Source organism: Pseudomonas sp. MWU12-3103b (assembly GCF_023100615.1).
In the GTDB taxonomy this organism is placed as follows: Bacteria; Pseudomonadota; Gammaproteobacteria; order Pseudomonadales; family Pseudomonadaceae; genus Aquipseudomonas; species Aquipseudomonas putida_A.
Genome location: NZ_JALMEY010000003.1, coordinates 57,672 through 171,224, shown reverse-complemented (window position 1 = coordinate 171,224; position 113,553 = coordinate 57,672). Strand labels below are relative to the sequence as shown.

Below are 113,553 nucleotides of genomic sequence, written 5' to 3'. Positions count from 1 at the left end.
CTGCTTGTCCTTGATCCAGACCCAGACCTGACCCAGCAGATGCTCGGGGGTGACGCGGCTGGCGCGCAGGGTCCACAGACGCTCGGCGACAATCGCCATGGCCGCGATGGAACTCAGAATGATCGGCAACATCATCCAGCCGCCGGATTTGACCAATTCCCACACAGTGACAGTCCCCTCGAAAAAGTGCGCCACTTTACCATACCGGTTGGCGATTAAGACCCGCTGCCCCGACGACCTGATGCCACATTCGGCGATCCCGCGATCAATGGTGTTTCAACGCCAGAAACGCCGTTGTTGACGCATCAGCCACGGCGCCTGAAAGCTGCCCAGGCGCAGTTGAATGGCGCCGTGCTGCGCGCTGTCGTAGATGCGCAGCCCTTGCTGGCGATAACGCGCGAGCACCAGCGGGTGCGGATGACCGAACGAATTGCCCTGCCCCCGGGAGATCAGCACCGAATGCGGACGTAATGCCCGCAGCAAAGCCATCGAAGAGGAACTGCGGCTGCCATGGTGCGGCGCTTGCAGCCAGTGCGTCGGCAGCGCCAACGGACTTTCCAGCAAAACCCGTTCGGCAGCCGTGTCGATATCGCCGGTCAGCAGCAGCCGCTCGCCATTGGCCTCGATCTGCAACACGCAAGAGCGCTGATTGCTGTCATGGGCTGCCGACCATTGCCACAGCTGAAAACTGACCCCGTCCCACTGCCATTGACGCCCGCTTTCACAGGCTTCGGCTTGCAGGATGGCGGGCAGGCCCGGCGGATCGCCACTGATCACCCGCGTCACTTTCAGCCCCCGCGATACCGCCAGCGCACCACCGGCGTGGTCGGCGTCGGCATGACTGAGCAGCATCAGGTCGATGCGGTTGACCCCCAGTTTGTGCAGCGCCGGCAGCACCACCCGCTCCCCCAGATCGAAATCGCCGAAGCGTGGACCGGCGTCGTAGAGCAACGCGTGATGACGCGTGCGGATCAGGATCGCCAGGCCCTGACCGACATCGAGCTGCCAGACATCGGCCAGTCCATCGGCCACTCGCTCGCGCGGCGGCGCCAGCAGAATCAACAGCAACGGCCAGCCCAACGGTCGCAAAGGCACCCCGCGCGGCAACAGCAACAGCAAGGCGCCGAGACTGCCGAGCAGCAAAACCCACCACGGCAACGACGGCGAGATCCACGCCGGCCAGGCCCCGGCGATCAGCGACAAGCCGCGAAACAGCCAGTCGATCAAACCACCGGCCAGCCACAACAAGCCTGCACCGACGTAAGGCACCGGCAACAACAGCGTGCCGAGCAGTGCCGGTGGCAGCACCAGCAGACTGACCCATGGCACCGCGAGCAGATTTGCCAATGGCCCGCTGACGCTGATCGGCAGGCTCAGCGCCAGCAACACCGGGCACAGACCCAGCGCAATCAGCCATTGCGCGCGGGTCCAGGTCTGCCACCATTTCCACGCGCCGAGTCGCCCGCCGAAGGTGAAAATCAAAATCCCCACCGCGGCGAACGACAGCCACAAACCCGGACGCAAACTGGCTAACGGGTCGAGCAACAGCAACGCATCGAATGCCAGCAACAGCGGCCACCACGCGCCGAGATGGCGAAAGCGCAGGCGCCACAACAACATCAGCCCAACCATCACGCAGGCCCGTTGCACCGGCACATCAAACCCGGCGAGCAAGCCGTAACCGAGCGCCGCGGCAAACGCCAGCCCACAGGCCCATGGCAGCCATGGCCAGCGCAGCGGCCACCAGCCGTAGCGCGCCAGCCCGGCGACCAACAGATAGATGACCGCCGCCAACATCCCGATGTGTTGACCGGAAATCACCAGCAGATGCACGGTGCCGGTGTCCTGCAGGATCTGCCAATCCTCGCGACTGAGCCCGGAGCCGTCGCCGAGCACCAGCGCCGCCAATGCACCGCCCCGGCCTTGGGCATCGACTGCCATCAAGCGCTGACGAATGCTGTCGCGCCATGCCCAGTTTGCCTCGGCCAGGCGCTGACCATCCTTGATCGTGCCGGTCGCGCCGATGCGTTGCGCCAACAGCCAGGCTTCGTAATCGAAGGCGTCGGGATTGAGCAAACCACCGGGGCGCCTGAGCTTCACCGCCAGGCGCCAGCGCTCACCGCTGTTGAGCGGCGGCCCGGCGTACCACGCCAGACGCATCAACGACGGCAATTTTTCGTGTCGCGAGCGGGCATCGGCCAACTCGAACCGCACCACGCCCTCGCTGGTTTGCGGCAAACCGACCACCCGCCCCTCAACCCAACGGGTTTCGCCGTCAAGCGCTTCAGGCAGGCGATCATTCAACGCCCCCTGCGCACTGACGCACGCCCAGGTGAAACCGAACAGCAGAAACGCCACGGGATAGCTGCGAAACGGCAGCAACATCAGTCCCACCAACGGCAACAACATCATCAACCCGACCGGCGGTAAAACCGGCAAAAAAACCGGAACCAGCAGACCGACTGCCAGCGCCATCATCCCTGTGCGCATAAGCCCGTCCTTGAGAGTTCCTGCATTAGGGGTAGCTGGTATGAGGGCGGGTCGTCGTCAACAATTGTCACAAAGTCTGAATGGGCGCTTCGTAGAATCCAGACATACTTGCCGCCTTAACCGACCGAGAAGCCTTATGCCCCGGCGCTTATTCAAACGTTACATGCCCGACCCGACGAGCATCAGGGAACACAAATCCTTACGCTTTCTCGGCAAGTTGCTGCATGACCCGAACCTCTGGCACCTCAATCGGCACTCGGTGGCCCGGGCGATGGCCGTCGGCCTGTTCGCCGCGTTCCTGCCGATTCCGGCGCAGATGCTGGTGGCGGCGGCACTGGCGATCACCGTGCGCGGCAACATGCCGATTGCCGTCAGCCTCGTGTGGCTGACCAACCCGATCACCATGCCGGCGGTGTTTTTCTGTACTTATCAGGCCGGAGCCTGGTTGATGAATGTGCCCGCCCGCACCCTGCCCGATTCGTTGACCTGGGAATGGATCAGCGGAGAGTTGTCGACCATGTGGCAACCGTTTTTGCTGGGGTCGGTAGTGTGTGGATTGATACTTGGCATCCTCGCTTACTTCACGGTGATGCTGTATTGGCGCTGGTGGGTGGCGCGGCAATGGGCGCGGCGCAAGAAAAGCCGCAAATCTTGAATGCAAAACGGCCTCCGCAGTGGGAGGCCGTTTTTTTGTAGCGTCTGAATAGGCCCCATCGCGAGCAGGCTCACTCCTACATTGGAACGCGCCCTTCTGTAGGAGTGAGCCTGCTCGCGATGGCAGCGACGCGGTTTCGGATCAGGTCCGCATCCCGCGCCCACTCACCAGCAACCGCGCACAACCGAGGTACAACACCACCGTCGCCACCAGCATGAAGGTGATCGCGATGCCGATGCGGATATCCGACACCCCGAGAATGCCGTAACGGAAGGCATTGACCATATGCAGCACCGGGTTGGCCAGCGACACGGTCTGCCAGAACGGCGGCAGCAAGGTGATCGAGTAGAACACGCCACCGAGGTAAGTCAGCGGGGTCAGCACAAACGTCGGGATGATCGAAATGTCATCGAAGTTGCGCGCAAACACCGCGTTGATGAAGCCCAGCAGCGAGAAGATCGTCGCGGTCAAGATCACCACCAGCAAGGTCACGCCGAGGTGATGCACCTGCAGATGGGTGAAGAACAGCGACAGAATGGTCACGATCACCCCGACCATCAAGCCACGCAGCACGCCGCCAATGGTGAAGCCGATCAGAATCGTGTGCGGCGACACCGGCGAGACCATCAGTTCCTCGATGGAACGCTGGAACTTGCTGCCGAAGAAACTCGAGACCACGTTGCCGTAGGAGTTGGTGATCACCGACATCATGATCAGCCCCGGCACGATGTACTCCATGTAACTGAAGCCACCCATGCCGCCAATCTGCTTGCCGATCAGGTTACCGAAGATCACGAAGTACAGAACCATGGTGATCGCCGGCGGCAGCAGGGTCTGCGGCCAGATCCGCGTGAAGCGTTTGACCTCGCGATAAACGATGGTCTGGAGGGCGACGAGGTTGGGGCGGAACTCGGAACTCATACCGCCACCTTCGACAGATTCTTCTCTACCAGAGACACGAACAGCTCCTCGAGGCGATTGGTTTTGTTACGCAGGCTCAGCACTTCGATGTTCTGCTGCGCCAATTGGGTGAACAGCGCGGTGATGCCCATGGATTTGTCGACCTGGACTTCCAGGGTATGGCCGTCGAGCAACCGAGCGGGATAGCCGATCAATTGCGGCGCGGCGTGCAAGTCGTTTTTCAGATCCAGCAGGAAGGTCTCGACATGCAACTGGCCCAGCAGCTGTTTCATGCTGGTGTTCTCGACAATGGTGCCGTGGTCGATGATGCCGATGTTGCGGCACAGCTGCTCAGCCTCTTCCAGATAGTGCGTGGTGAGGATGATGGTGATGCCTTTCTGGTTCAGCTCGGTGAGGAACGTCCACATCGAGCGACGCAGTTCGATGTCGACGCCAGCGGTCGGCTCATCGAGGATCAGCAGGCGCGGCTCATGCACCAGGGCGCGGGCAATCATCAGTCGGCGTTTCATGCCGCCGGACAGCGAACGCGACGGCACATCGCGCTTGTCCCACAGGCCGAGCTGGGTCAGATACTGCTCGGCGCGCTCCTTGGCGATCTTCGCCGGGATGCCGTAGTAACCGGCCTGGGTCACGACGATGTCGAAAGTCTTTTCGAACTGGTTGAAGTTGAATTCCTGGGGCACCACACCGATCGAGCGCTTGAGCGCGGCGGGGTTCTTGTCCAGGTCATGACCGAAGATATTCACCGTGCCGCTGGTCTTGTTGACCAGGGTCGAGAGAATGCCGATGGTCGTGGATTTGCCGGCGCCGTTGGGGCCGAGCAAGGCGAAAAAATCACCTTCGGCGACGTCCAGATCGATACCACTCAAGGCCTGGAACCCGTTGCCGTAGGTTTTGGTTAGCTGCCGGATGGACAGAGCGGAACTCATATCGGATTTACGCACCAAGATGGGAAGAAAAGGAAAGATTGGGCCGGGCGGCGAACAAAACAACCACGGCGCATGAGCGCAATGGTGCTTGCCGCCGCCACACAAGTACAGTCAAGAGTGTCGATAGTTATTATCAAGTCAACGCGGTCATGACTGCTTTCTGATAGGCCGGACGCTGCTTCAGCCGTGCGTACCAAGCCTGCAGATGCGGCTGCGCGGCACGTTCGATGGGCATCTCGAACCAGGCATAAATGAAACTGCCCAGCGGAATATCGCCCATGCCGATTTCGCTGCCGGACAGGTACGGCTGGCTGGCGAGGGCCTGATCGGCCATGGCCAGCAGCGCGGTGCATTCCTTGATTGCGGCGTTGATCGCCGGCCAGTCCTGCTGGTCCGCTGGGGTACGCAATACGCCCCAGAACACGGTGCGGAACGGCCCGGCAAAACTCGAGGTGGTCCAATCCATCCACTTGTCCGCGATGGCCCGGGCTTGCAGGTCTGCCGGATACCAGGCGCTATTTGGTGCATGCCTGGCCAGCAGGTATCGCACGATGGCATTCGATTCCCACAGCACGAAGCCGTCATCCTCGATCACCGGCACCCGGCCGTTCGGGTTCATCGCCCGGTATTCAGGCGTGTCGACCACACCGAAGGCGCCACCGGCGTCAATCGCCTCGTAGGCCAGGCCCAGCTCCTCGGCGGCCCACAGCGGCTTCCTGACATTCGATGAGTTTTTCCGTCCCCAGATCTTCAGCATGACCGCCTCTTTTCCAATGCGTGGGCAGGCAGCATACGCCGGATCAGACCCGACTCAAATCACTCTGCATATCGCCCAAGACCTTCGCCTGATGTTCGCCGAACAGATGCGGGTAGCACTTTTCCAGGTGTTCGAAAAAGAATCGCTCCGGCACATCGGCGAACTGGCCGTGATCGACCAGATATTCCATCAGCAGCGCGCCGTCACGGTTGTACGGGTGGAAAACGCTGTCATTGATCCCGTCAAAGTCCAATGGTGCGACGTTGAACAGTTCGCAGAGTTGCTGGTTGAAGGCCGGCGTGGCCTTGACCCAGCGCTCGTTGAGGAACAGCTCGGTGTAGCCGTGCATGGCAAACACATCGCTGCGCAGCAGTTCCAGCAGACGCGGGGTCGACAGGTGATTCTTGACGTCGGCCAGACCGATGCGTGCGGGAATGCCGCAATGTCGCGCACACCCGGCCAGCAACGTGGCCTTGGGCACGCAATAGCTTTCCCCGGCCGCCAGCGCATGACTGCCGCACAGGGTCTGTGGGTCGAGGCTGAAGGTATACGGGTTGTAGCGCACCGCTTCACGCACGGCGTAATAGAGACTGATCGCCTGCGCGAGCGGGTCGCGGCTGGCACCGCGGTGTTGTTCGGCGAACTCCACCACCGCCGGGTGGTCACTATCGATGAAGCTGCCGGGGCTCAGATACTCGTGCATGACGATGTTCTCCTGGGTGAGCCCCGAGTCTAGCGACAGCTCAAGCACAGAGATAACGACGTTTCGGCCAAACATGGACGCAAAGACGCGGGAGCGGCGAACGATTTCCCACGGGTGTTGCCCACCGAACCTACGAAAACCATCCGGGGTTTCCCACGAGTTCAATCACCATGTTCTGACCACCCCGTTTTACAGATGCCGTCTAAGCTCTGGAGGGTCGGTTTGCCTTGGTTCACGGAGGATTACATATGCTGTTGTTGTGGATACTGGTTCTGATCGTCGGTGTGGCGTATCTCGCCCACCGCCGCATCGCCCCCCTGCCCGCGTTGGGTATCGTCGCCGTATACCTGCTGGCGATGGGCATTTTCAGCCATGCCCCGGGCTGGTTGCTGTTGGTGTTCTGGGTCGTGCTCGCAGCGGTTGCCGCGCCTTTGCTGCTGCCCGACCTGCGCCGCAAACACTTCACCGCGCCGCTGTTCAACTGGTTCCAGAAAACCCTGCCGCCGATGTCGCAGACCGAACGCGATGCGATCGATGCCGGTACCGTGTGGTGGGACGGTGAACTGTTCAGTGGCCGTCCGGACTGGGACAAGCTGCTGTCCTATCCAAAAGCGCAACTGAGCGAAGAGGAACAAGCCTTCATCGACGGCCCCACCGAAGAACTCTGCGCGATGGTCACTGACTGGCAGATCGGCCAGTCGATGGATCTGCCACCCGAAGCCTGGAGCCACATCAAGGAGCACGGTTTCTTCGCCCTGATCATTCCCAAGGAGTTCGGCGGCAAGGGCTTTTCCGCCTACGCCCACTCGCAAGTGGCGATGAAACTCGCGACCCGCAGCGGCGACCTCGCCTCCACCGTGATGGTGCCCAACTCCCTCGGCCCGGCCGAACTGCTGCTGCATTACGGCACCGATGAGCAACGCAACCACTACCTGCCGCGGCTGGCCCGTGGCGACGACATTCCGTGCTTCGCCCTCACCGGCCCACTGGCCGGTTCCGATGCCGGCGCCATGCCGGACACCGGGATCATCTGCAAAGGTGAATGGGAAGGCCAGGAAGTCATCGGTCTGCGCCTGAACTGGGAAAAACGCTACATCACCCTCGGCCCGGTCGCGACCCTGCTCGGTCTGGCCTTCAAGGCCTATGACCCGGAGCATCTGCTGGGCGACAAGGAAGATCTCGGCATCAGTCTGGCGCTGATTCCTACCGATACACCGGGTGTGGAAATCGGCCGTCGTCACCTGCCACTGGGTGCAGCGTTCATGAACGGCCCGAACTCGGGCAAAGACGTGTTCATCCCGCTGGACTACCTCATCGGTGGCCAGGAAATGCTCGGCAAGGGCTGGATGATGCTGATGAACTGCCTGTCGGTCGGGCGTTCGATCTCGCTGCCGGCAGTCGGCACTGGCGCGGCCAAATTCACCAGTCTGGTGACCGGTCAATACGCGCAGATACGTGAGCAGTTCAACGTCCCGCTGTCGGCCTTCGAAGGCATTCAGGAAGCCATGGCACGCATCGGCGGCAACGCCTGGATGATGGACGCCGCGCGCATGCTCACCGCCAACGCGGTGGATCTGGGCGAGAAACCGTCGGTGCTGTCGGCGATCCTCAAGTATCACCTGACCGAACGCGGCCGCGAGTGCATCACCCACGCCATGGACGTGCACGGCGGCAAGGCGATCATCATGGGTCCGAACAACTACCTGGGGCGCAGCTGGAACGGCGCACCGATCTTCATCACCGTGGAAGGCGCGAACATCCTCTCGCGCAACCTGATGATCTTCGGTCAGGGCGCCATTCGTTGCCATCCGTTCGTCCTCAAGGAAATGGCCCTCGCCGGCCGCGAAGACAAAGAACAGGCACTGAAAGAATTCGATGGCCTGCTGCTCAAGCACATCGGTTTTGCCGTCGGCAACGCCGCCAGCACCCTGGTGCTGAACCTGGGCTTCGGCCACTTCGAACATGCACCCGGGGACAGGATCAGTCAGGGCTACTTCCGCGCACTCAATCGGCAGGCAGCGGCATTTGCCATGCTGGCCGACTTCAGCATGATGCTGCTGGGTGGCGAACTGAAGCGCCGGGAACGCCTGTCCGCACGTCTTGGCGATGTGTTGAGCAACCTGTATCTGGCCTCCGCTGCGCTCAAGCGTTATCACGACCTGGATTCGCCGGCGCATATGGAGCCGCTGTTCCGTTGGGCCATGGAAGAAAGCCTCGGCCAGTCGGAGCGGGCACTGGATGAGCTGCTGAGCAACTTCCCGAACAAAGTGTTTGGCTGCCTGCTGCGGGTGATCGTGTTCCCGTTCGGCCGTCGCCATAAAGGCCCGTCGGACAAGCTCGGCGCCGAAGTGGCAGCTGTTATTGGTCGCGCCAAAGGTGATCCGACTCTCGAAGAACTGCTCGCCGGCTGCTATCGCCCGCAGTCCGCCGACGATGCCGTCGGTGCCCTGCAACACGCCAGCGATCTGCTGAATGCCGCCCAACCGCTGCACAAAAAACTGCACACCTCGCTCAAGAGCGGTCAGGTCAAACCGGTGGCTGGCGAACACGCCATCGACGCCGCACTGGAGGCCGGGGTGTTGCAACCGCAGGAAGCACAGACCCTGCGCGATGCCGAAGCGGCACGGCGCAAGGTGATCGACGTCGATGATTTCGACAAGGAAGAGCTGAAGCAGGCTGAGGGCAAAGTCCGCTGATGCCGACGACCGTGTAGCTGTTTATTTGTGAAAAACGGGCACGAGAGCTTTATACTCCCGCGCCCGTTTTGCTCTTGAGGACTTATCTCGTGTCCAACGTCGTTGCCGATCATCTGGTTTTGCTCGACCATCTGCGCAGTATCCTGGTCGCCGTAGGTGAGGCCGAACAGGTTCCCGAAGAAAGCCATGCCTTGTTCCTGGAGCGCTTTGACGAACTACTGGCCTCCCTGCCGATCGACCCGATCGAAAGCCAGTACCTGGGTCAGGACATCCTGACCCAAGTGATTACCCGCTATCCGCAAATTGCCCACCTGATCCCGCGGGATCTGCTGTGGTTCTTCGCTGGTGACTGCCTGCACTACTTGTCTGATGAAGAAATCGACCTGTATCAGGCACTGGAAGAACGTCGCTACGAAGCCGAACAGAACGACGAACCGTTCGACTGGAATCAGGAAAAACAGTTGCTGGCGATGTCTGCCCAGGACAGCAAGCACTAAGCGTCCAAAGATCAAAAGATCGCAGCCTGCGGCAGCTCCTACAGGGATTGTGTAGGAGCTGCCGCAGGCTGCGATCTTTTGCTTTTAAAGCAGCCCCTCGCTCTCCGGCAATTCATACGCAAGCGCCAGATTATTCGGCGCCCCCGCCTTGCCCGGCTTGCTCAACGTCGGCTCCTTCTCCAGGCACTCCACCAGATAATCGATGAATACCCGCAGCTTCGGCGGCAGGTAGCGCGTGGGCGAATGCAGCAACCACAGACCACCGTGGTAGGACGCGAGGAACGTCCACTCCGGCAGCACCTGCACGATCAACTTCTGCTCAAGCGCATAACGCGCGGTGAAATACGGCAAGCTGCCAATACCAATGTGCTGCAACACTGCCCCGAGCCGCACGCCGGTATGGTTGGCGGCATAGCGGCCACGCACGCCGACGGTCACCGCTTTGCTGCCCTTCTTGAATTTCCAGCGTGCATCGCTCGGGGTTTCCCCCAGATAGATGCAGCTGTGATTGAGCAAGTCATGCGGGTGGGTCGGCGTGCCGTGTTCGGCCAGGTATTGCGGGGTGGCGCAGAGCAAATGGTCGATGGTCAGCAACTGCCGTCCGACCAGACCGGCCGGCGGACGGTCAGTGATACGAATCGCCAGGTCGACATGATCGTCAATCAAATCAACCTGGCGGTCTTCCAGCAGCAACTCGACATCGACTTTCGGATAACGCCGCAAAAACTCGGGCATGTGCGGATGAATCACGAAACGCCCGACCGCTTTCGGCACACTGACCCGCACCAGCCCTTCCGCCTCGTGGGTGAACTGCCCACTGATCTCCATCACCGATTTGGCGGCGCTGACCATCTCCTGACAGCGCTTGAACACTTCCTCGCCACCGTCACTCAAGCGCAGTTTGCGCGTAGTGCGCTGCAACAAACGCGTGGCCAAGGCCTTTTCCAGGCGGGAAATGCTGCGACTGATCGCCGACGGCGACGAGCCCAACTGGCGGGCCGCCTCGGAAAAACTGCCGGTCTCTACGACCTTGACGAAGATCGCCATTTCACCGAGCAGTGGCAGCGGAAGATTGATGCTCACAGCGCACAAGTCCTTTGATGTTTGAACGGATTATCACGTTATTGCACGATTCATATAATAAAAACAGACACTTTAATAAGGGCATGGAATATGACGCTTCGCCTCTTTTTCCATAGTGATGACCTCAAGGCTAATGTGGAAGTCCTCGACTGCACGCCCCACGAGAACGAATTTGTCGTGGTGCTGCGCGCCACGTTGTTTCATCCGCAAGGCGGTGGTCAGCCTTGTGACACCGGCATGATCGGCGAAAGCCAGGTGCTGCGCGTGGTGCAGGAACCTGACCGGATCGTGCATTACGTCGATCGTCCGGTAAAACCCGGCATGACCTGTATTCACGTGGATGAACAACGTCGCCGCTACAACACCCGCATGCACTCGGCCGGGCACCTGATCGGGCATTTCGTGCAGGCCATGGGCTGGACGCCGATCAAGGCGCACCACTGGCCGGACGAGGGCCGAGTGCAATTCAAGCCGGGCGATGCCGCTCAGGAAGTCGACGCGCCAACCGTTCAACACGGTATCAGTCAGTGGATCGAACACGATCTGCCGCGCCTGACCTCACTGCGCGAAGGCGCGCGGGAAATCGGTTTTGGCGAGCTGCCGGCCTATGGCTGCGGTGGCACCCATGTACGCAGCCTGAAGGATTTGGGCACAGTCACGATCGCCTCGCTTTCGCAGAAGAAAGGCACTTTATCCGTCCACTACAGCGTGGATTAAGCTTCTCGGGCGCTGCTTCGCGCAGCGTCCGACGCCGGGGGAACCGCACTCGCCGGTTCCGTTGACTATCGATAGATGGACCTAAAAACAATGATGCTAGACGTCGAGCGTCTCGATGAGACGTGCATAAAAAAACTGGCCAACGAAGAAGTCCTCGCCATCCGCGTCAAAGGCTTCTTGCCCGAGCCGCTGGCGATCGAGATTGGCGACAAGATTCTTGCACCGGGCTTTGAGGGCTACATCAACGCGCCGAGCATCGGCCGGATCGGCATGGCGTTTTACGAGGCGGAAAACCAGCCGCTGCTGATCGAGGACTACTTCGAGCGCGCCACCCGCAACATCGCCGAACTGCGCGAGCGCTGTGCGCCCTATTCCTCGCCGGTCGACACCCTGCGCTGCATGCTCGACGAGTCGTGGCCGGCCGGCGCGCATCTGGAAAACCTCTATGGCCGCAAGATGTATGTCGGCCTGTCGCGGGTAGTCAAACCCGGCGTGTGCTTCCTCGCACACCACGACATTTTCGCCAAGGACGCCCCGGACAGCTTTCAGGCCCGCAGCCTGGAGGCGCAGTTCGCCTGCAACGTCTACCTGAACATGCCGACCGAGGGCGGCGCGTTGCAAATGTGGGACGACGACATCACCCCGGATCAGTTCGACCAGATGCGCGGCGACAGTTACGGCATCGACCCGGCGCTGCTCGGCCCACCGACCCTGGAAGTGCGGCCGGAGCCGGGCGATTTCATCATGTTCAATTCGCGCTGCATGCACTCGGTGACCCCGGGCGTGGCGGATCCGCGTCTGAGCCTTTCGTTCTTTGTCGGCTATCGCGGCAATGCTTCACCCCTGACCTTCTGGAGCTGAGATGTTATCGAACTACCTGGGCGAGTTTCTGGCGCTGGCCACCATTCACTTTCTGGCCGTGGTCGCTCCCGGCCCGGACTTTGCCGTGACCATTCGCCAAAGCGTGCGCTTCGGCCGACTGGTGGGCATCTGCACCGCACTGGGCATCGGCGCCGGCATTTCGGTGCACGTTCTCTACACCTTGCTCGGCGTTGGCGCCCTGATGCACACCACGCCGTGGTTGCTGACGGTGGCCAAGGTGATCGGTGGCGCATACATCTTTTACCTCGGCATCAGCCTGATCCGCAGTAAACCGAAGACCACGCTCGAAGGCGAAAAAAGCGCTGACGAACCGCTGGTCGAGCAGTCGCTGTTCAAGGCGTTCAGCACCGGTTTTCTGACCAATGCCACCAACCCCAAGGCCACGCTGTTCTTCCTGGCGATTTTCACCACGATCATCAGCGCCAGCACCCCGCTGAATATTCAGGCGCTGTACGGGGTGTGGATGTGCTTCGTCAATGCGCTGTGGTTCGTGATCGTCGCGCTGTTTTTCTCCAGCAGCCGGGTACGCACCCTGTTCATGCGCATGGGCCATTGGTTCGAGCGCAGCATGGGCGTGATCCTGATTCTGTTCGCCGGGAGGTTGGTGCTGTCGATGTAAAAACGACACCCAAAGACAAGGCCCGGTCAGTTGCACACTGCTCGGGCCTTTTTCGTTTGTGCGCCGCTTTTGCATTTCTGTGCGACGGATCCCACTTCAGGGGCTCCCCTTCAACACCTTCGCGGTGTTAGTTTGGAAAAGATTTGTTTCAACTTTCAAACACTTCCACTCAACTGCCTGCAAAGGAATGCCCACCGCAATGAATTTTTCTCTCAAGCGCCTGGCCGCTGCCAGCCTGATCCTGGCCAGCTTTTCTGCGTTCACCCTGCCCGCGCAGGCCAACATCACTCCGCAACAGAGCGCAGCCATTCTCAAGAGTTTCGATGAGGCGAGCCTCACCGACTTCCGCCAGTTTCTGGGTGCCGTAGGCAAGAGCGACCTGGGTAAAACCGACAACCTCGGCCCGGCAATCAACGCCTTTCTCGACAACAAGACCCCGAGCGCGGAACAGCAGAACGAGATCTACCGCCTGCTGGGCATTTACACCCGCGCCAAGTACGGCAAAGCCGCCCTGGAAACCCTGCGCGAACTGGTGGAAATCCCGACCTTCCAGAAAGAAGGCGTGGCCCAGCACGACAATCCGGAGTTCATCAAGATCGCCGAAAAGATCAAGAACCTGGCCGAATCGTTCAACCTGAAGTTCCGCAACGTCGACAACCGCGTCTATGAAGTCTCCCTCGACGGCAGCGGCGACGAAGTCGTGGGCATTCACGCGCATGCCGACGTGGTGCCGGTCACCCCGGAAAACTGGGTGCTGAAGGACGGCACCAAACTCGACCCGTTCAAAGTCACGCTGATCGGCGACCGCATGTACGGTCGCGGCACCGAGGACGACAAGAACGGCATCGTCGTCGCGATGTACGCGATGAAAGTGATCAAGGAAGAAAAGCTGCCGCTGGCACGCAACTTCAAACTGCTGGTGGACACCACCGAAGAAACCACCGGCGACGCGATCCCGTATTACTTCGAACACAACCCGACGCCGAACTACAACATGGCGCTGGACGGTGGCTACCCGGTGGTCATTGCCGAGAAAGGCTACGGCACGGTCATGGCCAATTTCCCGCTGCGCAAGGCTGAAGGCAGCGGCGCAGAAATCATCTCGATGACCGGCGGCCTGGCAACCAACCAGATTCCATCGGTTTCGGTGGCGACACTCGTCACCGACAAGCCTGAGCAACTGGCCGCGAGTCTGCAGAAAGCCGGCAGCGAATACGCGAAAAAACACGGTGGTGACTTCGAAGTCGCGGCCAAGGTTGACGGCAAAGACGTCAAGCTGAGCGTCACCGGTGTGTCAGCGCACTCCTCCGAACCCGAGTCCGGCGTCAACCCGGTCGCGCGGATGCTCGACTTCATCAACAGCCTCGACGGCAAGGTGGTGCTCAAGCACAACCAGATCACCGACGCGGCGCGCTATGCGTCCAACAACTGGGGCCTGGATTATCTGGGTAAAAAACTCGGCGTGGGCTTCTCCGATTCGTTCATGGGCCCGCTGACCACCTCGCTGACCTACGTCGGCGTGGACGACAAGGCCTTCAAACTGGCAGTCAACCTGCGCGTGCCAAAGGGTAAATCGCCAGAAGTGCTGAAAAAGCAAATCGCTGACAAGCTGGCGGCCTGGAGCAAGAAATCCCACGTTGCTGTGGACTTCACTTACTCGATCGCCGAACCGATGTACCGCAATCCGGAAGGCGAATGGGTCAAGGCACTGCTGGCGGTGGCCACTGAAAACCTCGGCATGAAGCACGAGTTCGGCACGTCTGCCGGCGCGACCTCGGTGCATGAACTGCCGAACGGCGTGCAATTCGGCCTGGCCCGGCCTGAAGTCAAATACACCGGGCATACCGATGGCGAGTTCAAGACGGTTGACCAGTTCCTGCTCGACCTGCAGATCGTCACTGAGATGATGGGCCGTGTCGGCCAGCTACCGAAGCTCTGATAAGGCATGGGCCCGTAATTCAGCGGGCCTGAGTGAAAACAAAAAAGGACCCGAAGGTCCTTTTTTGTTGCGTGCTGAATGCTGCACAAACAAAAACGCCGATCATCACTGATCGGCGTTTTTGTGAAATTGGAGCGGGAAACGAGACTCGAACTCGCGACCCCGACCTTGGCAAGGTCGTGCTCTACCAACTGAGCTATTCCCGCAATGGCGTCCCCTAGGGGACTCGAACCCCTGTTACCGCCGTGAAAGGGCGGTGTCCTAGGCCACTAGACGAAGGGGACAGGCTACAACTTTCACTAATAAAAACGCCGCTCACTGAGCGGCGCTTTTAGAATTTGGAGCGGGAAACGAGACTCGAACTCGCGACCCCGACCTTGGCAAGGTCGTGCTCTACCAACTGAGCTATTCCCGCAAATGGCGTCCCCTAGGGGACTCGAACCCCTGTTACCGCCGTGAAAGGGCGGTGTCCTAGGCCACTAGACGAAGGGGACACGCTACCCGGAACACATGGTGTGTGTTTCGGTGTCCAGACCCGCATCCGAAGACTTGGTTCTGGTTTCACTCAGCCCCGCCCGAAAGCAGTGCTGTTTAAAATTGGAGCGGGAAACGAGACTCGAACTCGCGACCCCGACCTTGGCAAGGTCGTGCTCTACCAACTGAGCTATTCCCGCATTGGCGTCCCCTAGGGGACTCGAACCCCTGTTACCGCCGTGAAAGGGCGGTGTCCTAGGCCACTAGACGAAGGGGACACGCTACAACATTCACTCCCTGCCGCGTTTCGCTGTGTGCTTTACGCTGCAAGTGGCGCGCATTCTATGGATGGTTTGAGAGGTCGTCAACCCCCGAATATAAATTTATTTAAATCAATGACTTCGACCTGCTTTACGGGAGCATTCGGGCTTTTCCGTCGCCCGACGATTGACGCCTATATTCCGCCACCCGCCAAGGCGTTATAGTCCGCAACACAATGATGGCAATCTGCGCACCTTGCGCCAGCATTCATATAAGCAGTGTGCAGCCGATATAGACAGAAGCTGCTGAATCAACTCGTCGAGCGGCGCTGGGCGCCTGAATGTCCAGCCACTACACTCGCATGCGAACCCTATAAAGAGGTCTTACCGGTGACACCACTCATGATCACCCTGCTAGTCATAGCCGGGATCGCAATTCTGATCGCCATTGGCTACATGAACCATGTGGTGGAAAACAACAAACTGGAGAAGGCCCGCACCAAAGTCGAACTCAACGACCGCCTGCGCCGCTGCGGCGAACTGACCGAAACCTTCCCCGGCCAGTTCATGACCCCGGCACTCAAGCTGCTGCTGACCCGTCTGGAGCTGAACGTCTGCCAACGTCTGCTGAACCTGGAAAAAACCAGTGCCACGACCAAGGCACGGATCACCGAACTCAGCGCACTGGTGGCCCAAGGCGAATCGATCCCGGTCAACAACCCGCCGGCACCGATCCTGACCGAAGCCAAAGCCAAGGACGTCCGTTTCCTGCTCGAAGCCCTGCACGGCCAGATCACCCGCGCCGCCCACGACGGCTTCCTGCCACCGAACGAAGCCAAACACTGGATCAAGGAAGTCCGCCACATCCTGGTCCTGCTGCACATCGAATTCTTCAACAACCTCGGCCAACAATCCCTGCAACAAAACCAACCCGGCCAGGCCCGCCTCGCCTTCGAACGCGGCGTGCAATACCTGCGCAAACAGCAAGACCCGCAGATGTACTCGGAACAACTGCAATACCTGGAAAAACTCCTGGCCCGCGCCAATGCCCAGGTCATGGACAAGATTGCCCCGGTTGAAGGCGAAGTGAACCAGTTGACCGAAGGCCTCAAAGAAGTCGAAGCCGATGCGGACTGGAAGAAGAAAGTGATTTACGACTGATGGTCGAGAGTTAAGAGAAGCCACCGAGAGGTGGCTTTTTTGTGGGGGGTGGGCTGACTGCCATTGCGAACATTCAGTTAGAGATTGGTTGGCAGTCAGGCCTCTTCGCGAGCAAGCCCGCTCCCACAGTGGGCATGAGTTTATTCAGTTGGAGATTGGTCGGCTGTCAGGCAGCCTTCGCTGGCAAGCCAGCTCCCACAGTTGGAATGGGGGCGCTCAGTTGGAGACTGGTCGGCTGTCAGGCCGCCTTCGCTGGCAAGCCAGCTCCCACAGTTGGAATGGGGGCGCTCAGTTGGAGACTGGTCGGCTGTCAGGCCGCCTTCGCTGGCAAGCCAGCTCCCACAGTTGGAATGGGGGCGCTCAGTTGGAGATTGGTCGGCTGTCAGGCCGCCATCGCTGGCAAGCCAGCTCCCACAGTTGGAATGGGGGCGCTCAGTTGGAGACTGGTCGGCTGTCAGGCCGCCTTCGCTGGCAAGCCAGCTCCCACAGTTGGAATGGGGGCGCTCAGTGGAGACTGGTCGGCTGTCAGGCCGCCTTCGCGAGCAGGCTCACTCCTACAGAAGAGCGAGATAGTGCACCGCCTCGCTCTTCACCACTCAAATGGCCGAGTGTCAGCTCGCCGAAAGCTCTTGATCTTGCCGTGCCGGCCCCGTCGGCAGGCTGAGTGGAGGGGTTCATCCGGGGGTGGGAGCGCAGCGACCGTTTGGCGCAGCCAAACACATCGAGAGGAGGTGCAGCGAAGCAAACCGGAGGCGATGCGCCCGGATGAATCCCGCAACGAAGGAACCCGAGCCACGGCGAGGGCCGTACGTTGGGGCCAAAGACCTTTGCTTCCTTTGGGGCGTTTGCCAAAGGGAGTCGCTGTAAGAGCGAAACCGCCAGCCGCAGCCCCCGAAGCAACGGATATTCACCCAAAACCCCAAGAACCTGGTCGGCCCAGAGGCCGCCAAGTCAAAGCCGAAAATGCCCAACCATCCCCTTGAGCTCCCCCCCCAACCGCGCCAGCTCAACACTCGAAACCGCATTCCCCCGCATCGCCATCGAAGACTGATCCGCACTCGCACGAATACTCGTAACACTGCGATTGATCTCCTCAGCCACCGAACTCTGCTCCTCCGCCGCCGCCGCAATCTGCTGATTCATCTGCTGAATCAACGAAACCGCCGCCGCAATACTGCCCAGCGCACTCTCGGTCTGCAGCGTGTCACTGACCGCCAGCTTCACCAACTCACCACTGCTCTGAATCTGCTGCACCGACGAATGCGCCGCCGAACGCAACGCACTGACCAGACGCTCGATCTCCTCGGTGGATTGTTGTGTACGCCGCGCCAACGCGCGAACCTCATCAGCCACCACCGCAAAGCCCCTGCCCTGTTCCCCGGCCCGCGCCGCCTCGATCGCGGCGTTGAGCGCCAGCAGATTGGTCTGCTCGGCAACGCTCTTGATCACATCCAGCACCGTACCGATGTTCTGGATCTGCGCACTGAGGCTTTCGATGCTCGAACTGGCTGATGTCGCCGAATCCGCCAGTTGCTCGATCCGCACCATGCTCTGGCGCACCACCTGCTGCCCGCTCTCGACCTTGGCATCCGCCGTTTGTGCGGCCAGCGCGGCTTCCTCGGCATTGCGCGCCACGTCATGCACGGTGGCGGTCATCTGGTTCATGGCCGTGGCCACTTGCTCGGTCTCTTCCTTCTGGCTGTTGACCTCAAGGTTGGTCTGCTCGGTTACCGCCGACAGCGATTGCGCGGAACTGGCCAACTGCTCGATGCCCGCCTGCAAACCGCTGACGATCGTGCTCAGCCCGGTGCCCATCTGCTGCATCGCCAGCATCAGTTGCCCGATCTCATCACGCCGGGTGACCTCCACCCTCGCACTCAAATCCCCGGCCGCAATCTGCTGTGCCACCCGCATCACACTGCGCAACGGCGCGACGATCAACCGGGTAATGACCCACGCGGCAATCAGCCCGACCAGCAACGCCAGCGCCGAAGAACCGATGATCAACGCCGAGTTCTTCTTCAATTCCGCCTGCATCGCGCCGTCCTCGGCGCCATACGCCTGATCCACGCGCTCCATCACCTGCGCCGCACGCTGGTGCAACTGTTCGTAGACGGTTTTTTCCTGGGCCAGCAGGCCGGTGTACTCGGCGAGCTTGTCGTTGAAACCGGCGATGTGCCCGGACACTTCATTGAGTACCGTCAGGTAGCCCTCATCCTTGACCGTGGTCTTCAACTGCTCGGCCTGAGCCTGCGCCTGGGCGGCCTGCTCGATATTGCCCTTGCCGGCACTGTCGGCATCGCCCTTGCGGCTCTGATCCAGACGAACCCGCGCCTCGTTCATCGCCTGCAACATCAGCCGCGACACCTGGCTGACCTGGCTGGCCTGTTCGATGAACTGTGCGCCGTCCTTGCCTTCGGTGTCCTTCAAGGTATACGCGCCATCATCGGCCAGACCGGCCTGCAGTACGTCCAGGTTATTGGCCACGCTGGACACCGACCAACTGGCCATTTCCAGCGCCAGATCCTTGGCCTGGGTCAGCGAGACAAACTCATCGAAAGCCTTGCGATAAGCGCCCAGTGCCTGTTCGACATCGCTCATCACCGCCACGTTGGCCGGGGACTGCGCCTTGAGTTGCGCGGCCTGAGCCAGCAAACCGTCTACGCCTTCGTGCAAGGCATCGACGGTTTTCGGGTTGCTGTGCAGCGCATAGTCCTGCTCCAGCAGCCGCACCTTGAGCAGTGCACTGTTGAGCGACGACATCTGCTTCAGCCCATCGAAGCGCTGACTGATGGTCTGCAGGGACCAGACACCAATGGCAGCCACCAGCGCAGTCAACAGCAGCACCAGCACGAACCCGATACCCAGTTTCTTCGCCATACCGAGGTTGGCAAAACGTCCTTGCACGGCGGAAATCATTGCGCGTAGTCCCCTGCCAAAGTCTGTTGCCGAAGATTCGCAACGGCCATGGAGCAGCACAAGTCTCTGGCGTCGGAATAATGGCAAAAAGCTACGCACGCGTCGTTTTCAGAACGCTTGAGGTCGATTCACACCGGTACTGCGAAAAAACTGCCGGGCCCTCGGATCACAGGCATAGGCCACGTTGATCCGCTGCCACTCACTGGGTTCGCCACTCGGACTGAAGGCTCCCGGGTCGCAAAGGCTGACACCATTGCACTGCGCCTGACTGTGCAAGCGGCCAGTATCGCCCAGCGGGGCACGGGCCCAGATGAACAGGCCGCCACACGGCTTACCGAAAACCTCCCAGTCGGCGTCTTCCAGCGCCTGCAACGCGGCGACCCGATCGGTATTCAACCGTTGACGCTGGCGCTGGACCATTTTGCGATAGGCGCCATTGGCCAGAAGACTGGTCAGCACCGCCTCATTGAAACTCGAAGCGCCCATGCTACTGATCATCTTGATTCGCCCCAGCCGCGCAATCAGCGCTGGCTCGGCGTACACAAACCCGACGCGCAGCGAGCTGCTCAGTGTCTTGGAAAAGCTGCCGACATAGATCACTCGCTCATCGAGTGCCGCCAGGCGTGTGCCATTGCCATTGTGCAGGTCGGCGTAGACATCGTCCTCGATCACTCGCACATCGTGAGCGTTGCACAACCGCAGGATCTGTTGGGCAACGCCAAGTGTCAGGCAAGAGCCGGTGGGATTGTGGTGGTGACTGTTGATGAACATCGCGACCGGCCGGAACTGCCGCAACAGTGCTTCCAGCGCTTGGGGATCCGGCCCGCTCGGCGTGCGGCGCACTTCCAGCAACTGCACGCCGTACAGGCGCAACAGCTCGAACAGCGGCGCATAGCCCGGGGTTTCGACGACAACGCAGTCACCGGCCTTCAACAATGTGCGCGCGAGCAGATCAAGCGCCTGGCTCGCACCGGAGGTCGTCAGCACCTGTTCATCCAGAGCCTCGACGCCGATCAGCCTGAGGCGTTTGACGATCTGCTCGCGTAACGCCGGCAGCCCCAGCGGGCTGCTGTAATTGAACAGACTCGCCATGTCGGTACGGGCCACCTGACGGATCGCATAACTCAGGTCGTCGGATTCACGCCAGCTCTGCGGCAAGCCTCCCTCGCCGAGTTTCAACCCGCTGTGTGCCTGCCCGCAGTCAATCCCGATCACCCCACCGCCCTGCGCGGCCACCATGAACCCGGCGCCCTGACGCGGGGCCAGAACGCCTTGCGCCACCAGCCGTTCGCAGGCCTCGGCCACACACGACTGACTCAGCAGATTGGAGCGCGCAATCTGCCTGACGGAGGGCAAGCGCGTGCTCGGCGCCACACCGCTTCGCGAGATCCACTCAGTCATGCCATCAACAATCTGCTGTACGACCGGCACCATTGCCTGTCGGTCAATTCTCAATTCCATGAGCACGCAAACTCCTGTCCATTTTGCTGGCGGCAGTAAATCACAGCCGCGTCGCTCAGGCTGTGCGACAACGCCGTCAAAAGCAGCCGTTCTAACCGTTTGATACACATTGTTTAGCGGTTTAACGGAACTGGCGCCCAGCAACAGGAAAACCAGCACTGAGGCGGGTTCCAGAGTCTTGCCACTCGGCGTCAGAAAGCCGTGACGCCGCCATCCACGGCCAGGGAATGACCGGTGGTAAACGCCGCGCCATCGCTGCACAGATACAGCACGGCGCTGGCGATTTCCTCGACCTTGCCGATGCGCCCCACTGGGTGCATCGCGTTGGCGAATTCGCCTTTCTTCGGGTCAGCCTCGTAAGCGCGACGGAACATGTCGGTGTCGATCACCGCCGGGCACACGGCGTTGACGCGGATTTTCTTCTTCGCGTATTCGATCGCCGCCGACTTGGTCAGGCCGATCACCGCGTGTTTCGACGCCGCATAAATGCTCATCTTCGGCGCCGCACCAAGCCCCGCCACCGACGCGGTGTTGACGATCGCCCCGCCGCCCTGAGCGAGCAACAACGGCAACTGGTACTTCATGCACAACCACACACCTTTGACGTTGACGCCCATGATCGCGTCGAACTCGTCCATCGAGCCGTCGGCCAGTTTGCCTTGCTCGATTTCGATCCCGGCATTGTTGAAGGCGTAGTCCAGGCGACCGTAGGTATTGATCACCTCATCCATCAGATTCTTCACTTCGCTTTCGACGGTAACGTTGCAGCGTACGAAGGTCGCTTCGCCGCCGGCTGTACGAATCAGCGCCACGGTGCCTTCGCCCCCTGCCGTATCCAGGTCGGCCACCACCACTTTCAAACCTTCGGCGGCGAACGCCTGGGCGGTCGCCCGGCCGATACCGTTGGCCGCTCCGGTGACTACGACCACTTGGCCGGAAAACGTCATGCTCATTGTTATGTCCTCGAAGGGAGAGATGCAGGAGGGATATGCAGACTCGCAGCATAGTCACCGGGGCCCGTCCCGAGTCAGCACTATCAGAAGGCTGTTTATGCCTTCATCCGTCGCAGTGATAAAAGCCTGTGGGCCACTATCACTGCACTGGATCATTGCGCATTCGCCACATCAGCCGACCTTGCAGCATTGGCCTCGAGGGTCTATCAACAAGGCTTCATTCAGTTCGAGTGCCTGCCATGACCAGTCAGACCAATCGCCAGTTCCTCCTCGCCAAACGCCCGGTGGGGGCAGCGACCCGTGAGACCTTCACTTACCAGGAGGTCCCGGTCGGCGAACCGGGCGCTGGTCAGATACTGGTGAAAAACCAATACCTGTCCCTCGACCCGGCCATGCGCGGCTGGATGAACGAGGGCAAGTCCTACATCCCGCCGGTAGAAATCGGTGAAGTCATGCGCGCCTTGGGCGTGGGCCAGGTCATCGCTTCGAACAACCCGGGCTTTGCCGTCGGCGACTACGTCAACGGCGCCCTCGGCGTGCAGGATTATTTCCTTGGCGAACCCAGAGGTTTCTACAAAGTCGATCCGAAACTGGCGCCGCTGCCGGTGTATCTGTCCGCCCTTGGCATGACCGGCATGACCGCCTACTTCGCCCTGCTCGACGTCGGCACACCGAAGGCTGGCGACACCGTGGTGTTGTCGGGAGCTGCCGGGGCAGTGGGCAGCATTGCCGGACAGATCGCCAAGATCAAAGGCTGCCGGGTCGTCGGCATCGCCGGTGGTGCCGACAAGTGCAAATACCTGATCGATGAACTGGGCTTCGACGGCGCTATCGATTACAAGCACGAAGACGTGCTGGCCGGACTCAAGCGTGAGTGCCCGAAAGGCGTCGACGTGTATTTCGATAACGTCGGCGGCGAGATCCTCGACGCTGTGCTCAGCCGTCTGGCGCCGAAAGCCCGGGTGGTGATCTGCGGCGCCATCAGCCAGTACAACAACAAAGAAGCGGTCAAAGGCCCGGCCAACTACCTGTCACTGCTGGTCAATCGTGCGCGCATGGAAGGCTTTGTGGTGATGGACTATGCCGCGCAATACGCCGGTGCCGCGCAGGAAATGGCCGGCTGGATGGCCAAAGGGCAGCTCAAGAGCAAGGAAGACATCGTTGAAGGTCTGCAGACCTTTCCGGAGACGCTGATGAAATTGTTCAGCGGGGAGAATTTCGGCAAGTTGGTGCTGAAGGTCTGAAACTTAACGCGACAACACACCAAAAGCACTGTGGGAGCGGGCTTGCTCGCGAATGCGGTGGATCAGTCGATATCAATTTCGACTGATCCACCGCATTCGCGAGCAAGCCCGCTCCCACATTATTGGATCTTGCGTGTTTGATCAGGCCAGTTCGGCCACGACCGACGCCAGTGCCTTGGCCGGATCCGCCGCCTGGCTGATCGGACGGCCGATCACCAGATAATCGGAACCGGCATCCAGCGCCTGACGTGGCGTCAGGATACGGCGCTGGTCATCTTGCGCACTGCCCGCCGGGCGAATCCCCGGGGTCACCAGTTGCAGCGACGGGTGCGCCGACTTCAGTGCGGTGGCTTCCAGCGCCGAGCACACCAGACCGTCCATCCCGGCCTTCTCGGCCAGCGCAGCCAGACGCAGCACTTGCTCCTGCGGTTCGATATCCAGACCGATACCGGCCAGATCCTCACGCTCCATGCTGGTCAGCACGGTCACACCGATCAGCAACGGCTGCGGGCCGCTGCGCTTGGAAAGCTCTTCACGGCAGGCGGCCATCATGCGCAGACCACCGGAGCAATGCACGTTGACCATCCATACGCCCATCTCGGCAGCGGCTTTCACGGCCATCGCGGTGGTGTTGGGAATGTCGTGGAATTTCAGGTCGAGGAACACCTCGAAGCCTTTGTCACGCAAGGTGCCGACGATTTCCGCGGCGCAACTGGTGAACAGTTCCTTGCCCACTTTGACCCGGCACAGTTTCGGGTCCAACTGGTCGGCCAGCTTCAGTGCGGCGTCACGGGTGGGGAAATCCAGGGCGACGATGATAGGAGTCTGGCAGGCGGACATGGATGGGCTCTCAGGCAAGTCGAAATCGGCGCGCATTGTAGCGGAAGCGGCGGCGGCGCGGCACCCGATGATCGGTAAATCGTCGCCGCAAACGTGATCAGCATAGCGCTCGCGGCTATTGTGTCGAACCCGATACACAACCGACACGCCGCCAACAAGCGTGCGCGCTAGCCTCGCCAGCCGCAACACGTCCTTACATCAGCACTTCCCGCCTCACGGCAGGACGCCTATGCTGAAACCACCACCTCGCAGCCCATCTTTGTGGTTGGCGGCCTACTGGCAGATGAACAGCCCCATGCACAACACCCAGACCACCGTGACTGATGAGCAGAAAGACGACAAGCGCTGGAGCATCCGTGCGCTGATCGTCGATGACGATGTGCCGATCCGCGAGCTGATGATCGACTACCTCGCGCGTTTCAACATCCACGCCAGCGGCGTCACCGACGGCGCGGCCATGCGCCAGGCCATGCTGGCGGAACATTTCGACGTGGTGGTCCTAGACCTGATGTTGCCCGGCGAAGACGGCCTGTCGCTGTGCCGCTGGCTGCGCGCCGAATCGGACATCCCGATCCTGATGCTCACCGCCCGCTGCGAACCCACCGACCGCATCATCGGCCTGGAACTGGGTGCCGATGACTACATGGCCAAACCGTTCGAACCACGGGAACTGGTAGCGCGGATCCAGACCATCCTGCGTCGGGTACGCGATGACCGCACCGAACAGCGCGCCAACATCCGCTTCGACAACTGGCGCTTGAACAGCGTGCTGCGGCAGTTGATCGCCGACGATGGCCTGGTAGTGCCGCTGTCCAACGCCGAATTCCGCCTGCTCTGGGTCTTCATCGAACGCCCGCGCCGGGTACTCAGCCGCGAACAACTGCTGGATGCCGCCCGTGGCCGCTCGATCGAGGCGTTCGACCGCAGCATCGATTTGCTGGTGTCGCGCCTGCGGCAAAAACTCGGCGACGACCCGAAAGCCCCGCAGTTGATCAAAACCGTGCGCGGTGAAGGTTACCTGTTCGACGCGCGAGACATCGGCTGATGCGAGCGCGCTTCGACACGCTGTTCGGCCGCCTGTTTGGCATGCTGTTCGTGGCGATCGTCCTGGCGCACCTGCTGGCCTTTGCCTGGTTTCATCACTATGGGCCACCCCCACCGCCGCCCCCGCCGGAATTTGCCGAGGGCGTCGACGGCCAACGGCCACCGCCGGATCCGCGTTTCGCCCATCGCCCGCCGCGTCCGTGGTTCGGCGGGCCGCTGGTGCCGCTGACCTTCCAGTTCATCTCGCTGATGATCGCTGCGTGGTACGGCGCCAAACTGCTCAGCCGGCCGATCCAGCGCCTGAGCGATGCTGCCGAACGCCTCAGCGAAAACCTCGACAGCCCGCCGCTGGACGAGTCCGGCCCGCGTGAAGCCCGACAAGCCGCGAACACCTTCAACCTGATGCAACAACGCATTCGTGAACAGGTGCAGCAGCGAGCACGCATGCTCGGCGCCGTCTCCCACGACCTGCGCACGCCGCTGTCGCGGTTGAAGCTGCGCCTGGAACAGATCGACGACGAAAAACTGCAAGGTCAGATGCGCCAGGACCTTAACGACATGATCGGCATGCTCGACGCCACCCTCACCTACCTGCACGAACAGCGCACCAGCGAAGCGTTGCAGTTGATGGATGTGCAGGCGCTGGTCGAATCGTTGTGCGAGAACGCTCAGGATCAAGGTGCAGACGTTGAAGTCAGCGGCCATTGCGCACCGCTGCAGGTGCAGCCGATGGCGCTGCGCTCGTGCATCAACAACCTGATGGACAACGCCCTGCGCTACGCCGGACAGGCACGCATCGAACTGCAGGATCAACGCGAGCAACTGCTGATCCGCGTGATCGACCACGGCCCGGGGATTGCCGAAGACAAGCGCGAGGCGGTGTTCGAACCGTTCTTTCGCCTGGAAGGCTCGCGCAACCGCAACTCCGGCGGCGTCGGCCTGGGCATGACCATCGCCCGCGAGGCAGCGCAGCGTTTGAGTGGCCAGTTGAATCTGGAAGAAACCCCGGGTGGCGGCCTGACCGCAATCATCCGCCTACCGCGCACTTAAGAAACACACCTATCCACCGTGGGAGCGGGCTTGCTCGCGAAAGCGGTGTGTCAGTCGACTTCTGTGTTGAATGATCGGCCGCCTTCGCGAGCAAGCCCGCTCCCACAGAGGATTTTTGGTATTCCCGCCACTGTGTACCACTCGGTACAAAGCCAAAACACCCAGGACATCTTGCCCCTTGAGTCTGCACAAGCCGGTACACCCACCGGTTTTACAGTCCAAGGAGTGAGCCCATGATCGGTAGCGTCAGCAATTACACGAGCTATACCAGCACCAGCAGCACCTCCACCCAGAACGCCCGCAGCCAACAACTGCAAAAGCAGCTGTTCGCCAAACTCGACAGCAACGGCGACGGCGCGGTGGATCAGGACGAACTGAAAAGTGCTCTGTCGCAGAAATCCGGCGACGGCCTGCTGGTCAACCTGAGCAAGCAATTCGGCGATCTGGACAGCGACGCCAGCGGCAGCCTCAGCGCCGAAGAAATGACCGCGATGGCGCCTCCGCCGCCACCTCAGGATCAAGCACCGAACACCGACCTCGCCGACGCCCTGATCAGCGCCCTCGACGCCGATGGCGACGGCGCCATCAGCAGCGACGAACTGCGCAACGGCCTGACCAGCGCCGGCAGCAGCGCCGACAGCAACCAAATATTCTCGGCCCTGGACAAGAACAAGGACGGCACCGTCAGCCAGGACGAACTCACCGCCAGCCTCACCCCACCACCGCCACCACCGCCGCAACAAGCCTCCAGCAACGAACTGTTCAGCCAACTGGATGCCGATGGTGACGGCAGCATCAGCGAGACCGAACTGAGCAGCGCGTTGCAAAGCAGCGACAGCGCCTCGACGAGTAGCACTGATACCAGCGCTGCATTGCTCAAGGTACTCGACAGCGACAGCAGTGGCGGCGTGAGCAGCGATGAACTGAAAGCGGCGCTACAGGCAGGTCGGGAACGCCCGCCCGAAGAACAGACCGCCAGCACCCAGACCACCAGCGAAGCGCTGAACCGGATGATTGCCAACTTGAGCAAACAGTACTCACTCGACAATGCCGCGCCGGTGGGCAAATACCTGAATGTGGCGACCTGACCCGATGTCGTGATGGATGATCGTTTCCATGCAGCGGTGTGGGAACGGTCATTTGGGTGTGGCCGTGAGAGGCTGGTTGCCTGATATGCCTCTTCGCGAGCAGGCTCACTCCTACAATTGGATCGAGTACAGGCAGTTAGAGATTGGTTGGCTGTAAGGCCGCCTTCGCGAGCAAGCCCGCTCCCACAGTTGGATTGGGGGTGGTCAGTTGGAAATTGGTCGGCTGTCAGGCCGCCATCGCCAGCAGGCTGGCTCCCACAATTTTTAACTGTATGCACCGCACGCGGCGAGGCCGCCCCACTCAATGGCCGAGTGTCAGCTCGCCGAAAGCTCTTGATCTTGACCTACGGGCGACATCGGAAGGCTGAGTGGAGGGATTGATCCGGGGGTGGGAGCGCAGCGACCGTTTGGCGAAGCCAAACACAGCGAGAGGAGGTGCAGCGAAGCAAACCGTAGGCGCTGCGCCCGGATCAATCCCGGAGCGAAGGGACCCCGAGCCCCAGCGAGCGGGCCGAACGTAGGAGCAAGCGTTTTGGGTTACTTTTTAGGCGTTTGTAAAAAGTGACTCGCCGTAAGGGCGAAACCGCCAGCCGCCACACCCAAACCAACGGATATGCCCACAACCCCAAAAAAGCCAAGGCGCCTAAACCCGAGCCTGACTCTTGCTCCAATCCGTCAACAAACTATAGGCCACCGCCAACAACGTAGGCCCGATAAACAACCCGATAAACCCAAAAGCGATCAACCCGCCAAACACCCCAAGCAACACAATCACCAACGGCAGATTCCCCCCGCGGCTGATCAGATAAGGCTTCAACACGTTATCCACGCCACTGATGATGAACGTCCCCCAGATCCCGAGAAACACCGCCATCCCGTATTCACCTTTCCAGGCCAGCCAGGCCGTGGCCGGAATCCACACCAACGGTGGCCCCATCGGAATCAGACTCAACAGAAAGGTCACGATCCCCAGCACCAACGCCCCCGGGACCCCGGCAATCAGAAAGCCGATCAACGCCAGAACCGCCTGCGCCGCCGCCGTACCGATCACCCCGTTGACCACCCGCTGCACGGTGCCGGCCACCAGCTCGATGTAATACCCGGCACGCTCACCAATCAGGCGCTGCAGCAGACCGTGCACAAACGCCGCCAAGCGCGGCCCGTCGCGATAGAAAAAGAACACAAAGACAATGCTCAGGGTCAGCTCGAGAATCCCGCCGCCAATCTGCGCACTGCGCGCCAGCAACCAGTTACCGACCTGCCCCAGATACGGTTTGATCGACACCATCAGCGCTGCGCCCTGCTGATCAATGCTGTTCCAGATCCCCACCAGCCGCTCGCCCACCAATGGCACGCTGCCGAGCCAGACCGGCGCCTCCGGCAGACCATCGACCTGCACATCCTTGATGAACGCCGTGGCATCGCGCACGTGATCGGCCAGGTTGAACCCGAGCCACACCAGCGGCGCCGCCACCAGCAACATCCAGCCCAGGGTCAAAATGGCCGCGGCGAGTGATTCGCGGCCATTGAGCCAGCGGGTCAGCAGACGCATCAGCGGCCAACTGGCGAACGCCAGCACCGCGCCCCAGAACAGCGCCGACCAGAACGGCGCCATCACCCACAGGCTGGCACCGAACAGCACCAGCAGGAGGATTTGCACCAACAGCCGATCGTTATTGAGCATGTACAGTCTCGAAGAAGTCAGTCGGTCAAAGAGTAGGCGAACACGCCGCGCGTGCACGCCCGATGCAGCTTACCGCAACAGATCGATGCGCAGGCCAGAGCCGTCGGCGCTCCCCGCCTCCATCCGTGCCGCCCGCACCCCCTGACCGATCAGCGCCTGACGCCAGGCCTCGGCCTTGGGTCCGGCAATCGTCACGCGTTGGGTGGTGTCGAGGTTCAAGCCACGGGAAATCAGTCGTAACCAGGTGTCATCCGGATCGCCGGTCAGCTTGGGAAAGTCCAGTTCACCGGTACTTTTGAGCTGTCGCAACAGCGTGGCCGAGGTCGGCAGCAACACGCCCAGCGGCGCGCCCGCTTCGAACTGTTCGACATGCAGGTAGGCTTTGCGATTGCCGCGGGTGATGCTGTAAAGCGCGACCAGGGTGTTGTCTTTCGGTGCGGCCAGACGCAACAGCAGATAGGCCTGTTGCTCATCGGCACCGTACAGCTTGGAGTTGCCGAACACTTCATTGGCCCACAGGCTGCTTTCGCCACAATCACGGGCCTGGCACCAGAACAGCAACTCGGCGTCCTGCTTTTGCAGGGCTTCGCGGGCGGCGGTGAAGGCTTCGGTGGCGGAATGCTCAGGCGGCAACTCGTAGGTGACCGAAGTGGTCTGGCCGCGCGCCGTGACCTGGCCGTCAAAGCGCAACTGGCCGCTGATCTTGCGGATCGAGCCCAGCGGATAGATCCGCTCAAGCTCCACAGGAGGGCGATAGTCGACGATCTGCGCATCGGCCAGACGCGGCACGATCTGCAAATCCAGGCTGCCGGGCACGTCGGCGGCGAACGAAACGGAACTGAAACAGCACAGCGCCAACAGACTGAGTGACCGCATAGTCAGGCTCATCGGATCGGCATGGCTTGGCGGGTCGGGGGCGCAGCGGTATAGAAATCCATCGTGTTTGTCTCCCATTTCAACCCGCCCAGCCTCGACAGTTGCCCGGTGCAAGTCAAGGAATGGCGAAGAAGCGATTGAAACAGTCTGCGACAAGGTCGGCACCGGACTCATCGTTCAGGTGCAAATGATGCCCGCCCGCCAGCTGTTCCTGGCTAAAGGGTAGACGCTCCAGCAACTCCGGATGTTTGGCCAGCATGCCGTCGGCGGCGACCACCAGTTGCGCCGGGCAGGTGATGCGCTGGACGAAAGCCATCGCCTGCTCTTGAGTCAGGCGCAGCGGTGACGGCAGGGTCAGGCGATTGTCGGTGCGCCAGGTATAACCGCCGGGCACCGGCATCAGACCGCGTTGCGCCAGCAGTTCGGCGGCTTCGCGACTGACCGCCACCAAGCCCTTCATCCGTGCTTCGATAGCGCGGTCGAGGGTGTTGTAGACCGGCTTGCGCTTTTCGCGCAGATCCAGCTGCGCTTGCAGGGCCATGCCCATGCGCTCGGCGGCATTTTCGCCTTTGTCCGTAGGAGGAATCACCCCGTCGATCAACGCCAGGTGGCTGATGCGCTCCGGCAACGAACCGGCCAGCACCAGCGAAACGATCGCGCCCATCGAATGCCCGAGCAGGCCGAAGCGTTTCCAGCCCAGTTGCTCGGCGACCTGCAACACGTCGTGGGCGTAATCCCACAGCGCATAACCGGCGCCATTCGGTCGATGCCCGGAATGCCCATGCCCGGCCATGTCCAGCGCGATGATGCGCAAACCTTTGAGCTTGGGTGCCAGGCGCGCAAAGCTGTTGGCGTTGTCGAGCCAGCCATGCAGGGCAATCACCGGCAGACCGTCCTCCGGGCCGAATAAGTGCGCGGCCAGTTCGATATGCGGCAGGCTCAGGCGCACTTCTTCGAAGGTCGGGCTCATGCGCAGTCCTTCTGTTGGCGGCGCTCCCAGCGCGTAAACAGCTCTTTGAGCAGGCGCGCCGTGTCTTGCGGACGTTCCAGCGGAAACATGTGCCCGCCGGGCATGCTCAATGCTTCACCCTGCGGCAGGCGCCCGACGAATCGGCTGTGATGACGCATGACCACGCGGCTCTTGTGGCCACGCACCACCGCCAGCGGCACTTTCAGCTGACGAGTGCGACCGGGACTGGTGTGCGGCACGCCGCGATAGATGCTGATTTCAGTGGCCGGATCAAAGCGCAGACGCAGCTTGTCGCCAACCGTATGCAGCCCGTGCTGCAGGTAGGCATCGAAGCATTCCGGATCGAAACCGCGAAACAGGGTCTTGCCGGCAAAATAGCTGCGCGCCGTGTCGAGATCGGCGAATTCTTCGCGCCGCCCCAACGTTCGTCCGGCCGGGGTCAGTTTGTCGATGAAGCCGAAGCGCTTGGCCGCGCGGATCACCCACTGGTCTGTGCGGGTCAGCACCGGCGAGTCGAGCATGACCACGCCGCGATACAGCTCAGGGCAACGCAACGCCGCGTGCAGGTGCAACACACCGCCAAACGAATGGCCGACGCCCCACACCGGCTGATCCTGTTGCTGCAGATGGTGGATCAGTTCGTCGACCAGGTTGTACCAGTTGTCGTCCGCCGGGAAACGCGGGTCATGGGCATGCTGTTCCAGATGCGCGACCCGATACTCGGGCGCCAGCGCCGCGAACAACTTGCCATAGGTGCCCGAGGGAAACCCGTTGGCGTGGGCGAAAAAGATCGGTTGCGACATGCAGGTTTATCCATGAGCGGAAACATGCCGCTGATTGTCCGCAAGAGCGCGGCCCTGAGCAATGACCGTAACTGCCAGGAATGATGACAGTCCGGACAGCATGATGGTGTTTCAGGGAGATCGCTTCCCCCTCACCCCAACCCTCTCCCCCAAGGGGGCGAGGGGGAAAAGGGAGCTGATCTGCATGAATTTCAAAACCTGAACTCGGCTCGATAGCTCAGGTCGGCGCAACTCGAACATCCAGCCCGATCAGTCCCCTCTCCCTCCGGGCGGTCCGACGTTTCGGGAGGGTTAGGGTGAGGGCGGCTGCTCGCCCAATGGCACCACCGCCATGGTCAAACGCGACACACAACTGGCCTTGCCCTCGTCACTGGTCAGGCGGATATCCCAGACATGCGTGGTGCGACCGATGTGAATCGGCTTGGCCACCGCGGTCACCCGCCCGCTGCGCAAACCGCGCAAATGGTTGGCGTTGATCTCCAGCCCCACGCAGTAGAACTTGCTGGCATCGATGCACAGATAACTGGCCATCGAACCGACGGTTTCCGCCAGCACCACCGAGGCGCCGCCGTGCAGCAGACCGTAAGGCTGGTGGGTGCGGTGGTCGATGACCATGCTCGCCGTCAGCGATTCCTCGTCGAAGGACTCGAAACGGATATCCAGCACTTCGCCGATGGTGTTTTTCTGGATTGCGTTCAACTGCTCGATGTTCGGAGTGGTGCGCCACAAGCTCATCGCAGGCTTCCTTTGTTGTTTTGGTGGTCACTCAATCCTGCCACAGCACCGCCTCGCTGCGCGCGCTCCATTCTTCAAACCGCGCGCCGTAGGTGTCTTCAATGACGTTGCGCTTGATCTTCAAGGTCGGCGTGAGAAAACCGTTTTCCACCGCCCAGCTGTCCTTGACCACCACCAGCCGGCGCAGGCGCTCGTGTTTGTCGAGCACGGCGTTGACCTCTTCCAGCAGTTTTTCCAGGCTCGAATGCAGGCTGGCCCGCCCTTCTTCCTGATTGACCGTCGACAGTACGCACAAGCCCAGCGGCGCACTCAGGCCATCGCCGACAACACAGACCTGTTCGATCCGCGAGTGCACCGCCAGCCGGTTTTCAATCGGCGCCGGGGCGACGTATTTGCCTTTACTGGTCTTGAAGATTTCCTTGAGCCGGCCGGTCAGGCGCAAGCGCCCCTCGGCATCCTGCTCGCCCTTGTCGCCGGTACGCAGGAAGCCGTCCTCGGTGAGGGTCTCGGCGGTTTTCTGCGGCTCCTTGAAATAGCCGAGCATGTTCGCCTGGCTGCGCACCTGCACCTCGCCGGACTCGTCGATCCGCACCTCGACCTCCGGGCACGGTTTGCCGATCCAGCCCTGCTTGTATTGGCCTGGCAGGCAGATGTGCGAGTAGCCGCAACTCTCGGTCATGCCATAGACCTCCAGCACATCGAGGCCGAGTTTCTGATACCAACTGAGCAAGGTCTGCGGCACCGGTGCCGCGCCGGACAGGGCGACGCGCAAGGCATCCAGCCCCAGCCCCGACAACACCTTGCGCCCGACCCGTTTGCCAATGAACGGCAGGCCAAGGAGGAAATCCAGGCGCTTGGCCGGAATCTTGCCGTACACGCCCATCTGGAATTTGGTCCAGATCCGCGGCACGCCGAACATCGCCGTGGGCCGCGCCCGCTGCAGATCGGTGATGAAGGTGTCGAGGCTTTCGGCAAAGAACACGGTTTGCCCGGTGTAGATCGAGGCCAGCTCAACGAACATGCGTTCGGCGACATGGCACAGCGGCAGGTACGACAGCAGCCGGTCTTGCTCGTTAAGCCCGAACAGTTGCGTGCCGCGAGTCGTGGCGAACCCCAGATTGGCAAAGCTGTGCATCACGCCTTTGGGCAACCCGGTGGTGCCGGAGGTGTAGATAATGGTTGCCAGTTGCTCGGCCGCAGGACGCGGATCGTCCTGGATCGGCGAGCTTTTTTGCAGGTCATCCCAACTGAAATCGAACTCACCGGGCGGGTGCAGCGGCAGGCTGATGGTCGGCAAATCCGCCGGCACACCGACCGACATGCCCGGCCAGTCATCGAGTTTGCCGATGAACGCCAGCACACTTTCCGAATGCGTCAGCACCTGATTCACCGAGTCGGCGGTCAGGTTGGGATACAGCGGCACCGAGACGTGCCCGGCCATCCAGATCGCCAGATCGGCAATGATCCAGTGCGCGCAGTTTTTCGAGATCAGCGCGATATGGCTGCCCTGCGGTAATTCCCGCGCGCGCAGCCAGTGCGCGGCGCAACGCGCTTGATGACCGACGTCGGCCCAGGTCAGGGTCTCGACCTGCCCGCCACCGATGGGCTGCACCAGAAAACGCTGGCGCGGGTGCCGGGCTTCACGCTCGTAGAACACGTCCAGCGGCAAACGGAAGGCGGCAGACATGCGACTCGCTCCTGTTTTTTTGGGTCTGGAGCAAGCGTAGTCAACCAAGCAAGTGCTTGGTTGGAAAATTCAAACAAATAATTTCAACTGAAAATGAGGGCCCTGTGGGAGCGGGCTTGCTCGCGAATGCGCTGTGTCAGCCACCGTAAATGTCACTGATACACCGCATTCGCGAGCAAGCCCGCTCCCACAAGGAATCAGCGTCAGGGGTGCTTGAGACTGTTGAGGGTCATCGAGCCGATCAGCAGCTCAGGGCTTTCCAGCTCGGCCAACCCCGCCGTACCGACCTTCTCCGGCGGATATCCGGCGCCATGCTGCAGATAGCTCAGCAGATTGCCCACCAACGGGTTGTGACTGACCAGCAGCACATCGCTCACCGACACCAGTTGATCGGTGACCTTGTCCGGATCGCTCTCCGGCGTCAGCCAGCCGACCGTGCGGATCTCCGGCTCGAACCCCAGCGCCTCGCGGACAATCTGTGCGGTCTGTTGCGCACGCAGATAAGGGCTGGCGTAGATCGCCGTCAGTGGCTGGCCGATCAATTGCGCGGCGCTGCTCAACGCTTCTTTGCGACCGTGTTCGGTCAACGCCCGCTCGGAGTCAGGGCACGAGCCGTAAGGCACCGCCTCGCCGTGACGCAACACCCAGAGTTTCATAGCTTGGGTTCCTCATCGCGGGCCGGATGCGGCGCTGGCGGCACGGCGTGCGGTGCTTCGCCTTCCGGGGCACGCGGGGTTGGCCAGTCGGCAAACGGCCAGGGTTTCTGGTCGCTGTGAAAGCTGCCGAAGCGGCCGATCTGCGCGAGGAACTGGCTCAGGCTGTCGCCGAAATTCATCAGGCTGGCGCTCGGCGCGCCGTAAATCAAACGATAGATCAGTTGCACCAGCACCACGGCGCCGAGGATGAACTGCGCCACTTGCCAGACCAGCACGTAGACGATCATCCACAGCACCCGCAGGAGAATGGATTCGTACTTGGCTTCGGTTTTCGGATCGTTCATGGCTCGCTTCCTGTTGAATCAGTTGAAACCGCTGGTGGAAATAAAGTCGACGTCGGTTTTCGGTTCGGCACGCATCAGTAGACCGATCACCTGCTCCAGCGTGCGTCCTTCAAACAGAATCGCATGCAGCCCGGCGACCAGCGGCATGTACACGCCAACCTCCTGGGACTTGGCCTTGAGCACCTTCAGGGTGTTCACGCCTTCGGCGACTTCGCCCAGGCGCGACACCGCTTCATCAAGGCTCAAGCCCTGACCGAGGGCAAACCCGACCTGATAGTTGCGGCTCTTCGGCGACGAGCAGGTGACGATCAGATCACCGACCCCGGCCAGACCGAGGAAGGTCATCGGGTTGGCACCCTGGTTCACCGCGAACCGGGTCATCTCGGCCAGGGCGCGAGTGATCAGCATGCTCTTGGTGTTCTCGCCCATCTCCAGCGCCACCGCCATGCCGGCGATGATCGCGTAAACGTTTTTCAACGCCCCACCCAGCTCGACGCCGAAACGGTCAGCACTGGCGTAAACGCGGAAGGTGCGACCATGCAGTGCAGCCTGCACCTGTTTGCACAATTCCTCGTCTTCGCTGGCGACCACGGTGGCGGTCAGCGCGTGCTCGGCGATCTCCCGCGCCAGGTTCGGCCCGGACAGCACGCCAATACGCGCCTGCGGGGCGATTTCTTCGAGGATCTGGCTCATCAGTTTGAAGGTTTGAGCTTCGATGCCCTTGGTCAGGCTGACCAGCATCTTGCCGCTCAGTCGCTCGGCGTGGGCGGCCAGCACCGTGCGCAGCGCGCTCGACGGCAGCGCGACGAAGCACAGCTCGCAAGCGTCGAGGGTGGCCGGCAGATCAGTGACCGCAGTCACTCCCGGCAGAATCTTGATGCCTTTGAGGTAACGCGGGTTCTCGCGGTTGACCCGGATGGCCTCGGCCTGCTCGGGGTCACGCATCCACTGCCGGACTTGATGGCCGTTCTCGGCCAAAAGATTGGCCACGGCGGTACCAAAACTTCCGCCTCCCAGGACCGCAATCGGGCGCTGTTCAGTCATATGCAATCCGTTAATCCATACCAGTGGCGATGCCGGCATTATACGGGGCGACCGGAGCGCGGCCAGCCCCTGCGTCAATTACCGACACTTGTAGGAAGAAGACCAATAAAGCCGAGGAAAATGCCCGCATCGTGACTGGAAAAGTCACTGTCCTCGGTTAACATGCGCGCCAATTCTTTGCGATCAAGGCCGTGCCGTGTCTTTTGGCTCTCCCCCCTCGCGTTCGTCACTGCTGCTGGCGCTGCTGTTCAGCCCGGTGTTGCAGGCGGACGACCTGTTTGTCGACAGCGAAACGCTGCCGCAGGTGCTGACGGCTACGCGCCTGAAACAGACGCCGGCGGAAGTGCCGGGGAGCATGACCGTACTTGACAGTGAGCTGATCAACGCCAGCGGCGCGCGGGACATCAGCGAGTTGCTGCGACTGGTGCCGGGGATGATGGTCGGCAACATCAGCGGCAATCAGGCGGCGGTCAACTATCACGGAACCAATGCCAGTGAAGCGCGGCGCATGCAGGTGCTGATCGATGGCCGCTCGGTGTACCGCGCAGGCCTGGCCACGGTGGACTGGAGTGACATTCCGGTGGCCATGGAAGACATCGAGCGCATCGAGGTTTTCCGTGGGCCGAACACCGTCAGCTACGGCGCCAACGCGCTGATGGCGGTGGTCAACATCATCACCCGCAACCCGGCGGACAGCCACGGCACGCGCCTGAAGGTCACCCGAGGCCAGCGCGGCATCAACGACTTCTATGCCAGCCAGGGCACGGGGTGGAATGGCGGCGACTTGCGCCTGTCGCTGTCCGGGCAGGAAGACGATGGCTTCGACAGCGACCGCACCGGCGCCGATTATCGCGACAGCCGCCGCTTGAACCGCTTCAGCCTCGCCGTCAGCCAGACCCTGAGCGACAACCAGAGCCTCGACTGGCAAATCAACGCGAAGGACGGCAGTAACCAGCGGCCCTACACCTACCACCCGGTGTTCTCGGGGATTACCGCTGCCGGGAACAATTCCGACGTGGTCGCCAAGGATTACGCCGGCTCGGTGCGCTGGAATCTCGACATCAATCCCGAACACAGCCTTTATATACAGGGTTCGGCCCAGCACTGGGATCGCCAGCAAGTGTGGCGCGCCTGCGATGCCGAAGTGTCGTTCAGCCCGCAACTGACCCAACTGTGGCAGCTCAACCCGAACTACACCGAACGCCTGGCACGCAATATCACCCGCTTCACCGGCCCTGGCGCCGCGCCGGGTACCCCGCAGGAAATGGCTCTGGCTAATCAGGTGCTGGATCAGTGGCGCAACGGTGCCAGCCAGACCTTGTGTGGCGACATCGATCAAAGCGCCCGCGAATCACGCTACGACCTCGAATTGCAGGACACCCTCAGTCTGTCCGACAGCCTGCGACTGGTCAGCGGCCTGAACTATCGTTACGACCGGGCCGATTCCGAGACCTACTTCAACGGCACGCTGGATGACACCACCTGGCGCGCGTTCGGCCAACTGGAGTGGCGCGCCAGTGAACACTGGCTGTTGCAGGGTGGCGCCATGTTCGAAAACACCCAATTGATCGGCAGTTCGCTGACGCCGCGATTCGCCGTCAACTACCTGATCAACCCACGCCATGGCCTGCGCGCGGTGTACTCGGAAGCGATCCGCTCGCCGGACATGTTCGAGAACAACGTCAACTGGAGCTATCAGGTAAGTAACCTGCGGCCGTCCGCCTATGGCCAGTCTTCGGCGCGTTACTTCGTCAAGACCCGCGGGCCCGGCGATCTCGATCAGGAGCACATGCGCTCGCGCGAACTGGGCTACAACGGCTATTTCGCCGAACTCGGGCTGGCCGTGGACGTGAAGCTGTTCTACGACGAAATCACCGGGATGATCAGCGAGCCGCTGCGCAACAACCAGTACATCGCCAGCAACGCCAACAGCTCACGCTTTCGCGGCACCGAAACCCAGCTCGACTGGCGCCTGAGCATGATCGATCGCCTGCGCTTCACTTACGCTTTCGTCGACGCCGAAGCGAGCAATCCGCTGGATCAGCAATTCACCTCGCGCAACAGCGGTTCTGCCGGCTGGCTGCGTGATTGGGGCCACGGCTGGAACAGCGCGCTGTTCTATTACGGCGACAACGCGCTCAACGGCTACCGCTTCGAGCGCGTCGACACGCGCATCGCCAAACGCATCCCGCTGGGCAAGGCACAACTGCAACTGGCCGGCGTGCTGCAGCAGCGGCTCGACAATGAACCGACCACTTTCGTCGACAACAATTACGACGAACGCCGGGTGCTGTACTTCAGCGCCGAGCTGGAGTTCTAGGGTGCGCTATGCCACGCCAAACAAGACGCCAACCCTTGGCCACTGGCTGGCCGGTGTCTGTCTGTTTTTGACCGCGTGGCTGCACGGCGTGGCGGTGCAAGCCGCCGATATTCTGTTGACCGGCGCCGAAGAAAGCCCCGGGGTGCAAGCCTTCGTCCAGGCCCTGAGCGAGCTGCGTCCCACCGACAACGTGCGGTTCCAGCCGCTGGCCAGCCTGCCGGCGCCGGGCAAGTTGCCGAGCAATCTGCGGATGATTCTGCTCGACCTGCCCAGCCTCGACTGGCGCCTGCAGGAGCCCCAGGGCCCGGCGACGCTGGTGTTGCGCATCAGCCGATTGCAAGCGCGGCAACGCCTGGGTGGCGCACAACCGCCGCACTTGAGTCTGCTATGGAGCGATCCACCGCTGGGGCGGCAACTGCAACTGATTCGACGGATTCTGCCGCAGGTGCGCCGGGTCGGCGTGCTGTTCGACCAGCACAGCGAATTCCTGCTCAAGGAGCTGCATCAGGCCGCAGCGCCGCTGAATCTGCAAATCGTCAGCCAGCGTTGGGACAACACCCAGGACAGTCGCCCGTTGCAAAGCGTGCTGAGAAACAGTGACGTGTTGCTGGGCCTCGACGATCCCGATCTGTACAACCCGAAAACCGCGAAAAACCTGCTGCTCAGCAGTTACTCCCGGCAAGTGGCGCTGGTCGGGCCGAACGCGGCGTTCGTGCGGGCCGGCAGCCTCGCCAGCACTTACAGCGATCAGCCCGACTGGCTGGCGATCCTTGACCAGTTGCTCGATCGCCCGCCGGCGACGTGGCCGCGCACGCTCTACCCCGATCGTTTCAAGGTCTCAAGTAATGTGCAGGTCGCTCGTTCCCTCGGTATCGAGCCAATCGATGAAGCGTCTGTAGCCCGCCAGTTGGCTGAAGGAGAAAGCCACCCATGAATCTGCGTCGCCGCTGGGACATCAACACCCGCACGCAATTGATCAGCCTCGGGCCGGCCCTGCTGCTCACACTGCTGCTGATCAGTTTCTTTACCTTCGTGCGGATTCAGGATTTACGGCAGGAGCTCAATCACACCGGGCAACTGATCGCCAACCAACTGGCGCCCGCCACCGAGTACGGGGTGATTTCCGGCAACAACGAAGTGCTGGAAAGCCTGCTCAAAGCGACCCTGGCCACACCGAACGTGCGTTTTCTGGAAGTGCAGGACAGCGCCAACCGGATTCTCGCCTACGTTGAACAAGCCGCCGACGCGCACAACCGCCCGCATCAGGTCGAGGTGTTCCAGGCCCCGGTGCGCCTGCAACGGATCGCCCTCAACAGCGATTTTTTCCACGACGCCAAAGCCAGCAACAACGTGACCAGCGAAGACTATCTGGGCCGGGTGATCGTCGGTCTGTCCAACGATGCCTTCAGTCAGCGCCAACAGGAAATTCTGCTCAAGGCCGGGATTCTGGCGTTGTTCGCCCTGCTCTTCACCTTTGTTCTGGCGCGGCGTCTGGCCGGCAGTCTGTCGGCGCCGATCCGCGATATCGGCAACGCGGTCAAGGCGATTCAGCAAGGCGACTACAAGACCCCGCTGCCGATCGTCGATGACACCGAGTTGGGCGCCCTGTCGCAGCACATCAACAACCTCGCCCAGGCACTGGAGCAGGCCAGCCGCGAACAGCATCAGGCGATGGCGCAACTGATCCAGACCCGCGAGGAAGCGGAAAAGGCCAACAATGCCAAATCCGATTTCCTGGCGATGATGAGCCACGAACTGCGCACCCCCATGAACGGCGTGCTGGGCATGTTGCAGTTGCTGGAAACCACCGACATGACCGAGGAGCAGATCGAGTACGCGGCGCTCGCTTCCGAGTCCACCGAACACCTGCTGAAAGTCATCAATGACATCCTCGACTTCTCGCGGATCGAACGCTCGGAGCTGGAGCTTGAGCACATTCCGTTCAATCTGGCCGACCTGATCGGTGCGTGTGCCCAGTCGTTCCAACACAGCGCGGTGCAGCGTGGCCTGGACCTGAACCTGCGGATCCCCGAGGACATGCGCGCCTTGCAGGTGCAGGGCGACCCGACGCGGATCCGGCAGATTCTGGTCAACCTGGTGGGCAACGCGTTGAAGTTCACCGAGCGTGGCCGGGTCAGCATCGAGGCGCAGTGGCAGTCGCTGGATCACGAGTTGCTGTGGTTCACCTGCTCGGTGCGCGACAGCGGCATCGGTATCTCCTCGGAAAGCCTGGAGTTGATGTTCAATGCGTTCCAGCAGGCCGACAGTTCGATTTCCCGGCGCTATGGCGGCACCGGCCTCGGCTTGCCGATCGCCCGCACCCTGGCCGAACGCATGGGCGGGACGTTGCGCGCGCAAAGCGAAGAAGGCCTGGGGTCGGTGTTCACTCTGGAAATCCCGCTGGCCTTATATAAGCAGACGTTGCCGCAACTGGCGGCACCGCGTGCAGCCAATGGCAACGGGCATGGTGAGGGGCGCAATGTGTTGCTGGTGGAGGACAATCCGGTCAACCAGACGGTCATCGAAGCGATGCTGCGCAGCCTCGGCTTTACTGTCAGCGTTGCTACCGATGGCGCGCAAGCGGTGCGCAGCGCCGAAGGCAATGATTTCGAAGTGATTCTGATGGACTGCCGGTTGCCGATCATCGACGGCTATGAGGCAACCCGGCAGATCCGCCAACTGCCCGGACGCGGTGAAGTACCGATCATCGCGCTGACCGCCAACGCCTTGCAGGGCGACCGTGAAACCTGCTTGTCGGCGGGCATGAACGATTACCTGGCCAAGCCGTTCAAACGCAATGACCTACAACAGATTCTGCAGCGCTGGGTGCAGTAGTGACGGTTTTTCGACCATCTGCGACTGGCGTGAAAAGCGAAAGTGCGGCAGTCTTAGGCACCCGAACGAGCCTCAAAAGAGGCTTGAATAAAAATTTCAGTGCACAAGTGTACATTCATGTCCTTGGTGCTGTGACTTTCACCACAACGCAATAGTCTATGAGTAGGCTGCCGGTACGAGGCATGAACGCGTCGATCGGCCGGGAAGATTTGCCCCACCTGCCGCATGGGATTATTGAGGAGCTCGCATGACCAAACAAAACGCCTTTACTCGGGAAGACCTGCTGCGCTGCAGTCGCGGTGAGCTGTTCGGCCCAGGTAACGCGCAACTGCCCGCCCCGAACATGCTGATGGTGGATCGCATCACCCTGATCAGCGAAGAAGGCGGCAAGTACGGCAAAGGTGAATTGGTCGCCGAGCTGGATATCAACCCTGACCTGTGGTTCTTCGCGTGCCACTTCGAGGGCGATCCGGTGATGCCGGGCTGCCTGGGTCTGGACGCCATGTGGCAACTGGTCGGCTTCTTCCTGGGCTGGCAAGGCCTGCCGGGCCGTGGCCGTGCGCTGGGTTCGGGCGAAGTGAAATTCTTCGGCCAGGTCCTGCCGACCGCCAAGAAAGTCACCTACAACATTCATATCAAACGCGTCCTCAAGGGCAAGCTGAACCTGGCCATCGCCGACGGTTCGGTGACTGTCGACGGTCGCGAAATCTACACCGCCGAAGGCCTTCGCGTCGGCGTGTTCACCTCCACTGACAACTTCTAAGGGTTATTCGCATGCGCCGCGTCGTTATCACTGGTCTGGGCATTGTTTCGTGCCTGGGCAATGACAAAGAGACCGTCTCCGCTAACCTGCGTGCAAGCCGCCCTGGCATCCGGTTCAACCCGGAATATGCTGAAATGGGTCTGCGTAGCCAGGTTTCCGGCTCCATCGACCTCAACCTTGAAGAACTGATCGATCGCAAGATCTATCGTTTCGTCGGCCACGCAGCGGCTTACGCCTACCTGGCCATGAAAGACGCGATCACTGACTCCGGCCTGACCGAAGAGCAAGTGTCCAACCCGCGTACCGGCCTGATCGCCGGCTCGGGCGGCGCGTCGACTCTGAATCAGATGGAAGCGCTGGACATCCTGCGCGAGAAAGGCGTGAAACGCGTTGGCCCATACCGTGTAACGCGGACCATGAGCAGCACCGTTTCCGCGTGCCTGGCCACGCCGTTCAAGATCAAGGGCCTGAACTACTCCATCGCTTCTGCCTGCGCCACCAGTGCTCACTGCATCGGTACCGCCATGGAACAGATCCAGATGGGCAAGCAAGACATCGTCTTCGCCGGTGGCGGTGAAGAAGAGCACTGGAGCCAGTCGTTCCTGTTCGACGCGATGGGCGCCCTGTCCAGCAAGCGTAACGACACCCCGGAACAAGCCTCCCGCGCCTACGACGCCGACCGTGACGGTTTCGTCATCGCTGGCGGTGGCGGCATGGTTGTGGTTGAAGAGCTGGAACACGCGCTGGCCCGTGGTGCCAAGATCTACGCCGAAATCGTTGGCTACGGCGCAACGTCCGACGGCTACGACATGGTTGCCCCAAGTGGCGAAGGCGCGATCCGCTGCATGCAGATGGCAATGTCCACCGTCGACACCCCGATCGACTACCTGAACACCCACGGCACCTCGACTCCGGTCGGCGACGTCGCGGAAATGAAAGGTGTGCGTGAAGTATTCGGCGACAAGGCTCCTGCGATCAGCTCGACCAAGAGCCTGTCCGGTCACTCCCTGGGCGCCGCCGGCGTTCACGAAGCGATCTACTGCATGCTGATGATGGAAGGCAACTTCATCGCCGGTTCCGCCAACATCGACGAACTGGACCCTGAAGTGGCCGATCTGCCGGTGCTGACCAAGACCCGCGAAAACGCCACCATCAACACCGTGATGAGCAACAGCTTCGGCTTCGGCGGCACCAACGCCACGCTGGTGCTGAAGCGCTGGGAAGGCAAGTAAGTCCCCGCTGCTGAGCCACACATGAAAACGCCCCGACTGGTTCGGGGCGTTTTTTTTGGTCTGCAGAAAGTCGCCAGGCACTCCGCTTTCCCTTGTGGGAGCGGGCTTGCTCGCGAAAGAGCTGGCTCAGGTATGAAGGTGGCGACTGACACTCCGCTTTCGCGAGCAAGCCCGCTCCCACAGGGGATATCAGTGCGCCTGAAAATGAAACTTCTGTCATGAAACTTCCCGCCCTGCGACCGAATGTCGCGGATTACGCGGGCTGCAGCACTGTTGCAAAAACCGCAACAACACCTTGCGCAAATCAAGCGTTTACTTAGCAAGCTAACAAATCATATAAAAGAGTCCTGCACACGCCTTGCTGCAGATAACTTGAGATTTGGAGCTAGCAGATGACTGTAAAAGTAACTGAACGCGACGATTCACACATGTCCCACGAAGGCGTAGCCGCCGGTGTACGGATCTGGGATGTGCATCAACAAGACTTGCTGGTCGGCATGTTCCACAACGAGATTGACGCCCACAATTACAAGGCCGAATTGGAACTGCAGGAAAAGCAGCGGGATCTGAAATCCGCCTGAAGCAACCACAGCATTGAAAACGACAAACCCCGCCATGAGCGGGGTTTGTCGTTATTACAGCTTTATCGGTTTACCACATCAGGTCATCAGGGATCTGATAGGCCGCGTACGGATCGTCCTCGGCATTGACCTCTTCGGTCTGCACGTTGAGCTGCACGATACGTTGCGGGTCGCGCTCCTGGATCTTCAGCGCCGCTTCACGCGGGATCACTTCGTAGCCGCCAGCATGGTGCACGATCGCCAGCGAGCCGCTGCTGAGCTTGTTGCGCATCAACGTATTGACCGAGATGCGCTTGACCTTCTTGTCGTCGACGAAGTTGTAGTAGTCCTCAGTGGTCAGCTTCGGCAGACGCGAGACTTCGATCAACTGTTTGACCTGCGCGGCACGGGCCTTGGCCTCGGCTTTCTCCTGCTGCTGACGGTTCAACTCCTGGTCGCGCTTGACCTTCTCGGCCATGGCTTCCTGAGCGGCGCGCTGCTGCGAATCATCCAGCTCGGCCTGCCCTTTGTGGGCCAGACGCTGTTGCTTCTGCTTGTCTTTGCTGACCTGCTTGGCCTGCTTTTGGTTGACCAGACCTGCTTTGAGCAACTGGTCGCGAAGGGAAAGGCTCATTAATGCTTACTCACTTGGGCAACGGCTCAGCCGCAGCTGGGCAAATTCTTTTCCTGACGTTTGGCTTCACCCCACAGGGCGTCCAACTCTTCGAGGGTGCAATCTTCCATGGGACGACGGGTGTCGCGCAATGCCTGTTCGATAAAACGGAAACGTCTTTCAAACTTGGCGTTGGCGCCACGCAGCGCGGTTTCCGGATCGACCTTCAGGTGCCGGGCCAGATTGACCACGGAAAACAGCAGATCGCCGATCTCGTCGGCCACCGCTTGCGGATCGTTTTCGGACATGGCCTCGAGCACTTCATCGAGCTCTTCGCGCACTTTGTCCAGCACCGGCAACGCATCCGGCCAGTCGAAACCGACCTGCCCGGCACGCTTTTGCAACTTGGCTGAACGCGACAGTGCCGGCAGCGCGGCAGGTACATCATCGAGCAGTGACAGCTGCTCGGGCGCGGCGGATTTCTCGGCGCGTTCTTCGGCCTTGATCTCTTCCCAGCGCTGCTTGACCTGCTCTTCGCTCAAGCGTGGTACGTCCAGCGGCGCATACAGATCGCCGGTGGGGAACACGTGCGGATGGCGGCGGATCAGCTTGCGAGTGATGCTGTCGATCACCCCGGCGAATTCGAAGCGCCCTTCTTCCTTGGCCAACTGGCTGTAATAAACCACCTGAAACAGCAGATCACCCAGCTCGCCCTGCAAGTGATCGAAGTCGCCCCGCTCGATGGCGTCGGCCACTTCGTAGGCTTCTTCGAGGGTGTGCGGGACGATGGTCGCGTAGGTTTGCTTGATGTCCCACGGGCAACCGTACTGCGGGTCGCGCAGACGGTTCATCAGGTGGAGCAGGTCTTCAAGTGAATACATCTGTCATGCCTCTACACAAAACCAATGTGGGAGCGGGCTTGCTCGCGAATGCGGTGTGTCATTCAGCGCAAATATCGACTGACACGCCCTCTTCGCGAGCAAGCCCGCTCCCACCTTCGAACGAAGCCATCTTCACGGGGTACGGTTACGCCGCGTCTCGATGATGTTCGGCAACTGCGAAATCCGCCCCAGCAAGCGGCCCAGCGCATCCAGCCCGGGAATCTCGATGGTCAGCGACATCAGCGCGGTGTTGTCTTCCTTGTTCGAGCGGGTGTTGACCGCCAGCACGTTGATGCGCTCGTTGAGCAGCACCTGCGAGACGTCCCGCAGCAGACCGGAACGGTCGTAGGCGCGGATGACGATGTCCACCGGATAGGTGAGCACCGGCACCGGGCCCCAGCTGACCTGGATGATCCGCTCCGGCTCGCGCCCGCCCAGTTGCAGCACCGAGGCGCAGTCCTGCCGGTGAATACTCACGCCACGACCCTGAGTGATGTAGCCGACGATCGCGTCGCCCGGCAGCGGCTGGCAGCAGCCGGCCATCTGCGTCATCAGATTGCCGACGCCCTGGATCTGGATGTCGCCGCGCTTGCCCGGCTTGTAACCGGTAGCTTTGCGCGGGATCAACTCCAGCTGTTCGTTGCCGCGTTCCGGCTCGACCAGTTGCTGTGCGAGATTGACCAGTTGCGCCAGACGCAGGTCGCCGGCACCGAGGGCGGCGAACATGTCTTCGGCGGTTTTCATGTTGGCCTTTTCGGCCAGCTTGTCGAAATCCACCGCCGGCAGACCGAGGCGATTGAGTTCGCGCTCGATCAGGGTTTTACCGGCCGCGACGTTCTGGTCACGGGCCTGCAACTTGAACCAGTGAACGATCTTCGCCCGCGCCCGCGAGGTGGTGACGTAACCCAGGTTCGGGTTCAGCCAGTCACGGCTCGGCGTACCGTGCTTGCTGGTGATGATCTCGACCTGTTCACCGGTCTGCAGGCTGTAGTTGAGCGGCACGATCCGCCCGTTGATCTTCGCGCCCCGGCAGTTGTGACCGATTTCGGTGTGCACGCGGTAAGCGAAGTCCAGCGGCGTCGCGCCTTTCGGCAAATCGATGGCGTGGCCGTCGGGGGTGAAGATGTAGACCCGGTCCGGTTCGATATCGACCCGCAGCTGTTCGGCCAGACCACCGATATCGCCCAGCTCCTCGTGCCACTCCAGCACCTGACGCAGCCAGGAGATTTTCTCTTCGTAGTGGTTCGAGCCGGATTTGACGTCGGTGCCCTTGTAGCGCCAGTGCGCGCAGACGCCGAGCTCGGCCTCTTCGTGCATCGAGTGCGTACGGATCTGTACTTCCAGCACCTTGCCTTCCGGACCGATTACCGCGGTGTGCAGCGAGCGGTAGCCGTTCTCTTTCGGGTTGGCGATGTAGTCGTCGAATTCCTTCGGGATGTGCCGCCACAGGGTGTGGACGATGCCGAGCGCGGTGTAGCAGTCGCGCATTTCCGGCACCAGCACGCGCACGGCGCGCACGTCGTAGATCTGGCTGAACTCCAGACCCTTGCGCTGCATTTTGCGCCAGATCGAATAGATGTGTTTGGCCCGGCCGCTGATGTCGGCGTCGACGCCGGTGGCCTGCAATTCGTCCTTGAGCTGGGTCATCACATCGCTGATGAACCGCTCACGGTCCAGCCGCCGCTCATGGAGCAGCTTGGCGATCTGTTTGTATTGATCGGGTTCCAGGTAACGGAAGGACAAGTCCTCCAGCTCCCACTTGATATGACCGATGCCGAGTCGGTGCGCGAGCGGCGCATAGATGTCGAAGACTTCCCGGGCGACGCGGTTGCGCTTCTCGTCGTCAGCGGTTTTCACCGCGCGAATGGCGCAGGTACGTTCGGCCAGTTTGATCAGCGCGACACGAACGTCGTCGACCATCGCCACCAGCATCTTGCGCAGGTTTTCCACTTGGCCCTGAGTGCCCATCACCATCGACTGGCGCGGGCTGAGGCTGGCACTGATTGCCGCCATGCGCTGCACGCCGTCGATCAGTTTGGCCACGACGGGACCGAAGCGCTGGCTGACCGCCGCGAGTTCGATCTGACCTTCGCGGACGCCGCGATACAGCACCGCCGCGACCAGCGAATCCTGATCGAGTTTGAGGTCGGCGAGGATCTCGGCGATCTCCAGTCCCGTGCTGAAACTGCCGGAGCCTTCGGCCCACAGATTCTTCTTGGCATTGGACTGCTGTTCGGCCTCGCGAGCGAACTCGCAGGCTTCTTTCAAGGCTTCGCGATCCAGTGCCATGTCGACACTGACCGCGTGATCGAGCCAAGCCTCGAGATTGATACTGCCGTCAGTGTTGATCGGCTGGTGTGCTCTCACCTGTACCATGCTGCTTTACCTTCCCTACGACGCAGATTCAATGCGTCAAATCGCTGACCCTCAATGTCCGTATGCGCTCGCGGGGCTAAAGCGAGCGCCGCCCGGACAGGTCAGACGGATTCAGACGAGCCATCCTGGCTCGCTTCAAATAACGCCATGGCCTCGACATGTGCCGTCTGAGGAAACATATCGAGAATCCCGGCACGTTTTAACCGGTAGCCCTGCCTGATCAATTCGACCGTATCGCGCGCCAGAGTTGCAGGGTTGCACGATACATACACCAACCGTTTGGCACCCAGGGTCGCGAGCTTGCGCACCACCTCGAAAGCACCGTCACGCGGTGGGTCCAAGAGTACCGCAGAAAAGCCGTTTCCGATCCACTGAGCATCGGTCAAAGGCTGGGATAAATCGGCTTGAAAAAACTTTATGTTATGCAAATTGTTGCTAGCGGCATTCGCAGCGGCACGGTCGACCATGGTCTGCACGCCCTCTACCGCCACCACTTCACGCACGCTTTTGGCCAGCGGCAAGGCGAAGTTGCCCAGACCGCAGAACAGGTCGAGCACGCGCTCGTCACCGGTCGGCTTCAGCCAGTCCAGCGCCTGCGCGACCATCGCCTCGTTGACCCCGGCGTTGACCTGAATGAAATCCCCCGGCCGCCAGGCCAGATCGAGATCCCATTGCTCCAGGCGATAGCCCAGCGCCTGCGTGGCATCCACCGGTTGCGGCTCGCCGTCACCATGCAGCCACAGTTGCGCTGCATGGAACTGACAGAAATCCTTGAGGATCGTCAGGTCGGCTTCGGACAGTGGCGCCATGTGGCGCAACAACACCGCCAGCGATGAACCACTGAACAACTCGACATGCCCCAGCGCCTGCGGTTTGCTCAAACGACGGAGCATCTCCGGCAAACGGGTCATGATCGGTTGCAAGGGCTGTACCAGCACCGGGCATTCGTTGATGGCGACGATGTCCTGACTGCCGGCAGCGCGGAAACCGACTTCAAGCTGCTTGGCCTTCATGTCCCAGCGCACGGCGATCCGCGCGCGGCGGCGATAGCCGAATTCCGGGCCAGTCAGCGGCGCAGCCCATTCGTCAGGCGCGACCCCGGCGACCTTCGACAGCTGCTCGGCGAGCATGCGCTGTTTCAGGGCAAGCTGCTCGGCGTGGGGCAAGTGTTGCACGCTGCACCCGCCGCAGCGGCCGGCATGCTGACAGGCTGCCGGGCGACGCAACTCGCTGGCCTTGAACACGCGCTCGGTGCGCGCCTCGACCACTTTTCCGTGGGCGCCAAGTACCCGCGCCTCGACCTCTTCACCGGCAAGGGCGCCGAGGACGAACCAGGTTTTGCCTTCGAAAAACGCGATGCCGCGACCGTCATTGGCCAGGCGCTCGATGTTCAAGCGCTGTTTTTTGCCGGTCGGAATTTGCGCGGCCTTGCTGCCGCCGGTGGGCTGGAAGCGCAGGCCTCTCTCGTGCTTGGCCATCAGTTGGGCGCGTCGAAAATGCCGGTCGACAGATAACGGTCGCCACGGTCGCAGATGATCGCGACGATCACCGCGTTTTCAACTTCTTTGGACAGGCGCAGCATCGCTGCCACCGCACCACCCGAGGACACGCCACAGAAGATGCCTTCTTCGCGGGCCAGACGCCGGGTGACGTCTTCGGCCTCGCTTTGCGCCATGTCGACAATACGGTCGACGCGGTCGGCCTGATAGATCTTCGGCAGGTATTCCTGCGGCCAGCGACGGATACCGGGAATGGCCGAGCCTTCCATCGGTTGCAGCCCGATGATCTGCACGCTGTCGCTCTGCTCTTTCAAGTAGCGCGAGACGCCCATGATGGTGCCGGTGGTGCCCATCGAACTGACGAAATGGGTGATGGTGCCCTGGGTCTGACGCCAGATTTCCGGGCCGGTGGTGGTGTAGTGCGCCTCCGGATTATCGCCGTTGGCGAACTGATCAAGCACTTTGCCACGGCCTTCGGCTTCCATCCGCTGGGCGAGATCGCGAGCGCCTTCCATGCCCTCTTCCTGACTGACCAGAATCAGCTCGGCACCGTAAGCGGTCATCGCCGCCTTGCGCTCGGCGCTGGAGTTGTCCGGCATGATCAGGATCATCTTGTAACCCTTGATCGCGGCGGCCATGGCCAGCGCAATCCCGGTGTTGCCCGAGGTCGCTTCGATCAATGTGTCGCCAGCGTGAATCTGCCCGCGCAGTTCGGCACGGGTGATCATCGACAGCGCCGGACGGTCCTTGACCGAACCCGCCGGGTTGTTCCCTTCGAGCTTGAGCAACAGGGTGTTGCTGGTGGCACCGGGCAGGCGCTGCAAACGCACCAGCGGAGTGTTGCCGACGCAATCGGCGATGGTTGGGTACTGCAGGGTCATGGCGTATTCGCAATCCAGACGTGCGGGGGCGACTATCATACCGGCAAACGTTCGCAGGCCATATCACGCAAAGTGCGGTGCTTATGGTTTCTGGGAATAAGCAGATGAATGTCGCACCGGTGGTGCGACTTTTGAGTTCAGCGGTGAATCGAAGGGCCCCTTCGCGAGCAAGCCCGCTCCCACAGGAGGGTGGCGGTGTTGGTTATACAATCTGCGGACGACACACATCCAAAGTGGGAGCGGGCTTGCTCGCGAAGGCGTCAGCCGTCACGCCGCCGTCATCGGCAATCAGCCGAAAATTCAAGCGCAACCCCGCCCCACCATTCTCCGCCCACAACATCCCACCCTGCCTTTGCACCGCATTCCTGGCAATGCTCAACCCCAGCCCAAAACCGCCATCCCCCGGGCGCGAGCCGTCGAGGCGGGTGAAGGGCGAGAAGATCCGTTGCAGATCGCCCTCGGCCACCCCGCCGCCCTGATCCTCCAGCCACAAATGCCAGTAATCGCCGTCACGCCGTCCATCGAGGCGCACGATGCCGCCCTCGGGCGAATGACGGATGGCGTTGCGCAGAATGTTCTCCAGCGCCTGCGCTAAAGTATTGAGATTGCCGCGCACCCAGCACGACGCCGGCACCGCGCATTGCAATTGCAGACTCGGCCAGCCGCTTTCATAACAGGCGTTGTCGGTGAGCATTTCCCACAGCGCCTGAATCTGGATCGCCTCGTCCGGCAGCGGCGCACGTTCGGTGTCGAGCCACGCCAGTTGCAGGGTGTCTTCGACCAGTCGTTGCATGCCGTCGACTTCACGGCCGATGCGCTCGCGCAGTTGCCGTAGATCCTGTTCGCTTTCACTGGCCACCCGCAGCCGGCTCAGCGGCGTGCGCAGTTCATGGGACAGGTCGCGCAGCAATTGCTGTTGCAAGGCGACGGTGGATTGCAGGCGTTCGGACATTGAATCGAAGGCCCGCGCCAGTTCACCGAGTTCGTCCGGGCGCTGGGTAATGCCGCTCGACAGACGCACATTCAATTGGTCGGCACGCCACGCATTGGCCTGCTCACGCAGGTTGTTCAGCGGCACCACCAGCAAGCGATACAGACCGACACACAGCAACAGAGTGAACAGCCCCGGAATCACGCCATTGGTGATCACCCGCCAGAACACCCGGTATTTCCCCGGCAGGAAGCGCTCGGGCAACTCGATTACCAGACTGCCGGCGGACGGATTCTGCGGAAACGGTACGCGCAGCCATGGCCGGCCTTGCTTGTGGATCGGCCAGTCGAGGCCGCGTAAAAAGGTCAGGTGCTGGATTTCCTGTTCATTCAGCGGATCGCTGCTCAACGACTGCAGATTGCGGTCGATCACCCCGACCCAGGCGGCCTCACGCAGCTCCATGCTCTGCAACCAGTTATCGACCCCGTCGCGCTCACCACGCTGCCACGCGCGCTCGGCTTCGCTGGCATAACGGCTCAGAGTGCCGCGCGCCTCGTCGGAGAGATACTGGTTGCGCTCTTCCATGTAGCGGCCCCAGGACCAGCTCAGCCAGATCATCAACAGACAGAACGCTACCAGCAGACACGCCAGTTTCCAGAACAGCGAATGCCGCCCCGGCAGGTCAGAGACTTTCATCGGATGCACTCAGCACATAACCCTTGCCCCACACCGTGCGCACTTCCCGTTCGGCGTAACCGATGGCCTTGAGTTTGCGGCGGATCTGGCTGATGTGCATGTCGAGGCTGCGGTCGTGGGCCGCATAGCCGCGTTGCAGCACATGCTGATAAAGGAAGGCCTTGCTCAGCACTTCTTCGTCGTTGCGATTGAGGGTTTCCAGCAGACGGTATTCGCTGCGGGTCAGGCCGGCAGCATGCTGGTTATAGAAGACTTCGCACTGTTCGTCGTCGAAGCGCAGCGCGCCGTGGATCGCAGCCGGGGCAATCGCTGCCGGGCGCCGATCCAGCGCCACCCGGCGCAAGATCGCCTCGATCCGCACATGCAGCTCGGCCATGCTGAACGGCTTGGGCAGGTAATCATCGGCGCCCAGGCGAAAACCGCTGATGCGGTCGGCCTCGGCGCCTAGCGCCGACATCAGCAGCACCGGCGTCGAATGGCTCTGGCGCAATTGCGTCAGCACCTTCAGGCCGTCGAGCCCCGGCAGCAGAATGTCCATCAGCACCACGTCGAACGGCTGGTGACGCGCAATGTTCAGCCCTTCCTGACCGTTCTGGCACCAGGTCACCGCAAAGCCGCTGCGGCCCAGATGCTCGTGAACATAGGCGCCCAGCACCGGGTCGTCCTCAATGGCGAGAATGCGTGGCAGGTCGGTGGAAACAGGAGTCATGAGTATCTGCTAATAATTCTCAGTTGGCCGATTATTCAAGATTGCCCGCCATCGGGCAACCCAAGCTTGACCGGCCGGACAAACGCGCCAGGCCGCGCCGACCAATGGCGACATGATTTTTCCGAAGATTGCCCGCCTGCAAATCGCTACACTGCGCCAATGTCGCGTGCCGGACGCACGTGCGAGTCAACAGTTCAGCGGGATGCAGGAGATGGGTGTGCTCAAGAAACTGGGAATCAAAGGTCGCGTGTTGTTGCTGACCCTGTTGCCCACCAGCCTGATGGCGTTGGTGCTCGGTGGCTATTTCACCTGGATGCAACAGTCCGATTTGCAGACCCAATTGATGCAGCGCGGTGAAATGATCGCCGAGCAACTGGCGCCGCTGGTGGCGCCCGCCATGGGCCACGGCAACACCGATCTGCTCGAACGCATCGCCACCCAGTCCCTCGAACAACCTGACGTGCGCGCCGTCACCTTCCTCGCCCCCGACCGCACACCGCTGGCGCACGCCGGCCCGACCATGCTCAATCAGGCGCCCAGCGGTGACAGTGCACAACTGCAACGGCGCAGCGGCAATGACGCCACCCGTTACCTGATGCCGGTGTTCGGCAAGCATCGCAACCTCGCTGGTGATCTGATCCCCGAAGAATCCGACCGTCTGCTCGGCTGGGTCGAACTGGAGCTGTCGCACAACGGCATGCTGCTGCGCGGTTATCGCAGCCTGTTTGCCAGCCTGCTGCTGATTGCCGCCGGTCTGGCGGGCGCGGCCCTGCTCGCGTTGCGCATGGGCCGCACCATCAACCGCCCGCTGAGCCAGATCAAACAGGCGGTTGCCCAGCTCAAGGACGGTCATCTGGAAACCCGCCTGCCACCGCTCGGCAGTCAAGAACTGGACGAGCTCGCCTCGGGCATCAACCGCATGGCCGGCACCCTGCAGAACGCTCGCGAAGAACTGCAGCACAGCGTCGATCAGGCCACCGAAGACGTGCGGCAGAATCTGGAAACCATCGAGATCCAGAACATCGAACTGGACCTGGCGCGCAAAGAAGCACTGGAGGCGAGCCGGATCAAATCCGAGTTCCTCGCCAACATGAGCCATGAGATCCGCACGCCGCTCAACGGCATTCTCGGTTTCACGCATCTGTTGCAGAAAAGCGAACTGACCCCACGCCAGCTCGACTATCTGGGCACCATCGAAAAGTCCGCTGACAGCCTGCTGGGGATCATCAACGAGATTCTCGATTTCTCGAAGATCGAGGCCGGCAAACTGGTACTCGACCACATCCCGTTCAATCTTCGCGACCTGTTGCAGGACACCCTGACCATCCTGGCCCCGGCCGCCCACGCCAAGCAGTTGGAGCTGGTGAGTCTGGTCTATCGCGACACGCCGCTGTCACTGGTCGGCGACCCGCTGCGCCTCAAGCAGATCCTCACCAACCTGGTCAGCAACGCGATCAAATTCACCCGCGAAGGCACCATCGTCGCCCGCGCCATGCTTGAAGAAGAACACGAAGACAGCGTGCAGTTGCGCATCAGCATTCAGGACACCGGCATCGGCCTGTCGAGTCAGGACGTGCGCGCGTTGTTCCAGGCATTCAGTCAGGCCGACAACTCGCTGTCGCGCCAACCCGGCGGTACTGGTCTGGGCCAGGTGATCTCCAAGCGTCTGATCGAACAGATGGGTGGCGAAATCGGCGTCGACAGCACCCCGGGCGAAGGCTCGGAATTCTGGATCAGCCTGAGCCTGCCGAAAACCCGCGACGATAGCGAAGACCTGCCGGGCCCGCCACTGCTCGGGCGTCGCGTGGCGGTGCTGGAAAATCACGAACTGGCTCGTCAGGCGCTGCAGCATCAACTGGAAGACTGCGGCCTCGATGTCACGCCGTTCAATACGCTGGAGAGCCTGACCAACGGCGTCACCGGCGCGCACCAGACCGATCAGGCGATCGACCTTGCGGTGCTCGGCATCACCAGCAACGACATGCTCCCGGAGCGCCTGAACCAGCACATCTGGGACCTGGAACACCTCGGTTGCAAAGTGCTGGTGCTGTGCCCGACCACCGAACAGACGCTGTTCCATCTCTCGGTGCCCAACCCGCACAGCCAGCTCCAGGCGAAACCGGCCTGCACGCGCAAATTGCGTCGGGCGCTGGCGGATCTGGCCAATCCACGCCAGCCGCGCAACGAGCCGGGTGAGCCGCTGTCGAGCCGCGCGCCGAAAGTGCTGTGCGTCGACGACAACCCGGCCAACCTGTTGCTGGTGCAGACCCTGCTCGAAGACATGGGCGCCAAGGTTCTGGCCGTGGAAAGCGGCTACGCAGCAGTCAAAGCGGTGCAGAGCGAATCCTTCGATCTGGTGCTGATGGACGTACAGATGCCGGGCATGGACGGACGCCAGACCACCGAAACCATTCGCCAGTGGGAAAGCGAACGGCATAGCACGCCGCTGCCGATCGTCGCCCTCACCGCCCACGCCATGGCCAACGAAAAACGCGCCTTGCTGCAAAGCGGCATGGATGACTACCTGACCAAGCCGATCAGCGAGCGGCAACTGGCGCAAGTGGTGCTGAAGTGGACCGGTCTGGCCTTGCGCAATCAAGGAACGGAACGGGCCAGCGACAGCGCGGCGGGTGGCAGTGAGTTGCCGGTGCTCGACCACGAAGAAGGCTTGCGTCTGGCCGCCGGCAAGGCCGATCTGGCAGCCGACATGCTGGCCATGTTGCTCGCCTCGCTGGAGGCTGACCGCGAAGCCATTCGTGCCGCCAGTGAAGCCCGGGATCAGAACGCACTGATCGAGCGCGTGCATCGCCTGCACGGTGCGACCCGATATTGTGGCGTGCCGCAGTTACGCGCGGCCTGCCAGCGCAGTGAAACCCTGCTCAAACAGGGCGATCCGAAGGCAGTGGTGGCGCTGGAAGAACTGGAGCGGGCGATCAATCGACTCGCGACGCAAGCCAGGATCAGCGCCTGATCCACGGCAATGCCGGCAGCGGCATCCGCCGTTAAAGTGGTGGCCGTCAACGCTGACTCGCCACCCCGTTCCAGGAGGAATTCATGCGCACGCTCGTTTTCAGCAGCCAGACCTACGACCGCGACAGTTTCCTCGCCGCCGACTGCCCGGCCGGGCTGGAACTGCACTTTCAGCCGGCCCGGCTCAGTCTCGACACCGCCGCCCTGGCCGAACAGCATGAGGTGGTTTGCGCCTTCATCAATGACGACCTCAGTGCACCGGTGCTGGAACGCCTTGCCGCCGGCGGTACGCGACTGATCGCCCTGCGCTCGGCGGGCTACAACCATGTTGATCTGCTCGCGGCAAAACGCCTCGGGCTGGCCGTGGTGCGGGTACCGGCCTACTCGCCACATGCGGTGGCCGAACACGCAGTGGCGCTGATTCTGGCACTCAACCGACGCCTGCACCGCGCCTACAACCGCACCCGCGAAGGCGATTTCACGCTGCACGGCCTGACGGGTTTCGATCTGGTGGGCAAGACCGTGGGGATTGTCGGCACCGGGCAGATCGGCGCGACGTTCGCGAAAATCATGCACGGTTTCGGTTGCCAATTGCTGGCCTACGACCCGTACCCAAACCCTGAGGTCGTGGCGCTGGGCGCACGTTACCTGAGTCTGCCGGAGCTGCTCGCGCAGTCGCGGATCATCAGCCTGCACTGCCCGCTCAATACCCAAAGCAAACACTTGATCAACCGCGAGTCACTGGCACACCTGCAACCGGGTGCGATGTTGATCAACACCGGACGCGGCGGCCTGGTCGACACGCCGGCGCTGATCGACGCCTTGAAGGACGGCCAACTGGGCTATCTGGGACTGGATGTGTATGAAGAAGAGGCGCAGCTGTTTTTCGAGGATCGCAGCGACTTGCCGTTGCAGGACGACGTATTGGCGCGGCTGCTGACCTTCCCGAACGTGATCATCACCGCGCATCAGGCGTTTCTGACCCATGAAGCGCTGGGCGCGATTGCCGCGACCACCCTGCACAACATCGCGACCTGGGCTGCAGGTGCACCGCAGAACCAGGTCGAGGGTTGAAGGCTTGCCGGTTTACTTCGGCGACAGCGACGAGGCCAGGATCAGCAACGCCAGCCAGCCAAAACCGAAAAAGCGCTGCTTCATCGAATGACCGTTACGCAGCAGGAACCAGACAAAGACCATCGGCAGCAGGAACACCATGATCTTCAACCAGCCTTCCACCGGCCGCGAACCGTCGGCGTTGGGCTGAAGTTGAGGTGCGGGCTCGGGTTGCCGACGACGGCGGCCGAGCGCGGCCGGTGTGACTTTCGGCGCAGGCTCCGGGGCTGGCGCCGGGACGAAGGCTTCAGGCACGGATTTGTTGCGCGGCAGGCTGCCAAATGAAATCGTCGCGGCGGCGGCTTGCGCCGGTGTGTGCTCGTGCTGCTGCGCCATCGGAGCACCACAATGAATGCACGCCTTTGCTTCCGAGCTGATGCTCCGCTTGCATTCATAACATTCGATCAGCGCCATGTTCCGTTCCCTCAGAGTGAAGGGCGGCAGTTTGCCATGAGCGCCGGACGATTTGAACCGGATCGAAGGTCGCACGTGTACGCCATCCTGCAATCCAGCCCGTGCTAGCATGTCGCGCAGATTTGGAGGACCCATGGTCGAACACGATTTCCGCTACACCCTGATGAACCCGCAACACACCCTCACCGAATGCCGCGCCCTCGTACCGGGCCGCTATCAGGTTACCGGCAACGGTGGCTCGATCCGCAACGGTGATGTCCTGTTGGTCACCCTCAAAGGCAGCAAGGACTTGTCCATGCGCCTGACCGTCGACACCGTGCGCCACCTGATCAATCCGCCGGGCCAATGGACCGCGATGACCACCGGCCCGGTCTTCGGCGAACTGGCGATCCACACCTGGCAGGTCAACTGCGACAGCTGCGCCAAAGAGCTGAACTTCGAGTTCGCCGTGGACGCCAGGCTGGGCAAGACTGCCGAGAAACCGGCCGCCACGGCGCGCATCGCCGAGCTGGGCTGGAAAGCCGTCGGCGACAAGCACCTGTGCCCGAAATGCCAGGAGCCTGCGTGATGAAACGCCTTGCCTTGCCGCTGCTGGTCGGTGCCGCTCTGGTGGGCTGCGCCGCAGAGCCTGTGCAATTGCAGCAAAACCGCAGCTACATTCTGGAGTGGATCGGCGAGCGGCCATTGATGGATTACAGCCATCTGACCGTGACCCTTGGTGACGATGGCCGCGCATATGGCAACGGCGGTTGCAACCACTGGTTCGCGCCGTACACCCTCGAAGGCGACAAGCTGAGCTTCGGCCCGATCGGCAAGACCCGCAAACTCTGCGCCCCGGCGCTGATGGAGCAGGAACAACGCTTCCTGCAGGCGCTGCAAGGCGTTGAGCGCTGGGACATCTCGCCGATCGAGCAGATGCGCTTCTGGCCGGCCGAAGGCAAGCCGTTGCGTTGGTGGCTGGAAGAGGGTTAACCCTCAAGAACGCCAAACCCTCACCCTAACCCTCTCCCAAAGGGAGAGGGAACTGATTGGGGGGTTCTGAAAGTGTGCGCCGACTTGAAGGATCTTCGCTGAATCCATAATCGACACGATCTTCCAGGTCGATGGAAGCGCCAGACACCTCGGTCAGCTCCCTCTCCTTCTGGGAGAGGGCTGGGGTGAGGGTTGCTCTTTAGAGGCAGCTCACTTCGTCGCCTGCAACGCCTCCAGCTTGGCCATCACCCCCGCCGCCGTCTGCTCGCCCATCAACTGCTCACGCACCTTTCCCTTGTTGTCGATGATGTAAGTCACCGGCAAGGCCTCACTGCGCGGCAGGTCGAACAGGTCGGCCGGATCCTGCGCCAGCACGGTGAACTTGATGCCCAGCTTCTCGCTGGCAGATTTCAGGTCTTCACCCTGAACGTTGTCGAAGTTGACCCCGAACACCCCAACATTCTTGCTCTTGAGTTCGTCCGCCAAATGATTGAGCTCAGGAATTTCCGTGCGGCACGGGCCACACCATTCGGCCCAGTAATTGATGACTACCCATTGTTTGTCCAGACGCTCGGACGCGACCTTCTGACCATTCTGGTCAATGCCGTAGTCATTGCCGCAGCCCCCCAGCATCAACGCCCCGATTATCGTCAATGCCGCTGCCAATCGCCGTGTCATGTCATGTTCCCTGGTCAAAAATTGAATGCGCCTGCGACCCATCGCCTCTGAAGGTTCTGGATTGCGCGCTGCACAGTTAGAATAGCCGCCACTTTACGCCAGAAGCGACCTGCCATGACCGATCTGACGCTTTATCACAATCCGCGCTGCTCGAAATCCCGCGGCGCGCTGGAACTTCTTGAGGCCCGTGGCCTGACCCCGAACGTGGTGCGTTACCTCGAAACCCCGCTGAATGCGGTGCAAATCAAGGCACTGCTCGGCAAGCTCGGGATCAGCGCGCGTCAGTTGCTGCGCAGCGGAGAAGATGAATACAAAATGCTTCAGCTGGCTGACGAAAGCCTCAGCGAAGCGCAATTGATTGCCGCCATCGCCGAACACCCGAAACTGATGGAACGACCGATTCTCGAAGTCGGCGACAAGGCTGTGATCGGTCGTCCGCCGGAAAATGTGCTGGAGCTGCTGCCGTGAGCACGCCCTACATTCTGGTTCTGTATTACAGCCGCAACGGTTCGACCAACGAGATGGCCCGGCAGATTGCCCGCGGTGTCGAACAGGCCGGCCTCGAAGCGCGCCTGCGGACCGTGCCGGCAATCTCAACCGAGTGTGAGGCGGTCGCCCCGGACATCCCGGAAGACGGTGCGCTCTACGCCACCCTCGATGACCTGAAGAACTGCGCCGGCCTCGCCCTTGGCAGCCCGACGCGCTTTGGCAACATGGCCGCACCGCTCAAGTATTTCCTAGACGGCACCAGTAACCTGTGGCTGACCGGTGCACTGGTCGGTAAACCGGCCGGCGTGTTCACCTCCACCGCCAGCCTGCACGGCGGCCAGGAAACCACCCTGCTGTCGATGATGCTGCCGCTGTTGCACCACGGCATGCTGATCACCGGCCTGCCGTATAGCGAGTCGGCGCTGCTGGAAACCCAGGGCGGCGGTACGCCGTATGGCGCCAGTCATCATGCCGGGGCCGATGGCAAGAAAGGTCTCGATCAGCACGAGATGGCGCTGTGTCGTGCACTCGGCGCACGCCTGGCCAAGACCGCGCAAAAACTGGAGGGCTAAGGGTGGCGAAGAAGCCGAAAGTCCTGCCCTCCGTCGAGTGGCTCGAACCCCGCGTCAAGGCGATGCGGATCGTCAGCCTGTTGTGCTTCTTCGGCCTCGCCGGGCTGCTCGCCGCTTACTACCTGGTGTTCGCCGACCTGCACGGCGCCCGACCGTGGGTGATCCTGCTGGTCGAGCTGATCCCGTGGCTGATCCTTGCGCCGGGGATGCTGATGGGCAACGCGCGTGCGCACTCGTGGATGTGTTTTGTGGTGAATCTGTATTTCATCAAGGGCGCATTGGCAGCGTATGACCCGAACCGGCAGCTGTTCGGGGTGCTGGAGATGGCCGCGAGCCTGGCGCTGTTCTGCTCGGCGCTGCTGTATGTGCGGTGGCGGTATCAGTTGAATCGCAAGCTGGCTGGCGAGGGCGAGATTTCCGTCGCCTGAGCTGACGCCTTCGCGAGCAAGCCCGCTCCCACAGTTTTTGTGTCGGTCACAAAATTGTGATTCAACAAGGATCCTGTGGGAGCGGGCTTGCTCGCGAATGGGGCGACGCGGTCTTAATGGTTGACGGTGTACGCGAGCATCATCGAAATCTGGCTCATCGGCCGCCCACCACTCTGTTCATGCCACTGGTTGAACGCGTTCTGCACAATCGCCAGATCGCGCAGACTGGTCGGCGCCTTGTCGACGATCTTCTGTGCATTCAGCGCCGCGACCACGTCGTAGCTCGGCACGAACGTGTCCTTGCCGACCATCCGCAGGAAGCGCGGCGCCGACAGCCCGCCCAACTGACTCCCATGCTTTTTCAGGTAGGTCCACAGACCGACGATATCGGTCACCGGCCAGTCGGCGATCAGCGCGCCGAAACTGCCCTTGTCCTTTTCCACATCGAGGATGAACTGGGCATTGCGCGGCACGCTCTTGAGCTTGCCCAGGTGGCGAATGATTCGCGCGTCCTGCATCAGGCGCTCGAGATGCTCGGCGCTCATCAGCACGACTTTTTCCGGGTCGAACTTGAAGAACACTTCTTCAAAGGCAGGCCACTTGGCATCCACCAGGCTGTGCTTGAGCCCGGCGCGGAACACGCGCAGGGCCATGGTCGAGAGGTAACGATCGTCGCTGATCTTGCGCAGTTGCGCGGGAGTCTTGGGAACGGGCAGATGGGCTTCCAGTTCAGCCGCCGAACCGAAGCGGTTCAGACAGTATTCGTGCAGCCACTTGTAATCGCGCATGCCCTCTCCTATTGAATGAAACAAAAAACCAATGTGGGAGCGGGCTTGCTCGCGAAGACTGAGTGTCAGTCGGCGCATATAGCGACTGATACACCGCCTTCGCGAGCAAGCCCGCTCCCACAGGGACAGTGTTTACAGATTGACGACGTTAACGAACCGCGAAGCCGCGGTCTCGTCGATCTTCAGGCTGGTGAAGTCGAACAGGTTGCGGTCGGCCAGTTGCGACGGCACCACGTTCTGCAGACTGCGGAAGATGCTTTCAGTTCGGCCCGGAGTCTTGCGCTCCCAGTCCTGAAGCATTTCCTTGACCACCTGACGCTGCAGGTTTTCCTGCGAACCACAGAGGTTGCACGGGATGATCGGGAATTCCTTGAAGTCCGAGTAGGCCTGGATGTCTTTCTCGTTGCAGTAGGCCAGCGGACGGATCACCACGTTACGCCCGTCGTCGGCGCGCAGCTTCGGCGGCATCGCCTTGAGGGTGCCGTTGAAGAACATGTTGAGGAAGAACGTCTCGACGATGTCATCGCGATGGTGACCGAGGGCCATCTTGGTCGCGCCGATTTCGTCGGCGAAGGTGTACAGCGTGCCGCGACGCAGGCGCGAACACAGCGAGCAGGTGGTCTTGCCTTCCGGCACCAGTTCCTTGACCACCGAGTAGGTGTCCTTCTCGACGATGTGGTACTCGACGCCCAGCTCTTTCAGGTAGGCCGGCAGTACGTGCTCGGGGAAGCCCGGCTGCTTCTGGTCCATGTTCACCGCGACGATCTCGAACTTGATCGGTGCAACCTTCTGCAGGTGCAGCAGCACGTCGAGCATGGTGTAGCTGTCCTTGCCCCCGGACAGGCAGACCATGACCTTGTCGCCGTCTTCGATCATGTTGAAATCGGCGACCGCTTCGCCGGCCAGGCGGCGCAGGCGCTTTTGCAGTTTGTTCTGGTTGACCGTAAGAGTGCCCATGACGCGAAATCCGTGAGGTGTGACGAAAGGCGGGCATTTTACGCAAAAACCCGGGGAGCGCGAAGGGCCGTGGGTCTGTCACTTTCAACCGATCCCCTGTGGCGAGGGAGCTTGCTCCCGCTGGGGTGCGAAGCGCCCCCAAACCTGCAGCCGCTATTTTCCTGACGCACCGAACCGCAAGGATTGGCGACTGCTGCGCAGCCGAGCGGGAGCAAGCTCCCTCGCCACAGAGGTGATCCGGCCTCAAATGTGCAAGACCCTGCCGCGATTACACCCCGTGTTTACAGCGCAATTTGCTCTAAGCCCCTAGTCCCTGTGCGGTTAAGTCCTTTCTATACTGCGACATAAGGTCGCACACATCTGAAGACCTGAATTTGCTCGGCCACCTTGGCCCGTAGGCGCTCCGCTGGGGGGCGATGGCAATAACAAGAGGAGTGACTGGCATGATCCATCACGTAGTGGGACTTTTTACCCACCCCGATCAGGAATGGAAGGAAATCCGTGGCGACCAAGAGGAAAGCATCAGCCACATGTACCTGACGCACACGCTGATCCTGGCGGCGATTCCGGCGGTTTCGGCGTTTATCGGCACCACTCAGGTCGGCTGGGTGATCGGCAATCGCGCACCGGTGATGCTCACCGTGGAAAGTGCGATCTGGATGACCGTGATGTCGTACCTGGCGATGCTCGGCGGGGTCGCGGTGATGGGCGCGTTCGTGCACTGGATGGCCCGCACCTATGACGCCAATCCGAGTCTGGCCCGTTGCGTGGCATTCGCCACCTACACCGCGACACCGTTGTTCGTCGGCGGGCTGGCGGCGCTGTATCCGCACATGTGGCTGGGAATGATCGTCGGCACGGCGGCCATCTGCTACACGGTGTATCTGCTGTACGTGGGGCTGCCAACGTTCATGAACATTCCATCGGACGAAGGCTTCCTGTTTTCCAGCTCAGTGCTGGCGGTGGGTCTGGTGGTGCTGGTGGCCATCATGGCGTTCACCGTGATTGTCTGGGGCCTCGGCGTGGGGCCGGTGTATACCAACTGACAAGCTTCACCCCAGAGAAAAACAAGATCTGCCAATACAGGCCGCCGCAAGGCGGCCTTCTCGTTTGGCGGATGACCATTCGGCAGGTCAGCGATTCGCAAGTCAGGAACGTTGCGGCATACTCGACGCCTCTGGAGATCCATCAAGCATGCCCGAGCAACTCAATACCCGCGTCGAAGACTGTTACCAACTCGCTGAAGCCTTTTTCAAACGTCATTTCCAACGCCCGGTCGTCAGCCTCAAGCTGCGCGGGCAAAAAGCCGGTGTCGCGCATCTGCACGAGAACCTGCTGCGCTTCAACCCGCAGCTGTACCGGGAAAACACCGAACACTTCCTCAAGCAGACCGTGGCCCACGAAGTCGCGCACCTGATCGCCCATCAACTGTTCGGCGACCGCATCCAGCCGCACGGCGAGGAATGGCAACTGATCATGCGCGGGGTTTACGAGCTGCCGCCGGATCGCTGCCACACCTACGCAATCAAACGCCGCAGCGTGACCCGCTACATCTACAAATGCCCGTGCGCCGACAGTGATTTTCCGTTTTCGGCGCAGCGTCATAGCCTGGTGCGCCAAGGGCGACGGTATTTATGCCGTAGATGCCGCAACACTTTGGTGTTCAGTGGTGAGATGCGGGTGGAATAGCCGGTTTGGTGCTGTCGCCGCCGACGCCTTCGCGAGCAAGCCCGCTCCCACATTTTGAAATGCATTCCCCTGTGGGAGCGGGCTTGCTCGCGAAAGGGCCGGCACAGACGCTAGAGAATCACCTTGGCACGCCGCAACTCGGCAATCCGCTCAGCACCAAAGCCCAACTCCCCCAACACCTGCTCAGTATGCTGTCCCAACCCTGCGCCAACATGCCGCGGCGCCGGCAGCGCTTCGGAGAATTTCAGCGGACAGGCGATCTGCGCCTGGGTCGTGCCATCGCCACGCGGCACCTGGGTCACCAGTTCACGCGCCTGCAACTGCGGATGCTGCACCGCCTCGCTCAGGTTCAAGACCGGTTCGACACAGGCATCGACCTCGGCAAACAACGCGCGCAGCTCGGCAAAGTCGTGCTTCTCGAATTCGACTTTCAACGCATCCTTCAATAACCGTTGCTGCTCGGGTTTCGGCGACAAGCCCTGCGCCGCCAGCTCCGGCCGGCCCAACGCCGTACACAGCTGCTGCATGAACCCCGGTTCCAGACTGCCCACCGACAGCCAGCGCCCGTCGCGCGAGCGGTAGTAGTCGTAGAAGCTGCCGCCATTGAGCATCTGCTCTTCCCAATGCGGTTCGTCGCCACAGGCCAGATAGCCGGCACCGGCCATGGCGTTCAGGCTGAAGGCGCAATCGGTCATGCTCACGTCCAGATGCGTGCCCTGCCCGGTCTGCTGCCGGGCGATGACCGCCGCCAGCAGGCCGATCACCCCATGCAGCGAACCACCCGCGATATCCGCCACCTGCATGCCCAGCGGCAACGGCCCGCTGTCGGCGCGGCCGGTGTAACTGGACAGCCCGGCCAAGGCGAGGTAGTTGATGTCATGTCCGGCGCGATCCTTGTACGGCCCGGTCTGGCCGTAGCCGGTGATCGACACGTAAATCAGCTTCGGGTTGATCGCCTTCAGCGCCTCATAACCCAGACCCAGACGCTCCATTACACCGGGGCGGAACTGCTCGAGGACAATGTCGTAGTCGGCCAGCAACTGCCTGACCACCTCCAGCGCTTCCGGCTGTTTGAGATCCAGCGCCAGGCTGCGCTTGTTGCGATTGAGGTAAGCGTGGCTGGCCGACACACCTTGATCGTGCGGCGGCAGCATCCGCAGCAGGTCCATGCGCGTCGGTGATTCAATGCGCAGCACTTCGGCGCCCATGTCCGCCAGCAACAGCGAGGCGAACGGCCCTGGCAGCAGGGTCGAGAAATCCAGAATCTTCAGTGAGGCCAGCGGCGCGGACATGGGCGATCTCCTTGGGCGATGCACTCAGCCTAGGCAGCGATGCCGCGCACGGCAATCACCGGATGCATCAGCGGCAGTGACCGTAATGCTCAAATCGCAGGCAATAAAAAACCCCTGTAGCGAGGGGATTCATCCCCGATGGACTGCTCAGCAGTCCCCTTCTATCTAAGAAGGGGCCGCTTCGCGACCCATCGGGGATGAATCCCCTCACCACAAGGGCTTTCAGACTCCAGCATTACACTGGAGCCAATTCAGATTACTTGACGTTGCTCGGAGTAGCACCTTCAGCCATACCCAGGTCATCTTCCGGACGGGTATCGGCGATACCGCGACCGCCCGAAGCCAGCTCGGATTGCAGCACGTCGGTGTCCAGCTCTTTCACCCACTTGGCAACCACGATGGTCGCGACGGCGTTGCCGACCAGATTGGTCAGGGCGCGGGCTTCGGACATGAAGCGGTCGATACCGAGGATCAGCGCCAGACCGGCCACCGGCAAGTGACCGACCGCCGACAGAGTGGCGGCCAGCACGATGAAGCCCGAACCGGTCACACCGGCGGCACCTTTGGAGGACAGCAGCAACACCACCAGCAGAGTGATCTGATGGGTGATGTCCATGTGCGTGTCGGTGGCCTGAGCAATGAACACTGCAGCCATGGTCAGGTAGATCGCGGTACCGTCGAGGTTGAACGAGTAACCGGTCGGGATCACCAGACCCACGACGGATTTCTTCGCGCCCAGACGCTCCATCTTGATCAGCATGCGTGGCAGTACCGATTCCGACGAGGAAGTACCCAGTACGATCAGCAGCTCTTCACGGATGTAGCGGATCATCTTCAGCACGCTGAAGCCGTGCATGCGGGCGATGGCACCCAGCACGATCAGGATGAACGCCAGGCAGGTGATGTAGAAGCAGGCCATCAGTTGACCCAACTGCACCAGGGAGCCGACACCGTAAGCACCGATGGTGAACGCCATCGCGCCGAAGGCACCGATTGGCGCGAGCTTCATGATCATGTTGATGATGTTGAACATCACGTGGGCGAAGCGATCGATGAAGTCGAGGATCGGACGGCCATAGTCACCCAGGCGATGCAGGGCGAAACCGAAGATCACCGAGAACATCAGCACTTGCAGGATGTCACCGGTAGCGAACGCGCCGACGATGGTGGTCGGGATCACGTTGAGCAGGAAGCCGACAACGCTCTGGTCTGCGCCTTGCTGCACGTAAGTCGCGACTTTCGAGGCGTCCAGAGTGCTGACGTCGATGTGCATGCCGTTGCCCGGCTGCACGATGTTGACCACGATCAGGCCGACCAGCAGGGCAATGGTTGAAACGATTTCGAAGTACAGGAGTGCATAACCGCCGGTTTTGCCGACCGACTTCATGCTTTGCATGCCAGCGATGCCGCTGACCACGGTGCAGAAGATGATCGGGGCGATGATCATTTTGATCAGCTTGATGAATCCGTCACCCAGTGGCTTTACCGCCACACCGAACTGCGGGTAGTAGTGACCAAGGGCAATACCGATGATGATCGCGACGATCACCTGGAAATACAGGGATTTGTACAGTGGCTGACGAGTCGTCATTGCAAGTGTCCTCAAGCGTCCCGCGGGCAACATCCATCTGTTGGGCGCAGAACCTGAATTGCGAACCCTCCTGCACTGGAGGGATTTGTTGTTGGAGCGGCGCTATTCCCGCGGAATAGACGCACACTTCTGTCGCTCTTATCGCAAACGCCGTGCCACTTTGGTGCAATTCGCTGCAAGCCTTTTGATATCAGGGGATGCAGGCTAATTTTTGTCACTGCCCGGTGACGCCAGTGTGGCGGATTTCCGCCAAGTCAGCGGATCTCGTCCTACAATTTGGCGGAAATCCGCCTTGTTGCCCTGCGCATGCCCCGGCTACCATCCGGCGCTTGAGGAAGGATCTGCCGCTTATGCGCGAACGCACCATCGCCAGTCATTTCGCCCGTGCCGCCCTCGGTGGCGCACGCCGTTCGGGGTTCGACTATTCGCCGCTGCTGCAACAACTTGGGATCAGCCCCGAGTTGCTCGATGAACCACGGGCGAGGATTGCCCCGGAGCAATTCACCCAACTGATCCAGAACCTGTGGCTGGCGCTGGATGACGAATACCTGGGCTTTGGCACCGCGCCGAGCAAGCCCGGCAGCTTCGCGATGATGTGCCACGCCCTGATCCACTGCCGCAACCTGGAGAAGGCACTGCAACGCGGTTTACTGTTTTATAGCCTATTCCCGGGAGCCCCGCGCCTGGACCTGAGCCGCGAAGACGAATGGGTGCGCCTGAGCCTCGATGATTCGCAGTTATGGGACCCGGATCACTTTCTCAGCGAGAGCCTGCTGGTGATCTGGCATCGCCTCGGCAGCTGGCTGATCGGCCAGCGGATTCGTCTGGAGCAGGCCACCTTCAGTTATCCGAAACCGGCGCACGGTGCCGAGTACGACCTGTTATTCCCCTGCCCTTTGGTGTTTTCCGCCCAGCAGAGCAGCCTGTTGTTTCACAGTCGCTATCTGCACATGCCGCTGTTGCAGGACGAACGCACCCTCAAGCACTTTCTCGAACGCTCACCCGCCGACCTGCTATCGCGCCCGGACGACGGCGACAGCCTCAGCAGTCGCCTGCGCCGCTTGCTCAGCCGCGACAGTGCGCAGTGGCCGGACCTCGAAGCGGTGGCCGCGCAGCTGCACATCAGCCCGCAAACCCTGCGTCGGCATTTGCGTGAGGAAGGCAGCAGTTTTCAGGAATTGAAGGATCAGTTGCGCCGCGACATCGCGATCTATCATCTGGGACGGGCGGATCTGTCGTTGCAACAGATTGCCGAGCAGTTGGGGTTTTCCGAGCCGTCGGCGTTTCACCGGGCGTTCAAGAAATGGACCGGGCTGACACCGGGGGCGTATCGGGCGCAGGAGCAGTGAGGCTTTAACGTCAAAAGCCCCTCACCCTAACCCTCTCCCGGAGGGAGAGGGGACTGGATGGGGGAAGCTCGATAAATACGCCGACCTGAAAGCTCTCTGCTGAATCCATATTCGAGGCAAATCACTCAGGTCGATCATTTTCTGGAGACACTCAGGTCAGTTCCCTCTACCTCTGGGAGAGGGCTAGGGTGAGGGCAACTTCCAATTAAACCGCAGGAAACTGAATCCTGAACGCCGCCCCGCCCATCGGCGAATCCCCGAGCATCAGCTTGGCGTTGTAGCTCTCGATGATGTCCTTGACCACCGCCAGCCCGATGCCCTGCCCTGGATGCTGACGATCCAGACGCTCACCACGCTCGAGGATCCGCGCGCGCTGATTCGGCGGCACACCGGGGCCGTCGTCTTCGATACACAATTCGATACCAGCCAGGCTCTCACGCACACTGATGCGCACTTCGCCCAGGCACAGGCGATAGGCGTTTTCCAGCAGGTTGCCCATCATCTCCAGCAGCGCGCCCTGCTCGATCGGCACATAGCAGTGCTCCGGCAGATCGAAGGCTACCCGCACGTGTTTGTCGCGGTAGACCTTGTCGAGGGTGTCGCACAGGCTTTTGAGTACCGGTTGCAGTCGCACTTGATGGCGCACCAGACCACTTTTGCGCAGGCTGGCCCGCTGCAGTTGATAGCTGATCTGCTGGCTCATGCGCTCGATCTGGGTTTGCAGCACCCAGGCTTGATCGCGATCTTCCGGGCGTTGGGCCATGTCTTCACTGACACCTTGCAGTACCGCCAACGGGGTTTTCAGGCTGTGCGCCAGATCATCGAGGGAGTCACGGTAGCGGCTGCGCTGCTGGCGCTCACTGTGCAGCAGACGGTTGAGCGAGCCGGTCAGGCGCAGCAGTTCGCGCGGGTGTTGTTCGCTGAGGCTTTCGCGAGTGCCGCTTTCGATTTCGTCGAGCTCCTGACTCAACCGGCGCAAGGCTTTCAAACTCCAGGTCAGGCCAATCCACAACAGCGCAAGCAAGACAAACAGTGCAGCACCAAAGCCCAGATAAAGGTTGTCGCGCAGGCCTTCGAGCGTCGATTCGTACTCGTGCACCGGTTGCAGGGTCACAAAGCTGAATGCCGCACTCTTGCCCCCGAGCAACTTGACTTCGACGTCGTAGACAAAAAATTCCTGACCGCTGGCCTGGCGAATCCGCGCGAACTCATTGCCCATGCCGTCGTAACGCGGCTTGTAGTTGATCTGCCCTTCTTCTGTGCCCTTGGAGCGCCAGACCAGATGCCCCCCGCGATCATAGATGTAGCCCAGCAGACGCCCGTCAGTAAGGTTGAATCGCTCGTCAGGCAACTGCGCCGGCATCTGCAGGCGACCGTTCTCGATACGTGCCGCCGAAATCAGCGTGGTCACATCCGAGGCCAGGCGCTGCTCGATCGAGTCCTGCAATGCCAGGCTGAACGCGCCTTGCATGGCCGGCAGCAAGCCAAGCATGAACAACACCGCCAACGTGGTGGCGGCGAGCATCAAGCGAACGCGAAGAGAACGAATCAAGTGCAGCGCTCATTGAACAGGTAGCCGAGACCGCGCACGGTTTCGATCGGTTTGAACCCGCCCGGACTTTCAAGCTTGCGACGCAGGCGGCCGACCAGCACTTCGATCACGTTCGGATCGCGCTCGTCGTCGTCCGGATAGAGCTGCTCCATCAGGCGATCCTTGGGCACCACTTGCTGGTGGTGGCGCATCAGGTATTCGAGGATGCGGTATTCGTAGGCAGTCAGCGCCAGCGGCTCTTCATCCAGCGATGCCTGCTTGCGATTGAGGTCCAGCAACAGCGGTCCGGCGACGATGGTGGACTGGGTGAAGCCGCTGGAGCGACGCAGCAAGGCGTTGAGTCGCGCCTCGAGTTCTTCGAACTGGAACGGCTTGACCACGTAGTCGTCGGCACCGGCCGCCAGGCCTTCGACCTTGTCCTGCCAATTGCCGCGCGCGGTGAGGATCAGGATCGGAAAGGTCTTGCCGCTGGAACGCAACTGGCGGATCAGGTCCAGGCCGCCCATGCCCGGCAGGCCGAGGTCGATCACCGCCAGATCGAAGTTGAACTGTCCGGTCTGGTACAGCGCCTCTTCGGCATTGGCCACGGACTCGACCACGTGACCGCTCTCCGTGAGGCGGGTTTGCAGGTGATGGCGCAACAGCGCTTCATCTTCGACGACCAACAGTTTCATAACGCTCTCCCGGGCAAATCAAAAAGCTCCAACGTCAACAGCATACTTGTGAGGGCGAGTCTGCTCGCGAAGGCGACGGCACAGGCGACAACTTTCTCATTGCTGTTCGATAGGCTGCAAGGTTAGCAAGCCGCCCCTGTACCTGCCCTGAACACTCGGTGAACCTGCACTGAATCAAATCGACTAGGCTGTCCTGACCACTTTCGATAAGGAGGCCGACCATGCGCCTGTTCCTCGCCCTCGCCCTGCTCGCTGCCAGCAGTCTGGCCAACGCCGCGATCAAGACTCAAGAGATTCCCTACCAGAGTGCCGACGGCACCAAACTGATCGGCTACTACGCCTACGACGACGCGATCAAGGGCAAACGCCCTGGAGTCGTCGTGGTGCATGAATGGTGGGGCCTTAACGATTACGCTAAACGTCGCGCCCGCGACCTCGCCGAACTGGGCTACAGCGCGCTGGCGATCGACATGTACGGCGAAGGCAAGAACACTGAGCACCCGAAAGATGCGATGGCGTTCATGCAGGCCGCGACCCAGGATGCTGCGGCCTCCAGCAAACGTTTCGAGGCCGGGTTGAACCTGCTGAAAAAGCAGCCGCAGACCGACGTCAATAAAATCGGCGCCATCGGTTACTGCTTCGGCGGTGGCGTGGTGCTCAACGCCGCGCGTCAGGGCGAGCCGCTGGCGGGCGTGGTGAGTTTCCATGGTGCGCTGGCGACCACCACACCGGCGACGCCCGGCAGTGTGAAGGCGAAGATTCTGGTCGAGCACGGTGCGCTGGACAGCATGGTCACTCCAGACAACGTCACCGCGTTCAAATCCGAGATGGACAAGGCCGGCGCCGACTACACATTCGTCAGCCTCGACGGCGCCAAGCATGGCTTCACCAATCCGGATGCCGATCGCTTGAGCCACGGCGATCATGGTGGCCCGGATATCGGTTACAACAAGGCGGCCGATGAAAAATCCTGGGCGGACATGAAGGCGTTCTTCCAGAAAATCTTTGGCTGACATTGCCCCTGTGGCGTGGGAGCTTGCTCCCGCTCGGCGGCGAAGCCGTCGCAAAAACATGCCGACGCGGTTTACCTGACAGACCTCGTCCACAGATTTGGGGGGCTTTGCCCCCAGCGGGAGCAAGCTCCCTCGCCACAAAAGTGTGCAGCCTCTACCCAGTCGTGGCTTCAACCGGCAAAATGCCCGCCATGAATTCCAGCCCGCCCCTCCCCGCCTGCTGCACCCCGCTCGACGCCCATTGGCCGTTGCCCAACGTGTTGCCCGAGACCGTGCTGCTCAGTACCCGTTTCGACCCGAAGCAACTGCTCGGCGATGACTTCCAGCGCAGCGCCATCGAGCCGCCGCCGAGCATTCAGCGCTCGGTGGCCAAACGGCAGGCCGAGTTTCTTGCCGGGCGAATCTGCGCCCGGGCCGCGCTGCAGCAACTGGAAGGCTCAAACGTGATTCCGGCGATTGGCGAAGACCGCGCACCGGTGTGGCCGGCGCACATCTGCGGCTCGATCACTCACAGCACCGGACACGCGGCGGCGATTGTCGCCAACAAGCGGCACTGGCGCGGCTTGGGCATGGATCTGGAAAACCTGCTCGAGACCGAGCGCGCCGAACGCCTGGCCGGGGAGATTCTGACGCCTGCGGAACTGCTGCGCATGACCGCCGGTGCGCGGGAACAACTGGCGTTACTGGTGACCCTGACGTTTTCGGTGAAAGAGAGCCTGTTCAAGGCGCTGTACCCGATTGTGCAGAAGCGTTTCTACTTCGAGCACGCCGAGGTGCTGGAGTGGACGGAGCAGGGTCAGGTCCGGTTGCGTTTGCTGACTGACTTGTCTGGCGAATGGCGTAATGGCACCGAGCTGGAGGCGCAATTTGGGGTGCAGGATGGGCAGTTGTTGAGTCTGGTCAGCATTCCGGCCTGAGGATTTTTCGGCGACTGTTGCACCGCCTTCGCGAGCAAGCCCGCTCCCACAGGGGAATGCATTTCAAGGGTGGGAGCGGGCTTGCTCGCGAAGGCGCCATTTCTGCTAACGCAAAACTCAACGGCGCTCCTGATTCCTCGGCCAACTCAGACTGAAACAAGCCCCACCCAGACTTTTGCTCTTGTTGATCAGCGCCCGACCGTCATGCCAGTGGATGATCCGCCGCACAATCGACAACCCCAGCCCGTGCCCACCAGAGGCCCGGGTGCGGCTATCATCCAGACGCAGGAACGGCGTGAAGATCCGTTCCCACGCCGACTCCGGCACACCCGGCCCGTCATCCTCGACATCAACCCGGCAGCGCAACTGCCCGACCTGATAACTCACCGTGACATTCGAGCGCGCATGGCGCATCGCGTTGCTCACCAGATTCTGCAACGCGCGGTGCAGGAAGCGCGGCTCGGCTTCGACCCAGGCGCCATCGTTGTCCGCCGCTGACAGGCACAACCCGCGCTGCACCGAGACCTCGGCACGCAACGGCGCCAGTTCTGCGATCACCTGATTGACCAGCGCATCGAGGTCGATGCGTTGGAAGGTCAGTGCTGGCGAACCCTGTTCCAGCCGCGCGTAAGTGAGCATTTCGTCCACCAGCTTATCGAGATCCTCGATGTCGTGATCCATGCCCTCGCGGTATTTTTCCAGCGCTTGCGGAGTGGTGGCCGAGCCGATCATTTCCAGCCCGAAACGCAGGCGCGCCACCGGCGTGCGCAGTTCGTGGGACACCGCACGCACCAGCTCGCGCTGAATTGCCAGCAACTGCTGCAGATGCTCGGCCATGCCGTTGAACGCCGCCGCCAGCCGCCCGACCGAGTCAGCACCGCGGGCCGGCACGCGGGTTTCCAGGCTGCCCTTGGCGATGCGTGTGGCCGCGGCTTCGAGTCCGCGCAGACGTCTTTCGAGCTGACGCACCAGCAGATATACGATCAGACCGATCAAGGTCAGGCCCAGGGCAGCGATCAACACCAGCCATTGCGGCGGATACGGATTCATCTGATACAGCGGGCCGATCTCCAGCACCCACGGCGTACCGACCATGCCGGCAAACACCCTGATCGAATCCCCGCCCTTGCCCAGCGCCATCACCGTATCGCCCTCGGACACTCGGCGGCTCTGGTCTTCGTCCATGTCGGCCTCGTTGACCGTGACCAGCCGCAGATCAAAACCGAAGCCCTTCTCTTCTTTTAACTGCGCCAGCCGCTTGGGCTGTTCGCCGACCGGCACCCGCACCAGTTCATCGGCCAACAGATAAATAGTCGCGCGGGCCAATTGTTCGCTGATCTGTTGCACGTCACCGGTCAGCAGCAGCTGTTCCTTGTCGCTGACCAGTCGATAGACCCGCGCCGCATGCGGGCCGGTCTGCTCTACCAAGGCCTGACCGCGCTGCACCCGGGCGCGCTGAGAGAGATCCAGATCGGTCTCGGAAAACTTCTTCAGCGCCAGCGGAATCCCCAGCAGACGCTCCCAGACCAACAACGCCCGGTGGCGCTCGGTTTCGTTCATCGGTTGCAGGTTGTCGGCCATCAGCGAGAACGTGCCGTGGGCCAGGCGCTCGCGGTATTGCTCGCTTCGCACCTGATTGAGCAGGTGCAGCGCCAGCACACCAAGCACCGCCACCAGAATCAGCGCCGCGCACATGCCGCCATAGATGCGCAGGAAGATCGAGTTCACAGCGCCAGATCCACACAGGCTTCAGGGACGAACAGGTAGCCTTTGCTACGGATGGTCTTGATCAGCCGCGGATGGTCGGGGTCATCACCGATTTTCGGGCGGATGCGCGAGATGCGCACATCGATCGAGCGATCCTGGCCGTCATAGCCGATGCCGCGCAGCGCAGTGAAGATTTCTTCGCGAGAGAGGATCCGCCCGGCGTTCGACACCAGCAGCCAGAGCAGGTCGAACTCGGCGCTGGTCAGTTCGATACCGTTGTCGCTGAGCCAGGCTTCGCGCAAAGCGTTGTCCACCACCAGCGGGCCGAATTGCAGACGACGGCTTTTTTCCGCGATCGGCTCGGCTGTGTCACTGCGTCGCAGCAAGGCCTGAATCCGCGCCAGCAACAGCCGTGGGCGCACCGGTTTGCACACGTAATCATCGGCACCGAGGTCGAGGCCCTGGATCTGGTCGGCATCGTCGGTGCGCGCGGTGAGCATCAGGATCGGCCCGTCGTAACGGTCGCGCACCTTGCGGCAAATGCTCAGGCCATCTTCACCGGGCAGCATCAGGTCGAGGATCACCAGGTCCGGCTGCTCCTTGATGATCCGCGCCGCCGCCAGCGCGCCGTTGCCTTCGATCTCCACGCGCAATCCATTGGCTTGCAGGTATTCGCGGGTGAGTTCGGCCAGACGCTGGTCATCCTCGACTATCAATACCTGCCAGGCTTCTTGCTCCACCGGTGACCTCTGCTTGCTGTTTTTATTAATAAGGAAGAATGCTCGGCCTGACTCAATTCCCCTGTGGGAGCGGGCTTGCTCGCGAAGACGGCGGCATGGTCAACATGGAAATTGCCTGACCCACCGCTTTCGCGAGCAAGCCCGCTCCCACATTTTTCCCGTCTTTTTGTCATCTTTCGGGAGGATAAGAATGGGTAAACACTGCCCGATTGTATAAACGGCGTACAGCCAGAACACAAGTCGGCAAATGCGTTCGGATACGCCGGTTTTTTGTGATAGGGTTCGCGCCCTTAAAAATCCGCTGAAGCGTTTTTCCCGAGTGAAAAACAGTGACAAACGGTCTAACTCAGCAGGTTCGCGGCCTACACGCGAATCAGCCCTTTCGCACACAATTTACGCACAGGTTTATCCACAGGCTATACGTTGCAATACTCCCCCAAAACGCATTATCTTGTAGCCCGTGCGTAAAAAAACCCTACATGTAGGGGTTTTCGCAAAAAACCAAACACAAACCGGACAGTGAATTCAAGGCTTTTTATTGCCATTGTCGGGTTGAACCAAACGTATTTTCGAAAGCCCAAACCGCGCCTGCGGATGGCTACCGTTTTTCAGTCGACCACGACGATAACGGTACGGGTGTTGCAGTGACGAATCTGCTCCCCGAAAGGAATGCGGTCTCACGCGTATCGCGCGAACCGAAGACTTCGGCATGGAAGCGGCGCTCACAAGGCCCCCTTCCTGAACTGTCCCGAAGTCGTTATGCCCGGCGCGTGCCGGTTGTAGTGCTTCAGGACGGAACGGTGGGCACCTTGATGGTGCCCAAACAAACATAGAGAACGTGGAGACACCCATGCAAACCGACACAACTCGCGAGAACCCGCAGGGCACCTTGCCGCAGGCAGCCGATTCGAATTCGGATCTGGCCGCCACCGCGCCTGGTCAACTGCGCGTGATCAAGCGTAATGGCACTGTCGTTCCTTACACCGATGACAAGATCACCGTCGCTATCACCAAAGCGTTTCTCGCAGTTGAGGGCGGCACCGCTGCCGCTTCGTCGCGAATCCACGACACCGTTGCCCGCCTGACCGAACAGGTCACCGCGACCTTCAAGCGTCGCATGCCGTCGGGCGGCACCATCCACATCGAAGAAATCCAGGACCAGGTCGAACTGGCCCTGATGCGTGCCGGCGAGCAGAAAGTCGCTCGCGACTACGTGATCTACCGTGACGGCCGTTCGAAAGAACGCGCTGCCCACGCTCCGGTAGAAGCTGCGGTCGACGCGCACCCGTCGATCCGTATCACCCGCGCCGACGGCAGCCTCGCGCCGCTGGACATGGGCCGCTTGAACACCATCGTCACCGAAGCCTGCGAAGGCCTGGCTGAAGTCGACGGCGACCTGATCCAGCGCGAAACCCTGAAAAACCTGTACGACGGCGTGGCCCTGAACGACGTCAACACCGCGCTGGTGATGACCGCGCGTACCCTGGTTGAACGTGAGCCGAACTACTCGTTCGTCACCGCTCGCCTGCTGATGGACACCCTGCGTGCCGAAGGTCTGGGTTTCCTGGGTGTGGCCGAGAGCGCCACTCACCACGAAATGGCCGACCTGTACGCCAAGGCGCTGCCGGCTTACATCGCCAAAGGTATCGAGTTCGAACTGCTGAACCCTGTGCTGGCCACCTTCGACCTGGAAAAACTGGGCAAGGCGATCAACCACGAGCGCGATCAGCAATTCACCTACCTGGGCCTGCAGACCCTGTACGACCGTTACTTCATCCACAAGGATGGCGTGCGTTTCGAACTGCCGCAGATCTTCTTCATGCGTGTGGCCATGGGCCTGGCGATCGAAGAGAAGCAGAAAGAAGACCGTGCGATCGAGTTCTACAACCTGCTGTCCTCGTTCGACTACATGGCTTCGACCCCGACTCTGTTCAACGCCGGCACCCTGCGTCCACAGCTGTCGAGCTGCTACCTGACCACCGTTCCGGACGATCTGTCGGGCATCTACCACGCGATCCACGACAACGCCATGTTGTCCAAATTCGCTGGCGGCCTGGGCAACGACTGGACCCCTGTGCGCGCCCTGGGTTCGTACATCAAAGGCACCAACGGCAAGTCGCAAGGCGTGGTTCCGTTCCTGAAAGTGGTGAACGACACCGCTGTAGCCGTTAACCAGGGTGGCAAGCGCAAAGGCGCTGTGTGTGCCTACCTGGAAACCTGGCACATGGACATCGAAGAGTTCATCGAACTGCGCAAGAACACCGGTGATGATCGTCGTCGTACCCACGACATGAACACCGCCAACTGGATCCCTGACCTGTTCATGAAGCGTGTCTTCGATGACGGCAAGTGGACCCTGTTCTCGCCTTCCGAAGTTCCGGACCTGCACGACCTGACCGGTAAAGCCTTCGAAGAGCGCTACGAGTACTACGAAGCCCTGACCGAGTACCCGGGCAAGGTCAAGCTGTTCAAGACCATCCAGGCCAAAGACCTGTGGCGCAAAATGCTCTCCATGCTGTTCGAAACCGGCCACCCATGGCTGACTTTCAAAGACCCGTGCAACCTGCGTAGCCCGCAGCAGCACGTCGGCGTGGTTCACAGCTCGAACCTGTGCACCGAGATCACCTTGAACACCAACAAGGACGAGATCGCCGTTTGCAACCTGGGCTCGATCAACCTGCCGAACCACATCGTCGACGGCAAGTTGGACACCGCCAAGCTGCAACGCACCGTGAACACCGCCGTGCGCATGCTCGACAACGTGATCGACATCAACTACTACTCGGTGCCGCAAGCGAAGAACTCCAACTTCCGCCACCGTCCGGTCGGTCTGGGCATCATGGGCTTCCAGGACGCGCTGTACCTGCAGCACATCCCTTACGGTTCCGACGCTGCCGTCGAGTTCGCCGACAAGTCGATGGAAGCGGTCAGCTACTACGCGATCCAGGCGTCCTGCGACCTGGCCGATGAGCGTGGCGCGTACGAGACCTTCAACGGTTCGCTGTGGTCCAAAGGCATCCTGCCGCTGGATTCGCAACAGATCCTGATCGAGCAACGCGGCCAGAAGTACATCGACGTTGACCTGAACGAAACCCTGGACTGGGCACCGGTTCGCGCCCGTGTACAGAAAGGCATTCGTAACTCCAACATCATGGCCATCGCACCGACCGCGACCATCGCCAACATCACCGGCGTATCGCAGTCGATCGAACCGACCTACCAGAACCTGTATGTGAAATCGAACCTGTCGGGCGAATTCACCGTGATCAACCCGTACCTGGTTCGCGACCTCAAGGCTCGCGGTCTGTGGGACTCGGTCATGATCAACGACCTGAAGTACTACGACGGTTCGGTTCAGCAGATCGAGCGCATCCCGCAAGAACTCAAAGAGCTCTACGCGACCGCGTTCGAAGTGGATACCAAGTGGATCGTTGACGCCGCCAGCCGTCGTCAGAAGTGGATCGACCAGGCCCAGTCGCTGAACCTGTACATCGCCGGCGCCTCGGGCAAGAAGCTCGACGTGACCTACCGCATGGCCTGGTACCGTGGCCTGAAAACCACCTACTACCTCCGTGCCCTGGCCGCGACCAGCACCGAGAAGTCGACCATCAACACCGGCAAGCTGAACGCTGTTTCCAGCGGCGGCAACCACGGCGACGATTCGGTTCTGGCAGCTCCGGCAGGTCCAGCTCCAGTGCCAAAGGCTTGCGCGATCGACGAGCCGGATTGCGAAGCTTGCCAATAAGCTGAGCCGGGCCAGGCGTCGCGAGACGCCTGATTCTTCCAGACAAAAGAAACCCCCGACAGACTTCTGGTTTGTCGGGGGTTTTCTTTTGTCTGCCATTTATGTGCAGGAGCTGTCGAGTGAAACGAGACTGCTGAAGTGATTATGTGAATCTGGCGGAGATTGGTCGGCTCACAGGCCGCTATCGCTGGCAAGCCCGCTCCCACAGGGATTGAGTACACCGGCAAGAGATTGGTCGGCTGTCAGGCCGCGATCGCCCGCAGGCTGGCTCCTACAATTCAGAAAGCGTACAGCCCATGCGGCAAAGCCGCCCCGCTCAACAGGATGAGCGCAAGCTCGGCTGCAGCTTTTGATCTTCAAAGCCCGTCGGCAGGCTGAGTGGAGGGATTGATCCGGGGGGCGGGAGCGTAGCGACCGTTTGGCGAAGCCAAACACATCGAGAGGAGGTGCAGCGAAGCAAACCGGAGGCGATGCGCCCGGATCGATCCCGGAGCGAAGGAACCCGAGCCACGGCGAGGGCCGAACGTTGGGGCTGAAGCGTTTTGGTTACTTTTGGGCGTCTGCAAAAGTGACTCGCCGTAAGGGCGAAACCCTAAGTAGCCGTTACCGCAGCAACGGATAAGCCCACAAAACAATAGCCCACAAAAAAGCCCCTCAAAAAGAGGGGCTCCCTTGCACAACCAGAAACCGCAATCAGGTCATCTGAATGATGGTTTGCATGATGGTGCTCTGGGTCGAAATGGTCTTGGCGTTCGCCTGATAGTTGCTCTGGCCCTTGATCAGGTCCACCAGCTCGTTGGTCAGGTTAACGTTCGACTCTTCCAGCGAGTTGGATACCACCTCACCCAAGGTCCCGGTTTTCGGCGCGTCGTAGCCCGGAATACCGGAAGCGAAGGTCTCTTTCCAGCTGGTACCACCGATAGCCTGCAGGCCCTGTTCGTTGGTGAAGCTGGCCAGCGCAACCTGGCCGATGGCCTTGCTCTGGTTGTTGCTGAAGTTGGCGAACAGGGTACCGGTGCCATCAATGGTCAGGTTGGTGATCTGGCCAGTGGCGTAACCATCCTGAGTCGGGATCGAACGGGCGGTATCGGCGTTGTACTGGGTGGTCTGAGCCATCGAAATGGTGATGCCTGCCGGGTTCGCGGCTGCACCATTAGGCTTGAATGTACCGTTGATCACATTACCCGGGACCCAGCCACTGAGCTTGAGGTCACTGCTGATCACCGGACCCGGCAGAGTGCTGACCTGAGTCAGCTTGCCAGCGGAGTCAAACGTCATGGTCGAAGGTGTCGGCGCGGTGACCTTCGGATCGCTACCGGTAGCGTCCGGATTACGACCGTCTACCAGGGTGTAGACCTTCCAGGTGTTGGCACCGGTCTTGACCACGTACTGATCCATCGGGTGCATGTTGCCCTGACTGTCATAGATCGGCGTGCTGAACGATTTGGTGTAGGTCGCGAGGTTGTTCGGATCGAACTTGCCGGCGGGCACTGTGTCGTCGATTACTGGAGCGGTCGAGTCCAGGTTGATGGTCGAGGTCACCAGCGAGGTGGACTTCGGCGCCAGGTTGGAAGTGTCGATCTTCAGGTCAGTCAGCACACCATTGATGATCTTGCCGTTGGCATCCACACCGTAACCCTGCAGGCGCGAGGTGTAGTCGGTGTTGGTGATGTAACCAGCGTTGTCGACCTTGAAGGTACCGGCACGGGTATAGGAAACCGAACCGTTGTTGCTCATGGTGAAGAAACCGGAACCGTTGATACCCATGTCCAGCACGTTACCGGTGTTGTTGATGTCACCCTGGGTGAACTGCTGAGAAACGTTGGCCAGGCGTACACCGTTACCGATGACCTTGCTGCCACTGCCCAGACGGGTCGACGAGTAAACGTCTTCGAATTCTGCACGGGACGATTTGAAACCGGCGGTCGCGACGTTGGCGATGTTGTTGCCGGTCACGTCCAGTTGTTTGTTGGCTGCATAGAGACCGCTAAGGCCGATATTGAAAGACATATTCCACTCCTTTGTGCCGGTTAGTCGGCTCTATATACCAATGGTTTGTACTTTGGACAGGGCGACGGTGCCCTTGCCGGACAGGTTGAGCATCAGCTCGCCACCGGTCTGGCTGATGGTCACACTGTTGACCGTGGCTGGCAGGTAGGTCGCCAGGTCGGTCGCGGTGCCATTGATTGATGCGTTGGCTTTGACGGTATAGGTACCGGCCTTCACCAGATTGCCGTCTTTGTCCTTGCCGTCCCAGGTGAAGCTCGCGCTGCCTGCGGCGCGACTTCCCAGATCGATGGTGCGAACCACCGTGCCGCTGCTGTCGGTAATGCTGACGGTGCCACCGGCAATCGATGACGGAACGGTCGCCGATCCGGTCATGCCCTTGCTCGGGTCGTCCATCTGAACGCTGTTGGTCTGCACGATCACGTTGCGACCGACCAGCGAGGACGCCTGCAGTGCCTGCGAGGAGTTGTAGTTGCCGGCCAGCGAGCTGACGGTGCTGTTAAGCGTGGTGATGCCTTCCAGGCTGCTGAACTGCGCCAACTGCGCAACGAACGCGCTGTTGTCCTGCGGGTCGAGCGGGTTCTGGTTTTTCAGCTGGGTGACCAGCAGTTGCAGGAACGCATCCTTGCCCAGGGCTTTGCCGCCAGTGGCGCTGTTGGTGGCCGAAGCAATGCCACCGGTGGTCGAACTGCTCGTTTTCTTCGAGGAGTTCGCCAGGATGTCATTCATGCTCAGGCTGCTGGTGGTATCGGAAACACTCATGGCCGTCGCCCCTTATTACTGACCGAGGGTCAGTACCTTCTGCATCATGGTTTTGGCGGTGTTCATCATTTCGGCGTTGGTCTGGAACGAACGGCTCGCGGAAATCATGTCAGCCATTTCTTCCACCACGTTGACGTTCGGGTAGTAGACGTAGCCTTTGGCGTCGGCGGCCGGATGGTTCGGCTCGTAACGCGCTTCGAGGTTGCTCTGGTCTTCGACCACGCCGAGTACCTGCACGCCCTGCCCTGCGGCGTCCTGGCTCTGGAACAGCGAGTTGCTGCCGCTGTTCTGGCCACCCTGGAACATGGTGGCGAACACCGGGTGACGGGCACGGTAGGTCTGGTCGATGCTCGACGAAACGGTTTCGGCGTTGGCGATGTTCGAAGCCACGGTGTTCAGACGCGTGGTTTGTGCGCTCATGCCGCTGCCGGCAATGTTGAAAACGCTGGACAGGGACATGGATTACTCTCCGCGCAGGGCTGACACCAGCCCTTTGAATTTGCTGTTGAGCAGGGTGAAGCTGGCCTGGAAGCCGACCGCGTTTTCCGCGTAGTTCGACTGCTCAAGCTGAGCGTCAACGGTGTTCTGGTCGATCGAAGGCTGCATCGGCGTGCGATACATCAGCGACTCGTCGCCATTGCCCAGGCCTTCAGCTTCGATGTGACGGCTGTTGGTCATGTTCAGCGCGATGGTGCCGTTGGCGTTCTTCTGGGTCTGTGCTTCAAGCACTTTGGAGAAGTCCAGATCCCGAGCCTTGTAGTTCGGGGTATCGGCGTTGGCGATGTTGTTGGCCAGGACTTCGGCACGCTGGGCGCGGAAGCCCAGTGCCTTTTCGTGAATGCCGAGCGCTTTATCGAAGCTGATGCTCATGTCGGGAACCTTCGGGTGACCGGTTTTTCGTACCTGAGCTTTAGCAAGCGCCGTGCCAAACAGAACAACCCCCCATAAACCGGGGCTTTGCGAGGAGCCGGCAAAGCGGCAATGCCAGAAAAGCGGCAACCGGTTTCCGCTGGCTGCCGCTTTTCTGCCGCTTGCCTGCTCTCGCCGACACCGGACAACTGTGGGAGCGGGCTTGCTCGCGAAAGCGTCATCTAAGTCAGTATTTGTTTTCCTGACACACCGCCTTCGCGAGCAAGCCCGCTCCCACAGGGGATTTGTGGTGTGTGAGGGAGATAATTCAGGCACAAAAAAACGGGAGCCCCCAAGGACTCCCGTTTCTCGTGTTGCCGATGCAATCACTTCGCCTGGTAAATGATCCCCGGGCTGCACTGGACCATCTGGTAATGATCCGGCAGACCGTTCAGCGCTTCGGAAGCGCCAAGGAACAGATAGCCGCCCGGCTTCAGCGTGCTGTGAATGCGCAACAGGATGTCTTTCTTCACCTCGGCGGAGAAGTAGATCAGCACGTTGCGGCAGAACACGATGTCGAACTTGCCCAGGCTCGCGTAACTGTCGAGCAGGTTGAACGAACGGAATTCCACCCGGTTCTTGATCGGCGCCTTGATCACCCAGCGCCCCGGCCCTTTCGGGTCGAAGTAGCGCTGCAGACGATCGGCGGACAAACCGCGACCGATCGCCAGGCTGTCGTACTCGCCGGTCTTGCAGTTGGTCAGCATGCTGCCGGACAAGTCCGTGGCAACAATCTGCACGCCCATCTTCAACTGACCGAGGTTGCTGCGCTCGAACTCATCGATCGACATCGATAGCGAATACGGTTCCTGACCCGACGAGCACGCCGCCGACCAGATCCGCAGACGCTGGTTGGGACTGGCCTTGATCGCCTCGGGCAGCACCTTGTTCTTCAAGACTTCAAACGGATAGGTGTCCCGAAACCACAGGGTTTCGTTGGTCGTCATGGCATCGACCACCTGCTCGCGCAAACCGCTGCGCGGCTGGGTCTGGATGCGCTGTACCAGCTCACCCAGGGACTTGATGCCTTGCTGCTCCATCAGTTTGTTGAGACGGCTCGAGACCAGGTACTGCTTGTTTTCACCGAGCAAAATGCCACAGGCTTTTTCCAGGAAGACCCGGAATTGTTCGAAATCCAAATTACCCGTAGACAATGATGCCGCCTCTTAAATCGTGTTGACCGCCAGGGACAAAAGGTCCCTAGCTGATATCTGCTGCTTTGATCCGGTCGACTACCCGGGATGCCAGGTCATCAGGACGGAATTTGGCCAGGAAGTCATCGGCACCGACTTTCTTGACCATCGCCTGATTGAATACCCCCGACAACGAAGTATGCAGGATGATATGAAGCTTTTGCATGCGCGGGTCGCTGCGGATCTCCGCCGTCAGGGTGTACCCGTCCATCTCCGGCATCTCGATGTCGGAAATCATCATCAGGAACTCTTCTTCCGGCTTCTTGCCCTCTTCGACCAGCTTGCGCAGGTAATCCAGCGCCTGCTTGCCGTCGTTCAGCGCCACCACTTCGACGCCGATCGTCTGCAGGCAACGCGTGACCTGCTTGCGCGCCACCGACGAGTCATCGACCGTCAGCACCCGCAGCGACAACGCCTTGCTCTGGGTCTCAACATCGACCACACCGACCGAAATCGCCTCGGGCGTCGGCGCCACTTCCGCCAGCACCTTCTCGACATCGATGATTTCGACTAACTGATTGTCGACCCGAGTCACAGCCGTCAGGTAGTGATCGCGCCCCGTGCCCTTGGGCGGCGGATGGATCTCTTCCCAGTTCATGTTGACGATGCGCTCCACCGAGCGAACCAGGAAACCCTGGGTCTTGGTGTTGTACTCCGTGATGATCACGAACGGACTGTTCTTGTCTTTCAACGCCCCGGAACCGGTCGCCATTGCCAGATCAAGGATCGGAATGGTCGCCCCCCGGATATTCGCCACCCCGCACACGACAGGACTGGACTTGGGCATCAACGTCAGCGACGGGCATTGCAGCACTTCCCGCACCTTGAACACGTTGATGCCGTAGAGCTGTTGACCGTCGAGACGGAACAACAACAGCTCCAGGCGATTCTGCCCTACCAGTTGCGTGCGCTGGTTCACCGAATCCATTACACCAGCCATGCCCAGACTCCTACACCAACGCCAAGTGTTGTTGCGACGCACATTCATTGCTAAACGGCACGGCGCTTGCTTTTTAACTCGTATGAACGCTCAAACGACATTTTTCCGACGCCTGACCTCCCGCACCCGCAAAGCGCTGTGCGCGGTGTCTGCCGTCTGCTTCTTCTTCGCTGGCAGCCCTGCCGGTGCTGATACGGTTACCTTGCCTGACATGCTTATCGGCGTCACCCAGGGCTTTCTTGAGTTCACCGTAGAAGACTATCTGGCTACCAGTCAAACGGAAGGCCGCTACGAAATCGAGGTCAACCAGCTCGACCCGCGTATGCGCATGCCTATGTGCGACAAGGAATTGACAGCGTCGCTGGAGAGTCCGGCCCGTCCGCTGGGCCGGGTTACGGTCAAGGTCCGGTGCGAAGGAAGCTCGCCGTGGACGGTGTTCGTGCCCGCTCAAGTCCGCCTGTTTCGCGAAATTGTTACCACCACCCGCCCGCTGAAACGCGCCGGAATTATCGAGCCGCAGGATGTGACCTTGCGTGAACGCGACATCAGCCAGATCAATCAGGGTTTCCTGACGTCGGTGGATGAAGCCATCGGGCAGAAATTGACCCGACCAACGGTCGCCGATCAGGTGATTACCCTGGTGCATCTGGAACAGGCTGAAGTGGTGCGCAAGGGTGATCAGGTGGTCATCATCGCCCGCAGCGGTACGCTCGCCGTGCGCATGCCCGGCGAAGCCCTGGCCAATGGCGGTTTGAAAGAACAGATCCGGGTGAAAAACCTCAATTCCAACCGGGTGATCAAGGCGCAGGTCATCGCGCCGGGTCAGGTGGAAGTGGCCATGTAAAACGCTCAGGCAGAAAACTGGCGCCGGCCTCGATGCTTCCCTAAACTGTGCCGCAGCAGAACACGCTTCGGCACATGCAGCTCATTGCAAAGTGAGCCTAAAGTTTTCCAGGGAATGGCCGAGAACATGGCAAGCGTCCAAATTCCCAGAGGTTTTTAACATGGTCATCGATTTCAGCCGTTTGAACAGCTCCTCGTCACTTACGGGCAGTACACGTACCAGCAACGCCAAGGAAACCGCCGAATCCGGCACCTCCGCGCCGCTGAATACCCAGGCCGAAACGGCCAGTACCGCAAAAAGCGGGGAATCGGTACACCTCAGCAATGAGGCTCAACAGTTGCAGAAGGTCACTGACAAGCTGCGCGATCAGCCTGCCGTCGACAAAGCCCGGGTGGCCGAGTTGAAAGCAGCGATTGCCGATGGCAGCTATAAAGTCGACAGCAACCGTGTAGCCAGCAAACTGCTCAACTTCGAAGCCCAGCGCTAGGCTTTTGCCGGCGCCAGGCTTTTGGACGCTTAAAACCCAAGGCCAGCCATGCACGACACTAATTTATTGCAACTGATCACCGACGACTTTGCTCCAGCTCAACAATTGCTGGAGTTGCTGCAAACCGAGTCCCTCGCTTTGCACGGTCGTGACATGCCTTTGCTCGAAGACATTCTGGCGCGCAAACAGGCATTGATCATTTTGCTTGAACAGCATGGCCGCAAGCGCAGCGAAATCCTCGCCAGCCTCAACCTGCCGCTCGACCGTCAGGGCCTGGAGCAACTGGCCAGCCACTCGAGCATTGGCGACCAGTTGCTGGCCCAGAGCGACGTGTTGACCGACCTGATTGCCCAGTGCCAGGCGGCGAACGTCAAGAACGGCCAGTCGATCCAGATTCAGCAGGCCGCCACGGCCAATCAGCTGAAAATCCTCACCGGGGGCGAGCCGCCAGCGTTGTATGACGCCTCGGGCACATTCGCCAAACCGACCAAGCCGCGTACGCTCAGCCAGGCGTGAGCCATTCGATGTGCCTGCACTATCAACCCGCGAAACATGCTGGCAAAATGCTGGCTAGCCGTAGTCAAATTTTGTCTGGAGATTGAGAAAACGTGCCAAACGCCCTAAGCGCGGATGATAGTCCGCAGCCACCAAAGGTGCTGACCACGCCCCTGGAAATCTCCAGCAACCTGCGCCAGCTGCAAGAAAGCCACGATCCACTGATCATCACGTTCCACGAGCGCAGCCAGCGCTTTCAGAGCTACCTGATCAAGGTCGACCGCGAAACCGCGACGATTGCCCTGGACGAGATGATCCCGCGCGATGGCGAGCGCTTTCTGCAGGCGGGCGAACCGTTCAAGGTCGAAGGCTTCCACGAGGGCGTGCGCATCGCCTGGGAATGCACCGGTAAGCTGAACATTGAAGAGTCCGAGGGCGATCGCTTCTACACCGGCGAACTGCCGACCGAAGTCGTTTACCACCAGCGCCGCAACGCCTTTCGTGCAGCCCTGAAGCTGACTGACCTGGTCAGCGTCGAACTCGGCGGCGAAAAGCTCAAGGCGCCGATCAACGGCAAACTGCTGGATATTTCCGCCACCGGTTGCAAGCTGCGCTTTGAAGGCGACATCACCGACCGCCTGCAACTGGGCCAGGTCTATGACCGCATGATCGCCACCCCGCTGTTTGGCAATCAACCCATCTCGGTCGAACTGCGCTATCTGCACTTCGAAGAAAAGCTCAACATCACCTTCGCTGGTCTGCGTTTCCACAACATCAGCGGCCAGGCGGCGCGCAACGTCGAACGCTTCGTCTATCAGTTGCAGCGTGAAGCACGCCGGTTCGATAAAGACGATCTGTGATTCGTACAGGCAAATAGAAAGGGCAGCCCCTCGCGGGACTGCCCTTTTTTATTTCCATTGTCCCGTCTTGGCCTGGAGATCCCTGTGGCGAGGGGATTTATCCCCGATGGGTCGCGTAGCGCCCCCAAAACCTGCCGATGCGCAGTATCAGATACTTCGCATGCGTTGATTTTGCGACTGCTTCGCAGCCGGTCGGGGATAAATCCCCTCACCACAGTTAAAGCATCATTCTTTGAACAGCCTTACCCTCACCCGATTCAGGGTCTGGCACCACTGATGTCCGGCGTCGGTTTATCGCCCTCATCAGCCGGATCAGTTTCCACCGCCGCTTCAGGCTGCACTTCGGGTTCCGGCTCCGGTTCTGGCGTAACCGTGGTCTGCATCTGCTCCTGCACCACCTGCTCATCCACTCGCGGATCGAGTGCTGCCACCAGCGGCGAACTCGACATGCTGTCCGGCATCGCCACGTGATGCAGCGGTGCGTCGTCGACCTGATGCAGATTGGTCACCGCTTTCGGGCGGATGCGCCACACCAGCACCAGCGCGAAGAAACTGAAAAACGCGTACAGGCTCTGACTGCCAAACAGCTTCATCAGCACCCCGGCCAGCAGCGGGCCGATGCTCGCACCGACACCGTAAGTCACCAGCAGCATCGCCGTCAGCGACACCCGGCGATCGCCCTCGACGTGGTCGTTGGAGAACGCCACCGCCAGCGGATACAGGCAGAACTGCACCAGCGAACACATGAACCCGACGACAAACAGAACTTCCAGCGGCACCTGTGGCAGGATCGCCAACGGCAACGCCGCCACGGCCAGGAACCCGGCGAAGCAGCGGATCAGCAGGGCCCGGTCATAACGGTCGGACAACCAGCCCAGCGGCCACTGCACCAGCAGGCCAGCAAAAATGCAGCTACCCATGAACAGACCGACCTGCTCGGTCGACAGCCCCTGCTGCGACGCATACAGCGGCGCCAGACCGTAGAACGAGCCGATGATCAGACCAGCACCGAGCACCGTACTCAACGACTGCGGCACGCGCTTGATAAAGAAGCGCGGTTCCATCGGTGCCGGATGCAGCGGCGCCGGGTGAATTCGCCGGGTCAGCGCCACCGGCACCAGACACAGGGCAAAACACAGCGCGACCAGCATCAGCAGCTCCAGGCCGAGGCCCGGATGCATGACCAGAATCAACTGACCGAGCACCAGCCCCAGATACGAAGCGATCATGTAGCCGCTGAACACCAGCCCACGCTGGTTGGCGTCGGCCTGCTCGTTGAGCCAGCTCTCGATCACCATGTATTGGCACATCATGCCCAGACCGACGATGGTCCGCAGCACCAGCCATGCCGGCAGCCAGTCGACCAGGCCATGCCCGAGCACCGCCGCGCCGACGATCCCGGCACACGCCGAATAAGCGCGAATGTGGCCGACCCGGGCAATCAAGCGGTGACCGATCTTGCCGCCCAGCACCAGGCCGAAATAGTTGGCCGCCATCAGCGCACCGACCCACAGTCCGTCGACATGGTCAGCAGCCAGGCGCAATGCCAGATAAGTAGATAGAAGGCCCGAGCCGATCAACATCATCAGCGAGGCGAAATACAGCGCTCGAAAGGATTTCCAGATTTGGCGCATCGGCGTTCCGAGCGGCTCCTTGCAGTGAGTATCGGACTATCAAGACGATAGCCCGACGGCGACAGTTAGTCAGGCCTGGGCTGCTAGAACACGCCGTTCCCAGGGAGTGATTTCATCAAAGAAGCTGGTCAACTCCATGGTCTTCGAAGCGATGTAGCCTTCGATGAACTCCTGTCCGAACAGTTCCCTGGCCAATTGGCTACGTTTCAGACGCTCGAGCGCGGCATGCAGGGTACACGGCAGCGAAAGATTCTCCGGCACTTCGAATTCGCCCTGAATCGCTGCGGTCGGCTCCAGCTCATGCTCGATCCCATGCAAGCCGGCGGCCAGACTCGCGGCAATCGCCAGATACGGGTTGGCATCGGCGCCAGGCAAACGGTTTTCCACGCGTCGAGCCACCGGCGAACTGGCCGGAATCCGCAACCCTGCGGCGCGGTTGTCATGGGACCAGCAGGCATTGTTCGGCGACGCATACGGATGACACAGACGCTGATAGGAGTTCACGTTCGGCGCAAACAGCGCGGTGAAATCAGCCATGCCCGCCTGCTGCCCGCCGATGAAATGGCGGAACATTGCGGTCGGCTGGCCACTGTCGTCACTGAATACATTGTTGCCGGTGGCGATCTCGACCAGGCTCTGATGAATGTGCATCGAACTGCCCGGCGTGTGCGCCAGCGGTTTGGCCATGCACACCACGCTCAGACCATGCTTGAGCGCGACTTCCTTGAGCAGGTGTTTGAACAGGAAAGTCTGGTCGGCCAGCAACAGCGGATCACCGTGCAGCAAGTTGATCTCGAACTGGCTGACGCCCATTTCATGCATGAAGGTATCGCGTGGCAGACCGAGGGCCGCCATGCATTTATAGACTTCGCTGAAGAATGGCCGCAGGCCATTGTTGGAGCTGACACTGAACGCCGACTGCCCATCCTCGCGACGCCCGTCGAGGCCGACTGGCGGACGGAACGGCTGAGTCGGATCGGTGTTCGGCGCGAAGACGAAGAATTCCAGCTCGGTCGCCACTACCGGCGCCAGACCGCGTGCGGCGTAACGGGCGATGACTTTCTTGAGTTGGCCGCGGGTCGACAGGTTGGAGCTTTCGCCGCTCAGTTCGTCGGCATCGCAGATGGCCAGGGCGCGTGGCTCGTCGCTCCATGGCAGAGGATGGATCATGCTCGGCTCGGCCACCAGCGCCAGGTCGCCGTCATCACTGCCGTAAAACCGCGCCGGCGGATAACCGCCCATGATGCATTGCAGCAGCACTCCCCGCGCCATCTGCAAACGCCGCCCTTCGAGGAAACCCTCGGCGGTCATCACCTTGCCGCGCGGCACGCCGTTCAAATCCGGCGTGACACATTCAATCTCATCAATGCCGGTCAGTCGCTGCGCGAGTGAACGCTGGCCATCGGTTGTCATGACGCAATCCTTGTTATTGTGCGAGCCGCAAGCGGCGACCCGTACAAAATAGGCTCCGGCTGTTCGGAATATCAAGCAGCGTCAAACAAAAAAGGCCGCCACTGAATTTCCGTTTAGGAGCTGCCGCAGGCTGCGATCTTTTGATCTTAAAAAAAGTCAAAAGATCGCAGCCTTCGGCAGCTCCTACAGGGGGCATGCCTTCAGGGCAGATAAAGGCTGAACACCCCGCCACCCAACGGTCCGCCATTGCGAATCTCGGTGTGCCCGACCACGCCATTGCGCTGATGCAACGCAGCAATCCGGTTGGCGAAATACAGACCCAACCCGGTGCTGCCGCTGCCGTGATTGATGCCCTGCACGTAATCAGCCTGACGCTCGAGCATCGCTGCCGGGTAACCGTCGCCGTCATCGTTGATGCTCAACACCAGTTGCCCAGCCTCGTCGCTGACGGTAATCAGCAGCGACTCGCGGGCATAACGAATCGCGTTGTTGATGCAGTTGCCCAATACCGAGGCAACCAATTCGCGATCGAAGAAACCCAGCGGGCTCAGCGGATCAACTTCGTAGGTAGCAATGATCCCGCGACTGGCGAACACCTCTTGATGCGCGGCCAGTTGCGCCTCAATGAAATCATCCAGCTCGTGATACGCCGGTTGCAGCGGCAACTGGTTGACGCCGAGCTTGTACAGCCCGAGCAGTTGCACCAGCATGCCGTTGAGGTGGGCGAACTCGAAGTCGATCACACCCTGCTCCGCCCCACCGCATTGCGCTTCGGGCAAGCGCGCCAGCCACTGGCTGTGGGCTTGCATCAGCATCGCCAGCGAGTTCTTCATGTCGTGAACGGTGGAGGCGATCACCGTGGAGAAATCCAGCGCCTGCTCGTCTTGGTTCATTCGCCAAACGCCTTGCTTTTCAGCTTCTGATAACGCGCATAACGCGCGTCGGTGTCGGGCATCAGGCCGACCATTTTCAGGCAGGCCCGACATTCTTCCAGCTCCGCCGACGGCACACTGGTGTCGGTGCCATGCAGCAGCGACTGGGCCATGTTCAGCGCGATACTGATGTTCTTCGGTTGCATCTTCAGCGCCTTGCGGAACACCTCGCGGGCCTCCACCAGATTGCCGGTCTTGTACACGCGCACGCCCTGACGGTTGAGGTCGGCGGCGGCGTTGCTCGAACTGAGGATAGTCGGGTCGTCGGTGAGCTTGGCGATGTCTTTCATCACCGCCGGATCGTCACCGTAGATCTCCGCACAGCTCTTGAGCATCGAAGTGCCCGCCTCGGCCTGACCGAGCATCTGCAATTGCTTGGCGACCAGCAGCGCCGCTTCAGGGCTCATGAACTGTTCCATGCCGTCGAGGCGCATCAGTGCTTGCTCGGTGAGCTTGTCGGCGGTCTCGGCATCGTTGAGCAGCAGACTGGTGGCCTTCATCAGCCGCGCACGAATCTGCAGGCCGGGGTCAGACGGGTTCTCTTTGGCGACGGCGCTGAGCGTGGTGTTGATCTCCAGCCGCGTGCGCGTGTCGAGCCCGCGCTCACTGCCCTTGCTGATCAAGGCATGGGCCAGACCGAGGTTGCTTTCCGGGTCCTTGAAACGCGACTGCGCACCCTGCGCCACCGCCTGACGATAGGCCCGGGACGCGGTGTCAAAGTCCTCGTTGGCCATCGCCAGTTTGCCGAGCAACGCCTGCCGGCGCACCGCCAGCGGCGACAAACGAATCGCCTCCTCCAGCACCCGCTGCGCGCCTTTGGTATCGCCCTCGGCGACCAGCACATCGGCCATGCCGTCGTACAGCGCCGGCATCATCGGGAACACTTTCAGCGCTTTTTCGTAGACATCTTTGGCCTGCGCCACTTGCCCACGCTTGAACAACAACTTGCCCAGCCCGGCAAACGCCCACGGCAACGGCCGATCAGCGATGATGCTGTCGTAGAGGCGTTCAAGCGCTTCGTTCTGGTTCATGTCGCGCAGCGCATCGGCGCGATAACGCAGGCACAGCGGCGAATAACGGATGTCCTGCTTGCACAGCGCAATACAGGCATTGAGCACCTCGACCGGTTTACCGCGATCAAGGGCTTGCAGAATCGGTTTGAGCAACGTCTTGCGCTGCTCCAGACGCTCCAGGCGCTGCGCCAGGCCGGAGCGGTTGAACGGCTTGGTCAGGTAGGCATCCGGCTCATGCTCCAGCGCACTGAGCACCATCGCCTGACTGGTCTCGGCCGTGACCATGACAAACACCGCTTCATGGCTGATGAGCTTTTCCGACATCAGGTCTTCCAGCACCTGCTGGCCGTTCTTCTTGCCGTCGCCGAGGTGGAAATCCTGCAGGATGAAATCGTAGGACTTCTGCGCACACATCTTCAGCGCCTGCTCGCCGGTATCGGCGGTATCCACATCCTTGACCCCCAGTTCGCGCAGCATCGAGCGGACGGAACTGCGGAAATCCGAGAAATCATCGACGATCAGAAAACTCTTTTGGTGATACGACAGCATCGAGGATTTCCAGGCAATTGAAGTAGGTGAACCGGGGGCGTTTTCACAGGCGCGCTGATGATAGCTGGAGGCCAAATGCTATCAAGCGATTTCGCGCGAGTCTGAGGTCGCCGAAGGAGTTATCGGCAAGGAGTGGGGTTCTCTGAAGTGGAGGGGTTCAAGATTCCTTGTGCAGCGATTACCCTGCGCGCCGGGTCATCTTTTCACTACAGGGTTTATCTCGTGTACATCAAAGGACGTTGCATCGTGTCCGCCTGTGCGCTGCTGTTTTTCCAGCAGACGATGGCGGGTGGAATGGATTGTGTAAAAGCGGCGAGTGCCGCGGAGAAGGCTGTTTGTGCGGACAAAGGGTTGTATGAGCTGGATGCGCAGATGGGTGCTGCTTATCGGGAGCTGATGAAGATCTCCGGTGATAAGCAATCTGAACTCAAGCGCACACAACGGTTGTGGCTCAAGACACGTAATCAGTGCGAAGCGGATATTGCTTGCCTTGAACAAAGTTATCGTGACCGGCTGAAGTTATTACAGGCGCAGCAGATGGATGCCGTTGCGCACAGACCGACCGGCATCGACAAACAGGTTCTGGAAGATCTGCAACGCAGCATTCAAGCGGCCAGCGAGGGCGGCAATCGCGAGGTGGCGGTTGAACGAGTGCTCGCTTCACTGGCTTTCAACTCTGAAGAGACATCGTTTTCAGGCGACTCCGACAAAGAAAACCCCAGCGAGCAAACGCACTTTCCAGCTTCGATTCCCAAAGGCGTTACACCGGATGAATGGAAGGCATTGACCGCCACCGAAATCGATGCGGCAGCAGAAACCGGTCAAACCTCCTACTCGTTGCTGGACATGGACGGCGACGGGCAACGAGACCTGATCGTCCAGACTTACGCCGGTGGCACCGGCATGTTTACCTACGTGGAAACCTGGCGCCGAGACGGTGACCATTTTGTCAAAAGGTCTCCTGAGCCTGAAAGCGCGCTGTTCTATACCAATGATCGCGGAGCCAACCAGTCGGCGTACTGGATCAAGGCTCGGGGTAATATTTACCTCGCCTACCGCAACGGTGCCTACGGCGTTGATCACATCTACTTGCTCACTCCGTTGAAGATCAACCGTGAAGTGCCCACCGTAACGGTGCGATATGGCTACTACTTGAACGTGCCTACCACCCAACACAAGGATGACGGCACCAGCACCTTTGAGTTGGAACCTGATCTGCGGCTTACGCTCAATCAGGCAATCACCAAGGCGAACGAAGCACGCCCCCGTAAACCGGACACTCAGCGCACGCCTCTTTGCCCGATTCCTGCAACAGGTGCAGGCGAGAGCGATTACTACAGCTACGGCCCGGTGCATTACTCGGTGGAAGATGTTTTCGACCTGCCGGTGATTATCGGTAACGACTGCTACATCGGAAAACTGGTTGACTGGTTTGGCAGCTACGACGAAAAACATGGCTTGTTTGCACAACTGTCACTGCGAAAGCCGGACGTTGATGCAGATGGGCGCAGTTACGAAGTCAACGGGCGCCGGCATGTGATCGAAGTCAGCACCTCAATTGGCAAGGCCGACGGCGGAGCACTGAACTGAGCCACTTATCACGAGCATGAAAAAGCCCCGCCAGATGATTCTGCGCGGGGCTTTTTTCGAACCGTTGCAAGGCTCTGAATGATGGTGTCCCAGGGCAGGTTCGAACTGCCAACCTTCCCCTTAGGAGGGACAAATCAGATCCAGCAGGATCGGGCAGAAGCCCCATATTACTGGGCTTATTCGTCCCATTGAGTCCATGAAAACAGACCGGCATAGTGCTTTTTGCTGCCACCCTGCTGTCACGGTCGGATCCTTGAAAATCAAAATCACCCAAAAGCTCATTGGCAGCCTGGCCGCCGAGGCGAAAGCATACCGCGTGCATGACACCGTGCAACCGGGTTTCTTTATCCGCGTTCTGCCCAGCGGTCACAAGTCCTATATGGTCACATGGGGGCGTAACAAAAACGCCACCCTGGGGCGCGTTGGTGTCCTCACGCTCGATCAAGCCAGAACCGAGGCCGCTCAGTACCTGGCCGACGCGCACGCCCACGGCGAGCCACTGGCAGTCGCTCAGGGCCGAAAGGGGATTGCACTGCCCTCCTTGCGCCAGTTCATCGACGACACCTATATGTCCTGGTTCAAGACGCACCACAAAGGGCATGAGAAAACCCTGCACACGCTTAACAACAACTTCGACGCGATCATGCCACGGCGCCTAGGCGACATCACGGGCCGCGACCTGGATCAAATCCGCACCGGCTGGATGCAGTCGGGCAACAAGCCGTCGACGGTCAACCGGAAGAGGGGCTCTATCAGCGGCGTATTCAGTAGAGCCGTTGAGTGGCAGTACATCGATACCCACCCGATGGACAGGCTCAAAGCCTTAAAAGTCGACTCGATGGGGCTGGTCCGCTACTTGGATGCTGAAGAGACAAAACGGCTCCGGGAAGCGCTGGACGCCCGCCAAGACGAAGCGAGGAGGGAACGCGAGAGTGCCAACAAGTGGCGAGCGGATCGCGGTAAAGGGTTGCTGGCGGCCTTTCGAAAGCTGACACCAGATAACGTGGTGTGGGTTAAGCCTGATCGTTACTGGCGCTTCAGGGTCGCGGAGGATGAGCCAGGGCGCGACGCTATAGGTTAATGTGGCACGATAGGCCGCCGTCTATCGGCGGCCCGCTTCCACTGCTCCCAAGCCAAGCCAAACGATAAAAAAAGGAATTCGGAATGACGAAACTGTTCGCGAAGCGGTTCGGTGAACTTGAAGCTCAGCTGGCGGATATTGAAGCTACTAAGAGGCTAGAAGCTCTCCCCTTATCCGGCTCATCGGTAATGGAAGTCGACTCCAACTTGCTATTGAACTGGAAAGTGAAGGCAAGAGAGTTGATGCGCAAGGCTTGCGGTGAGGCGTCGCCGCATATGGTTGCCTTCTTAGAAGCGGGTGAGGTTGGGATCTATGGCACAGAGTACAACGCGCTCAAACGGTTGAAAGCCGTTTTTCTGGCAGCCAAAGAAGATTTTGAGGGCGGCTACCTCAACACAGTCCGCAATCTAGTCCAGGCGGAAGTATTCGGAAGCGAACTCGAGCAAGCTAGCGAGTTGCTTCTAGCAGGATATGCATCGGCAGCCGCGGTGATCGCTGGGGTTGTGCTTGAGACCACTGTTCGCAACCTCTGCACCGATCACGGCCTTGATCATGGGAAGCTCGATAAAATGAACGCTGATCTGGCGAAAGCGAGCGTTTACAACTCCATCCAGCAGAAGCGCATCACCGCGATGGCAGGCATTCGGAACGCGGCGGCACATGGAGACACAGAGAAATTCAATGCAGGGGATGTCAAAGGCATGATTGATGACGTAGAGCGCTTTCTCGCTTCGACCTTGCAATGAGACTCCCTGAAGAGATGCGCGGACCTTTGCTCACATCTGGATTACAGATCTGAAAATGGGAATTCCCGCTTCGCCGCTATCTGCCGGGTTCGCCGACACTTTTACGAGAAAGTCGTAAAAGGCGTGGAGACTTCCACCGCCGGTGGAAGTCTGGGTGTTCCACCATAGGTGGCGCATCGAGGTTTCCACCACCGGTGTGATCCCCTCAACACTGAGGAGATTACAGCCGCATCTGTCGGATGACCTGGCGCGGATCGACGCAGGTGAGTGCGTTTACTACCCATGGAAACACGTCATAAATGGCATTATGATGCCACTCTGTCCCCGTCTCCCCATGGATGAATAATGTCAAGCAATGAAGTGCAAGAATGGACACTTGAAGGCGTCTTGGATGAATTAGCGCGCCTCGATAGCTCAATGCATGACAGGCATTTTGCCTTTATCCTCGGCTCAGGTGCCTCGTTCTCTTCAAACATTCCTACTGGAAAAGATCTTGCACAACGCTGGCTCACCGACCTTCACCTTCGGGAGTGCAGGAGCGATGAGCATTTAGAAGACTGGGTAAAAAGCAGTGGCATTGTTAGTGGAAATTTAACATATGAGACTGCAGCAGAGTTCTACCCTCAAATTTTTGAGCGTCGGTTTCGGGGAGACCGTGAGTCTGGATACGCGGAGCTGGAAAAGCACATGGACGGCAAAAGCCCTAGCCTTGGGTACACGCTTCTTGCTGAAATAATACAAGAAACACGTCATAAGGTTGTAGTCACTACTAACTTTGATAACTTAGTAGCAGACGCCCTTTCGATGCACGCTCATCAATCTCCCCTCGTAGTTGCCCATGAATCCCTCGTTGGTTTTGTACGCCCCCAATTACGCCGACCATTAGTTGCTAAAATCCATCGCGACCTATACTTCAATCCAATCAATGACCAAGACGGCGTTTCCAACCTTGAAGAAGGATGGAAAAACGCTTTAAAAAAACTATTCCAATACTTCACCCCTATAGTCGTAGGCTATGGTGGAAATGACGGAAGTTTAATGGGATTACTTAATAGTCTTGAGCTAGGCGATATCGCAGGTCGTATCATTTGGTGCTACCGAGAAGGTTCACCACCTCCTGATCTAGCACAGCAAGTCCTAATTAAACACGACGGAATAAAAGTTAAAATCCCTGGCTTTGATGAGTTTATGCTGCAGCTAGCAACAAAACTTGTACCAGACTTTGACTTAAACAGGATTGCTGAGAGAACGGAAGATCTAGGAAAGAAAAGTGCAGATCGCTACCGTAAGCAAGCAGACCAATTAATGAGGTCATTAGCTCAAGGCACTCAAGAGCAACGTAATACGCGCCAAATAATGGCCCAATCAGTGCAACAGAGGACAAGTTGGTGGGCGTGGGAGCTAGAAGCTGCAGCACAAACAGATCCTGAAAGGCAGGAAGAAACTTACATTAAGGGTTTAGAGCAGTTCCCTGAAAGTTCTGAGCTTCATTACAACTATGCATTGTTTTTGTCAGATATAAAAGGTGATATCCCTGGCGCAAAGGCAATGTATAAAAAATCAATGGCTCTAGCCCCTAACGATCACGAATCGATTTTCGCCTATGCAGAACTTATAAGTAGATTTGATAAAAACTACGAAAAAGCAAAGGAGCTGACGCAGACAGCGATGAGCTTAAGCCCTACAGATCCTGGCCCTGTTTGTTTATATGCTTCTATACTAGCCGACCAAGGGGCGACTACAGAAGCGGATAAATATTTCCGCCAAGCGATAAAAATGGACGCATACAATGCTAACAATTTAGTAGAATACGCCGACTTTCTAGCTGACCACTTGAAAAAATACGAAGCAGCAGAAACCTATTACAAAAGAGCTCTCGAACTTGAACCTAACAACGCATACGCCCTTGGCAACTACGCCAACTTTTTAGCCTTTCAAGCTGGCAATCTTGAGGAGGCAAAGATAGTTTTTGACAAAGCTCTAAAAATAGAACCCGTTCCACCAACAGTCAAATCCAACCATAGAGAGTTTCTGCGCTTACGACAGGAAGCAAAGATACAAAACAAAAAATCGGCTAACAACAGTATTAATGCAGAAAAGATTGACAACTAGACTACAGTGCAACCACTCAAATTGAATCGATATCGTTGGTATGATAAGGAAGCGACCGATGCTCAAATTGATTTCCAAAACAATAGTTTCATGCACGATAGCCGGTACGGCACTGATATCAGGAACCTGCTGGATGATTTCGGCAAAAACGCAAGTCCAAGCTATTGGAGCAACACCTGCTACTGCCGAGATACTTACCAGAGTCTCAGCCGAGATGAACGAATACGCAGCAGCCGCCGCCATGATTGGTGGCTTTTTTATCGCAATAGCCATTTGGTTTGAAGGTTAAATCCAAAGCCTATCCTTTGTTCACCAAGCCTGACAGCAGGCTGGAACAGGTAACACGCATCTCCGGATATGGTGGAAACCTCGCCTGAGGTAATGCCAGTGGGCAGGATGAAAACGTATGAAACTCAACGTCAGCGGTAAAAAGATATTCGGCAACGGCATAAGCTTTGACAGTGAACATCCCGCCCTTCAAGCGGTGCTAATCAACGAGCGAGTGATGGTGATATTCGACTGGATGGCCTTTGAGAGGGATATCCCTGCTCGAAACCTCTTCTGCTATGACCGCTCCGGCAATCTTTTATGGCGCGCGCCAGATATTAGGATGGGGGCCATTGATGCCTATACCGGCGTGACGAGCGAGGAGCCGCTGTGGGTTGGGAACTTTGCTGGCTTCAGTTGCCGGATCGATGAAGCGTCCGGCCAGGTGCTAGAGACTCGATTTACGAAATGACTAGCTCACTTTTGGGCCATTCATACAGATGTGGGATTTTCTCACTTTGCCCTGTCCGCGAACTGCCGAGGATTTCTCGGTAGTTCGAACCCCCTCATATCCGGGGTATTACCCCGCTGGGGGAAGATGTGCTCAAAACTGAGCGCATCGAGTACGCGACACGTTTTCATAATTCACAAAACGTGTCGCGACACCTGCCATACCGAAATGGGAGGTCAGGTCCAGCCCCCAACGGGGGTTGGACCTGACCTCCCCCATTGGGGGGGTGTTCCTCAAGTTGAGGAAGTCCCGCCACTCCACGGCAATTTCCCAACCTTCATTGCAGGATGAATGACTGGGCTGAAAGTTCAGCCGTGTATCACTTTGGCTGTCGCCAACTTACTGCAACAAAAATTCTCCCTTCTCGACCAGCAAAACCAACTATTTCAGTCCCATTCCGTCCTGTTACGTGTAGCACCTGAGGTGCACCTAAAAAACACTGGATATAAGACCATATCATGCCTAATGTGGGTTTGAAGCCAATTCAAATCCACTTGAGGCCATCCCATGAACACAGCCAAGACCGCTCGAGGTCGACAACATAAACCGACTCGCTCAGAGGTGGCCGCGGCGTGGGGCCGCCTGCGCGACGCTGCCAGCGAAGGAAGCATCCAAGCATCCGCCCTCCTCATCGCACTTGCGGAAAACAAACCGGTCATTGCCATGGAATCGCCCGCCGCATGACTGAACGCGACAAAAGCGGGAAATGGAAGCCCGGGCAGTCAGGCAACCCAGGTGGACGCTCCGGGCAAACACAGGAGCTTCGCGCTCGCCTTGCCGAGGGTGCTGACGCAGTTACCAAGAAGGTGCTCGCTGCTGCCAAGAAGGGCGATATGCAGGCCTGCCGATTGATCCTTGAGCGCCTTGTCCCGCCAATCAAACCGACCTCTGAGCCGGTGCAATTCGAACTCGACGACACGGACCTACCGAGCGCAGCCAAATCAATCATGCGTGCTGTTGCCGGCGGACAGCTCGCGCCCGACCAGGGCAAGTCGCTCATCGAAGGCTTGGGCGCCGTCGCCCGGGTGATCGAGGTCGCTGAGCTTCAAAAGGCCGTCGAAGAACTCCGCACGCAAATGGAGGGGATGCAGCAATGAGCATCAAGTCATTGAAAGCAGAACTGCAAAGGATCGCCCAGAAGATCGGCGCCGCAGATGAAACTGTACTGCTGATTGTGCTCTCGGTGATCCGAGCAAATACCAGAGAGACCCAAGCGGAAGAAGACTTTCCGAAAACCGCTGGGCACCAGGTCGACTATCGAATTCAGGGACAAAACGTATCGCTTTTCTTCCCCTTCGCAGAAATGGATAGCGACCAGGGTGAGCAAATGGCGAAGGCCATCATTCTCCACACCCGGCAGACAGAACGGGCCGGCCGGACACCCCAAGTCGGCGTACTCAATATGCGCGCTGCGCCCGAGGAAGGGGCGTGGATCGTTACGTGGCCTCCTGAAGGGATCACGGTTGAGCAGCACGCCGCAGAGCAATACCAGCGGATCGTGGAGGCGCGCAATGAACATCCGTAACCAAATCGCCCGCCTGAAGCAGACCGCCGGCGACTCGCAATTTAGCAACGACGTTCGGCAGATCAGTCAGCTAATGGACGAGTTGAGCGCCGAAGCCGTCGGCGGTGCCGCCGCCAGTGGGAAAGCCTCTCTTCTCGAAATTTTCAATGCCTCTGCGTCCTCCGACCGCCCTACCCCGATCCCAAACAATCCAAAGGTAACGCAATGAAAATCGGCAAACGCTCAGTTCTCAAGGTCGGCTTGGCCAACCTCCACTACTCCGAATACGAGCACTCCCGCATTGAGTCTCACACCTTCTCTATCCAGCGTCCGGACGGGACCAAAGGTGTATGGCAAGCCGGCGGTTTAATGAAGTCCGCTCGCCAGCTTCAAACACTGGCGCTGGAGACCTTCAAAGACTTCGGCGAAGAGATCGTCTCGATCCGGGAAAACAAAGATTTCAACTCGTCTGCGATCGAGCGCTTGAGCAAAGAAAAAATCGCAGGCGTGACAGACACCCTCCTTCCCGCAATGCAGTCGGTCGCGAAGGATATGCTCACCCTGGCAGAAACAGTCACCCAAGGTTTCTCTCCTGTCACTCCGCGCGCGAGTAGCGATATCGCAGGCTTTCTCGCAGACCAAGAACTGAGAACCCTCGTGCGAGGCCTCAGTCCGGAAGAACGCCGCACCCTCATGTCCGAAGCGCGCCAAGGTGGTCACCCCGATATCGTCGAAGCAGTGCTAAGAGCAAATCCGATGCTCTCAGGCCTCAACACTGAAGCAGCAGCGAGCCTCTCCCGAGCGGGCATTGCCGCCTCTCGCGCAGACGATATTGACGCTCTTCGTCAAATGCTGGCCGTCTACGACGATGTGCTCGCCACCACTTCGCAGGTCGGGGTGTCGCTCAGCGGGATGATTGCCAACTCGACAGGCTACGCAGGTCGATTCGAAAAATGGCGATCGGGGTGTGACGGCTCGGAAGCATTGCGCGCTTGGCTGGAAAAGATCCCAGCTCGAGGCAAGCCAAAAGCCGCAGAAGAAAAAACCGAAGCCGCGTAATCGGTCGGCGTGCGGCCGTCACAGCGCGGCCGCCAAACAGGAGCAAATACCTTGACCACCTACAAAGATCGCTTTGCCGAAGCCTGCAAGACAACCCGCTTCGCACCCTACCCTCTGAAACAGGGCGCCGACTCTGGCTACGTGGTGTGGGATGTCCAGCACGTCCGCGACGGCGAGAAGGTGACGATTGACGGGCCGTTCTTCACGGAGGACGAAGCCCGTGTATCTGCCGATCTTTTGCGCGGAACCTTCCGCGGTGCCAGGGCCTACCAGGGAATCCATGACCGGATTTGGAACTACGACCCACGGCACGAACAGGTGACGACCGACCAGGCGCGGATGTCGCGCTCGCTGCTCGCCATCCGATTGGGTGTTTCGGTGCCCAACAACAGCGCCCAAGGCGCCCAGGAGTAACCATGGCCATGACCACCAACCACGGCACCAAAACCCGAATCCTGCTGGGCGGATCGGCGGGCAAGCTGTTCGGGCGCGAACACATTTACGAGCTCTCCACCGGCGACACTCGGGAGGCCGTGAAGGCGATCGACGTCAACCATCCGGGTTTCGCGAAGTACCTCGCGGATTCGAAACGAAAAGGTCTCGAATTCGCAGTATTCCGGAACGGCAAGAACATCGGCGAGCGCGAGCTGAAGATGGGTGGCGCTCAGGAGATCCGGATCGTCCCGGTAATCGCAGGGAGCAAGCGGGCAGGTCTGTTTCAGACGGTACTTGGCGTGGTCTTGATCGCCATGAGCTCCGTAACGAACGGCGCGACCCTGGCACCAGGTATTGCACTCGCAGCCGGCGGAGTCATCCAGATGCTGAGCCCTCAAGCTACTGGCCTGAAGCAAAGCACATCCCCTGAGAACGCCCCATCCTATGCATTCGGCAGCGCCAAGAACACCACGGCCAGCGGCAACCCGATACCGATTTGCATCGGTGAGCGCCGATGGGGTGGGATGATCATCTCGGCGTCAATTTACGCGGAGGACAAGGTGTAAGCTCAGCGACGTGACGAAATCGAGGGGCGCGCGAGAGTCGAATGGGCCGACAGATAATATTCTTCAAGCGCAGTCAGCTTTTTATCAATCGTGTCAGTGACAGCCTTAAGCGCTTGCCTTTTCTCACTCACAGAATCATCTGTTTTAACATCAATTGAAGAGAAAACGCCCTTGGTACTAGTAGGCTTCTTGCTTTGGGGAGCTTTCAACTTTTTTGCTTGTTCGTCGATCAGAGCCCGGATACAGCTTCGTAGGTCATGACAACGGTTTTGCCATTCCCATTCATTTTTAACCACAACCTTGTCCAAAAGAATGCATTGCGTTTTGAATATTTCCAGAACTTTACCCACGATCCCATTCTCATCAAGCTCGATGATTTGATCGGAACCGCTAACGTACGAACGAGCCCATCTGGCCTCTAATTCATTTACAGCTGCTTCAACCCCTCTGAGAGCCACATTAGCGTCCCAGACAATTCCTAAAGCCTTTCCGTGAACAATTTGCAGCTTCCAGCTGTTCCATCCCCTGAAAGCAAGCCCCGCAACAAAAATTGCGGCGATAGCCTGGATGAGTGCAGAAACAGAGCTTATTAAATTGAAGGCCTTGTCCGTGCTTTCGGGCCTGCCGTCAGTAAATGTCGAATAAAAAAGTGCGCAGACAATAATGACAAAAGCGGCGAGCAATCCATAAAAACCAGCAGCGTATTCACTTCTCATAAGCAAACCATAGGATATCAAACAGCTATCATACCCACGTGCAGGCTGTCTCGCAGGGTATGCCTGAGCTGATACGCGCAAATTTGTGTTTATTTGCGCATTCTGCTTGATAAGTGACACTCATAGTGCAACAGTATTAGTAGAACACCTTAACTGATACGGACAGCTCATCATGTTCATCCGCGCATACCTCCGGGCATCTACCGAAGCGCAGGACGCCGGCCGCGCCCGGGCATCGCTCGAACAATTCGCCACCGATCACAACAAGGTGATCGCGAGCGTGTACCTGGAGAACGCCAGTGGCGCATCGGCAGATCGGCCTGAGCTGCTGCGCCTGCTCAAAGATGCGCGCAAGGGTGACGTCCTGCTGGTGGAGTCGATAGACCGCCTCTCGCGACTTCCTGTGGAGGATTGGCAGAAGCTGAAGTCGGCGATCGACTCCAAGGGCCTGCGCATCGTGGCGCTCGACCTGCCGACCAGCCACCAGGGAATGCAGGAGACAAAGGGCGACGAGTTCACCGGTCGGATGCTGGGCGCGATCAATTCCATGCTGGTGGAAATGATGGCGGCGATCGCGCGCAAGGATTACGAGCAACGCCGCGAACGGCAGGCCCAGGGTATCGAGAAGGCGAAAGCCGCAGGCAAGTACCAGGGTCGCCCAGTCGACGAGGATCTACACAAGCGCGTTTCGGAATTGCTCGGCGCCGGCCTGGGCATTCGCGCTACAGCTCGCCACGCCAACTGCTCGACAACGACAGTTCTACGGATAAGGGATTTGGCTAAGGTCTGAGTACAAAACAAAAAGCCCTGCAAGTGCAGGGCTTTGGCTTCCTAAGTATCAGACGGGCTCTAGCCGAGTGATGTCTGGATGCTCACGGCTTTTTGCTTCCCACAGATCATAAGCAGACTGCATCGCCAGCCACTGGCGGCCGCTGCTCAGTCCGGCCATTTCCAAACGAAACGCCATCTCAGCGCTTATGCTGGTGTGCCCATTAAGGACAGTAGAAAAGTGCGCGCGCGAATAGCCCAGGTGCTCAGCTAAATCTCCAACACCCATTTTCAATGCCGGAAGCACGTCTTCGCGTAAGATTTCCCCAGGGTGGGGCGGATTGTGCATAGGCATAGTCATTACCCTCCTGTCAGTGGTAATCGCAATAATCCAAAAGCTCAACATCTGAGCCGTTGAATTGGAAGATCACGCGCCAGTTGCCTGAAACTGTGACCGACCAGAAACTCGCCAGGTTCCCCTTGAGTTGATGCAAGCGATAGCCCGGAATGTCCATATCACTCGGTTTAACAGCGACGTCAAGAGCACCAAGGATACGGATCAAGCGAGCAGCGTGCTCGGCCTGAATACCCCGGGTCGTCCGTGTTAAGAAAAAGTCCCGAAGGCCCTTATGCTTGAAGGTCGTTATCATGATCGGAGTGTAGGGTGGGGCCGAACACCCAGCAAGGCAACGCCCCATTGATTGTTGCTATGGGGAGCAACATGAATGTCGAAAGCTTGAAATACGTGGCGATTCGCTCATTCACGGATAAAAACTTCGACGGCTGCGCCAGTCGTTTCTGATCCTCCTGCTGCCACCCTGCTGTCACAGAGAAAAAACGAAGAATGCAGAAATGCTGGAGAGGCCCGGAATATATGGTGTCCCAGGGCAGGTTCGAACTGCCAACCTTCCCCTTAGGAGGGGGATGCTCTATCCAATTGAGCTACTGAGACACTGAGTTATCGCGGCCGGAGACGGCGCGACGGACGGCGTGCATGTTAACGGCCAGCCCCTGATTTGTCATGTCGTCCGTGGGCTTTTTAAGTGTAGGCAGGCGCCTTGCAATGCTGCGTGAACATTTACCGTGCAATTTGCACTGCCTCAAAAAGCCATCATTGCAGATTGCAACCCGCGCCTTATGAAAAACCCTTGCAAATCCTTGTTTTTAAAGGACTTCACAGCGGTTAGACTGTTGGCACGACGGCTGCTTTGTCTGTTCTCATAACAGCACAAACGGAGTCCGCCCCATGAACAGCACTCTCCTGCTCGCAAACGCTATCGCACTGGCGGTTTTGGTTGGCTTTCATTTTGTTCCAGAGAGTGCTGAACCGGTAGCTCAGCGTATGCCGCATTATTTGCAGGTGCAGAAAGCGCCGCAGTTGGCGGTGCTGAGCGATCAGAGCGACTTCGCGGCGCAGGCAGTCAATGAGCCTGAGCAAGCAATGCCGACGCGCGACACCGAACGTCTGGTTTTTTGAAATATCTTCAGGAGTACAGCATGTCCAGATCAGCCGCAGGATTTCTGATCCTCGCCTTATTGAGTGGCGTTGTGCATTTTTCGCTGTTCGAGGAAACCTCAGTCACCCTGCCCCTGATTGGCTGCGGCGTGTTTGCGGTGTTGTTTGTGCTGGCCCTGGTGGCCGGGCGCAGGATCAAGTTTGATCCGGTGCTGCGTTAAGACAGATCAAGCCCAGCAGTTGCTTGACGGCGTCCGCCAGGTCGCCCGAGTTGTCGATCAGATGCACGGGCAAGTCAGTTGCCCTTCGGTCCTTGAACAGCGCATTGCGCGCCAGTCTCGCATCGATCTGCTCAGGCGTCTCCCGCCCTCGTCTGAGCAGGCGTTCACGCAAGACCTCATCCTTGACCGTCAGCAGCACCGGCAGCAGCGTCGGATAGCGCTCAAGCGCCTGACGCAGGTTGGCGCGTGAGCCGTTCACCAGCACAGATCGTCCAGCGCGCAACCATTCGTCGATTTCTGCCGGGATACCATAAGCCAGCCCATTGGCCTGCCAGGACAGCGAGAAATCCCCGGCTTGCTGGCGTCGCTCGAACTCTTCGGGCGTCACGCTGATGGCATCCTCACCCACCGATTCCGCTGATCGGGTAATCACTCTGCGGATGATTTCGCATTTCAACTCACGCAAAGGCTCACGCGCGGCCTCGATCAGGCTGTCCTTGCCTGAACCGGAGGGTCCCATCAGATAAATAAGCCTGCCATCCATCCTGAAAACGCCCTCCAACGGGTGTTTGCCCTAGTAAATCGGCAAATTGCCACTATCCTGTACAGGTAAGGAACAAGGATTGAAAGCCGCATAGCATGCACGTTCTGACGTCTTCGGACATCAACAGATGTGCACCCGGAAGCGGTCATTGATGCGGACCAAGGCAAAGTTTTCAAACCAGTCCGCATTTCTGATAATTGGTGCTGGCATTACGCCTTTACCCAGCTCAATATTTGTCACAGAATTGACGCCAATGATCTGGCAATTTTGAGGCATGATGCGGGCCTCTTAACAATTCAGGTTGAACCATTTGGCGCGGATGCTTGTCCTACCACACATCCTGCGGCCAATCCCGAGAACCGCTCCCCTGAACTAACCGGTTAAATATATGCGCCCATTGAAACAGGCAATTTATTCCAGCCGTACGGCTGACAAGTTCGTCGTACGTCTGCCAGACGGGATGCGTGAACGCATTGCCGAGGTGGCTCGCAATCATCATCGCAGCATGAACTCCGAAATCATTGCGCGCCTTGAGCAGAGTCTTATTCAGGAAGGTGCACTGGGCGAAGAGTTGAGCATGCGCCTGGACAGCCCGGAGCTTTCGCTGCATGAGCGTGAGCTGCTGCAACGCTTCCGTCAGCTGTCGCACCGTCAACAGAACGCACTGGTGTCGCTGATCGCTCACGACGCCGAGATGGCCGCAGACGCGTCCTGAGTTGCGCCGAACATCTCAAGCCAGCTTAAGTGCTGGCTTTTTTTTACCCGGATTTTAATCACGACAATCCAAGGCAGACTTTGTGGTGAGGGGATTTATCCCCGACGGACTGCGCAGCAGGCCCTCTTCCGGGGTCGCTGCGCAACCCATCGGGGATAAATCCCCTCACTACAGATAACTACACAGGCACAAAAAAGCCCGCCATTTCGGCGGGCTTTGGTATGGCAGCGAATCAGAGCAGGAAGATCGTCGCCAGCCCCAGGAAGATGAAGAAGCCACCACTGTCGGTCATGGCCGTGATCATCACGCTGGCGCCCATCGCCGGGTCGCGGCCCATCTTGGCCAGCGTCATCGGGATCAACACCCCCATCAGTGCCGCGAGCAGCAGGTTGAGGGTCATCGCCGCCGTCATCACCACACCCAGCGACCAACTGCCGTAAAGCAGGTAGGCGACCACACCGATCACCCCACCCCAGACCAGACCATTGATCAACGCCACCGCCAGCTCCTTGCGCATCAGACGCGAGGTGTTGCCGGTGCTGACCTGGTCGAGCGCCATGGCACGCACGATCATGGTGATCGTCTGGTTACCGGAGTTACCGCCGATACCCGCCACGATCGGCATCAGCGCCGCCAGCGCCACCAGCTTCTCGATCGAGCCTTCGAACAGACCGATCACCCGCGACGCGACAAAGGCAGTGATGAGATTGATCGCCAGCCACGCCCAACGGTTGCGCAGGGATTTCCAGACGGAGGCGAAGATGTCTTCCTCTTCGCGCAGACCCGCCATGTTGAGGACTTCGCTTTCACTCTCTTCACGAATCAGGTCGACCATTTCGTCGATGGTCAGACGGCCGATCAGCTTGCCGTTCTTGTCGACCACCGGGGCCGAAATCAAGTCGTAACGCTCGAACGCCTGAGCCGCGTCATAGGCGTCTTCGTCCGGATGAAAACTCACCGGATCGCTGGCCATGACTTCAGAAACCTGTTTCTCCGGATCGTTGACCAGCAGACGCTTGATCGGCAGCACGCCCTTGAGCACGCCGTCGTAATCGACCACGAACAGTTTGTCGGTGTGGCCCGGCAGCTCTTTGAGCCGACGCAGGTAACGCAGAACCACTTCGAGGCTGACATCCTCGCGGATGGTCACCATCTCGAAGTCCATCAGCGCACCGACCTGCTCCTCGTCATAGGACAGGGCCGAACGCACGCGCTCGCGTTGTTGCTGGTCGAGCGTCTCCATCAGCTCATGGACGACGTCTCGCGGCAGCTCGGAGGCCAGGTCAGCAAGTTCGTCGGCGTCCATGTCCTTGGCCGCAGCCAGGAGCTCGTGATCGTCCATGTCGGCGATCAGCGTTTCACGAACGGAATCGGATACTTCGAGAAGAATGTCGCCGTCGCGATCAGCCTTGACCAGTTGCCAGAGCGTCAGACGGTCGTCCAGCGGCAAGGCTTCAAGGATGTAGGCAACGTCGGCGGAGTGCAGATCATCGAGTTTGCGTTGCAGCTCGACGAGGTTCTGCCGGTGAACCAGGTTCTCGACCCGGTCGTGGTGCGCGCCTTCCTGGCGATGAGTCAGGTCTTCGACGACCTTCTGGCGCTGCAGCAGCTCAACGACCTGAGCCAGGCGATCCTGCAGGCTTTCCTGGGTTTTCTTTACTTCGATTTCGGACATAGGCGAACTCCACTCCCAGCAGCGGGGCACGCCGGAAGGATCAATCAGTCAATTCATGATTGGTGAAACGGGCTACTGAGTAACTACTGGGTAAGTCCATGGAGGTTTTCCATAAGCCCCGGCGGGGCTGACGGGCGCAATGATACACCGCCTGACGGTTTTAAACGTTAAAAAATCGCGGTCGAAACAAGTGCTTGCGCGACAAAGTTGAGCGCTGTCCTGACCCGTGCAGATGCGACGACTCATCTTGAAAAGAAAACACACCGGCGTTGAAAAATGTAGCGACTACCCTTGAGCGTAGACCGTCATGGAGGACGTCGAATGCTATCCAGAACATGCCTTTTTGTAGTCGCCAGCCTGCTCTGCCTGCCACTCGCCGGAGCCGCCACCACCCTTCACCGCTGCGAGGCTGCCGACGGCGGCATCACCTTCACGACCCTGAGCTGTGCGAGCGACGAGCAGCTTTCAGAGCAACAGGTTCACCCTTACTCGCCCGGATCCGTCGTACCGATCATGCCGGAACACAACCATGAGGAAATATCCGGTATGACAATCAGGGGACGTGAACCGGGCATCGTTGGCCGCCTGGCGGACAAATGCGGCAACCTGATCGATGCCAGGCAGCGCCGCGCAGCAATCATCAATCAACGAGTGATTGCCGGCATGAGCCAACAGGATGTCGAGAGCGCGCTCGGCAAACCGGACAAGGTGAATATTCGAACGTCGACGACGAGCTATCGCTATGACCTGAAAAGAGGCCGAAGTGCTCAAGTCGATTTTGACGAGAAGGGATGCGTGAAAGGAAAAGCCAAATCGCAGGCAACAAAAAGCCCGCGTTAAACGCGGGCTTCTTGAATATGGTGCACTCGACAGGATTCGAACCTGTGACCGCTCGGTTCGTAGCCGAGTACTCTATCCAGCTGAGCTACGAGTGCATTTTGTGTTTTTAGACCAGATCACAACTGGTTGAAGCCGAGTTGCCTGTATTGCTACAAACGACTCTTAAATGGTGCACTCGACAGGATTCGAACCTGTGACCGCTCGGTTCGTAGCCGAGTACTCTATCCAGCTGAGCTACGAGTGCATTTGTGTTTTTAAACCAGACCACAACTGGCTGAAGCCGAGTTCTTTATATTGCTATAAACAACTCTTAAATGGTGCACTCGACAGGATTCGAACCTGTGACCGCTCGGTTCGTAGCCGAGTACTCTATCCAGCTGAGCTACGAGTGCATTTGTTGCGCCGCATTATAGCCCGTCTAATCTCTATTCCAACCACTTTTTCTAATAAATTCAAGAACTTACAGAAAAAGCCAGATTACAACGTACTAAGCAAATAATGGCGGAGAACGGGGGATTCGAACCCCCGACACCCTTTTGAGGTGTACTCCCTTAGCAGGGGAGCGCCTTCGGCCACTCGGCCAGCTCTCCGCAACACGGGGCGTATATTAACCACCTTCTTCCCCGTTTGCAAACATAAAAATCGATAAAAATTAATGGCTTGGTTCTTCGTCCTTCTCTTTCTTTATACGCAGGTAAATTTCCTCACGGTGCACGGCAACCTCTTTCGGGGCGTTGACGCCGATACGCACTTGATTTCCTTTGACGCCGAGCACGGTCACGGTGATTTCGCCATCACCGATAATCAGGCTTTCTGCGCACCGACGAGTCAGAATCAGCATACCTTTCTCCTCACGCATTTCATTTCAGGGACAACAGTCTGCAAAAAAAAGGCACCCGACCTACAACCGGAGCGATCGTAGCCCTACATGCCTGAGTATTGACCAGCGCGAGCAAAAGAACAGTTCAGGGCTCGCGCCATTCAAAAAATAAAGGGCGCGGTCAGACCGCGCCCTTCAGGTGAACGGATTACTCGCCCTGACGGGCCGGCGCGTCCAGTTCGAAAGCCGTGTGCAGGGCGCGCACGGCCAGTTCCAGGTACTTCTCTTCGATCACCACGGAAACCTTGATTTCCGACGTCGAGATCATCTGGATGTTGATGCTTTCCTTGGCCAGGGATTCGAACATGCGGCTGGCCACGCCTGCGTGGGAACGCATGCCGACGCCGACGATCGAGACCTTGGCAATCTTGGTGTCGCCCACCACTTCCCGGGCACCGATCTCGCGAGCGGTGTTTTCCAGCACGGTCTGTGCGGCCTGGTAGTCGTTGCGGTGCACGGTGAAGGTGAAGTCGGTGGTGTTATCGTGCGCAACGTTCTGCACGATCATGTCGACTTCGATGTTCGCGGCACTGATCGGGCCGAGAATCTTGAACGCCACGCCCGGGGTGTCTGGCACGCCACGGATGGTCAGCTTGGCTTCATCGCGGTTGAAAGCGATGCCGGAAATGATCGGCTGTTCCATGGTTTCCTCTTCATCAATAGTAATGAGGGTGCCCGGCCCCTCCTTGAAGCTGTGCAGTACGCGCAGCGGAACGTTGTACTTGCCGGCGAATTCCACCGCACGGATCTGCAGCACCTTGGAACCGAGGCTGGCCATTTCCAGCATCTCTTCGAAGGTGATCTTGTCCAGACGCTGAGCGACCGGCACCACACGCGGGTCAGTGGTGTAGACACCATCGACGTCGGTGTAGATCTGGCACTCGTCAGCCTTCAAGGCAGCCGCCAGTGCCACGCCTGTGGTGTCGGAACCGCCACGGCCGAGGGTGGTAATGTTGCCGTGCTCGTCGACGCCCTGGAAACCGGCGACAACCACCACGCGACCTGCTTTCAGATCACCGCGAATCTTCTGGTCATCAATCTGCAAGATACGCGCTTTATTGTGCGCACTGTCCGTCAGGATCCGCACCTGATTACCGGTGTACGACACCGCCGGCACACCGCGCTTGATCAGCGCCATGGCCAACAGGGCAATCGTCACCTGCTCACCGGTGGAAACGATCACGTCCAGTTCACGCGGAACCGGTTGCACGTCGCCACTGATTTGCTTGGCCAGATCGATCAGACGGTTGGTTTCGCCGCTCATTGCAGACAGCACAACCACCAGGTCATCGCCGGCATCGCGGAATTTCTTAACCTTGTCGGCGACCTGCTCGATTCTCTCGACAGTGCCGACCGAGGTGCCTCCAAATTTCTGTACGATCAAAGCCATTTCAAAGCCGCCTCTGCCCATGAAGGGCGCCCAATAATCACTCGAACAGCCGCCGGACCCGCCACTAGACTGCGGGCCCGGCGGGCCGTCTTATAAACCCTGCTCGACGAATGGAACGGTCAGCGCCAGCGCGCCATCCAGTGCGCCGGCGTCAACACCGCCGCCCTGCGCCATGTCCGGACGACCACCGCCCTTCCCGCCCACTGCCGCAGCAGCCTGTTTCATCAAATCACCGGCTTTGAGTTGGCCAGTCAGGTCCTTGGTTACGCCTGCAACCAGTACGACCTTTTCCTCATGGACACTGCCGAGCAGGATCACTGCGCGGCCGAGTTTGTTTTTCAGCTGATCGACCAGCGCCAGCAGCGCCTTGCCATTCTGACCATCCAGACGTGCGGCCAGAACCTTCACGCCCTTGACGTCGACTGCCGAGTTCGACAGATCGTCGCCCGCGGCGCTGGCAGCCTTGGCCTGCAACTGCTCGAGTTGCTTTTCCAGCGCGCGGTTGCGCTCCAGCACGGCCGACAGCTTGTCGATCAGATTGTCGCGGCTGCCCTTGACCAGGTTGGCCGCTTCCTTGAGTTGTTCTTCTGCAGCGTTCAAGTAGGACAGTGCCGCAGCACCGGTGACTGCCTCGATACGACGCACACCCGATGCCACACCGCCTTCGCTGATGATCTTCAGCAGGCCGATGTCGCCGGTACGGTTGGCATGGATACCGCCACACAGCTCAACGGAGAAATCGCCGCCCATGCTCAGCACGCGCACATTGTCGCCGTACTTCTCGCCGAACAGCGCCATCGCGCCCTTCTGCTTGGCGGTTTCGATGTCGGTTTCTTCAGTTTCAACTGCGGAGTTCTTGCGGATCTCGGCGTTGACGATGTCTTCCAGCGCTTTGATCTGCTCCGGCTTGATCGCTTCAAAGTGGCTGAAGTCGAAGCGCAGACGCTGGCTATCCACCAACGAACCCTTCTGCTGAACGTGCTCGCCCAGTACCTGACGCAGCGCAGCGTGCAGCAAGTGGGTGGCCGAGTGGTTCAGCGAAGTCGCGTGACGCACCTCGGCATCGACATGGGTTTCCACTGGCGCGCCAATGGTCAGACTGCCGGAATCCAGAACACCGTGGTGCAAGAATGCGCCGCCGGTCTTGGTGGTATCACGGACGTCGAAACGCGCGTTGCCCGCCTGGAGGAAACCGCAGTCGCCAATCTGGCCGCCGGATTCAGCGTAGAACGGCGTCTGGTTCAGCACGATCACCGCCTCTTCGCCTTCACTCAAGACGTCGACCGACTGGCCATCTTTATAGATAGCGACGATTTTTGCCGAACCGCTGGTGTCTTTGTAACCGGTGAACTCGGTGGCCACATCAACCTTGACCAGGGTGTTGTAGTCCAGACCGAACGAGCTGGCGGAACGCGCACGAACACGCTGGGCTTCCATTTCACGCTCGAAGCCGACTTCGTCGACGGTCAGGCCGCGCTCGCGAGCGATGTCGGCCGTCAGGTCCATCGGGAAACCGTAGGTGTCGTAGAGTTTGAACACCACGTCGCCCGGCACCACGGTGCCTTTGAGTTCCAGCAGATCCTGTTCGAGAATCTTCAAGCCGTGCTCCAGGGTCTTGGAGAACTGCTCTTCTTCGGCCTTGAGTACGCGCTCGATGTTGCTCTGCTGCTTCTTCAGTTCCGGGAAGGCTTCGCCCATCTCGGCGACCAGCGCAGCGACGATCTTGTAGAAGAAGCTGCCGGTAGCGCCCAGCTTGTTGCCGTGACGGCAGGCGCGACGAATGATCCGGCGCAGCACGTAGCCGCGGCCTTCGTTGGACGGCAGCACGCCGTCGGCGATCAGGAAACCGCACGAACGAATGTGGTCGGACACCACTTTCAGCGACGACTGGTCGCCATTTTCGCAGCCGATGGCTTCAGCCGAGGCTTTGAGCAGGTTCTTGAACAGGTCGATGTCGTAGTTGGAATTGACGTGCTGCATCACCGCACTGATCCGCTCCAGGCCCATGCCGGTGTCGACCGACGGCGCTGGCAACGGATGCAACACGCCATCGGCGGTGCGGTTGAACTGCATGAACACGTTGTTCCAGATCTCGATGTAACGGTCGCCGTCTTCTTCCGGCGAACCCGGTGGGCCGCCCCAGATGTGGTCGCCGTGATCGTAGAAAATCTCGGTGCACGGGCCGCACGGGCCGGTATCGCCCATGGTCCAGAAGTTGTCGGAGGCGTACGGCGCACCTTTGTTGTCGCCGATGCGGATCATGCGCTCGACCGGCACACCGATCTCTTTGGTCCAGATGTCATACGCTTCGT

The 113,553-nt window shown here is 59.9% G+C and carries 106 protein-coding genes, 11 tRNA genes and 1 pseudogene (2 of these 118 running past the window's edge); 52 read left to right on the top strand and 66 right to left on the bottom strand.

Translation table 11 applies throughout. The annotated features are described in order from the left end of the window. Positions 1 to 165, bottom strand: the beginning of a protein-coding gene (locus tag M0808_RS06845) for a MotA/TolQ/ExbB proton channel family protein (RefSeq protein ID WP_003227083.1). It extends 471 nt beyond the left edge of the window; the window shows 165 of its 636 coding nt (coding positions 1-165); the start codon lies at positions 163 to 165; the stop codon falls past the left edge of the window. Between the two features lie 111 nt (positions 166 to 276). Continuing rightward, positions 277 to 2,490 carry a DNA internalization-related competence protein ComEC/Rec2 gene (locus M0808_RS06840; protein ID WP_247840437.1) on the bottom strand — a complete coding sequence of 738 codons (2,214 nt, stop codon included), beginning with the start codon at positions 2,488 to 2,490 and terminating at the stop codon, positions 277 to 279. A 136-nt stretch (positions 2,491 to 2,626) separates the two neighbouring features. Here M0808_RS06840 and M0808_RS06835 point away from each other — a divergent pair, with 136 nt between their 5' ends. Beyond that, complete coding sequence (locus tag M0808_RS06835; RefSeq protein ID WP_098965042.1) at positions 2,627 to 3,145, top strand: DUF2062 domain-containing protein; 519 nt, start codon at positions 2,627 to 2,629, stop codon at positions 3,143 to 3,145. A gap of 141 nt (positions 3,146 to 3,286) precedes the next feature. On the opposite strand, the gene M0808_RS06830 is transcribed toward M0808_RS06835, so the two are convergent. The 4 genes from M0808_RS06830 to M0808_RS06815 all read right to left on the bottom strand — a co-directional run bounded on the left by M0808_RS06830 (position 3,287) and on the right by M0808_RS06815 (position 6,455). Beyond that, entirely contained in the window at positions 3,287 to 4,066 is a 780-nt protein-coding gene (locus M0808_RS06830) for an ABC transporter permease (protein WP_098965044.1), read from the bottom strand. Further along, positions 4,063 to 4,995, bottom strand: a complete 933-nt coding sequence (locus M0808_RS06825) for an ABC transporter ATP-binding protein (RefSeq protein ID WP_027612335.1) — start codon at positions 4,993 to 4,995, stop codon at positions 4,063 to 4,065. Before M0808_RS06825 ends, M0808_RS06830 begins: the two co-directional genes overlap by 4 nt. 133 nt (positions 4,996 to 5,128) lie before the next feature. Next, entirely contained in the window at positions 5,129 to 5,752 is a 624-nt protein-coding gene (locus M0808_RS06820; protein WP_027612334.1) for a glutathione S-transferase, read from the bottom strand. 43 nt (positions 5,753 to 5,795) lie between these two features. Continuing rightward, positions 5,796 to 6,455 carry a transglutaminase family protein gene (locus tag M0808_RS06815; protein WP_247840435.1) on the bottom strand — a complete coding sequence of 220 codons (660 nt, stop codon included), beginning with the start codon at positions 6,453 to 6,455 and terminating at the stop codon, positions 5,796 to 5,798. 248 nt (positions 6,456 to 6,703) lie between these two features. On the opposite strand from M0808_RS06815, the gene M0808_RS06810 reads away from it, so the two are divergent. Next, entirely contained in the window at positions 6,704 to 9,151 is a 2,448-nt protein-coding gene (locus M0808_RS06810) for an acyl-CoA dehydrogenase (protein WP_247840433.1), read from the top strand. An 89-nt stretch (positions 9,152 to 9,240) separates the two neighbouring features. Further along, positions 9,241 to 9,648, top strand: a complete 408-nt coding sequence (locus M0808_RS06805; protein ID WP_007967565.1) for a PA2817 family protein — start codon at positions 9,241 to 9,243, stop codon at positions 9,646 to 9,648. An 84-nt stretch (positions 9,649 to 9,732) separates the two neighbouring features. Here M0808_RS06805 and M0808_RS06800 read toward each other — a convergent pair whose 3' ends face one another. Further along, on the bottom strand, positions 9,733 to 10,731 hold the full coding sequence (locus M0808_RS06800; RefSeq protein WP_027612331.1) for a LysR family transcriptional regulator: 999 nt from the start codon (positions 10,729 to 10,731) through the stop codon (positions 9,733 to 9,735). Positions 10,732 to 10,821: 90 nt separating this feature from the next. Here M0808_RS06800 and M0808_RS06795 point away from each other — a divergent pair, with 90 nt between their 5' ends. The 4 genes from M0808_RS06795 (at position 10,822) to M0808_RS06780 (ending at position 14,888) form a co-directional block, all read left to right on the top strand. Then, on the top strand, positions 10,822 to 11,448 hold the full coding sequence (locus tag M0808_RS06795; protein ID WP_247840431.1) for an alanyl-tRNA editing protein: 627 nt from the start codon (positions 10,822 to 10,824) through the stop codon (positions 11,446 to 11,448). Positions 11,449 to 11,538: 90 nt separating this feature from the next. Beyond that, entirely contained in the window at positions 11,539 to 12,309 is a 771-nt protein-coding gene (locus tag M0808_RS06790) for a 2OG-Fe(II) oxygenase (RefSeq protein ID WP_047600411.1), read from the top strand. 1 nt (position 12,310) lies between these two features. Continuing rightward, the gene (locus tag M0808_RS06785) at positions 12,311 to 12,949 is read left to right on the top strand and encodes a LysE family translocator (RefSeq protein ID WP_096797798.1); all 639 of its coding nucleotides are present in this window, start codon (positions 12,311 to 12,313) and stop codon (positions 12,947 to 12,949) included. A 199-nt stretch (positions 12,950 to 13,148) separates the two neighbouring features. Next, on the top strand, positions 13,149 to 14,888 hold the full coding sequence (locus tag M0808_RS06780) for a dipeptidase (protein WP_247840429.1): 1,740 nt from the start codon (positions 13,149 to 13,151) through the stop codon (positions 14,886 to 14,888). A gap of 130 nt (positions 14,889 to 15,018) precedes the next feature. Here M0808_RS06780 and M0808_RS06775 read toward each other — a convergent pair. The 6 genes from M0808_RS06775 to M0808_RS06750 all read right to left on the bottom strand — a co-directional run bounded on the left by M0808_RS06775 (position 15,019) and on the right by M0808_RS06750 (position 15,640). Beyond that, positions 15,019 to 15,094: transfer RNA gene (locus tag M0808_RS06775), tRNA-Gly, on the bottom strand. A gap of 2 nt (positions 15,095 to 15,096) precedes the next feature. Further along, positions 15,097 to 15,172: transfer RNA gene (locus M0808_RS06770), tRNA-Glu, on the bottom strand. Positions 15,173 to 15,227: 55 nt separating this feature from the next. Then, a tRNA-Gly gene (locus M0808_RS06765) sits at positions 15,228 to 15,303 on the bottom strand. A 3-nt stretch (positions 15,304 to 15,306) separates the two neighbouring features. Next, positions 15,307 to 15,382: transfer RNA gene (locus M0808_RS06760), tRNA-Glu, on the bottom strand. A 104-nt stretch (positions 15,383 to 15,486) separates the two neighbouring features. Continuing rightward, positions 15,487 to 15,562 (bottom strand) — tRNA-Gly (locus tag M0808_RS06755). A 2-nt stretch (positions 15,563 to 15,564) separates the two neighbouring features. Beyond that, positions 15,565 to 15,640: transfer RNA gene (locus tag M0808_RS06750), tRNA-Glu, on the bottom strand. Positions 15,641 to 16,024: 384 nt separating this feature from the next. Here M0808_RS06750 and M0808_RS06745 point away from each other — a divergent pair. Beyond that, positions 16,025 to 16,783, top strand: coding sequence for a hypothetical protein (locus M0808_RS06745; protein ID WP_171061878.1), 759 nt, complete (start codon positions 16,025 to 16,027; stop codon positions 16,781 to 16,783). A gap of 951 nt (positions 16,784 to 17,734) precedes the next feature. Here the strand turns inward: M0808_RS06745 and M0808_RS06740 are convergent. The 3 genes from M0808_RS06740 to M0808_RS06730 form a co-directional block, all read right to left on the bottom strand. Then, complete coding sequence (locus M0808_RS06740; protein ID WP_247840427.1) at positions 17,735 to 19,702, bottom strand: methyl-accepting chemotaxis protein; 1,968 nt, start codon at positions 19,700 to 19,702, stop codon at positions 17,735 to 17,737. A gap of 108 nt (positions 19,703 to 19,810) precedes the next feature. After that, on the bottom strand, positions 19,811 to 21,163 hold the full coding sequence (locus M0808_RS06735; RefSeq protein WP_098965056.1) for a PLP-dependent aminotransferase family protein: 1,353 nt from the start codon (positions 21,161 to 21,163) through the stop codon (positions 19,811 to 19,813). Between the two features lie 191 nt (positions 21,164 to 21,354). Further along, positions 21,355 to 22,116, bottom strand: coding sequence for an SDR family oxidoreductase (locus M0808_RS06730; RefSeq protein WP_027612323.1), 762 nt, complete (start codon positions 22,114 to 22,116; stop codon positions 21,355 to 21,357). Positions 22,117 to 22,355: 239 nt separating this feature from the next. Here M0808_RS06730 and M0808_RS06725 point away from each other — a divergent pair, with 239 nt between their 5' ends. After that, positions 22,356 to 23,360 carry an NADP-dependent oxidoreductase gene (locus M0808_RS06725; RefSeq protein ID WP_247840425.1) on the top strand — a complete coding sequence of 335 codons (1,005 nt, stop codon included), beginning with the start codon at positions 22,356 to 22,358 and terminating at the stop codon, positions 23,358 to 23,360. 141 nt (positions 23,361 to 23,501) lie between these two features. Here M0808_RS06725 and pyrF read toward each other — a convergent pair whose 3' ends face one another. Further along, a complete protein-coding gene (gene pyrF / locus M0808_RS06720; RefSeq protein WP_047295723.1) occupies positions 23,502 to 24,200 on the bottom strand; it encodes an orotidine-5'-phosphate decarboxylase in 699 nt (232 codons plus the stop codon). Positions 24,201 to 24,495: 295 nt separating this feature from the next. Here pyrF and M0808_RS06715 point away from each other — a divergent pair, with 295 nt between their 5' ends. The 3 genes from M0808_RS06715 to xopAW all read left to right on the top strand — a co-directional run bounded on the left by M0808_RS06715 (position 24,496) and on the right by xopAW (position 27,382). Then, complete coding sequence (locus M0808_RS06715; RefSeq protein WP_027612321.1) at positions 24,496 to 25,245, top strand: response regulator; 750 nt, start codon at positions 24,496 to 24,498, stop codon at positions 25,243 to 25,245. Further along, entirely contained in the window at positions 25,245 to 26,294 is a 1,050-nt protein-coding gene (locus tag M0808_RS06710; protein WP_098965059.1) for an ATP-binding protein, read from the top strand. The genes M0808_RS06715 and M0808_RS06710 overlap by 1 nt, the downstream gene beginning before the upstream one ends. Before the next feature lie 233 nt (positions 26,295 to 26,527). After that, complete coding sequence (gene xopAW, locus M0808_RS06705; RefSeq protein WP_247840423.1) at positions 26,528 to 27,382, top strand: XopAW family type III secretion system calcium-binding effector; 855 nt, start codon at positions 26,528 to 26,530, stop codon at positions 27,380 to 27,382. A 643-nt stretch (positions 27,383 to 28,025) separates the two neighbouring features. On the opposite strand, the gene M0808_RS06700 is transcribed toward xopAW, so the two are convergent. The 9 genes from M0808_RS06700 to M0808_RS06660 form a co-directional block, all read right to left on the bottom strand. Next, positions 28,026 to 29,066, bottom strand: a complete 1,041-nt coding sequence (locus M0808_RS06700; RefSeq protein WP_097088491.1) for an AI-2E family transporter — start codon at positions 29,064 to 29,066, stop codon at positions 28,026 to 28,028. 69 nt (positions 29,067 to 29,135) lie between these two features. Continuing rightward, on the bottom strand, positions 29,136 to 29,942 hold the full coding sequence (locus M0808_RS06695) for a DUF4892 domain-containing protein (RefSeq protein ID WP_247840421.1): 807 nt from the start codon (positions 29,940 to 29,942) through the stop codon (positions 29,136 to 29,138). A 115-nt stretch (positions 29,943 to 30,057) separates the two neighbouring features. Then, positions 30,058 to 30,912: an alpha/beta hydrolase gene (locus M0808_RS06690; protein WP_027612316.1), complete on the bottom strand. Its 855-nt coding sequence runs from the start codon at positions 30,910 to 30,912 to the stop codon at positions 30,058 to 30,060. Further along, positions 30,909 to 31,715 carry an alpha/beta hydrolase gene (locus M0808_RS06685; RefSeq protein WP_027612315.1) on the bottom strand — a complete coding sequence of 269 codons (807 nt, stop codon included), beginning with the start codon at positions 31,713 to 31,715 and terminating at the stop codon, positions 30,909 to 30,911. The genes M0808_RS06690 and M0808_RS06685 overlap by 4 nt, the downstream gene beginning before the upstream one ends. A 291-nt stretch (positions 31,716 to 32,006) precedes the next feature. Then, positions 32,007 to 32,450, bottom strand: coding sequence for a hotdog fold thioesterase (locus M0808_RS06680; RefSeq protein ID WP_134787093.1), 444 nt, complete (start codon positions 32,448 to 32,450; stop codon positions 32,007 to 32,009). 31 nt (positions 32,451 to 32,481) lie between these two features. After that, positions 32,482 to 34,137: an AMP-binding protein gene (locus M0808_RS06675; RefSeq protein WP_247840419.1), complete on the bottom strand. Its 1,656-nt coding sequence runs from the start codon at positions 34,135 to 34,137 to the stop codon at positions 32,482 to 32,484. A 203-nt stretch (positions 34,138 to 34,340) separates the two neighbouring features. Beyond that, on the bottom strand, positions 34,341 to 34,793 hold the full coding sequence (gene sixA, locus M0808_RS06670; protein ID WP_247840417.1) for a phosphohistidine phosphatase SixA: 453 nt from the start codon (positions 34,791 to 34,793) through the stop codon (positions 34,341 to 34,343). Further along, complete coding sequence (locus M0808_RS06665; protein WP_007968953.1) at positions 34,790 to 35,137, bottom strand: DUF4389 domain-containing protein; 348 nt, start codon at positions 35,135 to 35,137, stop codon at positions 34,790 to 34,792. The genes sixA and M0808_RS06665 overlap by 4 nt, the downstream gene beginning before the upstream one ends. Before the next feature lie 18 nt (positions 35,138 to 35,155). Beyond that, positions 35,156 to 36,181, bottom strand: coding sequence for an NAD(P)H-dependent glycerol-3-phosphate dehydrogenase (locus tag M0808_RS06660; RefSeq protein ID WP_247840415.1), 1,026 nt, complete (start codon positions 36,179 to 36,181; stop codon positions 35,156 to 35,158). Positions 36,182 to 36,377: 196 nt separating this feature from the next. Here M0808_RS06660 and M0808_RS06655 point away from each other — a divergent pair, with 196 nt between their 5' ends. From M0808_RS06655 to M0808_RS06630, 6 genes are all read left to right on the top strand, one after another. Further along, positions 36,378 to 38,501 (top strand): TonB-dependent receptor, encoded by a 2,124-nt coding sequence (locus M0808_RS06655; protein WP_247840414.1) that lies wholly within the window; start codon positions 36,378 to 36,380, stop codon positions 38,499 to 38,501. Position 38,502: 1 nt separating this feature from the next. Further along, entirely contained in the window at positions 38,503 to 39,435 is a 933-nt protein-coding gene (locus tag M0808_RS06650) for an ABC transporter substrate-binding protein (protein WP_115984154.1), read from the top strand. Next, positions 39,432 to 41,336, top strand: a complete 1,905-nt coding sequence (locus tag M0808_RS06645) for a response regulator (RefSeq protein WP_027612308.1) — start codon at positions 39,432 to 39,434, stop codon at positions 41,334 to 41,336. The genes M0808_RS06650 and M0808_RS06645 overlap by 4 nt, the downstream gene beginning before the upstream one ends. Positions 41,337 to 41,583: 247 nt before the next feature. After that, the gene (gene fabA / locus M0808_RS06640; RefSeq protein WP_003227150.1) at positions 41,584 to 42,099 is read left to right on the top strand and encodes a 3-hydroxyacyl-[acyl-carrier-protein] dehydratase FabA; all 516 of its coding nucleotides are present in this window, start codon (positions 41,584 to 41,586) and stop codon (positions 42,097 to 42,099) included. 11 nt (positions 42,100 to 42,110) lie between these two features. Next, a complete protein-coding gene (gene fabB, locus M0808_RS06635; RefSeq protein WP_007968959.1) occupies positions 42,111 to 43,331 on the top strand; it encodes a beta-ketoacyl-ACP synthase I in 1,221 nt (406 codons plus the stop codon). A gap of 392 nt (positions 43,332 to 43,723) precedes the next feature. Next, on the top strand, positions 43,724 to 43,912 hold the full coding sequence (locus tag M0808_RS06630) for a hypothetical protein (RefSeq protein ID WP_247840413.1): 189 nt from the start codon (positions 43,724 to 43,726) through the stop codon (positions 43,910 to 43,912). Between the two features lie 70 nt (positions 43,913 to 43,982). Here the strand turns inward: M0808_RS06630 and M0808_RS06625 are convergent, their stop codons facing one another. The 7 genes from M0808_RS06625 to M0808_RS06595 all read right to left on the bottom strand — a co-directional run bounded on the left by M0808_RS06625 (position 43,983) and on the right by M0808_RS06595 (position 52,477). Further along, a complete protein-coding gene (locus M0808_RS06625) occupies positions 43,983 to 44,525 on the bottom strand; it encodes a DUF2058 domain-containing protein (RefSeq protein ID WP_007968960.1) in 543 nt (180 codons plus the stop codon). A 26-nt stretch (positions 44,526 to 44,551) separates the two neighbouring features. Further along, a complete protein-coding gene (gene mazG / locus M0808_RS06620; RefSeq protein WP_135296352.1) occupies positions 44,552 to 45,385 on the bottom strand; it encodes a nucleoside triphosphate pyrophosphohydrolase in 834 nt (277 codons plus the stop codon). Positions 45,386 to 45,517: 132 nt separating this feature from the next. Further along, the gene (gene relA / locus M0808_RS06615; RefSeq protein WP_103368743.1) at positions 45,518 to 47,761 is read right to left on the bottom strand and encodes a GTP diphosphokinase; all 2,244 of its coding nucleotides are present in this window, start codon (positions 47,759 to 47,761) and stop codon (positions 45,518 to 45,520) included. Positions 47,762 to 47,862: 101 nt separating this feature from the next. Then, positions 47,863 to 49,239, bottom strand: a complete 1,377-nt coding sequence (gene rlmD / locus M0808_RS06610; protein WP_247840412.1) for a 23S rRNA (uracil(1939)-C(5))-methyltransferase RlmD — start codon at positions 49,237 to 49,239, stop codon at positions 47,863 to 47,865. Further along, positions 49,239 to 50,141, bottom strand: a complete 903-nt coding sequence (gene cysM / locus M0808_RS06605) for a cysteine synthase CysM (protein WP_027612303.1) — start codon at positions 50,139 to 50,141, stop codon at positions 49,239 to 49,241. The genes rlmD and cysM overlap by 1 nt, the downstream gene beginning before the upstream one ends. Positions 50,142 to 50,343: 202 nt before the next feature. Beyond that, entirely contained in the window at positions 50,344 to 51,768 is a 1,425-nt protein-coding gene (locus M0808_RS06600) for a sensor histidine kinase (RefSeq protein WP_247840411.1), read from the bottom strand. Then, positions 51,755 to 52,477, bottom strand: coding sequence for a response regulator transcription factor (locus tag M0808_RS06595; RefSeq protein WP_247840409.1), 723 nt, complete (start codon positions 52,475 to 52,477; stop codon positions 51,755 to 51,757). Before M0808_RS06595 ends, M0808_RS06600 begins: the two co-directional genes overlap by 14 nt. A gap of 217 nt (positions 52,478 to 52,694) precedes the next feature. Between M0808_RS06595 and M0808_RS06590 the strand changes: the two genes are divergently transcribed. Then, the gene (locus M0808_RS06590; RefSeq protein WP_247840642.1) at positions 52,695 to 55,448 is read left to right on the top strand and encodes a response regulator; all 2,754 of its coding nucleotides are present in this window, start codon (positions 52,695 to 52,697) and stop codon (positions 55,446 to 55,448) included. 83 nt (positions 55,449 to 55,531) lie between these two features. Beyond that, positions 55,532 to 56,521, top strand: a complete 990-nt coding sequence (locus M0808_RS06585) for a 2-hydroxyacid dehydrogenase (RefSeq protein WP_247840407.1) — start codon at positions 55,532 to 55,534, stop codon at positions 56,519 to 56,521. Positions 56,522 to 56,533: 12 nt separating this feature from the next. On the opposite strand, the gene M0808_RS06580 is transcribed toward M0808_RS06585, so the two are convergent. Continuing rightward, positions 56,534 to 56,974 carry a hypothetical protein gene (locus M0808_RS06580; protein WP_103368748.1) on the bottom strand — a complete coding sequence of 147 codons (441 nt, stop codon included), beginning with the start codon at positions 56,972 to 56,974 and terminating at the stop codon, positions 56,534 to 56,536. A 133-nt stretch (positions 56,975 to 57,107) separates the two neighbouring features. Between M0808_RS06580 and M0808_RS06575 the strand changes: the two genes are divergently transcribed. Together M0808_RS06575 and M0808_RS06570 are read left to right on the top strand one after the other, a co-directional pair. Then, positions 57,108 to 57,542: a hypothetical protein gene (locus M0808_RS06575; RefSeq protein ID WP_202368765.1), complete on the top strand. Its 435-nt coding sequence runs from the start codon at positions 57,108 to 57,110 to the stop codon at positions 57,540 to 57,542. Continuing rightward, entirely contained in the window at positions 57,542 to 57,946 is a 405-nt protein-coding gene (locus tag M0808_RS06570) for an META domain-containing protein (protein ID WP_098965082.1), read from the top strand. The genes M0808_RS06575 and M0808_RS06570 overlap by 1 nt, the downstream gene beginning before the upstream one ends. A 210-nt stretch (positions 57,947 to 58,156) precedes the next feature. Here M0808_RS06570 and M0808_RS06565 read toward each other — a convergent pair whose 3' ends face one another. Next, positions 58,157 to 58,624: a TlpA disulfide reductase family protein gene (locus tag M0808_RS06565; RefSeq protein WP_027612297.1), complete on the bottom strand. Its 468-nt coding sequence runs from the start codon at positions 58,622 to 58,624 to the stop codon at positions 58,157 to 58,159. Between the two features lie 114 nt (positions 58,625 to 58,738). Between M0808_RS06565 and arsC the strand changes: the two genes are divergently transcribed. From arsC to M0808_RS06550, 3 genes are read left to right on the top strand one after another with little or no spacing between them, the layout of a single operon-like run. Then, complete coding sequence (gene arsC, locus M0808_RS06560; protein WP_247840405.1) at positions 58,739 to 59,092, top strand: arsenate reductase (glutaredoxin); 354 nt, start codon at positions 58,739 to 58,741, stop codon at positions 59,090 to 59,092. After that, the gene (gene wrbA, locus M0808_RS06555) at positions 59,089 to 59,685 is read left to right on the top strand and encodes an NAD(P)H:quinone oxidoreductase (protein WP_098965085.1); all 597 of its coding nucleotides are present in this window, start codon (positions 59,089 to 59,091) and stop codon (positions 59,683 to 59,685) included. The genes arsC and wrbA overlap by 4 nt, the downstream gene beginning before the upstream one ends. Positions 59,686 to 59,687: 2 nt before the next feature. Next, positions 59,688 to 60,113: a DUF2069 domain-containing protein gene (locus tag M0808_RS06550; protein ID WP_135296356.1), complete on the top strand. Its 426-nt coding sequence runs from the start codon at positions 59,688 to 59,690 to the stop codon at positions 60,111 to 60,113. 113 nt (positions 60,114 to 60,226) lie between these two features. On the opposite strand, the gene M0808_RS06545 is transcribed toward M0808_RS06550, so the two are convergent. Together M0808_RS06545 and ttcA are read right to left on the bottom strand one after the other, a co-directional pair. Then, positions 60,227 to 60,901, bottom strand: a complete 675-nt coding sequence (locus tag M0808_RS06545) for a DNA-3-methyladenine glycosylase I (RefSeq protein WP_103368751.1) — start codon at positions 60,899 to 60,901, stop codon at positions 60,227 to 60,229. Positions 60,902 to 61,033: 132 nt separating this feature from the next. Next, a complete protein-coding gene (gene ttcA / locus M0808_RS06540) occupies positions 61,034 to 61,858 on the bottom strand; it encodes a tRNA 2-thiocytidine(32) synthetase TtcA (protein WP_007968702.1) in 825 nt (274 codons plus the stop codon). Between the two features lie 443 nt (positions 61,859 to 62,301). Between ttcA and M0808_RS06535 the strand changes: the two genes are divergently transcribed. After that, entirely contained in the window at positions 62,302 to 62,904 is a 603-nt protein-coding gene (locus M0808_RS06535) for a Yip1 family protein (protein ID WP_007917515.1), read from the top strand. A gap of 148 nt (positions 62,905 to 63,052) precedes the next feature. Continuing rightward, positions 63,053 to 63,547, top strand: coding sequence for a SprT family zinc-dependent metalloprotease (locus M0808_RS06530; protein WP_003227192.1), 495 nt, complete (start codon positions 63,053 to 63,055; stop codon positions 63,545 to 63,547). Positions 63,548 to 63,657: 110 nt separating this feature from the next. Here M0808_RS06530 and M0808_RS06525 read toward each other — a convergent pair whose 3' ends face one another. Both M0808_RS06525 and M0808_RS06520 read right to left on the bottom strand, forming a co-directional pair. After that, positions 63,658 to 64,839, bottom strand: coding sequence for a CaiB/BaiF CoA-transferase family protein (locus M0808_RS06525; protein WP_247840404.1), 1,182 nt, complete (start codon positions 64,837 to 64,839; stop codon positions 63,658 to 63,660). Between the two features lie 256 nt (positions 64,840 to 65,095). Further along, a complete protein-coding gene (locus tag M0808_RS06520; RefSeq protein WP_247840402.1) occupies positions 65,096 to 66,430 on the bottom strand; it encodes a dicarboxylate/amino acid:cation symporter in 1,335 nt (444 codons plus the stop codon). 350 nt (positions 66,431 to 66,780) lie between these two features. Here M0808_RS06520 and M0808_RS06515 point away from each other — a divergent pair, with 350 nt between their 5' ends. Beyond that, positions 66,781 to 67,779, top strand: coding sequence for an AraC family transcriptional regulator (locus M0808_RS06515; protein WP_247840400.1), 999 nt, complete (start codon positions 66,781 to 66,783; stop codon positions 67,777 to 67,779). A 205-nt stretch (positions 67,780 to 67,984) separates the two neighbouring features. Here the strand turns inward: M0808_RS06515 and M0808_RS06510 are convergent, their stop codons facing one another. Further along, on the bottom strand, positions 67,985 to 69,331 hold the full coding sequence (locus M0808_RS06510; protein ID WP_247840398.1) for an ATP-binding protein: 1,347 nt from the start codon (positions 69,329 to 69,331) through the stop codon (positions 67,985 to 67,987). Beyond that, entirely contained in the window at positions 69,328 to 70,005 is a 678-nt protein-coding gene (locus M0808_RS06505; protein WP_247840396.1) for a response regulator transcription factor, read from the bottom strand. Before M0808_RS06505 ends, M0808_RS06510 begins: the two co-directional genes overlap by 4 nt. Before the next feature lie 221 nt (positions 70,006 to 70,226). Here M0808_RS06505 and M0808_RS06500 point away from each other — a divergent pair, with 221 nt between their 5' ends. Together M0808_RS06500 and M0808_RS06495 are read left to right on the top strand one after the other, a co-directional pair. Then, positions 70,227 to 71,018: a dienelactone hydrolase family protein gene (locus M0808_RS06500; protein WP_247840394.1), complete on the top strand. Its 792-nt coding sequence runs from the start codon at positions 70,227 to 70,229 to the stop codon at positions 71,016 to 71,018. A 191-nt stretch (positions 71,019 to 71,209) separates the two neighbouring features. Further along, positions 71,210 to 71,935 carry a 4'-phosphopantetheinyl transferase gene (locus M0808_RS06495; protein ID WP_247840391.1) on the top strand — a complete coding sequence of 242 codons (726 nt, stop codon included), beginning with the start codon at positions 71,210 to 71,212 and terminating at the stop codon, positions 71,933 to 71,935. A 117-nt stretch (positions 71,936 to 72,052) separates the two neighbouring features. Here M0808_RS06495 and M0808_RS06490 read toward each other — a convergent pair whose 3' ends face one another. Together M0808_RS06490 and M0808_RS06485 are read right to left on the bottom strand one after the other, a co-directional pair. Beyond that, on the bottom strand, positions 72,053 to 73,663 hold the full coding sequence (locus tag M0808_RS06490) for an ATP-binding protein (protein ID WP_247840389.1): 1,611 nt from the start codon (positions 73,661 to 73,663) through the stop codon (positions 72,053 to 72,055). Continuing rightward, positions 73,660 to 74,382 carry a response regulator gene (locus tag M0808_RS06485; RefSeq protein WP_007968483.1) on the bottom strand — a complete coding sequence of 241 codons (723 nt, stop codon included), beginning with the start codon at positions 74,380 to 74,382 and terminating at the stop codon, positions 73,660 to 73,662. The genes M0808_RS06490 and M0808_RS06485 overlap by 4 nt, the downstream gene beginning before the upstream one ends. Before the next feature lie 850 nt (positions 74,383 to 75,232). On the opposite strand from M0808_RS06485, the gene M0808_RS06480 reads away from it, so the two are divergent. Further along, complete coding sequence (locus M0808_RS06480; protein ID WP_095137143.1) at positions 75,233 to 78,127, top strand: ribonucleoside-diphosphate reductase subunit alpha; 2,895 nt, start codon at positions 75,233 to 75,235, stop codon at positions 78,125 to 78,127. Positions 78,128 to 78,820: 693 nt separating this feature from the next. Here the strand turns inward: M0808_RS06480 and flgE are convergent. The 6 genes from flgE to M0808_RS06450 form a co-directional block, all read right to left on the bottom strand. Continuing rightward, positions 78,821 to 80,137 carry a flagellar hook protein FlgE gene (flgE, locus tag M0808_RS06475; protein ID WP_098965102.1) on the bottom strand — a complete coding sequence of 439 codons (1,317 nt, stop codon included), beginning with the start codon at positions 80,135 to 80,137 and terminating at the stop codon, positions 78,821 to 78,823. 30 nt (positions 80,138 to 80,167) lie between these two features. Then, positions 80,168 to 80,896 carry a flagellar hook assembly protein FlgD gene (gene flgD / locus M0808_RS06470; RefSeq protein WP_247840387.1) on the bottom strand — a complete coding sequence of 243 codons (729 nt, stop codon included), beginning with the start codon at positions 80,894 to 80,896 and terminating at the stop codon, positions 80,168 to 80,170. Positions 80,897 to 80,911: 15 nt separating this feature from the next. Continuing rightward, entirely contained in the window at positions 80,912 to 81,355 is a 444-nt protein-coding gene (gene flgC, locus M0808_RS06465) for a flagellar basal body rod protein FlgC (RefSeq protein WP_003227217.1), read from the bottom strand. A 3-nt stretch (positions 81,356 to 81,358) separates the two neighbouring features. Next, on the bottom strand, positions 81,359 to 81,766 hold the full coding sequence (flgB, locus tag M0808_RS06460; protein ID WP_007917581.1) for a flagellar basal body rod protein FlgB: 408 nt from the start codon (positions 81,764 to 81,766) through the stop codon (positions 81,359 to 81,361). Between the two features lie 365 nt (positions 81,767 to 82,131). Beyond that, the gene (gene cheR, locus M0808_RS06455; RefSeq protein ID WP_007963053.1) at positions 82,132 to 82,959 is read right to left on the bottom strand and encodes a protein-glutamate O-methyltransferase CheR; all 828 of its coding nucleotides are present in this window, start codon (positions 82,957 to 82,959) and stop codon (positions 82,132 to 82,134) included. Between the two features lie 46 nt (positions 82,960 to 83,005). Continuing rightward, on the bottom strand, positions 83,006 to 83,938 hold the full coding sequence (locus M0808_RS06450; RefSeq protein ID WP_095137138.1) for a chemotaxis protein CheV: 933 nt from the start codon (positions 83,936 to 83,938) through the stop codon (positions 83,006 to 83,008). Positions 83,939 to 84,020: 82 nt separating this feature from the next. Here M0808_RS06450 and flgA point away from each other — a divergent pair, with 82 nt between their 5' ends. The 4 genes from flgA to M0808_RS06430 all read left to right on the top strand — a co-directional run bounded on the left by flgA (position 84,021) and on the right by M0808_RS06430 (position 86,624). After that, the gene (gene flgA, locus M0808_RS06445; protein ID WP_027612276.1) at positions 84,021 to 84,782 is read left to right on the top strand and encodes a flagellar basal body P-ring formation chaperone FlgA; all 762 of its coding nucleotides are present in this window, start codon (positions 84,021 to 84,023) and stop codon (positions 84,780 to 84,782) included. 160 nt (positions 84,783 to 84,942) lie between these two features. After that, positions 84,943 to 85,269, top strand: a complete 327-nt coding sequence (gene flgM / locus M0808_RS06440) for a flagellar biosynthesis anti-sigma factor FlgM (protein ID WP_007917589.1) — start codon at positions 84,943 to 84,945, stop codon at positions 85,267 to 85,269. A 48-nt stretch (positions 85,270 to 85,317) separates the two neighbouring features. After that, a complete protein-coding gene (locus M0808_RS06435) occupies positions 85,318 to 85,785 on the top strand; it encodes a flagellar protein FlgN (RefSeq protein WP_007963060.1) in 468 nt (155 codons plus the stop codon). 92 nt (positions 85,786 to 85,877) lie between these two features. Beyond that, the gene (locus M0808_RS06430) at positions 85,878 to 86,624 is read left to right on the top strand and encodes a flagellar brake protein (RefSeq protein ID WP_027612274.1); all 747 of its coding nucleotides are present in this window, start codon (positions 85,878 to 85,880) and stop codon (positions 86,622 to 86,624) included. 257 nt (positions 86,625 to 86,881) lie between these two features. On the opposite strand, the gene M0808_RS06425 is transcribed toward M0808_RS06430, so the two are convergent. The 4 genes from M0808_RS06425 to M0808_RS06410 all read right to left on the bottom strand — a co-directional run bounded on the left by M0808_RS06425 (position 86,882) and on the right by M0808_RS06410 (position 92,165). After that, positions 86,882 to 88,258 carry an MFS transporter gene (locus M0808_RS06425; protein WP_247840385.1) on the bottom strand — a complete coding sequence of 459 codons (1,377 nt, stop codon included), beginning with the start codon at positions 88,256 to 88,258 and terminating at the stop codon, positions 86,882 to 86,884. 69 nt (positions 88,259 to 88,327) lie between these two features. Then, positions 88,328 to 89,569 (bottom strand): glutamine synthetase family protein, encoded by a 1,242-nt coding sequence (locus M0808_RS06420; RefSeq protein ID WP_247840640.1) that lies wholly within the window; start codon positions 89,567 to 89,569, stop codon positions 88,328 to 88,330. A 302-nt stretch (positions 89,570 to 89,871) separates the two neighbouring features. Then, positions 89,872 to 90,564, bottom strand: a complete 693-nt coding sequence (locus M0808_RS06415; RefSeq protein ID WP_247840384.1) for a HAMP domain-containing sensor histidine kinase — start codon at positions 90,562 to 90,564, stop codon at positions 89,872 to 89,874. Then, positions 90,561 to 92,165, bottom strand: a complete 1,605-nt coding sequence (locus M0808_RS06410) for a tetratricopeptide repeat-containing response regulator (RefSeq protein WP_047295822.1) — start codon at positions 92,163 to 92,165, stop codon at positions 90,561 to 90,563. Before M0808_RS06410 ends, M0808_RS06415 begins: the two co-directional genes overlap by 4 nt. A 132-nt stretch (positions 92,166 to 92,297) precedes the next feature. On the opposite strand from M0808_RS06410, the gene M0808_RS06405 reads away from it, so the two are divergent. The 12 genes and pseudogenes from M0808_RS06405 to M0808_RS06350 all read left to right on the top strand — a co-directional run bounded on the left by M0808_RS06405 (position 92,298) and on the right by M0808_RS06350 (position 102,036). After that, positions 92,298 to 93,755, top strand: a complete 1,458-nt coding sequence (locus M0808_RS06405) for a lysozyme inhibitor LprI family protein (RefSeq protein WP_247840382.1) — start codon at positions 92,298 to 92,300, stop codon at positions 93,753 to 93,755. Positions 93,756 to 93,951: 196 nt separating this feature from the next. Continuing rightward, positions 93,952 to 94,719 (top strand): annotated as a pseudogene (locus M0808_RS06400) (integrase family protein); the annotation flags it as partial. 200 nt (positions 94,720 to 94,919) lie between these two features. Then, positions 94,920 to 95,582, top strand: coding sequence for a DUF4145 domain-containing protein (locus tag M0808_RS06395; protein ID WP_247840380.1), 663 nt, complete (start codon positions 94,920 to 94,922; stop codon positions 95,580 to 95,582). Positions 95,583 to 95,927: 345 nt separating this feature from the next. Then, on the top strand, positions 95,928 to 97,694 hold the full coding sequence (locus tag M0808_RS06390) for a tetratricopeptide repeat protein (RefSeq protein WP_247840378.1): 1,767 nt from the start codon (positions 95,928 to 95,930) through the stop codon (positions 97,692 to 97,694). A gap of 58 nt (positions 97,695 to 97,752) precedes the next feature. Next, positions 97,753 to 97,983: a hypothetical protein gene (locus tag M0808_RS06385; protein WP_247840376.1), complete on the top strand. Its 231-nt coding sequence runs from the start codon at positions 97,753 to 97,755 to the stop codon at positions 97,981 to 97,983. A 117-nt stretch (positions 97,984 to 98,100) separates the two neighbouring features. Further along, positions 98,101 to 98,433 (top strand): hypothetical protein, encoded by a 333-nt coding sequence (locus M0808_RS06380; RefSeq protein WP_247840374.1) that lies wholly within the window; start codon positions 98,101 to 98,103, stop codon positions 98,431 to 98,433. A 719-nt stretch (positions 98,434 to 99,152) separates the two neighbouring features. Then, positions 99,153 to 99,569 carry a DUF5681 domain-containing protein gene (locus tag M0808_RS06375; RefSeq protein ID WP_085730375.1) on the top strand — a complete coding sequence of 139 codons (417 nt, stop codon included), beginning with the start codon at positions 99,153 to 99,155 and terminating at the stop codon, positions 99,567 to 99,569. Further along, positions 99,566 to 99,997 (top strand): hypothetical protein, encoded by a 432-nt coding sequence (locus tag M0808_RS06370; protein ID WP_247840372.1) that lies wholly within the window; start codon positions 99,566 to 99,568, stop codon positions 99,995 to 99,997. Before M0808_RS06375 ends, M0808_RS06370 begins: the two co-directional genes overlap by 4 nt. Then, positions 99,984 to 100,205 carry a hypothetical protein gene (locus M0808_RS06365; protein WP_247840370.1) on the top strand — a complete coding sequence of 74 codons (222 nt, stop codon included), beginning with the start codon at positions 99,984 to 99,986 and terminating at the stop codon, positions 100,203 to 100,205. Before M0808_RS06370 ends, M0808_RS06365 begins: the two co-directional genes overlap by 14 nt. Continuing rightward, complete coding sequence (locus M0808_RS06360; RefSeq protein ID WP_247840368.1) at positions 100,202 to 101,035, top strand: hypothetical protein; 834 nt, start codon at positions 100,202 to 100,204, stop codon at positions 101,033 to 101,035. Before M0808_RS06365 ends, M0808_RS06360 begins: the two co-directional genes overlap by 4 nt. Before the next feature lie 51 nt (positions 101,036 to 101,086). Continuing rightward, positions 101,087 to 101,449: a hypothetical protein gene (locus M0808_RS06355; RefSeq protein ID WP_247840366.1), complete on the top strand. Its 363-nt coding sequence runs from the start codon at positions 101,087 to 101,089 to the stop codon at positions 101,447 to 101,449. Between the two features lie 2 nt (positions 101,450 to 101,451). Continuing rightward, positions 101,452 to 102,036 carry a tail assembly protein gene (locus M0808_RS06350; protein WP_247840364.1) on the top strand — a complete coding sequence of 195 codons (585 nt, stop codon included), beginning with the start codon at positions 101,452 to 101,454 and terminating at the stop codon, positions 102,034 to 102,036. Between the two features lie 2 nt (positions 102,037 to 102,038). On the opposite strand, the gene M0808_RS06345 is transcribed toward M0808_RS06350, so the two are convergent. Beyond that, entirely contained in the window at positions 102,039 to 102,752 is a 714-nt protein-coding gene (locus tag M0808_RS06345; protein WP_247840362.1) for a hypothetical protein, read from the bottom strand. A 172-nt stretch (positions 102,753 to 102,924) separates the two neighbouring features. Here M0808_RS06345 and M0808_RS06340 point away from each other — a divergent pair, with 172 nt between their 5' ends. Continuing rightward, entirely contained in the window at positions 102,925 to 103,542 is a 618-nt protein-coding gene (locus M0808_RS06340; protein WP_247840360.1) for a recombinase family protein, read from the top strand. Between the two features lie 48 nt (positions 103,543 to 103,590). On the opposite strand, the gene M0808_RS06335 is transcribed toward M0808_RS06340, so the two are convergent. From M0808_RS06335 to M0808_RS06325, 3 genes are all read right to left on the bottom strand, one after another. Continuing rightward, the gene (locus M0808_RS06335; RefSeq protein WP_226499734.1) at positions 103,591 to 103,875 is read right to left on the bottom strand and encodes a HigA family addiction module antitoxin; all 285 of its coding nucleotides are present in this window, start codon (positions 103,873 to 103,875) and stop codon (positions 103,591 to 103,593) included. 16 nt (positions 103,876 to 103,891) lie between these two features. After that, a complete protein-coding gene (locus M0808_RS06330) occupies positions 103,892 to 104,170 on the bottom strand; it encodes a type II toxin-antitoxin system RelE/ParE family toxin (RefSeq protein ID WP_226499599.1) in 279 nt (92 codons plus the stop codon). Positions 104,171 to 104,395: 225 nt separating this feature from the next. Then, a tRNA-Arg gene (locus M0808_RS06325) sits at positions 104,396 to 104,472 on the bottom strand. Between the two features lie 294 nt (positions 104,473 to 104,766). On the opposite strand from M0808_RS06325, the gene M0808_RS06320 reads away from it, so the two are divergent. Both M0808_RS06320 and M0808_RS06315 read left to right on the top strand, forming a co-directional pair. Next, positions 104,767 to 104,997: a hypothetical protein gene (locus M0808_RS06320; RefSeq protein ID WP_247840358.1), complete on the top strand. Its 231-nt coding sequence runs from the start codon at positions 104,767 to 104,769 to the stop codon at positions 104,995 to 104,997. A gap of 20 nt (positions 104,998 to 105,017) precedes the next feature. Then, a complete protein-coding gene (locus tag M0808_RS06315; RefSeq protein ID WP_027612267.1) occupies positions 105,018 to 105,197 on the top strand; it encodes a PA3371 family protein in 180 nt (59 codons plus the stop codon). Here the strand turns inward: M0808_RS06315 and phnN are convergent. Beyond that, entirely contained in the window at positions 105,172 to 105,741 is a 570-nt protein-coding gene (gene phnN, locus M0808_RS06310; RefSeq protein ID WP_247840356.1) for a phosphonate metabolism protein/1,5-bisphosphokinase (PRPP-forming) PhnN, read from the bottom strand. The two genes, M0808_RS06315 and phnN, sit on opposite strands and share 26 nt — an antisense overlap. Positions 105,742 to 106,129: 388 nt before the next feature. On the opposite strand from phnN, the gene M0808_RS06305 reads away from it, so the two are divergent. After that, complete coding sequence (locus tag M0808_RS06305; RefSeq protein WP_003178899.1) at positions 106,130 to 106,456, top strand: Arc family DNA-binding protein; 327 nt, start codon at positions 106,130 to 106,132, stop codon at positions 106,454 to 106,456. A gap of 232 nt (positions 106,457 to 106,688) precedes the next feature. On the opposite strand, the gene mgtE is transcribed toward M0808_RS06305, so the two are convergent. Continuing rightward, entirely contained in the window at positions 106,689 to 108,131 is a 1,443-nt protein-coding gene (mgtE, locus tag M0808_RS06300) for a magnesium transporter (RefSeq protein WP_027612263.1), read from the bottom strand. Between the two features lie 321 nt (positions 108,132 to 108,452). Here mgtE and M0808_RS06295 point away from each other — a divergent pair, with 321 nt between their 5' ends. After that, positions 108,453 to 108,971, top strand: a complete 519-nt coding sequence (locus tag M0808_RS06295) for a cell envelope protein SmpA (RefSeq protein ID WP_247840354.1) — start codon at positions 108,453 to 108,455, stop codon at positions 108,969 to 108,971. An 18-nt stretch (positions 108,972 to 108,989) separates the two neighbouring features. On the opposite strand, the gene M0808_RS06290 is transcribed toward M0808_RS06295, so the two are convergent. The 7 genes from M0808_RS06290 to alaS form a co-directional block, all read right to left on the bottom strand. Next, a tRNA-Arg gene (locus tag M0808_RS06290) sits at positions 108,990 to 109,066 on the bottom strand. Positions 109,067 to 109,138: 72 nt separating this feature from the next. Then, a tRNA-Arg gene (locus M0808_RS06285) sits at positions 109,139 to 109,215 on the bottom strand. A 71-nt stretch (positions 109,216 to 109,286) separates the two neighbouring features. Continuing rightward, positions 109,287 to 109,363: transfer RNA gene (locus M0808_RS06280), tRNA-Arg, on the bottom strand. A 107-nt stretch (positions 109,364 to 109,470) separates the two neighbouring features. Next, positions 109,471 to 109,561 (bottom strand) — tRNA-Ser (locus tag M0808_RS06275). Between the two features lie 62 nt (positions 109,562 to 109,623). After that, the gene (gene csrA, locus M0808_RS06270) at positions 109,624 to 109,812 is read right to left on the bottom strand and encodes a carbon storage regulator CsrA (RefSeq protein ID WP_002554426.1); all 189 of its coding nucleotides are present in this window, start codon (positions 109,810 to 109,812) and stop codon (positions 109,624 to 109,626) included. A gap of 187 nt (positions 109,813 to 109,999) precedes the next feature. Then, the gene (locus M0808_RS06265) at positions 110,000 to 111,241 is read right to left on the bottom strand and encodes an aspartate kinase (RefSeq protein ID WP_025112914.1); all 1,242 of its coding nucleotides are present in this window, start codon (positions 111,239 to 111,241) and stop codon (positions 110,000 to 110,002) included. A 90-nt stretch (positions 111,242 to 111,331) separates the two neighbouring features. After that, positions 111,332 to 113,553: the 3' portion of an alanine--tRNA ligase gene (gene alaS / locus M0808_RS06260; protein WP_247840352.1), read on the bottom strand. 397 nt of this gene lie beyond the right edge of the window; only the last 2,222 of its 2,619 coding nucleotides appear in the window; the start codon falls outside the window, past its right edge — the gene reads right to left on this strand; its stop codon occupies positions 111,332 to 111,334.

Bases quoted from the DNA above. Each gene is read 5' to 3' on its own strand.
- M0808_RS06740 (WP_247840427.1), bottom strand. From the start codon at position 19,702: ATGATTTCCGCCGTGCAAGGACGTTTTGCCAACCTCGGTATGGCGAAG.
- M0808_RS06305 (WP_003178899.1), top strand. From the start codon at position 106,130: ATGCGCCCATTGAAACAGGCAATTTATTCCAGCCGTACGGCTGACAAG.
- csrA (WP_002554426.1), bottom strand. From the start codon at position 109,812: ATGCTGATTCTGACTCGTCGGTGCGCAGAAAGCCTGATTATCGGTGAT.
- flgB (WP_007917581.1), bottom strand. From the start codon at position 81,766: ATGAGCATCAGCTTCGATAAAGCGCTCGGCATTCACGAAAAGGCACTG.
- M0808_RS06350 (WP_247840364.1), top strand. From the start codon at position 101,452: ATGGCCATGACCACCAACCACGGCACCAAAACCCGAATCCTGCTGGGC.
- M0808_RS06480 (WP_095137143.1), top strand. From the start codon at position 75,233: ATGCAAACCGACACAACTCGCGAGAACCCGCAGGGCACCTTGCCGCAG.
- M0808_RS06530 (WP_003227192.1), top strand. From the start codon at position 63,053: ATGCCCGAGCAACTCAATACCCGCGTCGAAGACTGTTACCAACTCGCT.
- M0808_RS06340 (WP_247840360.1), top strand. From the start codon at position 102,925: ATGTTCATCCGCGCATACCTCCGGGCATCTACCGAAGCGCAGGACGCC.
- flgC (WP_003227217.1), bottom strand. From the start codon at position 81,355: ATGTCCCTGTCCAGCGTTTTCAACATTGCCGGCAGCGGCATGAGCGCA.
- flgD (WP_247840387.1), bottom strand. From the start codon at position 80,896: ATGAGTGTTTCCGATACCACCAGCAGCCTGAGCATGAATGACATCCTG.
- M0808_RS06575 (WP_202368765.1), top strand. From the start codon at position 57,108: ATGGTCGAACACGATTTCCGCTACACCCTGATGAACCCGCAACACACC.
- flgE (WP_098965102.1), bottom strand. From the start codon at position 80,137: ATGTCTTTCAATATCGGCCTTAGCGGTCTCTATGCAGCCAACAAACAA.
- M0808_RS06360 (WP_247840368.1), top strand. From the start codon at position 100,202: ATGAAAATCGGCAAACGCTCAGTTCTCAAGGTCGGCTTGGCCAACCTC.
- flgM (WP_007917589.1), top strand. From the start codon at position 84,943: ATGGTCATCGATTTCAGCCGTTTGAACAGCTCCTCGTCACTTACGGGC.
- M0808_RS06675 (WP_247840419.1), bottom strand. From the start codon at position 34,137: ATGTCTGCCGCCTTCCGTTTGCCGCTGGACGTGTTCTACGAGCGTGAA.
- M0808_RS06665 (WP_007968953.1), bottom strand. From the start codon at position 35,137: ATGAACGATCCGAAAACCGAAGCCAAGTACGAATCCATTCTCCTGCGG.
- M0808_RS06745 (WP_171061878.1), top strand. From the start codon at position 16,025: ATGATCACCCTGCTAGTCATAGCCGGGATCGCAATTCTGATCGCCATT.
- M0808_RS06840 (WP_247840437.1), bottom strand. From the start codon at position 2,490: ATGCGCACAGGGATGATGGCGCTGGCAGTCGGTCTGCTGGTTCCGGTT.
- M0808_RS06570 (WP_098965082.1), top strand. From the start codon at position 57,542: ATGAAACGCCTTGCCTTGCCGCTGCTGGTCGGTGCCGCTCTGGTGGGC.
- M0808_RS06715 (WP_027612321.1), top strand. From the start codon at position 24,496: ATGCACAACACCCAGACCACCGTGACTGATGAGCAGAAAGACGACAAG.
- M0808_RS06690 (WP_027612316.1), bottom strand. From the start codon at position 30,912: ATGAGCCCGACCTTCGAAGAAGTGCGCCTGAGCCTGCCGCATATCGAA.
- M0808_RS06525 (WP_247840404.1), bottom strand. From the start codon at position 64,839: ATGTCCGCGCCGCTGGCCTCACTGAAGATTCTGGATTTCTCGACCCTG.
- relA (WP_103368743.1), bottom strand. From the start codon at position 47,761: ATGGTACAGGTGAGAGCACACCAGCCGATCAACACTGACGGCAGTATC.
- M0808_RS06420 (WP_247840640.1), bottom strand. From the start codon at position 89,569: ATGACCGCCGAGGGTTTCCTCGAAGGGCGGCGTTTGCAGATGGCGCGG.
- M0808_RS06810 (WP_247840433.1), top strand. From the start codon at position 6,704: ATGCTGTTGTTGTGGATACTGGTTCTGATCGTCGGTGTGGCGTATCTC.
- rlmD (WP_247840412.1), bottom strand. From the start codon at position 49,239: ATGGCCAAGCACGAGAGAGGCCTGCGCTTCCAGCCCACCGGCGGCAGC.
- M0808_RS06375 (WP_085730375.1), top strand. From the start codon at position 99,153: ATGACTGAACGCGACAAAAGCGGGAAATGGAAGCCCGGGCAGTCAGGC.
- cysM (WP_027612303.1), bottom strand. From the start codon at position 50,141: ATGACCCTGCAGTACCCAACCATCGCCGATTGCGTCGGCAACACTCCG.
- M0808_RS06735 (WP_098965056.1), bottom strand. From the start codon at position 21,163: ATGGAATTGAGAATTGACCGACAGGCAATGGTGCCGGTCGTACAGCAG.
- flgA (WP_027612276.1), top strand. From the start codon at position 84,021: ATGAACGCTCAAACGACATTTTTCCGACGCCTGACCTCCCGCACCCGC.
- M0808_RS06380 (WP_247840374.1), top strand. From the start codon at position 98,101: ATGAAACTCAACGTCAGCGGTAAAAAGATATTCGGCAACGGCATAAGC.
- fabB (WP_007968959.1), top strand. From the start codon at position 42,111: ATGCGCCGCGTCGTTATCACTGGTCTGGGCATTGTTTCGTGCCTGGGC.
- M0808_RS06450 (WP_095137138.1), bottom strand. From the start codon at position 83,938: ATGGCTGGTGTAATGGATTCGGTGAACCAGCGCACGCAACTGGTAGGG.
- M0808_RS06265 (WP_025112914.1), bottom strand. From the start codon at position 111,241: ATGGCTTTGATCGTACAGAAATTTGGAGGCACCTCGGTCGGCACTGTC.
- M0808_RS06415 (WP_247840384.1), bottom strand. From the start codon at position 90,564: ATGAACCAAGACGAGCAGGCGCTGGATTTCTCCACGGTGATCGCCTCC.
- M0808_RS06700 (WP_097088491.1), bottom strand. From the start codon at position 29,066: ATGCTCAATAACGATCGGCTGTTGGTGCAAATCCTCCTGCTGGTGCTG.
- M0808_RS06535 (WP_007917515.1), top strand. From the start codon at position 62,302: ATGATCCATCACGTAGTGGGACTTTTTACCCACCCCGATCAGGAATGG.
- M0808_RS06320 (WP_247840358.1), top strand. From the start codon at position 104,767: ATGAACAGCACTCTCCTGCTCGCAAACGCTATCGCACTGGCGGTTTTG.
- M0808_RS06685 (WP_027612315.1), bottom strand. From the start codon at position 31,715: ATGTCGCAACCGATCTTTTTCGCCCACGCCAACGGGTTTCCCTCGGGC.
- arsC (WP_247840405.1), top strand. From the start codon at position 58,739: ATGACCGATCTGACGCTTTATCACAATCCGCGCTGCTCGAAATCCCGC.
- M0808_RS06785 (WP_096797798.1), top strand. From the start codon at position 12,311: ATGTTATCGAACTACCTGGGCGAGTTTCTGGCGCTGGCCACCATTCAC.
- M0808_RS06500 (WP_247840394.1), top strand. From the start codon at position 70,227: ATGCGCCTGTTCCTCGCCCTCGCCCTGCTCGCTGCCAGCAGTCTGGCC.
- mazG (WP_135296352.1), bottom strand. From the start codon at position 45,385: ATGTATTCACTTGAAGACCTGCTCCACCTGATGAACCGTCTGCGCGAC.
- M0808_RS06295 (WP_247840354.1), top strand. From the start codon at position 108,453: ATGCTATCCAGAACATGCCTTTTTGTAGTCGCCAGCCTGCTCTGCCTG.
- fabA (WP_003227150.1), top strand. From the start codon at position 41,584: ATGACCAAACAAAACGCCTTTACTCGGGAAGACCTGCTGCGCTGCAGT.
- M0808_RS06660 (WP_247840415.1), bottom strand. From the start codon at position 36,181: ATGACTGAACAGCGCCCGATTGCGGTCCTGGGAGGCGGAAGTTTTGGT.
- M0808_RS06370 (WP_247840372.1), top strand. From the start codon at position 99,566: ATGAGCATCAAGTCATTGAAAGCAGAACTGCAAAGGATCGCCCAGAAG.
- ttcA (WP_007968702.1), bottom strand. From the start codon at position 61,858: ATGGGCACTCTTACGGTCAACCAGAACAAACTGCAAAAGCGCCTGCGC.
- pyrF (WP_047295723.1), bottom strand. From the start codon at position 24,200: ATGTCCGCCTGCCAGACTCCTATCATCGTCGCCCTGGATTTCCCCACC.
- M0808_RS06695 (WP_247840421.1), bottom strand. From the start codon at position 29,942: ATGCGGTCACTCAGTCTGTTGGCGCTGTGCTGTTTCAGTTCCGTTTCG.
- sixA (WP_247840417.1), bottom strand. From the start codon at position 34,793: ATGAAACTCTGGGTGTTGCGTCACGGCGAGGCGGTGCCTTACGGCTCG.
- M0808_RS06435 (WP_007963060.1), top strand. From the start codon at position 85,318: ATGCACGACACTAATTTATTGCAACTGATCACCGACGACTTTGCTCCA.
- M0808_RS06425 (WP_247840385.1), bottom strand. From the start codon at position 88,258: ATGCGCCAAATCTGGAAATCCTTTCGAGCGCTGTATTTCGCCTCGCTG.
- M0808_RS06520 (WP_247840402.1), bottom strand. From the start codon at position 66,430: ATGACGACTCGTCAGCCACTGTACAAATCCCTGTATTTCCAGGTGATC.
- M0808_RS06345 (WP_247840362.1), bottom strand. From the start codon at position 102,752: ATGAGAAGTGAATACGCTGCTGGTTTTTATGGATTGCTCGCCGCTTTT.
- xopAW (WP_247840423.1), top strand. From the start codon at position 26,528: ATGATCGGTAGCGTCAGCAATTACACGAGCTATACCAGCACCAGCAGC.
- M0808_RS06825 (WP_027612335.1), bottom strand. From the start codon at position 4,995: ATGAGTTCCGCTCTGTCCATCCGGCAGCTAACCAAAACCTACGGCAAC.
- M0808_RS06515 (WP_247840400.1), top strand. From the start codon at position 66,781: ATGCGCGAACGCACCATCGCCAGTCATTTCGCCCGTGCCGCCCTCGGT.
- M0808_RS06680 (WP_134787093.1), bottom strand. From the start codon at position 32,450: ATGAGCTTGTGGCGCACCACTCCGAACATCGAGCAGTTGAACGCAATC.
- M0808_RS06795 (WP_247840431.1), top strand. From the start codon at position 10,822: ATGACGCTTCGCCTCTTTTTCCATAGTGATGACCTCAAGGCTAATGTG.
- M0808_RS06585 (WP_247840407.1), top strand. From the start codon at position 55,532: ATGCGCACGCTCGTTTTCAGCAGCCAGACCTACGACCGCGACAGTTTC.
- M0808_RS06335 (WP_226499734.1), bottom strand. From the start codon at position 103,875: ATGCCTATGCACAATCCGCCCCACCCTGGGGAAATCTTACGCGAAGAC.
- M0808_RS06835 (WP_098965042.1), top strand. From the start codon at position 2,627: ATGCCCCGGCGCTTATTCAAACGTTACATGCCCGACCCGACGAGCATC.
- M0808_RS06830 (WP_098965044.1), bottom strand. From the start codon at position 4,066: ATGAGTTCCGAGTTCCGCCCCAACCTCGTCGCCCTCCAGACCATCGTT.
- M0808_RS06815 (WP_247840435.1), bottom strand. From the start codon at position 6,455: ATGCACGAGTATCTGAGCCCCGGCAGCTTCATCGATAGTGACCACCCG.
- M0808_RS06385 (WP_247840376.1), top strand. From the start codon at position 97,753: ATGCTCAAATTGATTTCCAAAACAATAGTTTCATGCACGATAGCCGGT.
- M0808_RS06730 (WP_027612323.1), bottom strand. From the start codon at position 22,116: ATGAGCATGACGTTTTCCGGCCAAGTGGTCGTAGTCACCGGAGCGGCC.
- M0808_RS06365 (WP_247840370.1), top strand. From the start codon at position 99,984: ATGAACATCCGTAACCAAATCGCCCGCCTGAAGCAGACCGCCGGCGAC.
- M0808_RS06390 (WP_247840378.1), top strand. From the start codon at position 95,928: ATGTCAAGCAATGAAGTGCAAGAATGGACACTTGAAGGCGTCTTGGAT.
- M0808_RS06630 (WP_247840413.1), top strand. From the start codon at position 43,724: ATGACTGTAAAAGTAACTGAACGCGACGATTCACACATGTCCCACGAA.
- M0808_RS06790 (WP_047600411.1), top strand. From the start codon at position 11,539: ATGATGCTAGACGTCGAGCGTCTCGATGAGACGTGCATAAAAAAACTG.
- M0808_RS06330 (WP_226499599.1), bottom strand. From the start codon at position 104,170: ATGATAACGACCTTCAAGCATAAGGGCCTTCGGGACTTTTTCTTAACA.
- M0808_RS06710 (WP_098965059.1), top strand. From the start codon at position 25,245: ATGCGAGCGCGCTTCGACACGCTGTTCGGCCGCCTGTTTGGCATGCTG.
- M0808_RS06580 (WP_103368748.1), bottom strand. From the start codon at position 56,974: ATGGCGCTGATCGAATGTTATGAATGCAAGCGGAGCATCAGCTCGGAA.
- M0808_RS06395 (WP_247840380.1), top strand. From the start codon at position 94,920: ATGACGAAACTGTTCGCGAAGCGGTTCGGTGAACTTGAAGCTCAGCTG.
- M0808_RS06780 (WP_247840429.1), top strand. From the start codon at position 13,149: ATGAATTTTTCTCTCAAGCGCCTGGCCGCTGCCAGCCTGATCCTGGCC.
- M0808_RS06495 (WP_247840391.1), top strand. From the start codon at position 71,210: ATGAATTCCAGCCCGCCCCTCCCCGCCTGCTGCACCCCGCTCGACGCC.
- M0808_RS06625 (WP_007968960.1), bottom strand. From the start codon at position 44,525: ATGAGCCTTTCCCTTCGCGACCAGTTGCTCAAAGCAGGTCTGGTCAAC.
- M0808_RS06600 (WP_247840411.1), bottom strand. From the start codon at position 51,768: ATGAAAGTCTCTGACCTGCCGGGGCGGCATTCGCTGTTCTGGAAACTG.
- M0808_RS06505 (WP_247840396.1), bottom strand. From the start codon at position 70,005: ATGAAACTGTTGGTCGTCGAAGATGAAGCGCTGTTGCGCCATCACCTG.
- M0808_RS06545 (WP_103368751.1), bottom strand. From the start codon at position 60,901: ATGCGCGATTACAAGTGGCTGCACGAATACTGTCTGAACCGCTTCGGT.
- M0808_RS06820 (WP_027612334.1), bottom strand. From the start codon at position 5,752: ATGCTGAAGATCTGGGGACGGAAAAACTCATCGAATGTCAGGAAGCCG.
- M0808_RS06645 (WP_027612308.1), top strand. From the start codon at position 39,432: ATGAATCTGCGTCGCCGCTGGGACATCAACACCCGCACGCAATTGATC.
- mgtE (WP_027612263.1), bottom strand. From the start codon at position 108,131: ATGTCCGAAATCGAAGTAAAGAAAACCCAGGAAAGCCTGCAGGATCGC.
- M0808_RS06315 (WP_027612267.1), top strand. From the start codon at position 105,018: ATGTCCAGATCAGCCGCAGGATTTCTGATCCTCGCCTTATTGAGTGGC.
- M0808_RS06725 (WP_247840425.1), top strand. From the start codon at position 22,356: ATGACCAGTCAGACCAATCGCCAGTTCCTCCTCGCCAAACGCCCGGTG.
- phnN (WP_247840356.1), bottom strand. From the start codon at position 105,741: ATGGATGGCAGGCTTATTTATCTGATGGGACCCTCCGGTTCAGGCAAG.
- M0808_RS06410 (WP_047295822.1), bottom strand. From the start codon at position 92,165: ATGCTGTCGTATCACCAAAAGAGTTTTCTGATCGTCGATGATTTCTCG.
- M0808_RS06595 (WP_247840409.1), bottom strand. From the start codon at position 52,477: ATGACTCCTGTTTCCACCGACCTGCCACGCATTCTCGCCATTGAGGAC.
- M0808_RS06565 (WP_027612297.1), bottom strand. From the start codon at position 58,624: ATGACACGGCGATTGGCAGCGGCATTGACGATAATCGGGGCGTTGATG.